The 115343-nt window shown below is 70.0% G+C and carries 83 protein-coding genes and 2 pseudogenes (2 of these 85 cut by a window edge); 40 read left to right on the top strand and 45 right to left on the bottom strand.

Annotated features, from left to right (window positions below):
• Positions 1 to 78, top strand: the 3' end of a protein-coding gene (locus tag ACTRO_RS08965) for an MFS transporter (protein ID WP_051450545.1). 1176 nt of this gene lie to the left of the window's left edge; only the last 78 of its 1254 coding nucleotides appear in the window; its start codon lies off the left edge, out of view; it ends in the stop codon at positions 76 to 78.
• A 24-nt stretch (positions 79 to 102) separates the two neighbouring features.
• On the opposite strand, the gene ACTRO_RS08960 is transcribed toward ACTRO_RS08965, so the two are convergent.
• Positions 103 to 1044, bottom strand: coding sequence for an oxidoreductase (locus ACTRO_RS08960; protein ID WP_034262706.1), 942 nt, complete (start codon positions 1042 to 1044; stop codon positions 103 to 105).
• Between the two features lie 287 nt (positions 1045 to 1331).
• Here ACTRO_RS08960 and ACTRO_RS08955 point away from each other — a divergent pair, with 287 nt between their 5' ends.
• Positions 1332 to 2000 carry a DUF4097 family beta strand repeat-containing protein gene (locus tag ACTRO_RS08955; protein WP_034262705.1) on the top strand — a complete coding sequence of 223 codons (669 nt, stop codon included), beginning with the start codon at positions 1332 to 1334 and terminating at the stop codon, positions 1998 to 2000.
• A gap of 80 nt (positions 2001 to 2080) precedes the next feature.
• Positions 2081 to 5224 (top strand): AfsR/SARP family transcriptional regulator, encoded by a 3144-nt coding sequence (locus ACTRO_RS08950; protein ID WP_034262704.1) that lies wholly within the window; start codon positions 2081 to 2083, stop codon positions 5222 to 5224.
• Positions 5225 to 5246: 22 nt separating this feature from the next.
• On the opposite strand, the gene ACTRO_RS08945 is transcribed toward ACTRO_RS08950, so the two are convergent.
• On the bottom strand, positions 5247 to 5831 hold the full coding sequence (locus ACTRO_RS08945) for a hypothetical protein (protein WP_034262702.1): 585 nt from the start codon (positions 5829 to 5831) through the stop codon (positions 5247 to 5249).
• Between the two features lie 200 nt (positions 5832 to 6031).
• Between ACTRO_RS08945 and ACTRO_RS08940 the strand changes: the two genes are divergently transcribed.
• Together ACTRO_RS08940 and ACTRO_RS08935 are read left to right on the top strand one after the other, a co-directional pair.
• Complete coding sequence (locus ACTRO_RS08940) at positions 6032 to 7915, top strand: ABC transporter ATP-binding protein (RefSeq protein WP_084316107.1); 1884 nt, start codon at positions 6032 to 6034, stop codon at positions 7913 to 7915.
• Positions 7912 to 9738 carry an ABC transporter ATP-binding protein gene (locus tag ACTRO_RS08935; RefSeq protein ID WP_051450543.1) on the top strand — a complete coding sequence of 609 codons (1827 nt, stop codon included), beginning with the start codon at positions 7912 to 7914 and terminating at the stop codon, positions 9736 to 9738. The genes ACTRO_RS08940 and ACTRO_RS08935 overlap by 4 nt, the downstream gene beginning before the upstream one ends.
• Positions 9739 to 9783: 45 nt before the next feature.
• Here the strand turns inward: ACTRO_RS08935 and ACTRO_RS08930 are convergent, their stop codons facing one another.
• Positions 9784 to 10152, bottom strand: coding sequence for an STAS domain-containing protein (locus tag ACTRO_RS08930; protein WP_084316106.1), 369 nt, complete (start codon positions 10150 to 10152; stop codon positions 9784 to 9786).
• Between the two features lie 131 nt (positions 10153 to 10283).
• Between ACTRO_RS08930 and ACTRO_RS08925 the strand changes: the two genes are divergently transcribed.
• Both ACTRO_RS08925 and ACTRO_RS08920 read left to right on the top strand, forming a co-directional pair.
• Positions 10284 to 10604, top strand: coding sequence for a helix-turn-helix transcriptional regulator (locus tag ACTRO_RS08925; RefSeq protein ID WP_034262701.1), 321 nt, complete (start codon positions 10284 to 10286; stop codon positions 10602 to 10604).
• Between the two features lie 113 nt (positions 10605 to 10717).
• Positions 10718 to 11614, top strand: a pseudogene (locus ACTRO_RS08920) (NADP-dependent oxidoreductase); the annotation flags it as partial.
• A gap of 141 nt (positions 11615 to 11755) precedes the next feature.
• Here the strand turns inward: ACTRO_RS08920 and ACTRO_RS08915 are convergent.
• Positions 11756 to 12259, bottom strand: a complete 504-nt coding sequence (locus ACTRO_RS08915; protein WP_034262700.1) for a hypothetical protein — start codon at positions 12257 to 12259, stop codon at positions 11756 to 11758.
• Between the two features lie 481 nt (positions 12260 to 12740).
• Positions 12741 to 13571 (bottom strand): organomercurial lyase, encoded by an 831-nt coding sequence (gene merB / locus ACTRO_RS08910; RefSeq protein WP_063627956.1) that lies wholly within the window; start codon positions 13569 to 13571, stop codon positions 12741 to 12743.
• A 331-nt stretch (positions 13572 to 13902) separates the two neighbouring features.
• On the opposite strand from merB, the gene ACTRO_RS08905 reads away from it, so the two are divergent.
• Positions 13903 to 16722: a glycoside hydrolase family 3 C-terminal domain-containing protein gene (locus ACTRO_RS08905; protein WP_245594328.1), complete on the top strand. Its 2820-nt coding sequence runs from the start codon at positions 13903 to 13905 to the stop codon at positions 16720 to 16722.
• A gap of 166 nt (positions 16723 to 16888) precedes the next feature.
• Complete coding sequence (gene ppgK, locus ACTRO_RS08900) at positions 16889 to 17704, top strand: polyphosphate--glucose phosphotransferase (RefSeq protein ID WP_084317028.1); 816 nt, start codon at positions 16889 to 16891, stop codon at positions 17702 to 17704.
• 132 nt (positions 17705 to 17836) lie between these two features.
• On the opposite strand, the gene ACTRO_RS08895 is transcribed toward ppgK, so the two are convergent.
• Together ACTRO_RS08895 and ACTRO_RS08890 are read right to left on the bottom strand one after the other, a co-directional pair.
• Positions 17837 to 19051 carry a ricin-type beta-trefoil lectin domain protein gene (locus ACTRO_RS08895; protein ID WP_157435987.1) on the bottom strand — a complete coding sequence of 405 codons (1215 nt, stop codon included), beginning with the start codon at positions 19049 to 19051 and terminating at the stop codon, positions 17837 to 17839.
• 261 nt (positions 19052 to 19312) lie between these two features.
• Positions 19313 to 19882: a TetR/AcrR family transcriptional regulator gene (locus ACTRO_RS08890; protein ID WP_034262698.1), complete on the bottom strand. Its 570-nt coding sequence runs from the start codon at positions 19880 to 19882 to the stop codon at positions 19313 to 19315.
• 47 nt (positions 19883 to 19929) lie between these two features.
• On the opposite strand from ACTRO_RS08890, the gene ACTRO_RS08885 reads away from it, so the two are divergent.
• Complete coding sequence (locus ACTRO_RS08885; protein ID WP_211244164.1) at positions 19930 to 20979, top strand: zinc-dependent alcohol dehydrogenase family protein; 1050 nt, start codon at positions 19930 to 19932, stop codon at positions 20977 to 20979.
• 304 nt (positions 20980 to 21283) lie between these two features.
• On the opposite strand, the gene nicT is transcribed toward ACTRO_RS08885, so the two are convergent.
• The 3 genes from nicT to ACTRO_RS08870 all read right to left on the bottom strand — a co-directional run bounded on the left by nicT (position 21284) and on the right by ACTRO_RS08870 (position 23527).
• Positions 21284 to 22447 carry a Nickel transporter NicT gene (nicT, locus tag ACTRO_RS08880; protein ID WP_084316103.1) on the bottom strand — a complete coding sequence of 388 codons (1164 nt, stop codon included), beginning with the start codon at positions 22445 to 22447 and terminating at the stop codon, positions 21284 to 21286.
• 366 nt (positions 22448 to 22813) lie between these two features.
• Positions 22814 to 23140, bottom strand: a complete 327-nt coding sequence (locus ACTRO_RS08875) for an antibiotic biosynthesis monooxygenase family protein (protein WP_034262695.1) — start codon at positions 23138 to 23140, stop codon at positions 22814 to 22816.
• A gap of 102 nt (positions 23141 to 23242) precedes the next feature.
• Positions 23243 to 23527 (bottom strand): hypothetical protein, encoded by a 285-nt coding sequence (locus ACTRO_RS08870; protein WP_034262693.1) that lies wholly within the window; start codon positions 23525 to 23527, stop codon positions 23243 to 23245.
• Between the two features lie 186 nt (positions 23528 to 23713).
• Between ACTRO_RS08870 and ACTRO_RS45550 the strand changes: the two genes are divergently transcribed.
• Both ACTRO_RS45550 and ACTRO_RS08865 read left to right on the top strand, forming a co-directional pair.
• Positions 23714 to 23875 (top strand): YqaE/Pmp3 family membrane protein, encoded by a 162-nt coding sequence (locus ACTRO_RS45550; protein WP_169739858.1) that lies wholly within the window; start codon positions 23714 to 23716, stop codon positions 23873 to 23875.
• A gap of 40 nt (positions 23876 to 23915) precedes the next feature.
• Positions 23916 to 24140 (top strand): hypothetical protein, encoded by a 225-nt coding sequence (locus ACTRO_RS08865; RefSeq protein ID WP_034262691.1) that lies wholly within the window; start codon positions 23916 to 23918, stop codon positions 24138 to 24140.
• Here the strand turns inward: ACTRO_RS08865 and ACTRO_RS08860 are convergent.
• The 3 genes from ACTRO_RS08860 to ACTRO_RS08850 all read right to left on the bottom strand — a co-directional run bounded on the left by ACTRO_RS08860 (position 24126) and on the right by ACTRO_RS08850 (position 26805).
• On the bottom strand, positions 24126 to 24899 hold the full coding sequence (locus tag ACTRO_RS08860; RefSeq protein ID WP_034262689.1) for an aminoglycoside adenylyltransferase domain-containing protein: 774 nt from the start codon (positions 24897 to 24899) through the stop codon (positions 24126 to 24128). The genes ACTRO_RS08865 and ACTRO_RS08860 overlap by 15 nt on opposite strands.
• A gap of 150 nt (positions 24900 to 25049) precedes the next feature.
• Positions 25050 to 25970 carry a serine hydrolase gene (locus tag ACTRO_RS08855; protein WP_034262687.1) on the bottom strand — a complete coding sequence of 307 codons (921 nt, stop codon included), beginning with the start codon at positions 25968 to 25970 and terminating at the stop codon, positions 25050 to 25052.
• A gap of 103 nt (positions 25971 to 26073) precedes the next feature.
• Positions 26074 to 26805 carry a hypothetical protein gene (locus tag ACTRO_RS08850; RefSeq protein WP_157435985.1) on the bottom strand — a complete coding sequence of 244 codons (732 nt, stop codon included), beginning with the start codon at positions 26803 to 26805 and terminating at the stop codon, positions 26074 to 26076.
• 168 nt (positions 26806 to 26973) lie between these two features.
• Between ACTRO_RS08850 and ACTRO_RS45545 the strand changes: the two genes are divergently transcribed.
• Together ACTRO_RS45545 and ACTRO_RS50290 are read left to right on the top strand one after the other, a co-directional pair.
• Positions 26974 to 27162, top strand: coding sequence for a hypothetical protein (locus ACTRO_RS45545; protein WP_084316101.1), 189 nt, complete (start codon positions 26974 to 26976; stop codon positions 27160 to 27162).
• Between the two features lie 38 nt (positions 27163 to 27200).
• The gene (locus ACTRO_RS50290) at positions 27201 to 27326 is read left to right on the top strand and encodes a hypothetical protein (protein WP_281177847.1); all 126 of its coding nucleotides are present in this window, start codon (positions 27201 to 27203) and stop codon (positions 27324 to 27326) included.
• A 232-nt stretch (positions 27327 to 27558) separates the two neighbouring features.
• Here ACTRO_RS50290 and ACTRO_RS08845 read toward each other — a convergent pair whose 3' ends face one another.
• The gene (locus tag ACTRO_RS08845) at positions 27559 to 28329 is read right to left on the bottom strand and encodes a class I SAM-dependent methyltransferase (protein ID WP_034262686.1); all 771 of its coding nucleotides are present in this window, start codon (positions 28327 to 28329) and stop codon (positions 27559 to 27561) included.
• 142 nt (positions 28330 to 28471) lie between these two features.
• On the opposite strand from ACTRO_RS08845, the gene hrpB reads away from it, so the two are divergent.
• Positions 28472 to 31084, top strand: a complete 2613-nt coding sequence (gene hrpB, locus ACTRO_RS08840; protein WP_034262685.1) for an ATP-dependent helicase HrpB — start codon at positions 28472 to 28474, stop codon at positions 31082 to 31084.
• Between the two features lie 31 nt (positions 31085 to 31115).
• Here hrpB and ACTRO_RS43070 read toward each other — a convergent pair whose 3' ends face one another.
• Positions 31116 to 33881 (bottom strand): AfsR/SARP family transcriptional regulator, encoded by a 2766-nt coding sequence (locus tag ACTRO_RS43070; RefSeq protein ID WP_051450539.1) that lies wholly within the window; start codon positions 33879 to 33881, stop codon positions 31116 to 31118.
• A 702-nt stretch (positions 33882 to 34583) separates the two neighbouring features.
• Between ACTRO_RS43070 and ACTRO_RS08830 the strand changes: the two genes are divergently transcribed.
• Positions 34584 to 35093 (top strand): AAA family ATPase, encoded by a 510-nt coding sequence (locus ACTRO_RS08830; protein ID WP_157435983.1) that lies wholly within the window; start codon positions 34584 to 34586, stop codon positions 35091 to 35093.
• Here the strand turns inward: ACTRO_RS08830 and ACTRO_RS08825 are convergent.
• Positions 35083 to 37110 (bottom strand): glycoside hydrolase family 76 protein, encoded by a 2028-nt coding sequence (locus ACTRO_RS08825; protein WP_063627954.1) that lies wholly within the window; start codon positions 37108 to 37110, stop codon positions 35083 to 35085. The genes ACTRO_RS08830 and ACTRO_RS08825 overlap by 11 nt on opposite strands.
• A gap of 318 nt (positions 37111 to 37428) precedes the next feature.
• Between ACTRO_RS08825 and ACTRO_RS08820 the strand changes: the two are divergent.
• Both ACTRO_RS08820 and ACTRO_RS51375 read left to right on the top strand, forming a co-directional pair.
• Positions 37429 to 39819 (top strand): annotated as a pseudogene (locus ACTRO_RS08820) (ricin-type beta-trefoil lectin domain protein); the annotation flags it as partial.
• 3 nt (positions 39820 to 39822) lie between these two features.
• Positions 39823 to 40221 carry a ricin-type beta-trefoil lectin domain protein gene (locus tag ACTRO_RS51375; RefSeq protein ID WP_425394876.1) on the top strand — a complete coding sequence of 133 codons (399 nt, stop codon included), beginning with the start codon at positions 39823 to 39825 and terminating at the stop codon, positions 40219 to 40221.
• A 46-nt stretch (positions 40222 to 40267) separates the two neighbouring features.
• Here ACTRO_RS51375 and ACTRO_RS08815 read toward each other — a convergent pair whose 3' ends face one another.
• Together ACTRO_RS08815 and msrB are read right to left on the bottom strand one after the other, a co-directional pair.
• Positions 40268 to 41026, bottom strand: coding sequence for an SDR family oxidoreductase (locus ACTRO_RS08815; protein ID WP_034262682.1), 759 nt, complete (start codon positions 41024 to 41026; stop codon positions 40268 to 40270).
• A 106-nt stretch (positions 41027 to 41132) separates the two neighbouring features.
• Positions 41133 to 41534, bottom strand: a complete 402-nt coding sequence (gene msrB / locus ACTRO_RS45535; protein ID WP_084316100.1) for a peptide-methionine (R)-S-oxide reductase MsrB — start codon at positions 41532 to 41534, stop codon at positions 41133 to 41135.
• 353 nt (positions 41535 to 41887) lie between these two features.
• Here msrB and ACTRO_RS08810 point away from each other — a divergent pair, with 353 nt between their 5' ends.
• Together ACTRO_RS08810 and ACTRO_RS08805 are read left to right on the top strand one after the other, a co-directional pair.
• Positions 41888 to 43099, top strand: a complete 1212-nt coding sequence (locus ACTRO_RS08810; RefSeq protein WP_034262680.1) for an epoxide hydrolase family protein — start codon at positions 41888 to 41890, stop codon at positions 43097 to 43099.
• A gap of 81 nt (positions 43100 to 43180) precedes the next feature.
• Positions 43181 to 43852: an SDR family oxidoreductase gene (locus ACTRO_RS08805; protein ID WP_034262679.1), complete on the top strand. Its 672-nt coding sequence runs from the start codon at positions 43181 to 43183 to the stop codon at positions 43850 to 43852.
• 6 nt (positions 43853 to 43858) lie between these two features.
• Here the strand turns inward: ACTRO_RS08805 and ACTRO_RS08800 are convergent, their stop codons facing one another.
• The 4 genes from ACTRO_RS08800 to ACTRO_RS08785 form a co-directional block, all read right to left on the bottom strand.
• Positions 43859 to 44308, bottom strand: a complete 450-nt coding sequence (locus ACTRO_RS08800) for a lipocalin-like domain-containing protein (RefSeq protein WP_034262678.1) — start codon at positions 44306 to 44308, stop codon at positions 43859 to 43861.
• Between the two features lie 48 nt (positions 44309 to 44356).
• Positions 44357 to 45208, bottom strand: a complete 852-nt coding sequence (locus ACTRO_RS08795) for an enoyl-CoA hydratase/isomerase family protein (protein WP_051450538.1) — start codon at positions 45206 to 45208, stop codon at positions 44357 to 44359.
• A gap of 49 nt (positions 45209 to 45257) precedes the next feature.
• Entirely contained in the window at positions 45258 to 46118 is an 861-nt protein-coding gene (locus tag ACTRO_RS08790) for an enoyl-CoA hydratase/isomerase family protein (RefSeq protein ID WP_051450537.1), read from the bottom strand.
• Positions 46119 to 46273: 155 nt separating this feature from the next.
• On the bottom strand, positions 46274 to 49042 hold the full coding sequence (locus ACTRO_RS08785) for a helix-turn-helix transcriptional regulator (RefSeq protein WP_084316097.1): 2769 nt from the start codon (positions 49040 to 49042) through the stop codon (positions 46274 to 46276).
• A gap of 153 nt (positions 49043 to 49195) precedes the next feature.
• On the opposite strand from ACTRO_RS08785, the gene ACTRO_RS08780 reads away from it, so the two are divergent.
• The 5 genes from ACTRO_RS08780 (at position 49196) to ACTRO_RS08760 (ending at position 57443) form a co-directional block, all read left to right on the top strand.
• Positions 49196 to 51985: a LuxR C-terminal-related transcriptional regulator gene (locus tag ACTRO_RS08780; protein WP_034262676.1), complete on the top strand. Its 2790-nt coding sequence runs from the start codon at positions 49196 to 49198 to the stop codon at positions 51983 to 51985.
• A gap of 150 nt (positions 51986 to 52135) precedes the next feature.
• Positions 52136 to 53332 (top strand): epoxide hydrolase family protein, encoded by a 1197-nt coding sequence (locus ACTRO_RS08775; protein ID WP_034262674.1) that lies wholly within the window; start codon positions 52136 to 52138, stop codon positions 53330 to 53332.
• Between the two features lie 157 nt (positions 53333 to 53489).
• On the top strand, positions 53490 to 55838 hold the full coding sequence (locus ACTRO_RS08770) for an FUSC family protein (RefSeq protein WP_051450536.1): 2349 nt from the start codon (positions 53490 to 53492) through the stop codon (positions 55836 to 55838).
• 46 nt (positions 55839 to 55884) lie between these two features.
• A complete protein-coding gene (locus ACTRO_RS08765; protein WP_034262672.1) occupies positions 55885 to 56499 on the top strand; it encodes a PRC-barrel domain-containing protein in 615 nt (204 codons plus the stop codon).
• Complete coding sequence (locus ACTRO_RS08760) at positions 56496 to 57443, top strand: redoxin family protein (RefSeq protein WP_051450535.1); 948 nt, start codon at positions 56496 to 56498, stop codon at positions 57441 to 57443. The genes ACTRO_RS08765 and ACTRO_RS08760 overlap by 4 nt, the downstream gene beginning before the upstream one ends.
• Before the next feature lie 15 nt (positions 57444 to 57458).
• Here the strand turns inward: ACTRO_RS08760 and ACTRO_RS44810 are convergent, their stop codons facing one another.
• Entirely contained in the window at positions 57459 to 58217 is a 759-nt protein-coding gene (locus ACTRO_RS44810; protein ID WP_063627952.1) for a gamma-glutamylcyclotransferase, read from the bottom strand.
• Between the two features lie 254 nt (positions 58218 to 58471).
• On the opposite strand from ACTRO_RS44810, the gene ACTRO_RS08750 reads away from it, so the two are divergent.
• Both ACTRO_RS08750 and msrA read left to right on the top strand, forming a co-directional pair.
• Positions 58472 to 58672 (top strand): hypothetical protein, encoded by a 201-nt coding sequence (locus tag ACTRO_RS08750; protein WP_034262670.1) that lies wholly within the window; start codon positions 58472 to 58474, stop codon positions 58670 to 58672.
• 80 nt (positions 58673 to 58752) lie between these two features.
• Positions 58753 to 59262 (top strand): peptide-methionine (S)-S-oxide reductase MsrA, encoded by a 510-nt coding sequence (msrA, locus tag ACTRO_RS08745; RefSeq protein ID WP_034262669.1) that lies wholly within the window; start codon positions 58753 to 58755, stop codon positions 59260 to 59262.
• Positions 59263 to 59361: 99 nt separating this feature from the next.
• Here the strand turns inward: msrA and ACTRO_RS08740 are convergent, their stop codons facing one another.
• Positions 59362 to 59910 carry a CGNR zinc finger domain-containing protein gene (locus tag ACTRO_RS08740; RefSeq protein ID WP_034273827.1) on the bottom strand — a complete coding sequence of 183 codons (549 nt, stop codon included), beginning with the start codon at positions 59908 to 59910 and terminating at the stop codon, positions 59362 to 59364.
• A 113-nt stretch (positions 59911 to 60023) separates the two neighbouring features.
• Here ACTRO_RS08740 and lpdA point away from each other — a divergent pair, with 113 nt between their 5' ends.
• Positions 60024 to 61424 carry a dihydrolipoyl dehydrogenase gene (gene lpdA / locus ACTRO_RS08735; RefSeq protein ID WP_034262668.1) on the top strand — a complete coding sequence of 467 codons (1401 nt, stop codon included), beginning with the start codon at positions 60024 to 60026 and terminating at the stop codon, positions 61422 to 61424.
• 101 nt (positions 61425 to 61525) lie between these two features.
• Positions 61526 to 62020, top strand: a complete 495-nt coding sequence (locus tag ACTRO_RS08730) for a hypothetical protein (protein ID WP_034262667.1) — start codon at positions 61526 to 61528, stop codon at positions 62018 to 62020.
• Between the two features lie 12 nt (positions 62021 to 62032).
• On the opposite strand, the gene ACTRO_RS08725 is transcribed toward ACTRO_RS08730, so the two are convergent.
• The 7 genes from ACTRO_RS08725 to ACTRO_RS08695 all read right to left on the bottom strand — a co-directional run bounded on the left by ACTRO_RS08725 (position 62033) and on the right by ACTRO_RS08695 (position 69670).
• Complete coding sequence (locus tag ACTRO_RS08725) at positions 62033 to 63439, bottom strand: amidase (RefSeq protein WP_034262665.1); 1407 nt, start codon at positions 63437 to 63439, stop codon at positions 62033 to 62035.
• A gap of 133 nt (positions 63440 to 63572) precedes the next feature.
• The gene (locus tag ACTRO_RS43065; protein ID WP_157435981.1) at positions 63573 to 64265 is read right to left on the bottom strand and encodes a hypothetical protein; all 693 of its coding nucleotides are present in this window, start codon (positions 64263 to 64265) and stop codon (positions 63573 to 63575) included.
• Between the two features lie 8 nt (positions 64266 to 64273).
• Positions 64274 to 65818, bottom strand: a complete 1545-nt coding sequence (locus ACTRO_RS08715) for a M81 family metallopeptidase (RefSeq protein WP_034262664.1) — start codon at positions 65816 to 65818, stop codon at positions 64274 to 64276.
• A gap of 19 nt (positions 65819 to 65837) precedes the next feature.
• Positions 65838 to 66800 carry an MBL fold metallo-hydrolase gene (locus ACTRO_RS08710; protein WP_063627951.1) on the bottom strand — a complete coding sequence of 321 codons (963 nt, stop codon included), beginning with the start codon at positions 66798 to 66800 and terminating at the stop codon, positions 65838 to 65840.
• 161 nt (positions 66801 to 66961) lie between these two features.
• Positions 66962 to 68428, bottom strand: coding sequence for an amidohydrolase family protein (locus ACTRO_RS08705; RefSeq protein WP_051450533.1), 1467 nt, complete (start codon positions 68426 to 68428; stop codon positions 66962 to 66964).
• A gap of 22 nt (positions 68429 to 68450) precedes the next feature.
• Entirely contained in the window at positions 68451 to 68813 is a 363-nt protein-coding gene (locus ACTRO_RS08700) for a hypothetical protein (RefSeq protein WP_034262662.1), read from the bottom strand.
• A complete protein-coding gene (locus ACTRO_RS08695; protein WP_034273817.1) occupies positions 68810 to 69670 on the bottom strand; it encodes a DODA-type extradiol aromatic ring-opening family dioxygenase in 861 nt (286 codons plus the stop codon). Before ACTRO_RS08695 ends, ACTRO_RS08700 begins: the two co-directional genes overlap by 4 nt.
• A 159-nt stretch (positions 69671 to 69829) precedes the next feature.
• Between ACTRO_RS08695 and ACTRO_RS08690 the strand changes: the two genes are divergently transcribed.
• The 3 genes from ACTRO_RS08690 (at position 69830) to ACTRO_RS08680 (ending at position 72797) form a co-directional block, all read left to right on the top strand.
• A complete protein-coding gene (locus ACTRO_RS08690) occupies positions 69830 to 70660 on the top strand; it encodes an IclR family transcriptional regulator domain-containing protein (protein WP_034262661.1) in 831 nt (276 codons plus the stop codon).
• Positions 70661 to 70800: 140 nt separating this feature from the next.
• Positions 70801 to 72000, top strand: coding sequence for a CaiB/BaiF CoA transferase family protein (locus ACTRO_RS08685; RefSeq protein WP_051452327.1), 1200 nt, complete (start codon positions 70801 to 70803; stop codon positions 71998 to 72000).
• Positions 71997 to 72797, top strand: a complete 801-nt coding sequence (locus ACTRO_RS08680) for a citryl-CoA lyase (RefSeq protein WP_034262659.1) — start codon at positions 71997 to 71999, stop codon at positions 72795 to 72797. The genes ACTRO_RS08685 and ACTRO_RS08680 overlap by 4 nt, the downstream gene beginning before the upstream one ends.
• Before the next feature lie 650 nt (positions 72798 to 73447).
• Here the strand turns inward: ACTRO_RS08680 and ACTRO_RS08675 are convergent.
• The 3 genes from ACTRO_RS08675 to ACTRO_RS08665 form a co-directional block, all read right to left on the bottom strand.
• Positions 73448 to 74014 (bottom strand): HNH endonuclease signature motif containing protein, encoded by a 567-nt coding sequence (locus ACTRO_RS08675; RefSeq protein ID WP_034262657.1) that lies wholly within the window; start codon positions 74012 to 74014, stop codon positions 73448 to 73450.
• 79 nt (positions 74015 to 74093) lie between these two features.
• Positions 74094 to 75422 (bottom strand): IS256 family transposase, encoded by a 1329-nt coding sequence (locus ACTRO_RS08670; RefSeq protein WP_051450066.1) that lies wholly within the window; start codon positions 75420 to 75422, stop codon positions 74094 to 74096.
• Between the two features lie 66 nt (positions 75423 to 75488).
• Positions 75489 to 76247: a 13E12 repeat family protein gene (locus ACTRO_RS08665; RefSeq protein WP_034262655.1), complete on the bottom strand. Its 759-nt coding sequence runs from the start codon at positions 76245 to 76247 to the stop codon at positions 75489 to 75491.
• 591 nt (positions 76248 to 76838) lie between these two features.
• Here ACTRO_RS08665 and ACTRO_RS50285 point away from each other — a divergent pair.
• A complete protein-coding gene (locus ACTRO_RS50285) occupies positions 76839 to 78446 on the top strand; it encodes an IS4 family transposase (protein WP_034262654.1) in 1608 nt (535 codons plus the stop codon).
• Positions 78447 to 78801: 355 nt separating this feature from the next.
• Here the strand turns inward: ACTRO_RS50285 and ACTRO_RS08655 are convergent, their stop codons facing one another.
• The 11 genes from ACTRO_RS08655 to ACTRO_RS08610 form a co-directional block, all read right to left on the bottom strand.
• Positions 78802 to 79683 carry an aminoglycoside phosphotransferase family protein gene (locus ACTRO_RS08655; RefSeq protein ID WP_034262653.1) on the bottom strand — a complete coding sequence of 294 codons (882 nt, stop codon included), beginning with the start codon at positions 79681 to 79683 and terminating at the stop codon, positions 78802 to 78804.
• Between the two features lie 83 nt (positions 79684 to 79766).
• On the bottom strand, positions 79767 to 81650 hold the full coding sequence (locus tag ACTRO_RS08650) for a hypothetical protein (protein WP_157435979.1): 1884 nt from the start codon (positions 81648 to 81650) through the stop codon (positions 79767 to 79769).
• 17 nt (positions 81651 to 81667) lie between these two features.
• The gene (locus ACTRO_RS08645) at positions 81668 to 85294 is read right to left on the bottom strand and encodes a DUF5682 family protein (RefSeq protein WP_034262647.1); all 3627 of its coding nucleotides are present in this window, start codon (positions 85292 to 85294) and stop codon (positions 81668 to 81670) included.
• Positions 85278 to 86468, bottom strand: a complete 1191-nt coding sequence (locus ACTRO_RS08640) for an ATP-binding protein (protein WP_034262644.1) — start codon at positions 86466 to 86468, stop codon at positions 85278 to 85280. The genes ACTRO_RS08645 and ACTRO_RS08640 overlap by 17 nt, the downstream gene beginning before the upstream one ends.
• A gap of 48 nt (positions 86469 to 86516) precedes the next feature.
• On the bottom strand, positions 86517 to 91382 hold the full coding sequence (locus ACTRO_RS08635; protein ID WP_034262641.1) for a hypothetical protein: 4866 nt from the start codon (positions 91380 to 91382) through the stop codon (positions 86517 to 86519).
• Positions 91379 to 92290, bottom strand: a complete 912-nt coding sequence (locus ACTRO_RS08630; protein ID WP_034262638.1) for a DUF4132 domain-containing protein — start codon at positions 92288 to 92290, stop codon at positions 91379 to 91381. The genes ACTRO_RS08635 and ACTRO_RS08630 overlap by 4 nt, the downstream gene beginning before the upstream one ends.
• A gap of 202 nt (positions 92291 to 92492) precedes the next feature.
• The gene (locus ACTRO_RS08625) at positions 92493 to 94211 is read right to left on the bottom strand and encodes a hypothetical protein (RefSeq protein ID WP_157435977.1); all 1719 of its coding nucleotides are present in this window, start codon (positions 94209 to 94211) and stop codon (positions 92493 to 92495) included.
• A 49-nt stretch (positions 94212 to 94260) separates the two neighbouring features.
• Positions 94261 to 95061 (bottom strand): hypothetical protein, encoded by an 801-nt coding sequence (locus ACTRO_RS43060; RefSeq protein WP_051450531.1) that lies wholly within the window; start codon positions 95059 to 95061, stop codon positions 94261 to 94263.
• A 46-nt stretch (positions 95062 to 95107) separates the two neighbouring features.
• Positions 95108 to 95428, bottom strand: a complete 321-nt coding sequence (locus ACTRO_RS08615; RefSeq protein WP_034262634.1) for a hypothetical protein — start codon at positions 95426 to 95428, stop codon at positions 95108 to 95110.
• 10 nt (positions 95429 to 95438) lie between these two features.
• Positions 95439 to 95609 (bottom strand): hypothetical protein, encoded by a 171-nt coding sequence (locus tag ACTRO_RS47065; RefSeq protein ID WP_157435975.1) that lies wholly within the window; start codon positions 95607 to 95609, stop codon positions 95439 to 95441.
• 312 nt (positions 95610 to 95921) lie between these two features.
• Positions 95922 to 96911 carry a helix-turn-helix transcriptional regulator gene (locus tag ACTRO_RS08610; protein WP_034262632.1) on the bottom strand — a complete coding sequence of 330 codons (990 nt, stop codon included), beginning with the start codon at positions 96909 to 96911 and terminating at the stop codon, positions 95922 to 95924.
• A gap of 361 nt (positions 96912 to 97272) precedes the next feature.
• Here ACTRO_RS08610 and ACTRO_RS43055 point away from each other — a divergent pair, with 361 nt between their 5' ends.
• The 7 genes from ACTRO_RS43055 to ACTRO_RS08575 form a co-directional block, all read left to right on the top strand.
• Positions 97273 to 99738: a DUF1906 domain-containing protein gene (locus tag ACTRO_RS43055; RefSeq protein ID WP_051450530.1), complete on the top strand. Its 2466-nt coding sequence runs from the start codon at positions 97273 to 97275 to the stop codon at positions 99736 to 99738.
• Positions 99739 to 100016: 278 nt separating this feature from the next.
• The gene (locus ACTRO_RS08600; RefSeq protein ID WP_034262629.1) at positions 100017 to 100238 is read left to right on the top strand and encodes an MbtH family protein; all 222 of its coding nucleotides are present in this window, start codon (positions 100017 to 100019) and stop codon (positions 100236 to 100238) included.
• A 21-nt stretch (positions 100239 to 100259) separates the two neighbouring features.
• On the top strand, positions 100260 to 105404 hold the full coding sequence (locus tag ACTRO_RS08595) for a non-ribosomal peptide synthetase (protein ID WP_051450529.1): 5145 nt from the start codon (positions 100260 to 100262) through the stop codon (positions 105402 to 105404).
• Positions 105405 to 105415: 11 nt separating this feature from the next.
• Positions 105416 to 106489, top strand: a complete 1074-nt coding sequence (locus tag ACTRO_RS08590; protein ID WP_034262627.1) for a MupA/Atu3671 family FMN-dependent luciferase-like monooxygenase — start codon at positions 105416 to 105418, stop codon at positions 106487 to 106489.
• Complete coding sequence (locus ACTRO_RS08585) at positions 106486 to 111228, top strand: non-ribosomal peptide synthetase (protein ID WP_034262625.1); 4743 nt, start codon at positions 106486 to 106488, stop codon at positions 111226 to 111228. The genes ACTRO_RS08590 and ACTRO_RS08585 overlap by 4 nt, the downstream gene beginning before the upstream one ends.
• Positions 111229 to 111231: 3 nt before the next feature.
• Complete coding sequence (locus tag ACTRO_RS08580) at positions 111232 to 114462, top strand: non-ribosomal peptide synthetase (protein WP_051450527.1); 3231 nt, start codon at positions 111232 to 111234, stop codon at positions 114460 to 114462.
• 15 nt (positions 114463 to 114477) lie between these two features.
• On the top strand, positions 114478 to 115343 hold the start of the coding sequence (locus ACTRO_RS08575) for a type I polyketide synthase (protein WP_051450526.1). It continues 2194 nt past the right edge of the window; only the first 866 of its 3060 coding nucleotides appear in the window; it begins with the start codon at positions 114478 to 114480; its stop codon lies off the right edge, out of view.

Genomic DNA, 115343 nt, shown 5'->3' with positions numbered 1-115343 from the left:
CTCACCGCGGCGTGGATCGTGAGCTGGCGACGCGCCGAGCCGGCAGAAGGCTTACGTCCTCAGCCGTTGTCGTCGTAGGTCGTAGTCCGGATCGCGCGCGACTCAAGCGCCTCCCGCAGCCGCGTCGACGGAGATGGCGACGCCGGTCTCGTGCTCGGAGACTTCCCAGAGCCTTGCGATGGCGCGGTCCATGCCGACGCGGCGCAGCACCGGCTTGCGTACGGGAGCTCCGCTGTTGACCAGGAACGGGCCGTAGAACTCTCCGCCCTTGGCGGTGGGGCTGGTGGCGGCGCGCAACTGGGACAGTGCCCCGTCGTCGGCGGACATCCCGCTGCGCTCGGCCAGGGCGTGGAACAAGCGCTGCGAGGCTCCGCCGCCGGATCCCTGCACGCTCATGGCTTGCAGGTCCGTGTTGGAGAAGCCGGGGTGCGCGATCAGGCTGGCCGTGTTCGCGCGCGTCCTTCTGAGCATGCGGTCCAGGCCCAAGCCGAAGTGGAAGTTCGCGAGTTTCGCCTGGCCGTACGCGCGCCAGGGCCCGTAGCGTCCCTCGAGATGCGGGTTGGCCGGGTCGATGGCGCGGCCCATGTGGTGCGCCGTGCTGGTCACCGTGACGACCCGGGATCCGGGTGTGCGCAACAGCATCGGCAGGAGCAGGGCGGTGAGGGTCCAGTGGCCCAGATGGTCGACGCCGAACTGCATCTCGAAGCCGTCGACGGTCTTCGCCTCGGCGATGGCCATCACTCCGGCGTTGTTGATCAGAAGGTCCAGACGCGGGTGCGCGGCGACGATCTGCTCGGCGGCCTCGTGCACGGATGCCTGCGCGGACAGATCCAGCGAGACCAGTTCGAGCGACGCGTCCGGCACGCGCGCGCGGATCTGCTCGATCGCGTCGTCGGCCTTCGCGCGGTTGCGCACCGCCATCACGACGTGTGCGCCCTTGGCCGCGAGTTCGCGGGCCGTGACGAGCCCGAGCCCGCCGTTCGCACCGGTGACGACGGCGGTCCTGCCGCGCTGGTCGGGGATGTCCGCCACGGTCCAGGCCATCTGAGTCCTCCGGAACTGCCGTGTTCGCCCTGGTCAGTTTAGGCCCGTGGCGCGGCCGGATTCGGGAGCGCGGCCCGGCGAGTTCGTACGGTGCCGTCTGCTGGTGACGTGCGGCGTTTCGGCACTCCGACGAGGGCTGACACGCTCGGGCCGCTCGGCGGCTCGCGGTGTCAGCGGTGTCATCGCTCATGTCAGGACGACGGCTGAGTGGTGTCAGGGCGGACCCAGATAGTTGAACCAACAGCGCGGGCCACCGGGTCCGCCGGGGACAACCCAAGGAGCACATCATGCAGGAGTTCGACACCGCCGGCCCGGTCTCCGTCGTCCTGGAGATCCCCGCGGGGACGATCCGGCTGATCGCCACCGACCGCACCGACGCCACCGTCGAGATCGAGCCCGCCGACGCCGGCAAGAAGCGCGACGTCAAGGCCGTGAGCCAGACCGCGGTCGAGTACCGCGACGGCGCCCTGCGGATCGCGACCGCCGACCCGCACCGCGTTCTGGGCGGTTCCGGCTCGCTGAACGTGACGATCGGACTGCCGGCCGGTTCGCGCTTCGAGGGCAAGGCGGGCGCCGCCGAGCTGCGCAGCACCGGCCGGCTCGGCGAGGTCGCCTTCGACGGCGGCTACCGCACCGTCGAGCTCGACGAAGCCGCCGGCGTCCGACTGAGCGTGCACACCGGCACGGTCTCGGTCGCCCGCCTGACCGGTTCGGCGCAGATCAGCAACGGCATGGGAGACGTCACCGTCGCCGAGGCCGTGGCCGGCGAGGTCGTGCTGCGCACCGGATCCGGAAACCTCTCGGTCGGTGCCGCGCCCGGCGTCAGCGCCACCCTGGACGCCGCCACCTCCCGCGGCCGGATCAGCAACGCCCTGAAGAACACTGACGGAGCGGGCGCCGCCCTGAAGATCAAGGCGACGACCGACCACGGCGACATCTCCGGCCACAGCCGCTGATCTCGCGGCCGAATCATGGCCCTGACTGAAGAAAGACGCGCGCAGTATCGTGCACCCGCCGATCATGACAAGATCGGCGGGTGCAGATATGTGTGCTGGGCCCGCTGGAGGTTCGCCGGACCGACGGAGCCGTCGCCGACGTGCCGGGCGCGCGGCTGCGCGCTCTGCTGGTGACCCTGGCCCTCCGGCCCGGCCACCAGGTGTCCAAGGCGGCGTTGGTCGACCGGATCTGGGGCGACGAGCCGCCGGCCGACGCGACGAACGCCTTGCAGCGCCTCGTCTCCCGGCTGCGCAAGGCCTTGCCGGACGCGGTCGTCGAAGGGCTGACCGACGGATACCGGCTCAACGTCTCGCCGGACGCGGTCGACGCCGTGCGGTTCGAGCGCCTTGTCGGAGCCGGTCAGGCTGCGGCCGGGGATGCCGCCCGGCGGGCGGAGCTGCTGCGGGAGGCGCTGGGACTGTGGCGCGGCGCGGCGATGCAGGATGTCGGTCTGCCGGAGAGCGAGGCTCTGGACGCGGCGGCGGCCCGGCTCGAGGGAATGCGGCTGACCGCTGCCGAAGCGTGTTTCGAGGCCGAACTCACCCTGGGGCGCGGCGCGGACCTGGTCACCGAGCTGACGGACTGGGTGGCCGCGCACCCGCTGCGGGAGCGGCTGGTCGCCGCCCTCATGCGCGCGCTGGCCGCGGCCGGTCGCGAAAGCGATGCGCTGCAGCTGTATCAGAGCACGAGGGAAGCCCTGGCCGACGAGCTCGGCGCCGACCCCTCCGCCGATCTCTCCTCCCTGCACGTCGCGATTCTGCGCGGCGAGGCGGGACGGCGCGAGGAGAGCCGCGAGACCAACCTGCGCGCCGAGCTGACCAGCTTCGTCGGCCGCGACGCCGACGTCGCCGCGGTCCGGGAGCTGATCGCCGGCCACCGGCTCACCACCGTGATCGGGCCGGGTGGCGCCGGAAAGACCCGGCTGGCCGTGGAGAGCGCACGCGTGCTGCTCGACTCTTTCCCGGACGGCGCCTGGCTGGTGGAGTTGGCCGCCCTCGGCGCTGACGGCGACGTCGCGCAGGCCGCCCTCGGCGCGCTGCGCCTGCGCGATGCCCTGCTCGGCACCTCCTCGAACGCCGAGCCGATGGACCGCCTCATCGCCGCCCTGCGCGAGCGTGAGGCCCTGCTGATCCTGGACAACTGCGAGCACCTGATCGGGCCTGCCGCCGAATTCGCGCACCACCTGCTCGGCGAGTGCCGGCGGCTGCGCATCCTGGCGACGAGCCGCGAACCACTCGGCATCACCGGCGAGGCGCTGTGGCCGGCCACGCCGCTGGAGACGCCGGCGCAAGACGCGGCCCTGCACGAGATCGAGGCCGCCCCCGCCGTCAAGCTGCTGTGCGACCGGGCTCGGGCTGTGCGTCAGGATCTGAATATCGATGGTGCGATGCTGGCCACGATGGCGCACATCTGCCGTGCGCTCGACGGGATGCCGCTGGCCGTAGAGTTGGCGGCGGCGCGTCTGCGCACCATGTCCGTGGACCAGTTGGCCGCCCGCCTCGACGACCGCTTCCGTTTGCTCACCGGCGGTAGCCGGACCGCCCTGCCCCGGCACAAGACTCTGCGGGCGGTGGTCGACTGGAGCTGGGAGCTGCTCGGCGACGCGGAACGCAGTGTATTGCGACGGTTGTCGGTGTTCGCCGGCAGCGCGGGGCTGGAGGGCGCCGAACAGGTGTGCAGCGGCGACGGGGTCGAACCGTACGAGGTGCTGGACCTGCTGACGGCGCTGGCGGAGAAATCGTTGCTGGTCACCGAAGGCGAGGACGCCCCGCGTTACCGGATGAGCGGCACGATCAGACAGTACGCCGAACAGCGTCTTGCCGAGGCGGGCGAAGCGGACCAAGCCCGCCGCGCGCACCTGGACTACCTCACCCGGCTCGCCGAGACGGCGGAACCGCAGCTTCGCGGTGCGGACCAGCTCACCTGGCTCGCCGCGCTCGAAGCAGAGCACGATGACATTGGTTCGGCGCTGCGTGGCGCCCTCGCGGCCGGTGATGCCCAGGCGGCGATGCGGCTCGCGGCGGCCTCGGCCTGGTACTGGTGGCTCGCCGGGCATCGGGCCGAGGGGATGAGGCTGATCACCGCGGCCGACGAGGCGCCTGGCGAGGTGAGTGACGGGATCCGCGCCACCGTGTGCGCGCTGCTCGTGATGTTCGTGACCTCCGGCCGCGGCGACGAGCACCGGGCAGCCGAATGGATCCACAAGGCGTACGCGTACAGTCTGCGCGCGCCGAAGGCACACCCGCTGCTCGGCTTTGTCGTGCCGCTGGAACGGATGCTCACGGCGCCTGAGGAGTTCCTGCCCGCGTTCGAAGCGCTGCTCGACGACGAGGACACCTGGGCCCGCGCGCTGGCCCGGCTGCAGCTGGGCAAGATGCGGATCACCCTCGGCCAGGAGGGATACGAGGCGGACGCCCATCTGGAGGCGGCGCTGGCCGAGTTCCGCGCGATCGGCGAGCGTTACGGGATCTCGTTCGCCTTGAGCGAGCTGGCTGAACGGGCCGCGGTGCGCGGCGACTTCGCAGCGGCCTGCGATCATCTCGAGCAGTCCGCCGTGGTTCTCGCCGAGGTCGGCGCGGTCGAGGACGTCATCCGGGTCCGGTCGCGGCAGGCCGTGTTCTACCGGCGACTGGGCGACGCGGAGGCCGGCGCCGCGTCGCTCGCCGAGGCGCAGCGGTGCGCCGAGCGGGTCGCCTGGCCGGACGCGCTGGCCGAGCTGGCCTTGGCGCGAGCGGAGCTGGCTCGGGCGGACGAGGACCCGCAGGAGGCGAAAAGGCAGGTCGGCCTCGCACTGTCGCTGCTGGGCGAGGGAGCGCAGGAGGCCACCATGCGGGCCCTGACTCACGACCTGCTCGGCTACCTCGCGGAGGATCTCGAAGAGTCCCGCGGGCACCGGGCCGCGGCCGTCGAGGCCGCGGCAGAGGCCGGGCACGCGCCGCTGATCGCGGGCGTCCTCGTGGGCGCCGCAGATCTGGCGCTGCGCCGGGGCGATCCCGCCCAGGCCGCCCGGCTGCTCGCCTCCGGCGACGCGGTGCGCGGACTCCCGGACCTCGCGACCCCGGACGCGGCCCGCATCGCGTCGGAAGCGCTGAGCCGCCTCGGCGAACCAGGGTTCGCCGACGCGGCGCGGGAGGGCGCGGGGACTACGTGGTCTGAGTTGGTCGCCGTCACGCTCGCGCCCTGAATTCAGCTGAGAGCCCGGGCCGTCACCACGTGACCCGCATCGGACAGCCTCGCCGCAGCGAGTGCTGGGCTGCCCGCAGGTAAAGCGCGACATAGAACGCGGCGTCAAGGTCCGCGCTCCACGGCCCGGGTACGGTCTTGGCCACGTCCGCCGCCTGCTCAAGGAACCACACCGTGAGATCCAGGTTCTCGCGTGTCTCGGGAACCTCCGCCGGCAACTCGATGGCAGAGGCCAGACGCTCCGCCAACTCAAGCACCTGCGCGGCGCCGACGACGAGCGACTCCTGAACATCCCACGGACGCAGCTGCAGCCAGACCTCCTCGAGCGCGACCGGCACCATCACCGACCAGCCCGTCAACGTCTCGATCTCCTCAGCGGTCAGATGCTGCTCGCATAATGCTCCGAAGCCGTCGCCCGAACGCGCCAGCTTCTCTTCGAACGCCAGTCCAGAGCCCCGCGCGAACGGCACCTCGCTCGGCACTGGTTCGTAGGCAGGAAGCCCTTGGCCGGCGAGCTCCCGATTCAGCGCGGCGGCGAGCTCGCCGAACGAATCCTCATCCATCCCGGACCACTCCAGCGCATCAATGCTGACCATGTACACGCCCATGCGGGAAAGCTACCGCAACGCAGCTGCCGAACTTAGTCCGTTGACGAGCGCTCGGGGATGACAGTACCTTGCAAGGGCTGATTTCGAAAGATCTCTCGAAAGTTTCGGAGCTGCCCCATGTCCTTGCCGGTGCCGCGAGCGCCACGACCGATATCCGTCGGCTGCCTTACCGGCCGGAGGCCGAGTAGGGGAAAAGCAGAATGCTGAGGGGGACGGGGTTGAGGGAGAAGTGGCGGCGACAGGTGCTGTTGGCCGCCTGCTGGCGGGCCGCACCGCTGTGGGCCCGGTGGGTCTGCGCCGCGGTACTGGTTCTGCGCAGCGCGATGACGGCGGCGACGGCGCTGGTCACCGGCACCTTGGTCGGGCAGGTCGTGCAGGCGGCACAGAACCGTCCGGCCCATGTGACGGGCGCAGTGTGCTTATACGTGGGCGTGCTGATCCTCGGTCAGGTGCTGAACCTGGCCGACGAACCCTTGCGGTACCTCGTGGTGCGGGCGGTCGACGGCGCGCATCGGCGTGCTGTGTCGCGCTGGGCCGGGGCACCGGACGGTGTGGCGCATCTCGAGGATTCGGCGCGTCAGGACGATCTGCTGCTCGCGGCTTCCGATCCGGACAACTGGACCGAGGGCACTGTGGGCCAGGCGACGTGGGCGCAGGCGGTCCTGCTGACCCGATGGGTCGGCGGCGTGTCGGGTCTGGCAGTGGTCGGGCGCGACGATCCGCTGGTCTGCGTGCTGCTGCTGGTGGGCCTGGTGGTCTTCCGGACGGGCCAGCGGCGTGGCTTCCTCGGGGTGCTACGGGTCTGGGCCGCGCAGATGGTGCATCGGCGGCGCGCTGACTACTGGACGTCGCTGCTGACGACGCCTCAGCCGGCGAAGGAGGTCCGGATATTCGGGCTGGGGGAGTGGATCGGCGAGCGGCACGCCGAGGAAGCTGAGGCGCATCTGGCTCCATCCCGTCGGGCGAAGATGGCTGACATGCGCCTCCAGGTGGTCTGGTGGGCAGTCGGCACCGCCGTCTTGACGGCGGCCGGCTACGCGGTCGCGGCGCGCGCGTTGGACGGGAGCGTGCCGCTCGGGCGCCTCAGCGGCGATCTGACCGCAGTGGTGTTGCTGTTCCCGCTGTTCGCGGTCAGCGACATGATGGTCGCGGTGGAAGGCGGCCTGCCCCGGCTGCTGGCTCTGGACCGACTGCGCCGCGCCGTCCCCGCGCCCAAGCCGCTCGTCGTGGCATCCGGCGGCGAGTCCGTGAGCCCGACCCCGCCGGTGGTGCGGTTCGAGGGCGTGTCCTTCGCTTATCCGGGCAGCGACAGGCAGGTGCTCGACGGCATCGACCTGGAGATCAGGCCGGGCGAGGTGCTGGCCGTCGTCGGGCTCAACGGCGCGGGAAAGAGCACCCTGATCAAGCTGTTGTCGGCGATGTATCCGCCGGACGCCGGCCGGGTCACCGTCGACGGTACCGACGTCTACGAACTGGGCGTGCGTCGATGGCGCAGGCAGCTGTCCGTGGTGTTCCAGGACTTCATTCGCTACGACCTCTCCGCGTACGACAACGTCGCCGCCGGAGACGCCGATCACGCGAACGCCGATGACGTCGCCGTCGCTGCGACACAGGCCGGGGCGTCCGAGCTCATCCAGAGACTGCCGGCCGGTTGGGACACGCCGCTGTCCGCGGGAGTGCGCGACGGCGTCGATCTGTCCGGCGGCCAATGGCAGCGCATCGCGCTGGCCCGCGCTCTGCTGGCCGTGCGCACCGGCGCGCGCGTCCTGGTGCTCGACGAGCCGACCGCGCACCTGGACGTGCACACCGAATTCGAGGTCTTCCATCAGCTGATCGAGGCGGCGCGCGGCGTGTCGGTCGTGCTGATCTCGCACCGGCTTTCCACCGTGCGGGAGGCCGATCGCATCGTATTGATCGAGGGCGGCAAAGTGATCGAGTCGGGCTCGCACCGCGAGTTGATCGCGGCCGACGGCGAGTACGCACGACTGTTCCGGCTGCAGGCCGAGCAGTTCGGGGATGGCGCGCCGGACGAGGCCGAGACCAGGGGAGAAGACGTGGCGGACCAGGCGGGAGCACGGCGGTGACGACTGCGGCACGCGCCCTGTGGCGCGAGGTGATGATCCGTTCCTGGCGGCTGGACCGGCGGATGACGGTCGGTGTCCTGCTCTTGATAATCGGCCAGATGCTCGCGGCCGCGCTCATCAGCCTCGCGCTACGCCAGGTGATCTCGAGCGTCGTCGCGCACTCGCGAGGCACGATGCTGATAGCGGTCGCAGTGGTGGGCGCGGGCGTAACCATGCGCTGGATCGGCATGTACGCCACGGTGATGCTCCGCGGCGACCTGGCCGACCGGATCGGCTACCAGCAGTTCGACCCGGAGGTCCAAGCCGCCTCTGTCGAACTCGGCGGCATCGCCCATCTGGAACGGCACGACTTCCTCGATCGGCTCAGCCTCGTCGTCGGCAAGGGGCAGGTGCTGGCCGACGCCTGCTGGGGCGTGAACGCCACCATCGCGATCACCGGCCAGGCCGTGCTCTCGCTCGCACTGCTCGCCGTGGTCAACCCGCTGCTGCTGCTTCTGGGCCTGTTCGCGCTGCCCGCGCTGCGACGCGGGAGCCCCGGTGTGATCAGCGGGGCCGCGATGGCCGCGGCCGGCGACAACCGGCTCGAGCGCCATCTGCACGCGGTGACCACCCGGGCCTCCAGCGGCCGGGAGATCCGCGTCACCGGCGCCCAGGAGTTCCTGCTGGGCAAGGCGAGCGACGCGTGGGAACGCGCCACCGCCGGGCAGCTGCGTGCCCGCTGGAGCGCGGCCACCCGTTCCGCGCCCGGCTCCCTGATCTTCCTCATCGGCTTCGGCGCCGCCCTCGTCTTCACCGCGCACCTGGTGGCCACCGGCCGGCGTACCGTCGCAGACTTCGTCCTGGTCGCCTCTCTCGCCGGGCAGCTGCAGGCGAGCGTCGCGCAATCCGGCCGGGATTACCGGCAGACCCAGAGCGGGCTGGCCCTGGCCGAGCCGCTCGCCTGGTTGCGCGAGTACCGCGCGAGCCACCGGAGCACCGCCGCCGGGCGACTGCCCGAACGACTCGTGGACGGCGTCGCCCTGACTGACGTCGAGTTCGGATACACCGACGACTCGACCGTGCTCGGCCCGATCAGTGTGCACCTGCCGGCCGGCTCCATGGTCGCCCTCGTCGGCACGCACGGATGCGGCAAGACGACTCTGGTCAAGCTCCTGCACGGGTTCTATCCGCCGACCGCGGGCGAGATCCGCGTCGACGGCGTTCGGCTCGCGGACCTCGACAATGCCGCGTGGCACGCGCGGAGCACCGCCGCGTTCCAGGACTTCCACCGCTACCAGGTCACACTGCGCCACGCAGTCGGCTTCGGCGACCTCGAAGCCTGCGATGACGACGCCCGCCTGCTGGCGGCCATCGAGAAGGCCGACGGGGCGGCCGTCTACCGCACACTCGCGAAGGGACTCGACACGCAGCTGGGCACGCTCTTCGAGGGCGGGCGCGAGCTGTCCGAGGGGCAGTGGCAGAAGGTCGCGCTGGCCCGGGCGTGCATGCGCACCGACCCGCTGCTCGTGGTGCTCGATGAACCGACGGCATCGCTCGACCCGCCCAGCGAACATGCGGTTTTCCAACGGCACGCAGCTCTCGCCCGGGAGCTCGGTGCGGCGTACGGCACCGTGACCGTCGTCGTCTCGCACCGCTTCTCCACCGTCCGCATGGCCGACCTCATCCTCGTGATGGAGGACGGGCGCATCGTCGAGCAAGGCGATCACAGTGCGCTGATGGAGCTGGACGGCCGCTACGCCCGGTTGTATCGCATGCAGGAGCAGGCTTACAGCCTCGAAGACCCGCCTGAAGCGGCAGGGGAGCCAGCCGCGGCGGCTCGATAGGGACAAGACGGCTCGGACGGCCGGATGCGGCCGTCCGAGTTGCGCTCAGACGGATCCGGCCAGACGGAGCACGAGGTCCACCGCCGCACTCGAGCGTGCGAGGACGAGCGGGCGTCCGCGCGCTTCGGCGTGGCGCCGGGCGTGTTCGAGGGCGTGCAGGGCGGAGCAGTCGAAGAACCCGACTCCGCCCAAGTCGAGCCGGAGGCCCGCCGGGTACGCGTCGAGCGTGGAGCAGAGGAGGCTCTGGAAGGCGTCGGCACAGACCAGGTCGAGTTCCCCGGTGACGGCGACGGTCGCCGGGCCTTGGTCTCCCGCAGTCAATCCGACCCCTGCGTGCGGCCCCAGCGACAGCGGTCGCGGCGCCTGGCGGGAACCTGGGTCGGCCGTGGACGCGGCGGGCTCGAGAATAGTCATCGGGACTCCCGGGTCGGCGCGGACCGAGCTGACTCATCTCACCATGCACCCTGAGCGGACGTGCGTCAAGAAATACACGAAAAAAATTGCACGTATTGCATTTCGCAAGCGCTTGGGCGCATGATGGCCTCATGGATCGTCCTGACACCCGCCCCACCTGGACGTTTCTGACGCACCACGCCCGGGTGCTGATTCTGATCGCTCGCGACCCGGGGATCCGGCTGCGCGACGTGGCCGCCGTGTGCGACGTGACGGAGCGCACCGTGCAGGGCATCGTCGCGGATCTGGAGGAGGCCGGGTACCTCACCCACGCCCGAGAAGGGCGGCGCAACCGCTACCAGGTCATCCCGGGCACCCGGTTTCGCCACCCGGCCGAGGCGGAGCAGCAGATCGCCGGACTGCTCGCCCTGGTCAACGGCAGCGCCGAAGTGGGAAATCACAAGGTGGGGTAGGGTCGGGGCATCGGAGTGGAAACGTGCTCCGGACCGAGCCGATGGCCGGGCCGGGAGCGCGCGCACACGCGGTATCGGACGATCCGCCACTTCTTCCGCGGGAGGAGTGCGTCATGCGGGCAGCACAGTTCAGCCGGTTCGGCGGGCCGGAGGTACTCGAGATCGTCGAGCTCCCCGATCCTCATCCGGCCGCCGGGGAGATCCGGATCAGGGTCCGTGCAGCGGGGATCAACGCCAGCGACTGGAAAAAGCGTCAGGGCCTTCTGGACCAGGAACTGCCGCAGACTCTGGGCTACGAAGCCGCGGGCATCGTCGACGAGGTCGGCGACGGTGTCTCGGGTGTCGCGGTCGGCGACCGGGTTTTCGGAGCCTCACCTTATGGAGCCGCTCAAGCGACGCTGGCAGTGCTGTCGGACTGGGCTCCGATCCCGGACTCGCTCGACTATGCGAGCTGCGCGGCCATCCCCGCGGCTGCGGAGACCGCGGCTCGCTCGCTCGACCAGCTCGGTGTAACGGCCGGCAGTACCGTGCTGATCAACGGGGCATCCGGCAGCGTGGGGAGTGCCGCCGTGCAGCTCGCCGTCGTACGCGGCGCACGCGTCATCGGCACGGGCAGCCCAGGCACCCACGTTGCCCTGCACTCGCTCGGGGCGGAGCCGGTGGCATACGGCGAAGGGATGTCGGAACGAGTCCGGGCGCTCTCGCCTCAGGGTCTTGACTTCGCGCTGGACGTCGCCGGCAGCGGCGTGCTCGCCGAGCTTGTGGAGCTCGTCGGCCTGCCCGAGCGCGTGATCACGGTCGCCGACTTCCACGGCGCCCAGCAGACAGGCGTCCGATTCAGCCGAGGCGATACCGGCCGCGCCACCTACGCATTGGCCCAGGTGGCCCGAATGGCGGAGGTGGGACGATTCTCCGTTCATGTCGGCCAGACATTCCCTCTGGCCGACGTGGCTCAGGCGCACCGCGTCGGCGAAGCCGGGACTGTGCGCGGCAAACTCGTGCTCCTCGTGCCCGATCGAGTGCGCGATCAACAAGGTCAAACGGCGACGCGCGGTGGCCGCGCGCTGCGAAAAAGCTCGCCGTACGCTACGAGGCCACCGCGCGCATAGCCGCCGTCAATGACCGGCTATGTCGTCCTTTGGAGACGAGGCCTAGCCGGGGAAGCCGATCGCGTAGGTGCCGTAGTTCGGAATGATCAGCACCGCGATCACTTCCTGCTCGGTGCCGCCCCCGCTGTTGATGTTGTCGTACGGCTCCGGCGGCTGCGAGGAGCCCGAGAAGATATACGACCCGCTGCCGGCGACGTTGTGGCTTCCGGGCCCGTAGCTGCAGCTCTGATTGGTACCGGCGCCGGGGCTGGCGGACGTGTAGATGTCAAAGTATTTGAAGGTCCCGGTGAGCGTGCCGCTGGTCGTGTACTTCACGGCCAGGTTCCACGCGCTCGACCATTCGGCGTAGAAGGTCCCCCCCGCGACCGGCACCGAGTACTCGTGGTTCTGGACGGGGGTGCCCGTGACGGTGATGGAATTCGTCCACAGGGGCTCGGTGGTGCAGGTGGTGGTCAACGGGGAGACGGCGGCGGTCGCCGTACCGCCCACCCCGAGACCCACGGCAGCGGCGCACGCCGCCACGGAAACAGTGCGCAAGTACTTCATCTCAACACCTCACAGGAAGCTGACTCGCTACCAGGAGACCCAGGCCTGAATCTCTGAGAGCGATATGTAAGAGCACTTACAGCTCGTGTAGTGCACACGCTATCAGTGCAGTGATTCTGTGGCAACAAGATTCTTCCGCCGGCGGTCGGCGCGGACGGGCTCGGGCCCGCCGGCCTGGGCGGGGACGGGCCGGAGGCTGGGGCTGCGTCGGGAATGGTCGCGGCCCCACGCGGACCCGAGTGCCGTCGGCTCGCGCGCCGACTGGGGCAATGCCGCGCGAACCGGCATGGTCATCGGTATTGGATCAACCAGGGGATGGAAAGCCCATGGGAATGAGGGGCCGGGCGCACGGAACGGTGCAGGCCGAGCCCGAGCCTATCGGGGCCCGCGTGTCTCCGTCTGGCGAAGGAGCCGCACTCGGGGCTCGGTGTGACTGGTGTGGCGATGGACGACTGGAATGCGCTTCCGAGTATTGAAAGTTTCAGACTGCTGGTGAGTCAGGCCGTGTCTTCAAAGAAACGTCGGATACGGCCGCGGCGTCTGACGTGTGCCCGGCGCCGGCTTCAGGACACGGCCAAGGAACAGCCGCGCGATCAGCCTTCGGTAGCCCCCAGAACGGGCCGCGCAGCCCGACGCCGTGGAAGTAGTCGCGTGCCTGGCTCGGTTCCCGGCGGCGGTAGGGGGAATCGAGGCGGCCCTCGTACCAGTGCGCGGCGAGGTGCCACAGCACGCTGAGATCGAAGACCGAGCCGCGCGTGTTGCCCGTTGCGGCAAGCCAATCCTCGACACAATCGGTGTCGCAGAAGATCCGCTGGTTGCCGCACGCGTGCACGACGTCGTCCCAGATGCCGGCGGCGGGCACGAGGAAGTGCGCGACGCCGGGGCCTGCGGGTGGCGACGAGGCGTCGACGGTCCACGCCATCGGCTTGGCGCAGGCGGGGCAGGTCGTGGCGACGAGCACGGACGGCTCGGCCGGCACCAGGTGCGGGATCGCGAACGCGTCCCACGCGCATCCGCCCCACCAGAGCGTGCGCGCGCCCATCACCGAGAACCCGAAGTTGCGGGTGGCGAACGGATGCGCCAGCACGATGTGCCCGCTGTCGTCGAGCACGAGGTGGTGCGCCTCTGCCAGCGTCGCGTACGCCTCGTCCACCTGCCCGATGGTGAGCGCGAGTCGCGCGGCGAGCGCCTCGCGCTGCGGCGCTGATCCGGTCTCGGCCAGGTGGCGGTAGACGGCGCGCCGCACGCGCTCAGCGGTGTCGGATGCCGGTTCCCGCGCGCTCATCACGTCGTCGGAGGGCGGTGTGTTCATGACGCGGCTCCTTCCCTGAGCGGCTGAGTCCATACTCACGGCCCTGATGCCTCTCGAAGTCGTCGCGGACAACAAAAACCGGGCGCTGCGCGCTCCGCTTCTCGCCTTCTCCTGCGGCCGATCATGAGGCTGAGGTGGGGACTTCAGGAGAGTTCGATGATCAGCGGTGGATCCGGCGCGGGAGAGCGCTATCCCTCGTGGGCCGTGAGCTCTTGACAGGGTTCTGGAACGTGTGTTTGATCCCGGGTGCCCACTTCTTTGTTGTTGCGAACAACCAATAACCCACGTTGTTCTACGGGTCCGCAGATGCAAGCAGATGCAAGGAGGCATCGTGCACACTACCCACCACCGGTCTCCATCAGGCCGGATCCGCTTCGCGGTGGTCGCCCTCGCCACCGCCGTCGCACCGCTGGCGGCATCGGTCGGGGCGGCTTCGCCCGCGTCCGCCGCGGCCGCGTCCTGTCCCTGGGTCGGTTCCACCGCGCCGATCTCCCAGCGGGTCAGCCAACTGATGGCGAGCATGTCGCTCTCCCAGGAAGTCTCCCTGATGACCGGCGTGTCCGGCTCGAGCTACGTCGGCTACATCCCGGCGATCGGAGCGCTGTGCATCCCCGCGCTCAACCTCGAGGACGGCCCGGCCGGCGTCGGCGACGGGATGGGCAACGTCACCCAGCTGCCCGCGCCCGTGGACGCCGCGGCCACCTGGGACACCGCGGCCGAGCAGACCTACGGCCAGGTCATCGGCCGCGAACAGGCGGCCAAGGGCACCAACGTCGACCTCGGACCCACCATCAACATCGTGCGCGACCCGCGCTGGGGCCGCGCCTTCGAGTCGGTCGGAGAAGACCCGTACCTCAACGGCCAGCTCGGTGCCGCCGACATCCGCGGCGTGCAGTCCACCGGGGTCATGGCGCAGGTCAAGCACTTCGCCGTGTACAACCAGGAGACCAACCGCAACTCGGCCAACGACAACGCGGTCATCTCGACCCAGGCCGAGCAGGAGATCTACCTGCCCGCGTTCCAGGCCGCGACCCAGCAGGGCGCCGCGTCCTCGGTCATGTGCTCCTACAGCTGGATCAACGGCACCGCGGCGTGCCAGAACTCGTACACGATGAACACCGTGCTGCGCCAGCAGTTCGGCTACACCGGCTTCGTCACCTCCGACTGGGGCGCCACGCACTCCACCGCCGCCTCCGCGAACGCCGGACTCGACCAGGACATGCCGGGCAACGACGGGTACTACGGCAGCGCCCTGCAGTCGGCCGTGAGCTCCGGCCAGGTGAGTCAGAGCACGATCAACACCGCGGTCTCCGAGATCCTGACCCAGATGTTCGGCTTCGGCCTGTTCGACAAGGCCCCGAGCGGCTCCCCGTCGGCGACCGCGACCAGCGCCACCGACCAGTCGGCCGCGACCTCGCTCGCCGAGGAGGGCACGGTGCTGCTGAAGAACTCGGGCAGCGTGCTGCCGTTGACCAGCGCCGACAAGTCGATCGCGGTGATCGGCACGGACGCGTCCACGAGCCCGCAGACCGACGGCGGCGGCAGCGCCGGGGTGAACTCCAGCGGCACCGTCACGCCGCTGCAGGGCATCCAGGCGGCCGTGCCGAGCGGCACCACGGTGACCTACAACGCCGGGTCCTCGACCACGTCGGCCGCCTCGGCCGCCGCCGCGGCGAACGTCGCGGTGGTGTTCGTCTCCGACTTCGAGTCCGAGGGCAGCGACCTGAGCAGCATCGACCTGTCCAGCGCCCAGAACTCGCTGATCTCGGCCGTCGCCGCCGCCAACCCGAACACGGTCGTCGTGCTCAACACCGGATCCGCGGTCACCATGCCGTGGCTCTCCTCGGTCAAGGGCGTGCTCGAAGCCTGGTACCCGGGCCAGGAGGACGGCACCGCGATCGCCAGCGTCCTGCTGGGCAACTCCAACCCGTCCGGGCACCTGCCGGTGACCTTCCCGACCTCGCTCTCCCAGGTGCCGGCCTCCACGACGGCCCAGTGGCCCGGCAGCGGCGGCACGGTCCAGTACTCCGAGGGCGTGGACGTCGGCTACCGCTGGTATAACGCCAAGGGTCTGACACCGCTCTTCCCCTTCGGCTACGGCCTGTCCTACACCACCTTCTCCTACAGCAACCTGCAGGTCGGCGCCCTGACCGCGGGCGGCACCGCCACGGTGACCGCGACCGTCACCAACACCGGCTCGCGCGCCGGTGCCGACGTCGCACAGCTCTACATCACCGACCCGGCCGCCTCCGGCCAGCCGCCGCTCGCCCTCGAGGGCTTCCAGCGCGTCAACCTCACGGCCGGAGCGAGCACCACGGTCACCTTCCCGGTCACCCAGCAGAACCTGCAGTACTGGAACGCGAGCTCGAACGCCTGGGCCACCTCCACCGGCAACTACACCGTCTCGGTCGGCGACTCCAGCGCGAGTCTGCCGTTGACCGCGACCCTGGCCGTCGCCGCCAACCAGCTCGGCCAGCCGGTCACGCTGGCGAACCCGGGGCCGCAGGACAACGTGGTGAACACCGCCGCCGCGTTCTCGCTCGCCGGCAGCGACACGACCAGCGGGCAGACGCTGAGCTACTCGGCGACCGGCTTGCCGGCCGGCGTGTCGATCAACGCGAGCACCGGCGCGATCACCGGCACCCCGACCACCGTCGGCACCAGCACCGTGACGGCCACCGCCAAGGACGGCAGCGGCGCCCAGGCGAGCGTGAGCTTCGTGTGGACCGTCGCGCCGGGCAACTCGAACCCGGGTGGCGGAGGCGGCACCGGCGCGACCGGACCGGTCACCGGGTATCAGGGCCTGTGCCTGGACGTGCGTTCGGCGAACAGCGCCGACGGCACGGCCGTGCAGGTCTACACCTGCAACGGCACCAACGCGCAGCAGTGGACGGTGGGCACGAACGGCACCATCCAAGCGCTCGGCAAGTGCCTGGACGTGTCCGGCGCGGGCACTGCGAACGGCACGAAGGTGCAGCTCTACACCTGCAACGGCACCGGCGCGCAGCAGTGGCAGGCGCAGTCCAACGGCGAGCTCATCAACACGAACTCGGGCAAGTGCCTCGACGACACCGGCTACGGCGCCTCCGGCACCCAGGTGCAGATCTGGACGTGCGGAGCCACTTCCAACCAGTTGTGGAGCCTGCCGTAGGCACCACCCGTAGGTGAGGGCCTCACAGGCCCGGCAAGACCGGCGTCCCGGACCGTGACCCACGCGGTCCGGGGCGCCGCTTACTTACGAGCGGCCTGGCCGAGACGATCACGCGGGTGGCCCGCCGAGCGCGCATGTTTCCGTCTCCGGTGGCAATGTGGCCATCATGGCTGTGCACTCTCTCCACACATCGCCGGCACGCCAATTGGCCCACTCCGGTGGCGTGGCGCTCGGCATCGACATCGGCGGCACCGGAATCAAGGGCGCGCCGGTGGACCTGAAGACCGGCACCTTGCAGGGCGACCGCTACCGGATCGCCACCCCGCAGCCCGCGCGGCCCAAGGCCGTGGCCGAGGTGGTCGGCCAGATCGTCCGGCACTTCGACTGGTCCGGGCCGATCGGCGTGACCTTCCCCGGCGTGGTCTCCGACGGCGTCATCCACACGGCGGCGAACGTGAGCAAGGCGTGGCTCGGCCTGTCGGCGGCCGAGGTCTTCGGCCCGGCCCTCGGGTCCGGTGCGCAGGCACCATTCGTCATCAACGACGCGGACGCCGCCGGCCTGGCCGAGATCACCCACGGTGCGGCCCTGGGACAGAACGGCGTGGTGCTGATGCTGACCCTCGGCACCGGCATCGGCTCCGCCCTGTTCACCGACGGGCATCTGGTGCCCAACACGGAACTCGGCCACCTGCAGGTGCGCGGCAAGGACGCGGAGCGCCGGGCCTCGGCGAAGGTGAAGGAAGACAAGCAGCTCAGCTGGACCAAGTGGGCCAAGCGCCTGCAGGAGTACCTCGAGATGGTCGAGATGCTCTTCACCCCCGACCTCGTCGTCTTCGGTGGCGGCGTGTCCAAGCACCCGGACAAGTTCCTGCCGCTGCTGCGCATGCACGCCCGGATGGTTCCGGCTCAGATGGCGAACAACGCGGGCATCATCGGCGCCGCGTTCGCCGCGGCCGGAGCCGTACCGTCGGCGACCGCCTGAGGAAATCAGGACTCGGATCCAGGCTCCGGCGTGAGCGCGTCTGCCGAGGGTGGCGTTCAGCGGCCACCCTCGGCAGGATTTCAGGGGCTATCAGAGTCGGATCATCAGAGTTGAGCGATCAGAGTCGGGCTATCAGGACCCGACGGTCCAGTTCTCGCTGACACTGCCGTTGCAGGTGTAGATGTCGGCGGTGGCGCCGCTGGTGGTGGAGCTGCCGGTGACGCTCAGGCAGAGCCCGGAAGCGGTGTTCACGATGGTGCCGTTGCTCTTGACGGTCCAGCCCTCGCTGGCGCTGCCGTTGCAGGTGTAGATGTCGGTGACGGCTTTGAGCGCGGTGGAGCTGCCGGTGACGCTCAGGCACAGGCCGTTCCCGTTGGTCAGGGTGCCGTTCGCGGCGGTCCAGGTCTGGGCCGCGGTGCCGTTGCAGGTAGCGATGTCACCGGTGGTCTTCAAGGTGGTCGACCCGCCGGTGTCGCTCAGGCACAGGCCCGAGTTGTCGTTCACGATCGTGCTGCCGCCACCGGTCGGCGGGGGAGTGGTGCCGCCGCCCGCCAGGCTGGCGCCGAGGGTGTTCAGGGCGTTCTGGACCATGCCCTGGGCGTTGGCGTTCAAGGTGGAGTTGGTGCCGTTCACGACCCAGGACGGCCCCGAGAAGATCGCCACGGTCACGCCGTTGTCCACGCCGCCGGTGGTGCCGCTGTCGGGGATGCCCAGCAGGTTGGCCGCTTCCACGGACGCCTCGCCCAGCTCGCGGGAGTCGTTGTCCGAGGTGGTCTGGTCGTTCCCGGTCTGCGTGTCGCCGAAGATCGCGCCGATGACCTTGCCGTTGTAGAAGACCAGCGCGAACTGCCGGCCGGAGATGTTGTGCTCCTTGTAGAAGAAGTGCGGGCAGGGGGACGTCTTGTCCCAGCAGTCGTCTCCCAGCACGTAGAACGGCACGTGGTGCGCGGCCAGCTGCGCGCCGTTGCTGTCCTGGAAGGTCGTCTCGTCCTGGTGGTCCGGGTCGGGATCGGGATCGGAGCCGTCGTCGTCGATGGCCATGCTGGAGGTGTAGACGAAGACGCCGCTGGCCGGCTGGTACACGTTCACGTTCATGGCGCGGGTCATGGTGTTGATGTGGGGCTTGGTGTTGACCTGGGTCGCGGACGTGGAGTGCTGCTGGATGCCGGCCAGCACCTGCGCGGCCGTGTAGGTGGTGGCCGGTGCGGCGGCCGCTTCCGCGGCGGGCGCCGCGGCGGTGTGGGTGAGTGAGGTCGAGGCGGCGGCCGGGTGCAGGACCGCGACCTGGGTGCCGAACGCGATGGCTGCGGCAGCCACCACGGCGAAGCGTGCGCGGGGCGGAGTCATGGAGTGGGAGCCTCCGTCGGTCAGTTGGGTTAGTAAAGTTGACTTATCGGAATGGAAGCACGCGCACTCCCGGTGCGCAATCGCCCGCGCAAGATCATGTTTAAAAAACTTTCACGTTCAGCGGGCTGAATGCTCATGATCTCGTCGAGGGCGCATTCACGGCCGCTTTCAACGAAACTCATTGATTGATGATGGCCTTTGAATCTCCGCAGGCTGTTTTTCTCTCCAAGTGCCCTATGATGACAGGACCTGGATTCGCCCCTATGCGACGATACGGCGCACTGCCTCGACGAGGGCCGCGCGGTGGGTCGCGAGGCGTTGCGGCGACCGCGGATCGGAGCCGTCGTGGCTCAGTAGTTCGACGGGAGTGCTCAGCCATGCTCCGGCCATGCCCTGCACCAGGACGAGCAGATCGGTGGGAGGCAGGGCCGTCGGTGGTCGGGCCTCGCCGGCGGCGGGCAGGGCCGCGACCTTCTCCGCGTAGATCTCCGTGGTCTCCGGACCCGCCGTCGGGCGTTCCAGCTGGCGCCAGGCCGCGATGCGCAGGGCTTCGGGGTGATCGACGAGGTAGTCGAACATACTGCCGGCGTAGCCCGCGAGGTCGTCCGGGTCGAGTGCGACCGCCGTGACGAGCTTGGTGATGACCTCGTGCAGAGTTGCGGTGAACAGGCCCTCTTTGTCCCCGTAGTACACGTAGATCATCCGCTTGTTGGTGCCGGACTGCTCGGCGATGCGATCGATGCGCGCTCCCGAGAAGCCCACGGCGGAGAACTCGGCGATGGCCGCGCCCAGGATCCGGGCGCGGGTGGCGGCTGCGTCGCGAGCTTGCACCCGCTCAGTCTAACTAACTAACCGGATGTTGACATCGCCGGGCGGCGATGATCTACTCGGGTAAGTCACTAGTTAGTTACCTATCGGAGGTCGTCATGCGGCAGTGGAAGCTCAAGGCCGGCGTCACCGAGGCGAAGGGCCTGGTCAACGAGGAGGCGGCCACGCCTCAGCCCGGGCCGGGACAGGTCCGGATCCGCGTACGCGCGATCGCGCTCAATGCCCGCGACCAGATGATCCTGGCCGGGCCGTTCGGGCGCCCGGAGGGCGAGGAGATCGTGCCGTTGTCGGACGTCGCCGGCGTGATCGACGCGGTCGGCGAAGGCGTGAGCGGCTGGTCGGTCGGCGACCGCGTGATGACCGCGCACGCACCGGGCTGGCGTACCGGCCGGGCCCAGACCTTCGGCATCGGGCCCGGTAGCCTCGACGACCCCGGCGTCGCCGCCGAACAGATCGTCGTCGCCGCCGATCGCGTGATCGCCACACCGCCGGGCCTGTCCGACGCCGAAGCCTCGACGCTGCAGGTCGCGGGCGTTACCGCGTGGAACGCCGTCATGGCAGGCAAGCCGGTGGAAGCCGGTGACAAGGTCCTCGTCCTCGGCAGCGGCGGCGTGGCACTGTTCGCCGCTCAGCTCGCCCGCGCGCTCGGCGCCATTCCTTACGCAGCCGTGCGCAGTCGGGCCGATGACCCGCGCTGGCAGGAACTCGGCGTCGCCGGCACCATGACCACGGACGGCGACTGGGGCGCCAGGGCGTACGAGCTGACCGGTGGCGCGGACAAGGTCGTCAACACGGTCGGCATCGGCGTGGTGAACGAGTGCATTGCCGCGGCCGCAGGCTCCGGCGAGATCGCCGTCCTCGGACTGCGTGACAACGACGTGCCCGCCCTCGACGTCTGGAGCCTCGTGGGCAAGCAGGCCAGCGTGCGCGGCGTCGCCGTCGGCAGCGTCGCCATGCACCAGGACCTCGCCCGGTTCACGGCCGAGCACGACCTGCACCCGGTGATCGACCGCCGCTTCTCCTTCGCCGATCTGCCCGCGGCTTACGAGGCGCAGGGTCAGCCGGGGATCTTCGGCAAGATCGTCATCGACCTTGACTGAGCTCGACTGGCCGCAGTCACTCAGGCGCGACCGGGAGCTGCTCGGGTAGCGAGGGCAGAGGAAAGCCCCCCGTGTCCGTCTCGGCGATGGCAACTGCGCGCTGTTGCTCAGGCAGGTGGTCCCACAGGCCGAATCGAGCAAGCTCCCTCGCCAGCCGATGGTGGGCTCGTCAGCGCTCCACGTCTGTGCCGCCTCGGGTCCGAGGCGGCACAGACGGCCTCGCGCGTTTCGCGCCCATATCTGGCCCGTCTCGGGTGATCGGAAGACGCCCTGAGCGTCGTCACTCGCCATGGCGCAGACGGTATCAGTCCGCTGTCTCCGCGCTGGCGAGTCCGCGGGTCCAGCGCTCCTCGATGCGGCCGAACTTCCACACCAGCAGGGCGATGGCCCAGGTGGCGAAGAAGAGCCCGACGATGATGAAGCCGAGCATGTTGATGTCGGCGTTCTGCATGTCGGTCCAGAATCGGCCGGTGAAGTTGAGCTGCTGGGAGAGCAGCCCGAGCAGCTCGACCGTGCCGATCAGCAGGGCGACGGCGACGGACAGGCCGGTGATGGTGAGGTTGTAGTAGACCTTGCGCACCGGCTTGGAGAAGGCCCAGCCGTAGGCGAAGTTCATGAACGAGCCGTCGAGGGTGTCGAACAGGGACATGCCGGCGGCGAACAGGATGGGCAGCGAGAGGATCGCGTACCAGGGCAGCCCGGCGAGCGCGGTGGTGGAGGCGATCACGAGGAGCGCGACCTCGGTGGCGGTGTCGAAGCCGAGGCCGAACAGCACGCCGATCGGGTACATCTGCCACGGCTTGGTCACGGCCCGCATCAGCCGGCCGAGGATCCGGTTCATCAGCCCGCGGTTGTTGAGCTGCTCCTCGAGCGCTTCCTCGTCGAAGTCGCCCTTGCGCATCTGCCGGAAGATCTTGAGGATGCCGAAGAGGATCACGACATTGATACCGGCGATGATGTAGAGGAACCCGCCCGACACCGACGTGCCGATGACCCCGGTGTAGTGGTGCAGGCTCGAGTTGTCGTCCTTGACCGGCCCGACGAGGGTCTTGAGGCCGAGCGAGAGCAGCAGGGCGAGGGTGAAGACGATGGTGGAGTGCCCGAGCGAGAACCACAGTCCGACCGACAGCGGCCGCTTGCCCTCGGACATGAGCTTCCGGGTGGTGTTGTCGATCGCGGCGATGTGGTCGGCGTCGAAGGCGTGCCGCATGCCGAGTGTGTAGGCCGTCAGGCCCAGGCCGATCGAGAAGGTGCCCGAGGCCCCCAGCGAGTAGTGGTTGGGGGCGACGACGGCGATGACGATGAACCAGCCGACGACGGTCAGGGCGAGGATGAAGGCGAGCATCCCGGCCAGACGCCGCCACTCGGCCGGGCTGAGAGCCTGGCGGATCTGCGCGATCCGACTACCGCCGCCGCTGACACCACTGGTACTGGTCGGCGGCGGAGCGGGCGTGTCGGTACTGGCCATGGCGTGGAGTCCTCGCAGGCTTCCGGTCGGCGGGCGGCGTGCTCGGGTGCCCAGTGCGTGAGTGGTGCACAGACGTTTCTAGCCGCATCATCATAGTAGTTGCAAGTCCTTCGCAAGAGCGGGAAGGGTGCAATGACGGGATCCGGGGACGCGACGAGGGCGCCCGGCAGCCTCCCGAGCGCCCTGGTGGCCCCGCCGGTACCTGCCCTGACTGCCGACTGCATGTGGCAACGACTGCATGCGGCAAGGGGTGGCCGAGGCAGTCGGAGCGGCATGACGCAGTGCGGGCTGTTCGTCAGTGATCGTGACTCATGACTCCGGTCCCGGGTGCCAAGCCCCGAGGATGTCAACGTCTTTCACACCTGGTTACGCTTTGGGCCCGGCCTGCTCGATGACCTCGAAGGACCAGATCTGTGAGGCATGCGCGGCCGGGCGCGGCGGCTGGCCGTCCTGCTCGCGGCCGGCGTGGCCGCGGGCGAAGTCCTGGGAAGCGTGCCAGTTCTGGAAGTCCTGCTCGCTGCGCCAGCGCGTGTAGACCAGGTACTGGTCGGTGCCCTCGACCGGGCGCAGCAGCTCGAACCACTCGAAGCCGTCGCTCGCCTCCACGGCTCCGGCCCGCCCGGCGAAGCGCTGCTCCAGGGTCGCGCGGGCTTCCGGGCTCACCGACAGCACGTTGATCTTGACGACGGACATGAAGGAACTCCTCGGATCGCTGCGGCGGCGCTGTCACGCGGCCGATTCGGCCAGCTCAGCATAGCTGCGGCAGTGCCGGTAACCGCTCAAGGCCGGTGCGGGTCACCGCTCGCCGTGGCGGACACGGTAGTGGTCCTCGGCCATCGCGTCGCACAGGGCGCACTGCGGCGCGCTCCGCGGCGCGGGAGCGTCACCCGATCTCACTGGCTTTCCGCAGATGCACTCGGCGTCGTGCGGCGCCAGCAGCTCGATCTCGAACGCGGGGTAACACAGGAAGCAGATGATATGCCGATAGTTGTCGCCGATCGTGTCCCGTTCGGGCGCGCCGCGCTGGTCCGGCCGTCGCCCGATCGTCGTCTGGTCCTCGGTGGCCTTCAGGGTCCGCACCGCCCTCCTGAACGAGCAAGTGTTCCGGTGCTCGGCGGGTTGCCGGGTTGAGTACGGCTAAACCGTCCGCTGGATCGGGCGGGATCCGGGCGCTCAAAGCGGTACAGATCTCGGTGCCCGCCACGGAAGACCTACATGCCCGTAGATTTGCCTCGACGGCGGGCTGAGAACGAGGGGATTCGAATCATGGTCAAGGTGCTGCTTGTTCTGCTCTGCCTCGTATTGCCGTGGCTCGCTGTTCTGATCAAGGACGGGCCGAGTCTGAAGGTGCTCTGGACCTTCCTGCTCCAGCTGTGCGGCCACCTTCCCGGCGTGATCTACGGCATTTATCGGGTCGTCAAGGACTGATTCCGGCGGCGCCGTGCGGGCTGCGGGCCATCATGGGGTCATGGATGACGTCGGCAAGACCTCGTGGACGATCCGGCATTTCTCCCAAGCCAACCCGAGCGGCGCCGCCCAAGGGGACGTCGCGGCGTTGCTCCGGCGGGTCGCTGACTCACTGGATCGGCTCGGCGCGATCGAGGTGATGGACCTGGTGCTGCACACCGAGGTGACCGAGGACGGGACGTGGCCGTCGCTCACGGTCTACTTCCACAGCTCAGCGGGCGAATGACTCGGCGTAGGCCGCGAACGCGTAGCTGGTCTCGAGGCTGCCGGGCCGCGGCGGCTCGGCCGGCACCCAGCCGAGCGCCCGGTCCTCGATGACCTGCGTGAGCAGCGGGCGCCACGTCTGGTCGAGGTGTTCCCGGGCCCACTCCAGCGCGCCGCGTTTGGAGGCGACCCGCCCGGTGCGCAGGGTGTAGAGGACCCGGCAGTACTCGGTGACGGTGTAGCGCTGGGTCCAGGCCATCTCGAAGCGCGCCCACGTGCGCAGACCCGCCATCACCTTGGGCAGCGCCGTACGCATCGACTCGCGCATGGCCTCGGGATCGACCGCGTCGACGAGGTCGGTGATCGGCGGCCCGGCGAGGGTGATGCCGTGATGGTGCAGGATCCAGCGGGTGTGCAGGGTATTGCAGTGGGTGTCCCAGACCAGGTCGCGGGAACCGTGGTTGCTGAACAGCCACGGCGTGCCGAGCCCGGCGGCGCTGCGCAATGACGTGGTATCTGCGTACGAACCCTCCAGGTCCTTCGGCCAGTGGCCCGGACGCGTCGGAATCTCGTCGTGCAGCCGGCGCAACTGCGCCTCGGCCGTGCCGGAGGGCAGGACGTTGGTCGCGATGATGAAGTCGCAGTCGCTCAGCAGGTCGGCGGCGCCCAGAGCGAAGGAGCCCTGGAGATAGGCGCCGACGAAAGTCCGGCCGAGGATTTCGCGCGCTGACCCGATGAGGTCGGCGAGGAGGGCGTCGAGGTCTTCGAAGGGAGTGAACATGCTGATATCTCCGTACCCGTGGATGAGTTAGGGGCTCACGGGCGCGGCGAACGGGAAGGGATTGTCGCCGCGCTCAGGCGCGGCGCATCCGCGTGGCGGCGAAGCAGCAGCAGGTCACGAGCGGACGTTAGCTGGCTGGGACGGCCGGGCTCAAGCCGATGCCGCCCGCCGCAGGTGTTCGACGGCCAGCCGGGCGGCGGCACCGATCGCTCGTGCGGCGGCGTCAGGGTCGGTGTCGGCGGCGGGATCGGGATCGAGTGCCCGGGTGAAGGCGGCTACGGCGTATCGCTGCCCGTCCGGGTAGGTCACCACGCCGACGTCGTTGCTGATCGCGGGAGCGGTTCCCGACTTGGCAGCGACCGACGTGCCGGCGCCGAACCCGGTTGCGATCTTCCGGGTCAGCCATTGCTTTCCCATCATCACCCGCACCTGCGCGCACGCCGCCGCCGGACCCGCCTCGTCACGCCAGATCATGCCGGTTAGCCGCGCCATGTCGCCCGCGGTGGTGTAGGGCACCAGGTGGGGCAGCGCGAAGGCCTCGCGAAACGCGCGGCGCATCACCTCAGCACGGGTGGGTGGCGCGGCGGCCAACGCACGGGCGTGCTCGGCCCAGTCGGCGAACCCGAGGCTGCGGCCGATGGCGTCGAAGTGCTCGTGGATCGTGCAAGTGAAGTCAGTCTGCTTCAGACCGAGCGCCGCCAAGCGGGCACCGACGCGCTCCGGACCTAATCGCCGGATCACCGCGTCGGTCGCGGTGTTGTCGCTGATGGTCAGCATCAGCACGGCAAGGTCGCGCAGCGAGATCTCCACCGGATACTCGAAAAGGCACAGCCCCTGGCCGCCAGGTGTGCAGTCGTCCGGCGAGAGCCGCATCGATTCGGTCAGTTCCAACTCGCCGGCTGCACCCTGGCAGGCCAACTCCAGGCCGACCGCGATCTTGAAGGTCGAGGCGGCGTACGCCTCCTCACCGGCCCGGACATCGACCCGGCCCGCGCCGTCGATCTCCGCCACGCTGAGTGTGCCCTGATAGCCGGCTTCGATGAACAGCGCCTCCACTTCGTCCTCGATCACACCTCTGACTCTCGCATCCGTGAGGCGATCGTGCATTGCGGTTCGCTGACGGCAGAAAACTGGCGCCCGTCCTCGCGAAAATAGGGCAGATGATGCGATGTGATCATTTTAACTCAAGGAAGCTGGCGCGGATGTGGTCGAGATAGGCATCAGGGTCGGTGAAGGCGGCGTCCTGTGCGCCGCGGCGGTGCACGGTGACGCGGGCATCCGGGTAGAGCCGGAGTGTGGTGGTCGCTGCGCGCGGAGTCGGGTCGGAACCCGTCTCCAGCTCGGCGCCCGGCAGCCGATCGGCCGGCAACACCGCGACGGAGTGCGGGAACATGGCGCGGGCCTGCGCGGCAGTCGCAGCCGGTGCGCTGCCGGTGCGGTTGGCGCTGGAGACGTACAGGACGCTGTGGTCCTCGAGACTGTGATCCTCAAGTACAGGCAGCAGCGGCGGCCAGCGCGTGCCGAACAGCATGGCCCACGACTCGCGAGCCGCCGGCGCGAGCCAGTCCGGTCCGCTCGCACCGTTGCGCAGCGGAACCAGGAGCGTCACGCGCTGCTCGGTCAGCAGCCGCTGCGCGACGGCGCGCAGGGCCTCATCGAGGTCGAGCACGTCCTCGAGCGCTGCGAAGGTGCCCGGGTCGTGCGCCCACAGTGCCACGGCCTGGCCCTCGGGCCGACCCTTGGCCCGGTTCACGCCTTGTGCGTCAGTGGCGGCGACCACGCAGGTCAGCGGTGCCGGATTGGGAAGTACCACGGCCTGCCCGCGTCGCAGCGCTGCTCTTGCCTCGTCCACGCCGACCAAGCCCTCGGCCTTGCTCTCGGATGTCCTGCCACTCGGCTGAGTCACTGTTCTCCCGTTCAAGGTGCCTGCGGTGCTGATCCGTCTTAGGTTAGGGATTCACTCTCGTCCGTTGTCGGCGCCTTGGCTGGTGTCCTGCCAGCTTCGGCCGTTAGTACTACAGGATGTACTCGACGACTGCAGCCAGGCGTGACGGAGTTCAGGGGAGGGTCGACTATGAGTAGACGGCGGTACGTCGCCAGAGGCGTGCCAGGCGGCTACCGGATCTGGGACAACCGCGCAAACCGATGGTGGGGCGACCTCTACGAGCTGTGTCCCGACGACCTGGTGAACGCGCTCAACGGCGGAGTGAGCCACGCTGAACTCACCGAAGCAGTGAAGCGCGCCAGGGGTCTGAGGCGCTGAAGTGCCTGACGCGCCTCGACCAGGCCGGAGCGCAGATCGTGCGTGGCCCGCAGGAGGTCCCCACCGGCCGGAATCTGACCGCCAAGCTTCCCGGCGACGTGCAGATCGAATACGTCGAATGGAACGAAGCGCAGTGGGAGCGCGCGGGAGGCAAGCCGGTCTGACTTGGACAGGCCATCTGCGAGTCGCCATGCACCTATGCGGTAGAAGACTACGATCAACCTGGCAGAACCCTGGTCGTCGCCACCGATCAGCCCCACTCGAGCAACTGGTTCGGACGGCCGGCTCAGCCCGTACTCCCCGCGGATGTGGCGCGTACGATCCGGCAGGCGAGGGAACTCGGATGGGACCCGGCCGGCCACGGCTCACCCTTCCTACTCGACCAGTCAGCCGGCTTCAAATAGCCCCTGCTCGTCTGCGCCGCGCGACGAGCGCGAACATGTTCGGCAGCCGTCCTCCCCAAGCCGCCGCCGCGACACCGTCCGGCCGCCAGAAGGGCTCGGCGAACTCCGCCACGTACTGCAGCTCCAGGTCGGCGGAGAGCACCGCGTTGATGACCTCTGCCAGCGTGGCCTGGTACTCCACCGCTCCGTGCGCGGGAAACGTGTCGTTGACGTGTGAGCGTTCGAAGTAGCCGCGGTCGGCTCGGATCCGGGGCTCGTCCTCGTCCCAGGTCCACAGCGGCACCGCCGGATGGGACTCGTAGACGAACAGGTGCCCTTCGGGTCGCAGCAGGCGGGCGACGTCGGCAGCCCACGCCCGCAGGTCCGGCAGCCAGATCAGCGCCCCCTTGCCCGTGTAGACGAGGTCCGCGCACGCATCGTGCAGCGGTGCGCCCGGCAGCTCGGCGACCACGTAGCGGCAGGGCGCCCCCAACTCGTCCGCGCGCCGTTGCGCCGCTGTCGCGGCGACCTGGCTGAAGTCCACTCCGACGACCGAGCGCGCGCCGGCGTCGACCAGCGCGATGTCGTCCAGGCCGTGGCCGCTTTGCAGATGCACGACCTCTGGTGAGTGCGCCAGGATGGGGCGCAGCAGGTCCAGTTCCTGGGCGAACAAGGAGCACTCGTTTCTGGCCCGGGCCAGCAGCTCCTGGTATTCGCGGACGTGCTTCTCCGACGCCGCCTCCCACGCGCTCCGATTCCCGTTCAGCTTGCTGCTGGGCGTCATGCGCCTATCGTTCCGCCTTGCCCTGACCATGTCCACGCGGTTTCCGACCGCGATGAACCGACGACCGGAACCCGCTCTGCCGGAGACCTCAAAGCGCTGAGTCCGGTAACGCCGGCGCCGCGAGATCAGCGAGACTGTCGGGGTGAACCCGGCCTGGCTCGACCTTCCCGTCCGCGACGCTGTTCCCGAACTCCGGCGTGCCTTGGTTCAGCGCGGGACTGCTGTGCTGGCCGCGCCGCCAGGAACTGGGAAGACGACGCTGGTTCCGCTGGCCTTGGCCGGCCTGGTGTCCGAGGCCGACCCAGATGCGGGAACGGCCGGGCCCCGCCGGGTGCTGGTGGCCGAGCCGCGTCGGCTCGCGGCGCGGGCCGCGGCGCGGCGGATGGCCTGGCTGCTGGGTGAACCGGTGGGGGAGCGGGTCGGCTTCACGGTGCGCGGCGAGCGCAAGGCCGGGCCGCGCACGGTGGTCGAGGTGGTCACCACCGGCGTGTTGCTGCAACGGCTACAGCGCGACCAGGAACTGGCGGGCGTCGACACCGTCATCTTGGACGAGTGCCATGAACGGCACCTGGATGCCGACACCGCGCTTGCCTTCCTCCTCGACGTCCGGGCCACCCTGCGCCCCGACCTGCACGTGCTCTGCGCTTCGGCGACCTCCGACACCGCCGCCTGGGCCCAACTCCTGGGCGGAGACGGCCAGGTCCCCGCGCCCGTCGTGGAAGCCACGGGCATCCAGCACCCGGTGGAGGTGGTCTGGTCGCCGCCGTCCCGGCCGGTGTGTGCGCCGCAAGGGCTGCGCGTGGACCCGGTGCTGCTGGAGCATGTGGCCGCGACCGTGCAGCGCGCGCTGCGCGAACGCGACGGGGACGTGCTGTGCTTCCTGCCCGGCGCGGGTGAGATCGCTCGGGTGGCCGGGATGCTGGCCGGGCTGAGTGAGAGGGTGGATGTGCTGCAGTTGCACGGGCGGGCCGCCTCCGCCGTCCAGGAGGCGGCGCTGATCATCGGTGCCCGTCGGCGGGTGGTGCTCTCCACCTCCGTCGCCGAGTCCTCGCTGACCGTGCCGGGGGTGCGCAGCGTCGTGGACTGCGGTCTGGCGAGGGAACCGCGCACCGACCACTCCCGCGGCCTGGCGACCTTGGTCACCGTCCGGGCGTCACTGGCCACCGGACGCCAGCGGGCGGGGCGCGCCGGACGCGAGGCCCCCGGAGTGGTCTACCGCTGTTGGGCGGAATTCGAGGACGCCCGGGCCAGAGCCATGCCGACGCCCGAGATCATGCAGGCCGACCTCACGTCCTTCGCGCTCCAGGTCGCCTGCTGGGGTGCGCCTGGCGCGCGCGGCCTCGCTCTTCCCGATGCCCCGCCGGACGGCGCGATGGCCGCCGCCCGAGATGTGCTGATCGCCTTGGGCGCGGTCGACGCCGAGGGCCGCGCCACGGGGCGGGGTGTGGGTATCGCTCGCACCGGCCTGCACCCGCGGCTCGGCCGAGCCCTGCTGGACGGTGCCCCGCAGGTCGGATCCCGACAGGCTGCCGAACTGGTGGCGCTGTTGTCCGAGGAGGCCCCGCGTGCACTGGGCGACGACCTGGCCGCTGTCCACCGCGCTGCCGCCGCCGGCCGCGACCCGTACGCTGCACGCTGGCGCGACGAGGTCCGCCGACTGGTGGGCCACGTCGAGTCCGCGGGCAACACTCGCTCGGCAGTCAGCGAAGCCGCGGCGGGCGGTCTGATCGTCGGGCTCGCCTTCCCCGAACGCATCGCACGGGCGCGCGCAGGTGCGGCTGGGTCTGCGGGTGCGAGTTCGGGTTCGGCGAAGCCCGAATTAGGCGCACGCGTCTCCTACCTGATGGCCTCGGGCACAGCTGCCGACACGGCGCCCGGCTCCGCCCTGAGCGGCGCGGAGTGGATCGCCGTCGCGGTCGCCGACCGTCCGGCCGGGTCCCCGGCCGCCCGGGTCCAGTTGGCCGCCGTCCTGGACGAGGCCACCGCAAAGCGTTGCGCCACGCCCCTGCTGACTGACCGTGAGGAAGTCCGCTGGGCCACTCCGGCCGGCTCGCGCCGGGGCGATGTCGCGGCAAGAAGGGTGCAGACCTTGGGCGCGATCGAGCTCACCACCAAGCCCCTCGCCGCCCCCGCCCCCGCCCGTCTGCGTGCCGCCCTGCTGGAAGGCCTGACCGCCGAGACCGTCAGCGAACTGCTCACCTGGTCTGCCGAGGCCACCGCACTGCGTCAGCGCCTGGCTTTCCTCCACCGCGCTCTCGGCCAGCCCTGGCCCGAGGTCGACGACCACGCCCTGCTGGCCGAGGCCGACCAGTGGCTGGAGCCCGAGCTCTCCCGCGCCCGCCGCCGCGCCGACCTCGAACGCATCCCCACCGCGACCGCCCTGGCCCGACTGCTGCCCTGGGCCGGCGGCGCCGCGGGCCGCTTGGACGAACTCGCCCCCGAACGCATCACCGTCCCCAGTGGCAGCCGAATCCGCGTCGACTACTCCGCCGACCACCCCGTCCTCGCCGTCAAAATCCAAGAGCTCTTCGGCTGGGACGCAGCCCCGCAACTGGCCGACGGCCGAGTCACCCTGACGATCCACCTGCTCTCTCCCGCAGGGCGCCCCGCCGCCGTCACCAGCGACCTGGCCTCCTTCTGGCGCGACGGCTACCGCGCCGTCCGCGCCGACCTACGCGGGCGCTACCCCCGCCACCCCTGGCCCGAGGACCCGACCGCCGCCGAACCGACCCGGCGTGTCAATCAACGTAAATAAGCACACGTCGCATCGGCGGCTTCTGGCCCGACTATCCCGCCACCCGCGCATCCGGTGCCACGCCCAGAAGATCCTCGAAGAGCGCTGACGCAGCGGTCAAGCAGCGCTCGCCCTCCTCGGCGCGTCCGCCGCGTGACAATGCCTTGCCGAGGAGTTCGAGCGCCCTCGCTTCGCTGTACCGCGCGTCGCAGGCTCGGGCGAACGCCAGCGCTCGGTTCGCGAGCTCGATTGCTTCCTGGTGCGAGCCGCGGGCGGAGTTCGCGGCGCTGAGCATGTACAGCGCCATCGCGACCACCGGGCCGTCGCCACCCTCCTCGGCCAGCGTGAGTCCGCGGCTGAGATGCGCAACGGCCCGATCGAGTTGCCCGACGGCGAAGTATTGCTGGCCGAGGTAGTTGAAGGCGACGGCGGCGCAGGCGGCCAGACCCAGACCTTCGTAGGCGTCGGAGGAACGGTGGTGATGCTCGACGGCCCGGCCGAAATCGCCGTTCCGGGCATGCAGGATTCCGAAGGCCAGGTCACACGCGGCGAGGCCAGGCTCGTCGGCCGCCTCAGTCCCCAGCAACGCCGCGAGCTCGAACTGCGACCGCGCGGCCGGAAGGTCGTTGTCGAACAACGCGGCCCAGCCGACGAATCGGCGCGCGGTGCCTTCGGCCTCCACGTCCCGATCTCTCTGGGCCGCCGACAGCATGGCCCTTCCGCACCGGTCCACCTCCGACCGCAGTCCCGCGGCGAGGAACGCGCGAAGTACGGGCTCGAACATCCGCGCGACCCACACGGCGGGGACATCAGGGTCCAGAGCCGCCTGGAGCGCGTACGCGAGGAGCTCGAGGCGGTGTGCGACCGCCCAGTTCGGGCTCTGCGTCAGGGAAGGGACCGGACGGTTCGGCGGTGTCGCGGCATCGGCGCCGAACACCTGTCGAATGCGGGCGATCGGCAGGTGGGCCTGAATCCTGGCATCCAGCAGGTCCAGTGCCCGCGAGAACGCCTCGGCGCGCGTCAGCCGGGTATCAGTGGCCTGGGCAACTTCGCGCACGTAGAGCCGGGTCAGATCATGGAACGCGTACCGGTCCGGTCTCGGTGCCGAGAGCAGGCAGGCGTCCACCAGCTTCTCGACGGTCTGCCCCGCCGTGCGTTCGTCCTGGCCGAGGATCGCCGCGGACATGCCGAGGTCGAGGACGGGCGCGTCCGGGATCGATAGGAGACGCAGTGCGTTCGCCTGCGCCGGGTCGAGGCAGGCGAGGCTGTGCTCAAGGCTGGCGCGGACACCGACGTCGTCGACGTGTAGCTCGTCGAGCCGATGCCGATCGTCTGCGAGCAGCTGCGCGAGGTGGGAGAGCGGCCACATCGGACGTGCGGCGAGGCGAGCGCCCGCGATACGCACGGCCAGCGGGAGCCTTCCGCAGGACTCGACGATCGCCTCGGCGGCCGTCTGCTCGCGCTCGACTCGCTCGGTGCCCACGATCGCCGCCAAGAGACCCATGGCTTCTTCCCAGGGCAGCTCGCCGAGCTCGATGCACCGTGCGCCGGCCAGGCCGGACAGGTGTGATCGGCTGGTGATCAGCGCCGCGCCGCCCGGCGCGGGCAGCAGGGGGCGTACTTGGGCGCTGGATCGGGCGTCGTCGAGGAGGATCAGTACGCCGCGTGCGGCGGTGAGGGAGCGCAGCAGCGCGGCACGTCCGTCGAGATCGTCGGGGACGGCTCTGCCCTCGACGCCCAAGGCGTGCAGGAACGAGGTGAGCACCGAGGCTGGTTCCTCGGGGGAGGGCGAACTGCCACGCAGGTCGGCGTACAGCGCGCCGCCTGCGTACCCGGGCATCGCCCCGTGCCCGACGAGGAGGGCGAGCGAGCTCTTCCCGACGCCGCCCGGGCCGGAGATGACGGCGATGCGCGCGGACGAGGGCGAACGGCCGAGGCCCGCCTCGCGATCTTCCCGAGGCCGCAGGAGATCCACCAGCTCCGACGCTTCGCGCGCGCGTCCGACGAAGTCCGGGATCAGGGCGGGCAACTGCGCCGGAGTCGGTGCCCTGACAGCGGGTGACGGCGCGTACGAGTCGGTGGTGAGCACCGTCTGGTGGGCGTCTCGGAGATGGCTGCCGGGTTCGACGCCGAGCTCAGTGACTAACAGTGTTCTGACTCGATGGAAGGTCTCCAGCGCTTCAGCCGTGCGCCCGGTCGCGTGCAGAGCGAGCATCAGCTGCGCGTATCCCCGTTCCCGCAGGGGATTTTCGCTGATCAGGGTCTGCAGGACGGCGATCACCCGATCAGGCCGGCCCAGCTGCAACTCGGTCTCGGCCCACAGTTCGATCGCTCGATTGCGCAGTTCGACGAGCCGTGCCGCCTCCTGCGCGAGCCAGCCCTCGGCCTCCAGCTCACCCATCGGCTCGCCCCGCCACAGCCCGAGCGCGGACTCGGAGTGCGCGCTCGCCTGCAGCCAGCGCCGCTCGGCCGCCGCGGTGTCCGCGTCGCCGGTCAGCGTCACGAACTGGTCCACGTCGAGTTCGCCGGGAGCGACCTCGATCAGGTAGCCGGCCCTGCTGCTGTGAATCCGCTCGCCGGCATGCGCACCCAGGCTGCGGCGCAAGCGAAGCACGTGCGAGTGGACGGTGCTGCGGGCCCCGGCCGAGGAGCCGTGCGGCCAGAGCGTCTCGACGAGAACGTCGATGGAGACCACGGAATTCGCGCGCAGCAGCAACGCGGCGAAGACAGTACCCTGCTTGCCCGTCGGCACTCGCCGTGCGGCGCCGTCCTCCACCACTTGCAGAGGCCCGAGCATGCCGAACTCGAGGACGGTCATGGTTCTCCAAGCCCCCGCGTTGCTGCTCTCCCGACGGTGGAACCGGCGCGAGCGTAACACGGCCGAACTCTGTCATGCCGCCTCCACCGCTCGCCGTAGCGTCGATCGGGCCCGCGAAGTCCTACCCCGCAGCCTCTATGCAGCGTGACCGAGCGTGGACGACCGCGATGAGGCGCGGGTCCGTCTGCGGATCGGCAGTACCTTGATTCCCGGCTTGCTCGGCCGCGGCCGACCAGGCGATTTCGGGCGTCGCGGTCGTCTGATCGCACCCAGCCCTGCAACCGCTCGTTCGGCCGTCGGCCGGGCGACGTCCGGCAGGCTGAAGCCGTAGCACTGCACGCAAGGCCGGCTCGGCTCGGCCTGAGCGGATGGGCCGGAGAAGGTCGAAGACGCGCCGCTCCCGCTAGAACAAGCCGCAACCGCGGCCAGCGCGAAGGCGCCGCCTGCGCTCGCCGCTCGCCGGACCAATCGTGACATGGGCTTCCCGATCATGGAATCGCTCTTCCGAACGTGGTGTGAGGACTCGGCCGAGCGGGGGGTCCCCTCCACATCCCGACCCGACCTGACACCGAGTCTCGCGAGTAGCGCTCCAACCCGGCTCCAAGCCGGTTGCAGCGCGCCGGCAACGCTCGAGAAAAGGTACGTTGCGGCACAACGGAAAATCGGTGGTGCCGGAAGTCAGGCAGCCCCTAGCGTGTGCCGGTGCATGTCGTGATGGTGGGTGGGGCGCCTGGTGTCGGCAAGTCGAGCGCGGCTCGGCGCCTGATGGGGCTGGCGGTGCGCTGCCCGCAGCTCGTTCAGTGGCTCGATGTCGACTACCTCTGGCTGCACCAGCCGTGGCGCGTCGACGAGCGGACGACCGCCATGGTGGAGGCGAATATCCGTGCCGTGGCAGATCATGCGGCGCAGGCCGGAGTCGACGTCCTAATGATCACCTGGGTGTTCCAGTCCGCTGAGATGCATCGTCTCGTCGAAGGGCTGCTGCCGCCGACCGCGACCCGTGCGTCGATCCAGCTGCACGCCGGCCGCGAGACGTGGGCCCGGCGCTTCGAGGGGGATCCCGAACGGTCCGGCATCAACGAGTACTACCAGGGCCGATACGCCTCCGCGCAGGCGACCCCGGCCGACCACGTCATCGAGACCGACGGCCTGACCCCGCTCGAGGTCGCCCATCGAATCGCCGAGATCATCGCGCCTGGCGTTATCGCGTAACGCAGTGGGCTGACGGCGGGCGCGTCTGAGTTCTTACGGGCGCAGCGTTTCGCCTTGCGGGTCGTAGCAGGCCAAGTCGTAGCTCATGAGCACATGATTTCATCTGTAGACGGGGGTGCGACGCCATGTCGGCGTCAGGGCTGCGTCCAGTTCTGGTTGGCGCCGGCGTCGCAGTCCCAGATCTCGAGTTGGGTGCCGGGTGTGGTGCTGTAGCCGGGGTCGTCGAGGCATTGCCGGACTGGGGGTTGAGCCAGGCGCCGTCGGCTTGGCGCTGCCAGGTCTGGGCGCCGGTGTTGTTGCAGGTGTAGAGCTGGACGAGGGTGCCGTCGGCGGATGCGCCGGAGGCGACGTCGAGGCACTTGCCGAGGGCTTGCAGGGTCTGGTTGGTCTCGGCGGTCCACTGCTGTGCGCCGGTGCCGTTGCAGGTGTAGACGTCGACCTTCGTGCCGTCGGCCGTGTTCGAGCCGGCGACGTCGACGCAGAGGCCGTCGTACCCGCTGATGGTCCCGGTCGCGCCGGTCGAGGTCGGCAGGTCGAGGGCGGCATTGAACGCGTCGGAGGCGGACTGCTGGTCGGGGTAGTTGAGATTGTCGAGCGGTCCGGCCCACTGGAGGCCTGACTGGCCGTCGCCGTCGGTGTCCTTGGCGAGCACGGACGATGTCTGGGCATTGAGGAACTGGTTGTACGCGGAAGTGTTGGCGGTGCGCGCGAACTCGGCGAGGTCGCGGACGAACACGCCCTTGAAGCTGTAGCCGTCGTTGGCGCAGCCGTTAGGTTCGCAGGGGTCGACCAGGATGCCGCTGCTGGTCAGATGAGCGGTGGCGGCGGTGGCGATCGCGTTGGCGGTGGTGAGCAGCGAGGCGCTGGGCGCAGCGAGGTTCAGCTGGCTCAGGCCGGCCAGGATGACGCCCTGGTTGTAGGTGAACGTGGTGGCGCCGTTGTTCTTGCAGGTGGACAGGTTGAGTCCGTCATTGACGAGGTTCTGCGAGTTGATCATTCCGGTCCCGGAGAACCAGGTCCATTCCTGCTGTGCCCTGGTGAGGTACGTGCTGTCACTCGGTATGGAGTTGTGCAGGGCGGCGTTGAGTTCGAGGAAGAGCTCGTTGGCGATGGCGGTCTTGGCCGTCTTCGCGGTCGACCACCACACGCCGCCGCCACACGTGCCGGTGTCCCAGTACTGGTCCATGTAGTTCGCGTCGTACTCGGCGGTCTGCAGGTACGCGGAGTCTCCGGTGTACTGGTACGCGCGCAGCCAGGCCAGGCCCCACCATCCGGTGTCGTCGATGTAGGCGTCGGTGAAGCTCGCGCCGCCGTTGTCCTGGTAGATCAAGCCGATCGCGTACTCGTAGGTGGAGTCGCCGGTCAGCTGCATGTAGTCGATCAGGTCGGTCAGCGCGTTGGCGTCCTGCCAGCCCGGACCGCCGGACCACGAGCCGCTGGCCGGGTTGAAGTACTGCATCAGGGCCGTGATCGACGCGGCCTGCGCGTTGCCGGCGTGTGTGGTGGTGCGCAGCCAGGGTGTGCAGGCGATGTCGGTGCGGTTGCCCGCTTTCCCGCACGCGCGGATGGCGCCGACGCCGTGCGCGGAGGGGTTGTCGACGTTGTACATCAGGGTCCGCCATCCGGTGTCGCCGGTCGGGACGGTGGTGTCGCCGAGCTTGCTGCCCGAAGCCCAAGTCGCCCCGCCGTCGAAGGACCGGTCGAGCCACACTTCGTCGGTGGGTGAGCCGTTGGCGAGGTTCGCCCAGGCCATGTCGTCGGCATCGTCGAAGTGCAGGGTGATGGCCCGGCTCCACACGCCGGCGGTCGCACCCAGCCGGTCGCCGGGGGAGAGGGCCGGATCGCGGGCGTCGCAGTAGACGTTGCAGACGGTGGTGTTCGCGTCGGGCCGGACCGAGGCGGAGGAGGAGGCGAGGGCGGGGGAGGCCGCGTGCGCCGGTGCGGCGGATGCGACGACGGCCAGGCTCGAAAGCAGTGCTGCGGCGCCGATTCCGCTTATCAGGCGGCGTAAGTACATCTTCTTGGTCCTTTGGGTGGCGGCGCGTAATGGTCTAAACCTCACCGGCTCGCCCTCAGTGAACATCGCGTCTGACGGCACGTCAAGTAAAACAAACATAAAGCGACGTAAGTGATCGTGTGCCGGTCGACGCGGGGGCGGCACGGGGTGGCACGCCACGGATAGACACGCACAAACTCTTGACAACGCTGTCATTTGCTGCGTCAATCTCCACAGCTTCGAACATTTTCTCCCACTCATGGTCTACCCACGCCCGGTGCGTCGGCGCGCCCTGTCGGGTACCGGGCTGAGCAGCTCGACACGTGAAGGAAGCAAGCCATGGCTTCAGTTCACCGGCGACGGCTCGTCTCGCGGTCCGCGATCGCCGTCCTCGCGCTCCTCAGTTCCCTGCTTTACGGCCTCGCCGCCGCGCCCGCGCATGCCGCCGCCGGCACCACCGTCGCCGTCAACGGCGCGAGTGCCGGGCGGACTTTCGACGGCATCGGCGCGATCAGCGGAGGCGGCGGGAACTCGCGGCTCCTGATCGACTATCCGGCCGCGCAGCAGTCGCAGATCCTTGACTACCTGTTCAAACCCGACTACGGCGCGGACCTGCAGATCCTGAAGGTGGAGATCGGCGGGGACGCCAACTCCACCGACGGCGCGGAGCCGTCGATCGAGCACACCGCGGGCAGCGTCCAGTGCAACACCGGCTACGAGTTCTGGCTGATGGAGCAGGCCAAGGCCCGCAACTCGAACATCAAGCTCTACGGTCTCGCCTGGGCCGCGCCGGGCTGGATCGGCGGGGGGAACTTCTGGTCCACCGATATGATCAACTACCTGATCTCCTGGCTCGGATGCGCCAAGGCGGACGGCCTGACGATCGACTATCTCGGCGGCTGGAACGAGCGCGGCTACAACGTCTCCTGGTACGAGCAGCTGCGCACCTCGCTCAACAACGCCGGCTACGGCTCGACCGAGATCGTCGGCGCCGACAGCGACTGGTCGGTGGCCAACGACGTGGCGAGCAATTCGGCCTTCGCCAACGCCGTGCAGATCATCGGCACGCACTACCCCTGCCAGGGCGGTGACGGCGGCAACGCGGACACGTGTCCCGCCAACGCCACCGCCGAGAGCACCGGAAAGCCCCTGTGGGCCAGCGAAAACGGGTCGCAGGACATGAACTCCGGCGCCCCCGCGCTGATCCGCTCGATCACTCGCGGGTATACGGACGCGGAGATGACGGCGTACATCAACTGGCCGCTGATCGCCGCGCTCACCCCGAACCTGCCGTACCCGACCGACGGCATGATGACCGCCAGCCAGCCGTGGTCCGGCAACTACAGCGTCGGGGAGTCCACCTGGGCCACCGCCCAGGTCACCCAGTTCACCCAGCCCGGCTGGCAGTTCCTCGACTCCGGCTCCGGCTACCTCGGCGGCAACGAGCAGAACGGCAGCTACGTCTCGCTCAAGTCGACCAACGGCAGCGACTACTCCACGATCATCGAGACCACCACCGCGACTACTGCCCAGAGCGTCACCCTCAACGTCTCCGGCGGGCTGTCCACCGGCACCGTGCACGTGTGGGCCACCGCCGTCAACGCGCCGAGTCCGTCCACCTCGCTGATCCACACCCAGGACCTCACCCCTTCGAACGGCTCGTACTCCCTCACCGTCCAGCCCGGGTACATCTATACCCTGACGACGACCACGGGTCAGGCCAAGGGCACCGCGACCAGCCCCGCCGCCGCGGCCCTCACCCTGCCCTATTCCGACACCTACGAGGCCGACGCCACCGGCAGTGAGCCGAAGTACCTCGAGACCATGCAGGGCGCGTACCAGGTCGAGCCGTGCGCCAACGGCCGCACCGGGCAGTGCGTGCAGCAGACGACTCCGATCAAGCCGATCGAATGGCAGAACGACTCCGACGCCTTCGCGTTGATCGGCGACACGTCCTGGTCCAACTACACCGTCAGCACGGACGTCGACCTCGAACAAGCCGGCACCGCCGAAGTCTTCGGCCGCGCCGACATCCAAGACAGGCCACAGTCGGATCAGGCCGCCTACCTGCTACGCGTCTCCAACACCGGCGCGTGGTCGATCGACCGAAGCGATACCAGCGGCAAGATCACCGCCCTGACCTCCGGTACCGCCACCGCGCTCGGCACCGGCACCTGGCACACCGTCTCCCTGACGATGCAGGGCTCGACCATCAGCGCCACGGTCGACGGCAAGGCCGTCGGCTCGGCCACCGACACCACCTACACCTCCGGCCAGGCCGGCATCGGCGTCGTCGGCTACCAGACCGACCAGTTCGACAACCTCGACATCACTCCCGGAACCGGCGGGATCGGCACCTACACGGCCGGCCCGATCACTTCGGGCCTCGCCGGACTGTGCCTCGACGACGCCAATAACAGCAACGCCAACGGCAACAAGGTCGACATCTACACGTGCAACGGCACCGCCGCGCAGGTGTGGCAGTACTCGAACGGCACGTTGGTGAACAACGGCAGCTGCCTCGACGTCGTCGGTAACACCTCGACGGCCGACGGCACGCTGGTCGACCTGTGGAGCTGCAACGGCGGCGCGAATCAGCAGTGGAACGTCGTCAACGGCACGCTGGTGAATCCGCAGTCCGGCAAGTGCCTCGACGACCCGGCTTCGAGCACGACCGCGGGCACTCAGCTGGAGATCTGGGACTGCAACGGCGGCGCGAATCAGAAGTGGAACATGCCGCCGATCGCCGGCCCGATCACCGTGGCGACCAACGGGATGTGCCTGGACGACGCCGACAACAGCACCGCCGACGGCAACAAGATCGAGATCTGGAACTGTGATGCCGGCACCAGCCAGCAGTGGGAGCTGACCACCGGCGACACCCTGGTGAACAACGGCAAGTGCCTCGACGTGACCGGCGGTGCCACCACCGACGGGACCCTCGTCGCGCTCTACACGTGCAATGCCACCGGCGCGCAGATCTGGCAGCCGCAGTCCGACGGGGAGTTGCGCAACCCGCAGTCCGGCAAGTGCCTGGATGACCCGGGCTTCAGCAGTACCGCAGGCACGCAGCTGGAGATCTGGGACTGCAACGACGGCACCAACCAGCAGTGGGCGCTGCCCTCGGTCTGATCTCGGCCGTGACTGAGCCCGGCCGACGCAAAGCGCCGGCCGGGCTTCAGAACGCGAACTGCTGTCCGCCGTCGATGTCGTAGGTCGCCCCGGTCAGCGCGGTGTTGGCCATGAGGTGCACGGCGAGGGCGGCGACATCCTCCGGTCCGACGACCCGGCCGATCGGCAGGTGGGTGCGCAGCTCCTCGCGGCGTTCGTCGAGCTGGTCCTTGAGCAGCGATGCCGAGAGCGGAGTGTCGACGAAGCCGGCCGCGATGAGGTTGACGCGGACCGGCGCGATTTCGAGCGCCAGCGCTGCGACGAAAGGCGGAAAGGCGGCGGCGGCCGCGGAGATGATCCCGACGCCGCGCTGAACGCGGCGCCCTCCAGTGCCGCTCATGAGCAGCAGCGTGCCCCCCGGTCGCATCTTGTCCGCCGCGTTGCGCGCGACCTCGAGCCCGAGCACCATGTGGTCGGTCAGAGCCACGCGTACCTGGTCCGCGTCCATCTCGAGCAGCGGGCCGTAGCTCGGGCCGCCCGCCGTGACCAGCACGTGGTCGATGGGCCCCGGCAACCCCTCGAAGAACTTGCGCAACGCCGCCGCGTCCGTGGCGTCGAAGGCCGCCGTGCGATCCACGCCGAGCTCCCTCGCGGCCTGTTCGAGCCTGTCCGGGTTGCGGCCGGTGAGGATGACCTCGGCGCCCTCGGCCTGTGCGCGGCGGGCCGTTTCGAGGCCGATGCCCGCGCTCCCGCCGATCAGTACCACGGTCTGCCCGCGCAGTTCAGGCTCATGTCGGGTCGCGGCGGAAGTGTTCGCCCTGGTCATTCGTCCTCCTCGCAAGACCGCCCATGACTTCGAAGCGTCTTCACCATCGAACGCGTACCGCTCTGCCGCCCGCGCGGATGCGCCATCCGGGGCTCAACCCGCTACGTCATTCCGAATCTGCTGGCTTCAGACGCAGCGAAAGGCTATTAATGCAGTAGCGCTTGTCGGTGGGCGTGGTGAACCCTTCGCCTTCGAACAATTCTCCTAGATATGAGCCGCATTTGGCACACCGAATGACAGGAGCTAGCCCGAAGGACGCCTCCACCCGCACTGAGTCGAGGGTCTTGGGGTCGTAGAATGACGGCCAGCCGCAGCGGGAGTCGAACTTCTCTGCAGAAGTGAAGACCTCGGCCCCACAGGCTCGGCACGAGTACACGCCCTGCACCTTGGTGTCGACGTACTCTCCGGTAAACGGTGCTTCGTCTGAGCCGCCGCGCAGAACCCGGTACTCAGCGGGGGTGAGCTCCGCGTGCCACTCGGCATCAGACTTTTCGATATCGTACGCCACGGCATACTCCTTTAAGGCTGGTTTCCTGCTTGAACGACACCAGCCAAGGTACGGCCCGAAACGCCATTCCGGCCATCAGTCGCATGACTGTAGTAAGCCGAGGCGAGACCGCGGTCGCCTAGGTAACTGCATGAGTCGCCATGCCGGAATAGGTGCTGTGCCTAACTAAACACTTCGCGATTTTCCCGGTGGTGCGATCCCCGTAATGGAGTAAGACTGGGGTGGAGTGTTTCGCGCGTCTGACGGAGCACGTCGCGAGGGGGAGGGCGGCGACGCCGGCCGGCGGGACAGCGGTGGCGACACGCCGCTTTCGAGATCAGCATCTTCTCCGTGGAAATACGTTGGAGGCTTCCGTGTCCGCTTCGTCCAAGTCCACCTCGGCCGCGATCCGGCCGTTCACCGTTCCGACCGCTTCGGAGTCCGAGCTCGAGGACTTGCGCTCGCGTATCAGGGCCACGCGTTGGCCGGATCCGGAGCTGGTCGACGACCACTCACAGGGCCCGAAGCAGGACGTGCTGAAGAAGCTCGCCCAGTACTGGGCCGACGACTACGACATGCGCCGGGTGGAGCAGCGCCTCAGTGCCCTGCCGAACTACATCACCGAGATCGACGGGCTGAACATCCACTTCCTGCACATCCGCTCGCAGCACGAGAACGCCCTGCCGATCATCATGACGCACGGGTGGCCCGGCTCCGTCGTCGAGTTCCTGAGTGCGATCGACCCGCTGGTCAACCCCACTGCGTACGGCGGCAGCGAGGACGAGGCGTTCCACGTCGTGATTCCGTCTATGCCCGGCTACGGGTACTCGGACATGCCGCGGGAGACCGGCTGGGGTCCTGAGCGTATCGCCCGGGCATGGAGCGAGCTGATGCGGCGGCTCGGCTACGAGAACTACGTGGCTCAGGGCGGCGACTGGGGCGCGATCGTCACCGATCTGATGGGTGTCGAGCCCGCGCCGGGGCTGCTGGGCATCCACTCCAACATGCCTGGGGTGCTGCCCGCGGACGTGGCGGCGCAGATCAACTTCGTCACCGGCGGCCCGGCGCCGGACGGCTTATCGGCCGAGGAGCAGAAGGCCTGGGACCAGATGATGGTCCTCTACACCGTGGGCGTGGGGTACGCGGTGGAGATGGCGACGCAGCCGCAGACGCTGTACGGGCTCAACGACTCGCCGATCGGGCTGGCCGGCTGGATGTTGAACCACGACTACGCCAGCTACGAGGATATCGCCGAGGGCGTGCGCGGCAGGCCGGTCGGCAACCTGACCCCTGACGAGGTCCTCGACAACATCACCTACTACTGGCTGACGAACACGGGCGTCTCCTCCGGCCGGCTGTACTGGGAGAACAAGCTCGGGTTCTTCGATGCCAAGGGTGTGAAGGTCCCCGCGGCCGTGAGCGTCTTCCCGAAGGACCTCTACGAGGCGCCGCGCAGCTGGGCGGAGAAGGCTTACCCGAAGCTCGTCTACTTCAACGAGGTGGATCGGGGCGGGCACTTCGCGGCTTGGCAGGAGCCGGAACTGTTCGCCTCCGAGGTACGCGCGGGGCTGAAGTCCTTGCGGTAGCCGGAGCGGGGTGGGAGGCAGGTCGTCGACCCGGCGGCGTGCCTCCCACCCCGGTTCCTTGTTCGCGTAAGGAGATTCGCGGTGGATATCAAGGGAAAGTCCGCTCTGGTGACCGGCGCCAACCGGGGCATCGGCAAGGCGTTCACGCGGGGGCTGCTGGACCACGGTGCGGCCAAGGTGTACGCGGCGGTCCGTGATCCGGAAAGCGTGCAGGACCCTGACGTGGTCCCGGTGCGGCTGAACGTCACCGACCCGGTCGAAGCGGCCGAGGCCGCGGAGCTCGCCCACGATGTCGCGATTCTGGTCAACAACGCCGGTGTCGGCGGGTACGGGACGCACTTGCTGGAGGGGGACTTCGACGCGGCCCGCGAGGCGATGGACGTGAACTACTTCGGCACGTGGCTGGTGGCCCGCAACTTCGCCCCGGTACTCGCTCGTAACGGCGGTGGAGCGCTGGTCAACATGCTTTCGGTCGCCTCTTGGGTCGGCCGGCCGCGGTTCCCCGGCTATGCGGGCTCGAAGGCCGCCCAGTGGTCGTTGACCAATTCGTTCCGGGAGGGCCTGCGCGACCAGGGCACTCTCGTGGTCGGCGTGCACGCGGGCTTCGTGGACACTGATCTGAGCAAGCAGTTCGAGGGGCCGAAGATCACGCCGCAGGTGGTGGTGGAGGAGACGATGCAGGCGATCGTCGAGGGCCGGACCGAGGTACTGGCCGACGAGCCCGCTCGCCGGATCAAGGCCTCCCTGGCGTGAACCCGATCAGGAGGGGCGCTCCCAGGTGAGGACGCCGCTGCGACGCGCGCCCCAGATGAAGGCGGGTTCGGGCAGGACGAGGTTGAGCAGTTCGCCGTCCCATTCGGCGATCCGGGCCAGGGTGGCGCCGACCCAGTTCGGAAACAGGCTGAGCGTCACTTTGTGAGTCACGCGGTTGCCTTCGGAGACGTCCCAGGTACCGCCGTAGGCCATGTAGCCCGTGGCGGCCGCGACCAGTTCATCGGGCTCTCCCTCCTCGAGCCTCGGCTGCCGGAACTCAGGCCGGTCCGGTCGCATGATCTGGGCGGACATCTGAGCGTCGGCGGTGTAGATGAGGATTCCCCGCGCCCGCGCGCCGAAGGGCTCGACGACATCCCCGGTGTCGAGGGCGGTGGCCTTGAAGGAGACGAGGCGCCAGGCGCCGACAAGGGCGCTTCGCAGTTCGTCGGGCGTCATGACGACTCCTTTTCTGGGCTTTGCCTCTGCGAGCTGCGCAGACCGGGATCAGTGCCCGTACAGCTGCGGCAGGTCGAGTTCCGCGGCCGCTAGAGATCCGCCCGCCCGCTCACGCAGCGAGCCCGCCAGACGTTGTGCCGGCTCGCCCCGCCGCAGCGCACGGATGGCGCCGAAGCTCTCGGCCAGCTCGTTCTCGGTCGGAGTGGGCTGACCAGCGCCGATGAGTTCTTTCGCGGTGGCCAGAGCCGTGGCGTCGAAGGTGGCGATGCGGCGGGCGAGGCGGTCGACGTGATCGTCCAGCTCGGCGTCGGGCAGCGAGCGGTTCACCCAGCCGTAGCGCTCGGCGATGTCGGCGTCGAAGTCGTCCGCGCTGAGCACGGCCTCGAGGGCGCGGCCGCGCCCGATGTGCCGGGGCAGCCACTCCAGTCCGCCGCCGCCCGGCACGAGTCCGAACCCGATCTCGATCTGGCACAGCCGCGCGTTCTCCGCGGCGGCGAAGCGCATGTCGCAGGCGCAGACGAACTCGTTGCCGATGCCGCGGGCGCGTCCGCGGATCTTGGCGATGGTGACGACCGGTGAGTTCGTCAGCCATCGGCTGAAGTTCGGCCAGCCCTGCACGATGCTCTGGGCCCCGGGAACATCTGGGACGTCGGTGGCCTTCGCCAGGTCCAGGTGGGCGAAGTAGAACTCCGGGTTGGCGGACTCGAAGACCACCACCTTGACCGCGTTGGCCGGCTCGTCGGCATAGCGTCGCAGCAGGTTGAGACCAGCGAAGACCGCCGGGTCGAAGAGGTTGATCGGGGGGTTGTCGATGACGGCGCGCAGGAAGCCGGGCGCCGCCAGCGAGACCCGGACGGCGGTGCTGTCTGTCAGTGACGCGGAGTCGCCGGCAGGCGTCATGGCTTGTTCCCTTCATTCGATCCCCGAGCAGTGTTCGAGATAGGCGGTCTCAGCCCGCTGACGCCCCTTCGGCGAGTTCCTCGGTGATGCCTCCCAGGGTGGCCGGGTGGTTGAGCTCCCACTCGGTGGCCTTGCCCCAGCCGTGCTCGACCGCCTTCTTCATCCGGGTCTGCGCCGCCGGCTTGCCGACGAGGGCGGCGATCGTCGAGAACGACTGGAGCAGCTCTCCCATGGTCGGCGGCGGCACGCGCTCGTTCACCAACCGCTTCGCGGTCGCCAGCGCCTCGCCGTCGAAGCCGGCCACCCGACGGGCGAACGCGTCGACGTGGCGGTCGAGGTCGGCATCGGGAATCGAGCGGTTGATCCAGCCGTAGAGGGCCGCGGTGTCCGCGTCGAAGTCCTCCCCGCCCACCATGATCTCCAGTGCCCGTGACCGGCCGACCAGGCGCGGGAGCCAGTCGCACCCGCCTCCACCGGGCACCAGCGCGAAGCCGACCTCCGCCTGGGAGAAGAGCGCCTTCTCGCGGCTGGCGAACCGGAGGTCGCAGGCGAGCGCGAACTCGTTGCCGATTCCGCGCGTCCGCCCACGCACCGAGGCGATGCTCAGGGCGTTCGCGTGGGAGAGCCGGGTGACGAAGCGGGGCCAGTCCTCGGCGAGGTCGGCCGCACCCGGGATGTCCGGCACCTCGGGCAGCCGGGGTACGTCCAGATGCGAGATGTAGTAGTCCGGGTCGGCGCTGTCGAAGACGACGACGCGCAGCTTGTCGTCGCTCTCCATCCGGTCGAGTAAGAGCCGCAGTTGCGCGTAGACCTCCGGATCGAGCAGGTTGATCGGAGGGTTCTGGAAGGTCGCCCGCCAGTAGGCCGGGGTGATCTCTTCGACCGCGACGACCGGGCCCTTCTTGGCCATGGGGTTCTCCAGTGGAAAAGGCGTTGTCACAGCTGCGCCGGTGCGCCGTCTCCTCGACGGTGTCACCGGCCCGGGCCCTGCGCAACGAACGTAAGCCGGGCTGCATGCCGCGGCAATCCGAGTGGAAGCGTGCTGGGCTGTCGGGACGTCTCGTGTCACTCGTTCGGCGTCGCGGACTTCAGCCGGAGCTGCCTCCGTGAACTGACCCCGAGTTTGGCGAAGACGTTGCCGAGGTGCCATTCCACCGTGCGGGGGCTGATGAACAGCCGGGCCGCGATCTCCTGATTGGTGTGGCCGGCCCTCGCCAGCCGGGCGATCTGGGTCTCCTGGCCGGTGAGGCGGGTGACGTCGGTGCCGGCCGTCCTCTTGCGCACGGACTCTCCCGTCGCCAGCAGTTCCATCCGGGCGCGCTCGGCGAATCCCTGCGCGCCGAACCGGATGAACGCCTCGTGGGCCGCCTTCAGCTGGGCGCGGCTTTCCTGGCGGCGGTTCTCGCGCCGCAGCCACTCCCCGTAGAGGAGACGGGCGCGGGCGAGTTGGACGGCGATCCGGCAGCGGCCGAGGTGCTCGATGGCCGAGCGGAAGAGCGCGTCGGCCTCTCCGCCGTCGCTCAGCAGCGCGCGCGAGCACGACTCCGTGCCGATGGCCCACGCGGTCGCGCCGGCGCGGGTGCGCTCGACGAGCTTTTCCAGCGCGGCTTCGGCGTCTGCCCGTCGGCCGCTGCGGGTCGCGGCCTCGATCAGCTCGGTCAGCGCCCAACCGAAGAAGCCCAGATCCTCGTACTCGCATGCGCGCATCGCGGCAGCCAACGCAGCGTCATAACGGCCCAGGCCGTTGTACAGCAGGGAGTTCGCGTAATGGGCGAGCCCGAGCGAGCGGCCTTCGCCACGTTCGCATACCTCTTCGATAGTGGTTTCGATGAGGTCTGATGCCTGAGGTTCTTCCGCTCGCCAGGCGCTGAGCACCAGCGAGGTGTACATCATCGGAGCGCCGCCCACGGCCTGCGAGATCGAAGTGGCCTCGTCGATCAGCGCGGCAGCAGTGTCGAATCGGCCGCCCTGGACGTGGAGATACGCCCGGTAGGTCAGCGCCATCGGAAGGGTGGCGAGCGTCCCCGTCGCGCGGGCGGTCTCGACCGCGGAGGTCGCAAGATGCTGCCATGCGTCGTCGTCCCAGAGTTCCGGGGCGATGGGTTCGGGCAGCACGTGGAATGCCAGCCGCAGCCCGTCGACGTCCCGATCGGTCTGCTCGTTCCCAATGCTGGGCAAGGCATTCCTGAGCTTGTCGACGGCGTTGGCGCTGCCGTCGACGATCCGGCTCGCGACGCCGTCCAGCAGGACGTCGACTGCTCGTGGCGGCGTCGGCGGTGACGGTCCGGCGCGGGCCTCCTCGGCCACTTCCTGTTGTCCGGGGCCTTTGCTGAGGCGTCCGGCGAATATCGCAGCTCCAAGCGATTCCAGCAGCGTGTCGCGAGCGAGAGCTGCATCGAGCGGCGCAAGCCGGCGTGCGGAGCGGAGCAACTGCCCGGGTGCCTCCCCGCCGCGAAGGCGAGTGAAGATCTCTCTGGCCCGCAGCCGCTCGAGCCGTGCTCGCAGTAATTCGTCGAGCGGGCCGATCTCCGCCATTGTCAGCATGCTGCGGGCCCCCTCGGCCTGTCCGGCGTCGATGTGCGCTTGGGCGGCGGCCAGGGCGCGGGTGACGCGGCGTATCGGATCAGGCGTCAGCTCGGCGGCCCGGCGAAGGAACAGGGCCGTGGCGGCTGCTCCGCCTCTGCTGCGAGCGCGGTCAGCGGAGTGCTCCAGCGCGACGGCGACGTCTTCGTCGGGCCCACTTGCAGCGCAGGCGCGGTGCCATGCCCTGCGATCGGGATCGGTGCGTGGATCTGTGGCGTCTGCCAACGCCCGGTGTGCCGCGCGGCGCTGCGGCACGTTCGCGCTCTCGTAGACCGTGGAGCGAGTCAACGGGTGACGGAACCGTACCGTCGTCCCGAACTCGACGAGCCCGGTGACCTCGGCCGGTACCGCGGCGTTCGCTGCGATCTCCTGAAGTCCGGCTGCACGCCACAGGAGCGACGCGTCTCCCGTCGGGTCGGCCGCGGCCGTCGTCAGAAGCTGCCGGCTTCCCTGCGGAAGCGATGCCAGTTCGCGGTCGAATGCGCTTTGGATGCGCCTCGCCAATTCACGACCGTCGGGAAGCCGGAATCCGCCGGCGAGCTCTCCGGGGGCGCGTGGCAGATGCAGCAGCGCCATCGGGTTGCCGCGGGATTCGGCGACGATCCTGTCCCGCACCTGCGGATCGAGCGGCGTGTTCACCGTCGACAGCAGGAGCGCACGAGCCTCGGGCTCGTTCAGCCCTTCGACGACCAGCTCCGGCAGTCCGGCCAGCTCACTGAGGCCGTCGGGCTGCCGGACGCCGAAGATCAGGGCCATCGGCTCGGCCATCAACCGCCGGGCGACGAATGCCAGGAGCTGCGCGGAACCCTCGTCGAGCCACTGGGCATCGTCGACGAGGCAGAGCAGGGGCTGAGCGTCGGCGGCATCGGCCAGCAGACTGAGCGCGGCCAGGCCGACCAGGAACCGCTGCGGGGCTTCGCCCTGCTGCAGCCCGAACGCGACGCGGAGCGCGTCGTGCTGCGGCGAGGGCAAGTGCTGGAGCCGGTCCAGGAAGGGCGCGCACAACTGATGGAGGCCGGCGAACGGCAGCTCCATCTCCGACTCGATGCCTGTGACCTGGATGGTGCGCATTCCGGCGGCCCGGTCGGCCGCGTAGTCGAGCAGCGCGGTCTTGCCGATGCCCGGCTCACCGCGCAGGACCAGGACGGCGCTGCTACCCGCCTGGGCGGTGGCCAGAGTCCGGTCCAGCGCGGCCCGCTCTCGGCCGCGCCCCAGCAGTTCCGTCGGAGAGCCGATGGCGCCCACGCCCATCCATCCACACTATTACGGTTCGGGCCCTGAAGCCGGGTCGTCCCGGCCGACCACGGGGCTGACCGATACCCCGGGGTTTCCCCCGGGGCGACGGCCGAGCGTCTGGGACAGGGTGGACGCGTCAGCGGAGCGGGGGTCGTCGGACGGGTGCGCATGATGAGTGGTGAAGTCTTTCTCGAGCAGGCCGGGACGAACGCCCTGATCGGTCGGAGCGGAGATCTTCAGCGGGTTCACGACCTGCTGAACCTCGGCACGGGAGGCGGAGCCCTCCTGGTGTCGGGCGAGGCCGGAGTGGGGAAGTCGGCCGTCCTCGACGCCGTCGGCGAGGCCGCGTCAGCGTCCGGGGCCCGGGTGCTGCGCGCCCTCGGGACCGCGTCCGACGCCGATTTCGACTACTCGGGGCTCAACCAGCTGCTCTTCCCGCTGCAGGAGACGATCGACGCCCTCGACCAGCCGTACCACAGCGCCCTCCGCCTCGCGCTGGGCTTCACCAGCGGGCCGACGCCGGAAAGGCTGGTCGTCTCCAACGCCGCGCTCGCGCTGCTCCGGAAGGCGGCCGCCGATCGGCCGGTGCTCGTCGTCGTCGACGACCTTGCCCGGATAGACGGACCCAGTGCCGGCGTACTGGCCTTCGTGGCTCGCCGCGCGGCCGGCGGCGGCGTGAGTCTGCTGGCCGCGGGACGGCCGGAGTCTCGAACGGTGCTCGAGAGCTTCCGACTGCCCGAGTACCAGCTGCAACCGTTGGCCGAGGACGCGGCGAAGCGCCTGGTCAACGCCCGGTTCCCGGACCTCGCTCCCGGCGTCCGGCGTCGCGTGCTCGCCGCCGCACAGGGCAATCCGCTCGCCTTGCTGGAGCTGCCCGGCGCATTGCGGGCGGCACAGCGTGCCGCGCGGGAGGATCTGCCCGCCATGCTGCCGCTGAGTCGGCGGCTGGAGGAGCTGTTCGGCGCCCGGGTGGCCGGCCTGCCCCTGCCTACGCGGCGTCTTCTGCTGCTTGCGGCGTTGGAGCGGACCGGTGACCTCGGCCTCCTCCAAGAGGCCCTGCGCCACGCCGCCGCCGGCGCCACCATGGACGATCTTGCGCCCGCGGAGCGGGCTCACCTGGTGTACGTCGACGAATCCACCCGTCGGCTTGAGTTCCGTCACCCGCTGGTTCGCTCCGCCGTCGTCGAAGCCATGGCGAGTAGTGAGCGGCGCGCGGCCCACGGCGCGCTCGCTCGCGCCTTGGTCGACCGGCCCGAGCGCCAGGCCTGGCACCTCGGCGAGTCATCCCTGGAGCCGGAGGAGCGCGTGGCGGCCCGGCTCGAGCAAGCCGCGCACCTGGCCCTGGAACGCGGAGACGACTCGGAAGGCGTACGGACACTGGCCCGCTCCGCCGCCCTGAGCCCGCACCGGCCCGACCGTGGCCGCCGACTGGCGCAGGCCGCTTATATCGGCGCCGAATCCGCAGGCTCGCTCGGCAGCGCGCGAACGCTTCTCGACGACGCGCGAGAGGCGGATCCGGCGCAGCGGCTCTCGCTGCACTCCGCCGCGGCGGCCGCCGTGCTCGTGCTCAACGGAGATGGCGACCTCGCCACCGCGCATCGATTGCTGACCTCTGCGATCGAGAACGCCCCGCACGGCCATGACGCGCAGGACAAGGCGCTGATCGACGCGCTGCATCTCCTCCTCCTGGTCTGCTTCTACGGTGGCCGGTCGGAACTGTGGACACCCTTCTACGCGGCACTGGCACGCCTCGTGCCGGAAGTCCCGCCGCGTCTGTCGGCAGCGGCGAAGACGTTCTCGGACCCGGCCCGAAGCGGCCATGCGGCCCGGGAAGAACTCGATCGGCTCCTGGCGGAACTGCCCTACGAGACCGACCCGGCCGAGATCGCGCGCACCGGCACGGCGGCGCTCTATCTCGATCGGCTGGGCGAGGTTCGCGAGGCGGCGTGGCGGGTGGTCCGGCACGGTCGTGAGGGCGGTCCCGTCCGGCGGCATCTGGCCGGGCTGATGCACCTGTCCCTGGACGACTTCCTCGTCGGCGCGTGGGACGAAGCGCAGCAGTTGGCTGATGAAGGCATTCGACTCTGCGAGGACCACGGTTACACGTTCTTCGCCTGGTACTACCAGTACATTCGCGCCATGGTCGCCGCTGCCCGCGGCGACGAAGCCGACGGCAAGGCGGCGGTCGACCGGATCACGCGATGGGCCACGCTCCGAGGCGTGCATGGAGCCGTGCACTACGCGCAGCACGCGGCCACGCTCTCGGCCCTCGGACAGGGCGACTTCTCCGAGGCCTACAGGCACGCGAACGCCATCAGCCCGGCCGGCGTGCTGGCCTCACACGTGCCGCATGCCCTGTGGGTGATGCTGGACCTGGTCGAGGCCGCGGTCCGGACCGGCCGGCCGGAAGAAGCAGCACAACACGTGCGGGCGATGGCCGAAGCCGACGTCGCCGCCCTCTCGCCGCGGCTGGCGCTGCTGGTCGGGGCGTCCGTGGCTTTGTGTGAAACCGACGACGCCGAGGCCGTGCGGCTCTTCGAGAATGCGTTGAACATCCCCGGTGCGGATCGCTGGCCTTTCGACTACGCGCGGGTGCAGCTGCTTCTCGGCGAGAGGCTGAGGCGCTCGAGGGCGACGGCGCGATCCCGGGAGCCACTACGTGCCGCGCTAGCCGCGTTCGAACGGCTGGGAGCCCGGCCGTGGGCGGAACGCGCTGGACAGGAACTGCGTGCTGCGGGTGCGAACAAGCGCCCTGCCGCCGGGGAACTGGACGCGCAAACGCTGACCGCACAGGAGTTGGAGATAGCCAGGCTGGCTGCTTCCGGCCTGACGAACAAGCAGATCGCTGAGAGGCTCTTCGTCTCCCACCGGACCGTGGGAGCCCACCTCTATCAGCTCTTCCCGAAACTCGGCATCTCCTCGCGGGCGATGCTCAGCGAGGCTCTCGAGGGGATCTGACCTATGCCGCTACCTAGACGATCGGCCCTCTACCTGCCGGAATCGAAGTCGCATGACGGATAACGCTCGGCCGACGAATTCCGCAGTATTGAGGTGTCGGGCGAACGAGTTCCCGACGATCCGAGTACCACAAGTAAGGAAACGAACATCATGTCTTCCACCCCTGGAGTGCCGGCGATCCGCCCGTTCACCTTCGATTTCTCCGACGCCGAGCTCGAGGATCTGCGCGCGCGTATCGAGGCGGCGCGGTGGCCCGAGCAGGAGACCGTCCCGGACCAGTCGCAGGGCACGCAGTTGAAGACGATGAAGGAGCTCGCCCGCTACCGGGCGTCCGAGTACGACTGGCGCAAGGTCGAAGCCAAGCTGAAGGCCCTGCCCAACTTCATCACCGAGATCGACGGCCTGGACATCCACTTCATCCACGTGCGCTCGAAGCACGAGAACGCCCTGCCGGTCATCGTCACGCACGGCTGGCCCGGCTCGGTCGTCGAGCAGCTGAAGATCATCGAGCCGCTCACCGACCCCACCGCCCACGGCGGCAGCGCCGAAGACGCCTTCCACGTGGTGATCCCCTCCATGCCCGGCTACGGGTTCTCGGGCAAGCCGGCCGAGCAGGGCTGGGGCCCCGAGCGCATCGCCCGCGCCTGGGGCGAGCTGATGCAGCGCCTCGGCTACGACCGGTACGTCGCCCAGGGCGGCGACTGGGGCGCCATCGTCACCGACCTCATGGGCGCCCAGGAGCCCGAGGGCCTGATCGGCATCCACACCAACATGCCCAAGGTGATTCCCGCCGACATCGACGCCGCGCTCATCGCCGGGAACGCGTTGCCCGAGGGCCTGTCGCTCTCCGACGAGGAGAAGACCGCGATCGGCCAGCTGGACTACGTGTACCGGCACGTCTACTACGCCTACATGATGGCCTCGCGCCCGCAGTCGCTGACCGGCCTCGTGGACTCGCCGGTCGGCCTGGCGGCCTTCATGCTCGACCACGACGCGGCCAGCCTCGCCCAGATAACCCGGGCCTTCGCCGGGCACACCGAGGGCCTGACCCGGGACGACGTGCTCGACAACATCACGCTGTTCTGGCTGACCAACACGGCGATCTCCGCGGCCCGCCTGTACGCCGAGAACACGGCGTCCTTCTTCGGGATCAACGGCGTGAAGCTGCCGGTCGCCGTCAGCGTCTTCCCCGACGAGCTTTACCAGGCCCCCAAGAGCTGGACGGAGCAGGCGTACCCGAACCTGATCCACTACAACCAGCTCCCCGAGGGCGGGCACTTCGCCGCCTGGGAGCAGCCGGAGCTGTTCGTGAACGAATTGCGCATCGGCTTCCGCTCGCTGCGCTAACGCCCGCGCACGCCCACGCCGGCCGGGCTCACGTTCGCGCGCCGACGTGAGCCCGCCGCGCGCGTTTGGCATCCGAACACCAGGAAATGAATGGCAGAGTAGACAGAGGGCGTCATTCTGCTCGCCCGGCCACTCGAACGGGAGGGCCAGAGCTGCGATGAAGCTGTTGGACTGGCTACGACGGCACGATCACGGCTTCATCGCGCTGCGGCGGGCAGGAAGGGCCGCGGTCGTGATGCCGGGCGTGTTCGCGCTGGCCGAGGTCGTGATCGGCAACCCGATCCTGGCGACCTTCGCCGCGTTCGGCGGGTTCGCCACCCTGCTGTTCGCGGACTTCAACGGACCGATGCGCGAGCGACTGGCCTCGCAGACCGCACTGGTGCTCACCGGTGCCGTGCTGGTGTGCGTGGGCACGCTCGGCTCCCAGCACAGCTGGATCGCGGTGCCGATGACCTTCGTCGTCGCGTTCGGGGTGCTCTTCTCCGGAGTGATCAGCTCGCCCCTGGCCTCGGCGAGCAATGCGCTGCTGCTCAGTTTCGTGCTCGCCGTCACGTTGCCCGGGTCGCCGAGCGCGGTATCCGACCGGGTTCTCGGCTGGCTTCTGGCCGGGGGTGCCTCGATCCTCGCGATCGCCCTGTTGTGGCCCGCCCCGACGAAGGAGCCGGTGCGCGGGCTGACGGCCACGGCCTGTCGCCTCTTCGCCCGCCGGCTGCGTGCGGAGGCCGGCTGCGTGAGCAGCGGCTACCACCCGCGGAGTCTGGAAGCGCGGCAGACGGCCGCAGCGGAGGCGGACGAGGCCGTCGAGGCGCTGCGCACCGCGTTCTTCCGCACGCCCTACCGGCCCACCGGCCTGACCGCGTCCGCGCGCATCCTGGCGGGTCTGGTCGACAAGGTGATCTGGCTGGGGTCGATCCTGGACCGGATGCCGTTCGAGCCCGAGCACGGGCTGACCGATGAGCCCGTCGCCCGTGTGAAACTGGCGGCTGCCGAGGTGCTCGAGAAGGCCGCGGACGTCCTGCAAAAGGGCGCGGGCGCGGCCGCCGGGCTGCATGCCGCCCTCGACCACCTGCACCACGAGCGCGCCGGCATGGAGCAGTCGACCACCGACACGCTACCTCACCATCATTCCGCCGCCGTGGCAGCCGCCCGGGGTGGGGCAGGTCCCGGAGAGCGCGCCGCCGACTTCGTCGGGAGCCTCATGCCGAGCTTCCGGGCGCAAGAACTGGCGACCTCCGTCAGGGCGATCGGCACGTCGGTCGACCTCGTCGTCGCGAATCTCACCCGCACCACCTGGCAGCTGGTCCTGGGGCGCAATCGCCCGGAGGCTGTGGGCTCGTCGATCGTGTTCGCGCGGCAGGGCGCGGCGGCGCACGCCGAAGTCCACTCGGTCTGGCTGCACAACAGCCTGCGCGGCGCCGCAGCGCTCGCCGTGGGCGTGCTGGTGGTGGAGTTCTCCGGCGTGCAGCACGCCTTCTGGGTGCTGCTCGGCTCGTTGGCCGTACTACGTTCGAACGCGCTGACCACGGGGCAGAATGCGCTGCGCGGCATCATCGGCACCACGGCCGGCATCATCATCGGCGGAGTGCTGGTCTACTTCGTGGGCACGCAGATGCCCGCCCTGTGGGTACTGCTCCCGGTGGCCGTCTTCTTCGGCGGGATAGCACCGGCCACAATCTCCTTCGCCGCAGGTCAGGCCGGGTTCACCGCGACGGTCCTCATCCTCTACAACATCATCGCGCCCGCCGGCTGGCAGATCGGGATCGTGCGGGTCGAAGACGTCGCCATCGGTTGCGTCGTCAGCCTGGCGGTCGGCGTGCTGTTCTGGCCACGCGGAGCTGCGCGAGCCTTGGACCGGTGCCTGTCGGAGGCGCTGTCCGACAGCGCTCGGTATCTCGACAAGGCCGTGGACTACGGGGTGAGCCGCTGCGACAGCGTCCATGTAGTCGCAGCCGAGCCGACCGACGAGGCACGTCGCGCGACGGCGGCATCCAGACGCCTGGACGACGCATTCCGCAACTACCTGGCCGAACGCGGCACGAAGCACCTCTCGCTGGCAGACGCCACGACCGTGATCAACGCTGCCGTCGTGCTGCAGCTGACGGCGGACGCGGTACTGGACCTGTGGAGCACTGTCGGTCGCGGAGCCTCGGGCGACCGTGCGCAGGCGCGGCACGAATTGCGCGGAGCGGGCGACCGGATGAGCGCCTGGTTCGCACAAGCGGCCGAAGCGCTGCTCGGAGGCCAAGACCCGCCGCAGCCCGCCGCCGTGGACCGCTCCGCGGGCACCCGTCTGGTCGCAGCCCTCGGCCGGGACATCGACGAAGGGCGCGAGCGCGGAGCCGCCGCGGCGGTGCGCATGATCTGGACCGCGGAACACATCGATACCGCCCGTCACCTCGAACAGGGCGTGGCCGGGCCGGTCGAGAAGATCTTCACGGTACGGAGCTCGCATCGCGGCGGAGACCCCCGTCGGCTCAAGGCCGCCGCGCAGTCGGCCTCCGCCTGATCGAAAATGAACCGAAGTCCTCCACACGGAAAAGGACGACACGGGCATGGGTGAGACACAGCTGATCATCGGTACCGACGTGGCCTGCACCGACGGATTCTTCGGACGCCTTCGTTGGCTCGTCGTGGACCCTGCCACCCGCAGGGTCACCTACCTGGCCGTCACGGCGTCCGATCTGGCGCCCGGCCGGCTCGTGCCCGCGGACCAGGTGGCTTCGGTGGGCGAGGACATCATGCTTCGCTGTACGACGGCCGAGCTCGGGCAATTCGAGACCACCCAGGAGATCGCGGAGGGGTCTATGCCACACGACCTGCGCAGACCTGGCGTAGAAGGCATCGAGCAGGACACGGGGTACGGGAACCTGACCTCGACCCGCGACCGGATTCCCGGGGGAGGCGTCGCGCTTCATCGAGGCGAGGTCATCTACGCCATCGATGGCGCGGTCGGGCGTCTGCAGGGGATCGCCGTCGATCTCGAAGGCGGCCAGCGGCTGACCGACCTCCTGCTCGGCACGGGCCACTTCTGGCACCGCGCCCGGATCGCCGTGTCGGCCAGATCCGTGACGAGATTCGGCGACGGGATCCGACTCGACCTGACCAAAGACCTCGTGCGCGAACTGGCGGACACACCCGGGGAGGGCCACGAAGGGAAAATCTCGTGACCCGCGACGTGCACATGCCACGCCTCGACGGGGCGACTCAGTGGCTTAACTCCGAGCCTCTCGACCCTGCTGACCTGCGGGGCAATGTGGTACTCGTGAATTTCTGGACGCTGACGTGCATCAACTGGCTGCGCACCCAGCCGCATGTGCGCGCCTGGGCACAGGCATACCGCGCCGCCGGCCTGGTCGTGGTGGCGGTGCACACACCGGAGTTTTCCTTCGAGCACGACGCCGGTCTGGTGCGCCAGGCGGCCGCGGATCGTGGCATCGACTACCCGATCGCCGTCGACAACGACTATGCGGTGTGGGATGCGTTCGCCAACAGCTACTGGCCCGCGCTGTACTTCATCGACCGGAACGGCGTCATCCGCGACGAGCACTTCGGCGAAGGAAGTTATGAGGAGTCGGAGCAGACGCTCCAGAGTCTCCTGGGTGTGAGCGCCGCCCCAGCACCCGTCAAAGCACTCGGCATCGAGGCGGATGCGGACCGGCGCAACCTCAAGACGCCCGAGACCTACCTCGGCTACGCGCGCGGTGGCCAGTCCGCCTCACCCGGTGACGTCGCCTTCGATCGGAGGCAGACGTACGAGCTGCCCAAGCACCGGCCGGGCAACAGTTGGGCGTTGTCGGGCGATTGGACTGTCGGGAGCGAGTGCGTCATGCCGTACGGGCCAGACAGCGTCCTCGCTTTCCGCTTCCACGCGCGCGACGTGAACCTCGTCCTCAATCGGACAGGCGCCGAACCGATCCCGTTCCAGGTGCTCCTGGACGGAGAACCTCCGGCCGGCTCCCACGGCGTGGACGTCGACGAGGACGGCAACGGACTGCTGGCAGGCGGCCGGCTCTACCAACTCATCCGCCAGGACGGCAAAATCAGTGAGCGGACCGTGGAGATCATCTTTCCCGAGCCTGGTGCCGAGGCCTACGCCTTCACCTTCGGATGAGCGTGTCCGGGCCGCTCAGGCCAGGTAATCCACGTGGTTCTCGATACACCAGGTACTCAGCGCGTCTCGCAGGGCCGGGACCTGTGTCTCGGCGATGCGCTCGTCGTCCACCGCCGTGGGTCCGGCGATGACGAGGCGGCCGTTGCCTCGCAGCACGATCTCGGCGAGTCTGGCGAGATCCGCCGCGATCGTTGCAGGCCAGTCGTCGTTGCCGTCGATTCCCGCTGCGAAGACGACTGTGTCAGGACGGTGGCGCGGCAGCAACTCAGGGATCTGCGCTGTGATCTCGGTCAGGGTATTGCCGGGGACGGCCGCGTTGAAAAGCCGATGGTGGGCCTCGTCTTTGGTGATGCGCTCCGCCGCCAGTCGTCCGTACTCGCCGCCGCCGGCGATCAGGACACGCGATGCCGAACGCAGCGGCTCCGCGTCGAGGTAGGCCCAGGCGCTCTCCCCGGAGGAAAGCAGCACGCGGCGGCGGGCGTAGTCGTCGACCTCGTAGGCGTCGGCAGCGGCAAGCTCTTCATCGCTGAGGCGAAGCACGCCGCCCGTGACGACGCTGCCGAGTTCGCGCTTGAGCGTCAGATGGACCTGGCTGCCGCTGGTCGCGATGACGGCCGCGTCGGTGATGACCAGCGGCCTGGTCGCGTAGCCGGCGAGAGATGCCTCGGCGCCGGGTACCGCGTGACCGAAAAGCGTGACTTGCACGTTCTCCTCCAGCAGTGTGCCGAAGGAGAACAGAGAGTGGGGCCGGGCCCCGGGCGCCTTGTTAAACATTGGCTTGATATTAGACTTTCGAAATAGTGGAGGGGTGGCGTGGCGGCTCCCGCCGGGAGGCGGTCTCGCTGAGCTCTCCTCATGGCTTGGGTGGCCGAAGGAATAGTCGCGTCACCGGTTTGACAGGTGACGGAGGTCCTGCCATAGTAAGCGACCCGGGGGTGGGACGGGGGGACGCGGGGCAGGGGACTACAGGGCCGGACGACCCCCCTGTGACCTGCAGCGTGATGCACTCCGAGGAATGGAGGAGAACCATGGCAGCTGATGACACCTTCACCGTGGACACCGCCGCGCAGGCGCGTCGGGAACGGTTCGGCACACTGCCCGAGCCGGTCCCGTTCTCGGCTCTGGTCGAGGAGCACCCGGTCGGCTCGAGGAGCCGGGCCGGCGACGAGTACAACGCCGAGCGCGCGTGGCTTTTCCACTCGTGTGTCGCGCTGGACCTGGCCTTCTGACCGGCCGTTCCAGGGCGCAGTTCGAGCCGGAACAAGCCGGACCCTGATCTCTTCCAACTCTCCGAGGAGGGCTTAAGAAAATGGCTACCGAGAAGGCGATTCTCGCCGGGGGCTGTTTCTGGGGCATGCAGGACCTCATCCGCCGCCAGCCCGGCGTCGTCTCCACCAGGGTCGGCTACTCCGGCGGTGACACGCCGAACGCGACCTATCGCCGGCACGGCAACCACGCCGAGGCCGTCGAGATCGTCTGGGACCCGGAGCAGACGGACTACCGCGCGCTGCTGGAGTTCTTCTTCCAGATCCACGACCCCACCACCAAGGACCGCCAGGGCGGCGACGTCGGCTCCAGCTACCGTTCCGCGATCTTCTACCTGGACGACGAGCAGAAGCGCGTCGCCGAGGACACCATCGCGGACGTGGAGGCCTCCGGCCTGTGGCCCGGCAAGGTCGTCACCGAGGTGACGAAGGCGGGCGACTTCTGGGAGGCCGAGCCGGAGCACCAGGACTACCTGGAGCGCTACCCCGCCGGCTACACCTGCCACTACCCGCGGCCGAACTGGAAGCTGCCGCGCCGGGCGACCGCCGGCTGAGGCTCCGCTCGGATCACCACGCCCACCCGCATCGACGCGCTCAGCGGACGACGGTGCGGGTGGGCTGCGTTGCACGATCGTCCTGGCGGACGCCGGGTGCTAATCCCGGGCCTTCTTGCGTGCGCGGTACGCCGCGGCCTTGATCTTGTTTCCGCAGGGATCCATGCTGCACCACTGCCGCCGGCCCCCGCGGGATCGGTCCAGGTACACGGTGGTGCACTCGGGGTTGTCGCATTCCTTGAGCAGGGCCGTGTCCGGCCCGCTCAGAAGCTCGACGGCCGTGCGCGCGAGCGAGGAGAGAGCTTCGGCAGGCGTCGCCTCGGTGCGGCGGCCGGACACGGTCAGCTGCGGTACGGCGGCGGGCCGGCGCACCGTCCGGTTCACGACCTCGAGCGCCTCGGGGTCGTAGTCCGTCTTCCGCAACCGGGCGGTGACCAGCTCGTATATGGCTTCTCGCGCCGCCTTGGCCTGGACTAGGTCAGGCGGACCGCTGGGGTAGAGCGCGTCCACGAGCGTGGACTCCAAGTACCAGGCGTCGAGCCGGGCCGGGGTCGCGAGCGTCTCGGACCGGGTCGAACGACGTCCCCGGAGGGTGGCGGCGAAGTCCAGGGCCAGGTTTCCGCAGATGAAGACATGAGCCGGGTTCACGTCACCAGTCTGGCAGGTGATGGCGCGGATCTCCACGCGTGAGTCCCACCCGGTTGGAGCAGGCGGGCCGGGTCTTGATCTCCTGGCGGTGGCCTCGTCCGTAAAGTCGAGCTATGAGCAGGCACTTCAACCTCGTCGTACTCGGCGGAGGCATGGGCGGATACGTGGCCGCCGTCCGGGCCGCGCAGCTCGGCAGGACCGTCGCGGTGGTCGAGGAGCGCTACTGGGGCGGCGTGTGCCTGAACGTCGGCTGCATCCCCTCCAAGGCCCTGCTGCGCAACGCGGAGCTCGCCCACATCCTCGGGAACGAGGCCGAGACGTTCGGCATCCGATCCGCGGCGCCGGTGACCCTCGATTACCAGGTCGCCTACTCACGCAGCCGCACCGTCGCCGAGGGGCGCGTCAAGGGTATCCACTTCCTGATGCGCAAGAACGGCATCGCCGAGTTCGACGGGCGCGGCGTATTCGAGGACGGCCATACGCTCACCGTGACACCGTCCTCCGGCCCCTCGGAGACTCTCGTCTTCGACGACTGCATCATCGCCACCGGCGCACACGCGCGGCTTCTGCCCGGCACGGAGCTCTCCGAGCGGGTCGTCACCTTCGAGGAACAGATCCTGTCCGACACTCTCCCGGAGAGCATGGTGATCGTCGGCGCCGGAGCCATCGGCGTCGAGTTCGCGTACATCCTCCGCGCCTACGGCGTAGACGTGACCGTCGTGGAATTCCTCGACCGTATGGTGCCGACGGAGGATGCGGAGGTCTCGGACGAACTCGCCCGCCGCTACCGCAGGCTCGGCATCCGCGTGCTCACCTCGACCACGGTCGTCGCCGTCGACGACTCGGGCCCGAAGGTGCAGGTCACGATCGACGCGCCGGACGGCCGTCAGGTCCTGGCGACGGACCGGGTGCTGCAGGCCATCGGATTCGCGCCGCACGTGTCCGATTACGGCCTCGAGCGTGTCGGTGTCGCCTTGACCGAGCGCGGCGCGATCGCCGTGGACGCCAGGGGCCGGACCAATGTCCCGCACCTCTACGCGGTGGGCGACGTGACCGCGAAGCTGATGCTCGCGCATGCGGCCGAAGCCATGGGGATCGTCGCCGCGGAGACGATCGCCGACGTCGAGACGAAGGAGATCGACTTCGTCATGGTGCCGCGAGCCACCTACTGCCAGCCGCAGATCGCCAGCTTCGGCTGGACGGAGGAACAGGCCCGGGCCCAAGGTTTCGAGGTCAAGGCCGCGAAGTTCCCGTTCTCCGCCAACGGGAAGGCACCCGGGCTGGGGGACTCGGTCGGGTTCGTCAAGGTGATCTCAGACGCCCGATACGGCGAGCTGCTCGGTGCGCACCTGATCGGCCCCGATGTCACGGAGCTGCTACCCGAGCTCACGCTCGCGCAGCAGTGGGACCTGACCGTGCACGAGGTGGCACGCAACATCCACGCGCATCCGACGCTCGGCGAAGCGGTACAGGAAGCAATCCACGGGCTCGCCGGAGCAATGATCAACTTCTAGTGCGCAACCAGGCTGACGAGCGCCTGGATGGAAACCCGTAGTGGCCTGAGTAGGGATTCTCCCGGATTCGGGGTGGAGAGCCGGATCCATACACTCGCCTCGTGAACCGCTATGTCGCGCCTTCCTTCCCTCTGTACGAATTCGCGTCCGAGACTCCGGATGATGGTGCCGGGCGGCGCTGGTTCGTGCACTGGGACGGTCGTGTCGGCGATCCTGCCGAAGACGTCTTGCTGGCCTGGGAAAGCGGACCGGCCCGTGCGCTGGTGTGCACGACGAGTCGGGTCTTCGATCGGGCCGACGCCCGGTACCGTGCCGTGCACCTCGCGATCGGCGGCACCTTCCTTCCGACCGCCGGCCGACCGGCGGGCCCGACGCAGATCGCCCGCGCGATGGAGCGACTTCGGGATGCCGACGATGCCTGGTCGCCTGCCCGCGGGCTCGTGCCCGACGCCACGGCTGCCGAAGTGACGCAGGACTTCGGCTGTTCGGCCGCGTACACGTTGTTCGATGGCGGTGCCGTGTTCGTGGTCGCCGTCGGCGTCCCACTCGAGCACGTCAGGGTACGCATCGCGCGAGACTCGCCGACGGGGCTCTGAAGAGACCGCCCGTCAGATGGCGGGGCGCTGGTCGCGGACCAGGCTGAGCGACTCGAGCAGCGAGGCGACGTGCAGGATCGTCGACTCCGCATACAGGTTGGCCGCCAGTTGCACGCCGATGGGCATGCCGTCGCTGCTCGTGCCGAACCGCATGGAAAGGGCCGGGTGCCCCGTCAGGTTGAACGGGACGGTCGTCGAGCTCACGTGGAAGGGGCTGACCGTCTGGCCGCCCAGAGTGAATTCGCCGAGCTGGTGGCCGTGTGCCGGGATCGTGGTCACCGGGAGCAGTAGGACGTCGAACTCGCTGAAGAACTCTGCGAATCCGTCCCGGAGCCGCTCGATCCCCTGTTCGGCGTCGAGGAAGTCCGCCATCGACGTGTCCGGCATGCCGGCCAGGAACTTGGAGTAGGTGAACATCTGGTCTTCGTGTCCGTCGGTCACCTCTTGGAAGGCCGGCTTGACCTCCATGACGTTCAGCTTGGTCCAGATCTCGAGGGGGTTGTCGCGCTCGAAAGCGGGGATGTCCGCGGCGTCGACCTGCATTCCAGCCGTCTGCAGGGCCTCGGCAGCTGCCTGAACGGTCGCCGCGACCTCCGCGTCGGTCGGGCCGAGTCCCGAGTCGACAAGCCAGCCGACGCGCACCGGCCGGTCGGGGGATGCGCCCAGGCCCGTGTCGAACTCCCGCGGGACGGTGGAGAAGCCGTCGGCGCCGTCGGGCCCGGCCAGCAGAGAATAGGCCAGTGCCAGGTCGCGGATGCTGCGGGCCATGGGGCCGACATGCCAGTTGCGGCGGGGTGCCCGAGGCCAGACGCCTGTCATCGGGATGCGCCCGTGCGTCGGCTTGAAGGACACGACGCCGGTGTCGGCTGCCGGGCCGCGTACTGAGATGGACAGGTCGCTGGCGAGTCCGAGGGGCGACATCCCGGCCGCGATCGACGCCGACTCGCCGCCGCTCGAACCGCCGGGTGAGCGATCGAGGTCCCAGGGGTTGTTCGTCCTGCCGGTCAGAAGGTTGTCGGACTCGACCCAGTAAGAGAACTCCGGAAGGTTGGTCTTCGCCAGGACGATCCCGCCGGCGCTCTTCATCCGCGCCACGGCCGTCGCGTCGGTGTCCGGGATGCGTCCCGCGAAGATGGGCGACCCGCGCTGGGTGAGCACTCCAGCCGTGTCGAACGAGTCCTTCACGGTGAAAGGCACTCCGTGCAGCGGCCCCACCGCACCGCCGGCCGCCAGTTCCTCGTCGGCAGCCTTCGCGGCCGTCAACGCACTGTCGACGACGGTGACGATGGCATTGAGCTTCGGGTTCACAGCCTCGATGCGGTCGAGGTGCGCTTGCACCACCTCAACGGACGACGCCTTTCCCGTCCGGATCAGCTCGGCCAGCTCCGTCGCATCGGAACGGGTGAAGTCGGTGCTCATGCCGTATCTCCTGTCTCACGACCGGTCTCCTCGAGCATGCACGATCATCAGCACGCGGCATCAAAACACGCATCGCGGCCTCGCCAACGACCCCCGGACGGCGTATGAGCCGCCATTCACCGCCCAGAAGGGGTCACTCGTACCAGGAGCCGTCGATGGGACCGCGCTGCTCCGCGCGGACGACCGCGGCCGGTACCCGCGCAGCCGCCAGGTCTCCACGGATGGGCACATACACGTCGGGCGTCGGGAGACCGGCGGTCTGGAGCCAACCCCTTCCGTGGACGTGGCCGGCAGCGATCACCTGCTCGTACTGGCCCTTCGGCGCGATGCCCCGGTTGTAGAGCTGGGCCAATGTCTCCGACGTGTCTGCGAACGCGTAGCGCGCCGCGTAGGCGTAGCCGTCGTTCAGCCAGACGTAGAGCACGATGGGCCGACGCAGAACGGCATCGAACCATCGCGCCGTCTGGTCCGCGAGTTCGTCGATGGTTCCCGACGCCTCAAGAGCGAGGCTCGGCGTCGCGCCGGTGAGCGAGTACAGCTGGTTGTGGAGCCGGCCGCCCTTCACGGACCCTGCGCAGAAGTGAACACCGAAGTCGATGAGGCCGACCCCGTACTTCTTGCCGGTGTCCCGATCCGAAAAGCTGAGGGATGCGACCAACGTGTCGTCTCCGTGGTCCCCCTCCGCGGCCGGGATCAACAGGTCGGAAACGCCGGGAGTCACCAGTCCCGCGGTCGCTTCGGAGAGCGCGGCGGCGAAAGCCAGCTCTTGCGCCGTCATGTCCGCCGATTCTTCCGGGTCGGGTATGAACCACTTGCGGTCAGTCATGGCCGAGATCATAAGGCCGCGGAACGTCCTCGGGCCTTCGATTTCGAGCCGACGACACGCGCGCTCAGATCCGGGTCCGGCATGTCGGGATCGAAGGGGAACATGGGTCGCCGGATACGCTGATGGCCCAGACGTACGAGGTCCTGATCAACGCCGCCCGGTGTGAGCGCCAGGCGCCAATCCGCGGCCATGGCGTAGAGCTCGGGTTCGAGGTAGCCGATCTTCACGACCACCACGTCCGCCGAACGCGGGGCGAGGTCGAGGCCGGTGAAGTCGTGCTCGAGGTGGTACGGCTTGCGACGGCGCGTCAGGATCACGTAGACGCTGCCGACATGCAGGACGACCTCGGTTTCGGCATCGCGGTCGCCGTGCCGCACTGCGTGGACCACGCCGGTCATCGTGACCGGGCCCTCGTGGCGGTCGTCCACCGCAGCGCCGGCGGTGACCGTCAGGGTCGCGCCCAACCCGGCCGCCACCGCCGCGTCGACCGCCTCCGGCCCGGGGACCGACGCATAAATCAGGACCGGGCCGTCGGGCGACTTGAGTTCGGGCCGCTCCAGGATGCGCGCGAGCCCCCAGGTGACGTCGCCCGCTCCGCCTGCCGTCGGATTGTCGCCGCTGTCGCTCACGAAGAACGGGCGTGCGCTCGAGGTGAGCGCCTCGTCCAGGCACGCGTCGAGCGTCCCCGTGGGCGCGACGAAGGCGAAGCCGCGGCGGGCATCCCAGAATGCACGGGCCAGCCGTTCCGCGCCTGCCACGACCGCCGCCTCGTCCTCTCCGGTGACGACGACCGCGGCTTGATTGCGCGGCTCGTCGGCCCATGCGTAACCCACCCAGATCGCGGCATCGGTCACCCCCGGCATGCTTTCGACCTCGGGAACGGCGGCATACAGACCGCGCGCGGGCTCGATGCGGGTCGAGGTCTGCTCGCCGGCCAGCAGCACAGGCACCGGAATCCAGGCCTTGACGGGCAACGGTGCTCCGGTGGTCAGCAGGCTGACGAGATTGCACAGTGCGCGCTCCTTCGTCTCCAGATAGTCCTCGTGGGGAGCCATCCGGTAGCAGGTGATCAGATCACTGCCTTGCACGAGCTCGCGCGAGACGTTGCCGTGCAGGTCCATCGATGTCGAGACGACCACGTCCGGGCCGACTGCGGCGCGGATCCGTTCGAGCAGGACGACCTCCGCGTCGTCGATCCCTTCCACCGTCATCGCGCCGTGGATGTCGTACCAGAGACCGTCCAGCGGCGGCAGATCGGCGAGCCGCTGAATAAGCTCGTCCGACAGCTCCGCGAACGCCTCGGAGGTGACCATTCCGCCCGGCAGCGCCTTGCCCAGCAGCGCGCCGTGCCACTCGCAGGCCTCGCGCAACGGTGTTCCCTCGGCCAGGAACGGGTACCGGCCCAAGATCTCGTCGCCGCGCTGCGGGTGAAAGGCCGCGGCCGACGTACGAGCGGGGGAGAAGGTCGAGGACTCGATCCCCAGGCCGGCTATGCCGATCACCGGTCGGGGGAGCGCTGTCCGGGGACTCGCGGAATGCCGCAGCAAGGTCATGTAGCCAACCTAGCCCGGCCTAGGCGCGGCTGAGGCCTGCCTTCGCGAGCAGTCCGCGGGCGATCAGTCGGAGCAACACCAGCGGGCTCGGCTCGTTGTAGATGATGAAGTCGTCGAACGCGTGGACGCCGCGGCGCCCGGCCACGGCATCGGCCGCGTCGCGGACCGCGATGAGTTGCGCGACCGTCATCTGCGGGGCCCGCTCGTCGGGCTGGTAGGTCGTGCCGAGGGGATAGTCGCGGCGCGGCCGGTTGGTCATCTCGACGTGGCAGCCTAGGACGTGGGTGACCGGGTGGGTCTGCGTGAACGCGACCATCCGGTCCAGGCTGGCACGGAACGCGGCGAAGTCGAAGGCGTAGAGCCGGCCGGGCAGGACGGTGTCGCCGGTGAACAGGATGCCCGTCCACCGGTCGTAGAAGGTGATCGCGGTGGCGTGGTGGCCGGGCGAGCCCATGACGTCGAGGACACGGCCGCCGAGATCATAGGCCACGGTCTCCGCGGGCCACGCCTGGCTGAAGCCGAAATGCGTACGCACGGCCTCGACTTCGTGGGCGACCACGCGCGTATGCGGCCGATCGGCGAACTGCACGTCCCCTGCCACGTGGTCGCCGTGGTCGTGGGTGTGCGCGACGACGAGCTCGTACCCTTCGCGCGGATGGTGCTCGAGCCACTCCTCGATGAGACGGTCCACGTGGGCACACAGCGGGAAGAGCTCCGTCTCGGCGGTCGCGCCGGTGTCGAGCAACACGGCGCGCTCATTGCCGAAGAGCAAGAACATGAAGGGCGCCTCGCGCTTGACGGACCTGCTCTGCCGCAGAATCACCGTGTGCTCGTTGTAGCGGTGCACCTGGATCCGCTCCTGGGCTGGCGCGCGCTTGCCGCGTACGCCGTGGTCCCACGCGACATCGAGGGAGCCGAGGCCGGGTGCCTCAGCTCCGCCGAAGTCGATCAAGCCTCCGTCGTTCTCGCTGCCCGCGTTCATCCCCGCCGCCCTCCGCAGTTGCCGGCCGCTGTGCGCAGCCTGCGTCACCGACACGACCATTCTGACGCCTGCGAAGCCCGGACGTCAGGCCTCTGTCGCGGAAAATCAGGGCCCGGGGAAACGAGCGCCGACCGGTTCCGTCTGCGTCTGGCCGCCGCAGCCTAGGACTGGGCTTGGTGCCGCGCGTCGCCGCCGTCGAAGTCCGTGTAGGTGTAGGGATTCGGAATGCGTTCCGCGTCCGGGAGCTGCGGCGTCACGCTCTCGCGCCACGCCTCCTCGCCCATGGTCGAGCGGGCGTGCTCCACGGTGCGGGCGACTTCGGCCTTTGCTGCTTCGAGCTTCGAGTTCAACAGCCGGTGTGCGTATTTGACGGGCTGTCCGTCGACGAGGACGGTGTGGACATCGCCGCGCCCGGCCTGGAAGACGAGCGTGCCGTACGGGTGGAGCAGGGGGTAGAGCGCGGGGGAGTGGTCGTTCTTGATCAGGACGATGTCGGCCTTCTTGCCCGCGACGAGGCTGCCGATCTCCGCGTCGAGGCCGAGGGCCCGGGCACCGCCGATGGTCGCCCAGTGGGCGACTTCCTCGGCTCGCAGCAGGTTGTGGACGACGGTCTCGCCCTTCGCGTGGGCTTCGAGGTGCTCGCGGGAGCGGTCCGCGGAGAGGGTGGCGCGCATCGCGGAGAACAGGTCGGCGCTCCACCACACGCTCGTGTCCATGGACAGCGAGACGGGGATGCCGTGCTTGCGCAGCTGCCAGGTGGGCGGGTAGCCCTGGCCGGCGCTCTGCTCGCTCTCGGTCGAGACGGAGACGGTGCCGCCCGATGCGGCGATGCGCTGGTAGGAGTCGTCGGTCAGGGTCGCGGCGTGGACGTAGGTGACGTCCGGGGTCATGAAGCCGTGGTCCCACATCAGCTGGATGCTCGTGTCGTTCGTCGCACCCCAGACGCCCGCGTGGGTGGTTACACGCAGGCCGAGTTCGCGTGCCGCTTCGAAGGCGCCCTTCTCCGGGAAGGCGGGGTCAGCGGTGACGTCGAAGGCGAGCTGGAGGCCGAACCTGTCGTCTCGGGCGCCGGCCGTGCGTGCGACGAACGCGCGGAAGTCCTTGCTGTTGCTCCATTCCCAGGGCGCGCCGAGCAGGTTGCCGTAGGCGAGCACGTAGCGTCCGGGCGCGGATTTGAGGGCGTCGACGGCCGCTTCGCCGTGGTCGATCGTCTGCAGGCCGTGCGACCAGTCGAGCGTGGTGGTCACACCGGAATCGACGGCTTCGAGGGCGGATAGCGCGTTGCCCGCGTGGATGTCTTCGGGGCGGAAGATCTTTCCCCAGGTCAGGTAGTAGAACACGAAGTACTGGCTGAGGGTCCAGTCCGCGCCGAGTCCGCGCAGGGCCGTCTGCCACATGTGCCGGTGTGTGTCGACCATTCCCGGCATGAGGATGCCGCCGCCGGCGTCGATCTCGGCTGTGCCGTCGGGTACGACCAGGCCGTGCCCGATCTCGGCTATCCGGTCGCCGAGGACGAGGAGGTCGCCGCCTTCGATCAGCCCGGCTCGGTCCATGGTCAGGATGGTCGCGTTGCGAAAGACGATCGGGCGGCCGGGGGCGAAGTCGGGGAGAGGGGTGGAGTCGGTCATCGTGCGCCTCACAGTCCGGTATTCATGTACTGATGTCGGGGTAGGGCAGCCCGAGGTGGGCGAGCTTCGCGGCGTAGTCCAGCTGCATCCCGAGCGGCTCGGTGAAGTCGCGTTCGAACATCGCGATCCAGAGCGTGAGGGTGAGGAAGGGGTGCGCGCCGAGCCCGAAGAGGGCGACGTGGTCGTGAGCGGCCAGAGCCGTGCGCTCGACGTCGGTGAACGACAGCCAGGTGCTCGCCTCGCCGGTCGGGCAGTTGAGGATGCGCCCGGCTTCGTCCCGCTCCCACCACTCGAGGGTGCCGGCCGGGTCCTCGCGGTAGCGCTCGACGAGTTCGGGATCGCGGTCGATCGTGTAGAGGAATTTGTCGACCAGGTACTTGCTCACGCGTCGGCTCCGTTCGGGTACCAGGTGAAGTAGGCCTCCATGGTGTGGAAGAGGTCGAGGTTGTCGGCGTAGTCGGCCTTCGCGTATCCGGCCACGCCCATCATGAGCATGAAGTCCATGAATCCGTGCGTGGCGTTGCCCGGGGCGTGCAGGCTGTCGAGCGTGACGTTGGCGAGGCAGCCGTCGATGTCGCCGTTGGCGATCCACTCCACGGCGCGCGCGTCGAACTCGGGGTCGGGGCCGTGCGGCCCGAACTGCCGGGGGCCGCCGAGCTCGAGGGAGAGGTGGCCGGTGCCGATCACGGCCACCCGCAGCTCGCTCGGCCAGGACTCGATCACCGCGCGCAGGGTGCGGCCGAGGGCGACGAAGCGTTCCGGGCGGGGCAGCGGCGGCGCGAAGATGTTGGTGTAGATCGGGACCACCGGAAGGTCGTTGTCCGGCCGGACGGTCAGGATCGGGCAGGTGATCGAGTGGTCCACGCGCAGCTCGTTGGAGAACGCGAGGTCGAACCCGGCGTCGAGCCCGGCGCGCAGGATGTGCGTGGAGAGCTCTTCATGCCCGGTGAGCAGCAGGCGCGGCAGGCCGAACTCGCGTTCCTCGTTGTAGTAGTTGGCGTCGTAGAAGGGCGCCTTGCCGACGAGGAACTGCGGCATGTTGTCCAGCCAGAGCTGGTGGAAGTGGTCGGAGCCGACCATCACCAGGACGTCCGGGCGCATCCGGGCGAGGGTCTCGCGGTAGGCGGCGACCTTGCGCACCCACTCCGCCGCGAACGGCGGCGCCTGCTCGGGCGGCAGACGGCTGGTGCGGTAGTAGAACGGGTGGTGGGTGGTGGCCAGGATCGCCACGAGCTTCGCCACGGAACTGGTGTCCTCCTTCCCGCCGAAGATGGCGGACAATTGTCCGCGTGACGGCGCTATCGGAACCTTGCTCCGGTGGCGGCATGCTGTCAATAGGCTGGCCCCCCGCCCGGCCGCCCCGGCCCCGATCCTTCGACCAGAAAGCTGCGTGAGGACCCGATGACCCGACGAGGCACCGGCCCTGATTTCGTCGAGGCGCTCGCCCGCGGCCTCGACGTGCTGGCCTGTTTCGACGAGCGCAGCCCGCTGATGTCGCTCACCGAGGTGGCCGCCGCCACCGGGCTCGCCCGCCCCACCGCGCGCCGCCTGCTGCTCACCCTCGAGGAACTCGGCTACGTCCGGGCGGAGGCGGGCGGTTTCCGGCTCACCCCGCGGGTGCTCCGGCTGGGCATGGCCTACGTGAGCTCCCAAGGCCTCTGGGAGATCGCCCGGCCGCACCTCGAAGACCTCGTCCGCAAGACCGGCGAGTCCTCGTCGATGAGTCAGCTCGACGGCTCGGACATCGTGTACGTCGCGCGGGTGTCGGTGCCGAAGATCATCGCTCTCCGCGTGCAGATCGGCACGCGCTTCCCAGCGCTGCGCACCTCGCAGGGCAAGGTGCTGCTGGCCGCGCTCGGCCCGGGCGAACTGGCCGCGACGCTCGCCGAACCGAGCCGGTCCGGGCTGCCGCCGGCCTCGGGCCGGGGCGGTGGACGCGACCGGACCTGGGAGGCGGACCGGGCTGAGATCGAGGCCGAACTCCGCGGGGTGCGGGCGCGGGGCTGGGCTCTGGCCGACGAGGAACTGGCCCCCGGCGTGCGCTCCGTCGCAGTCCCCGTGCGCGACGGCGACGGCGTGGTCAGGGCGGCGATGAACGTCACCGTCCACGCTGCCGAGACGAGCGTCGAGCGACTGACCGAGGAGTATCTGCCGAAGCTGTTGCACACCGCCGGCGAGGTGTCGGCGGAGTGGGCGATGTGGCGTTCCCGCCCTCAGGTCGAGCTGTCCTGAACGCGGCGCTCGGACGGGCGCGCGGGCCGGCGCGGCCTTGACAACGGGACGGCGGCGGACAAGAGTTCGGACAGTTGTCCGTATGGCGGTCAGCATCGTGAGGAGGACCGGTGGAGTCTTCAGAGGGTCAGGCCCATGAGCTGGAGGACGCTGCTGATCCGGCGTCAGGGCCATCGTCCAGGCCGCTGTCCGGGCCGCTGTCCGGCATCCTGATCGCAGACTTCTCCCGCGTGCTCGCCGGCCCCTACGCGACGATGCTTCTCGCGGACCTCGGTGCGGACGTGATCAAGGTGGAGGGTCCCTCCGGCGACGACACCCGGCACTGGGTGCCGCCGAAGCGAGGCGACACCGGGACCTACTACCTGTCCGTCAACCGCAACAAGCGCTCGATCGTGCTGGATCTCGCTTCCGACACCGATCTGCCGGTCGCGCGGGAACTCGCCGCGCGCGCGGACGTGTTCATCCACAACTTCAAGCCCGGCGGCCTGGACCGATTCGGGCTCGACTACACCGCTGTCAGCGCCCTCAACCCGGGTTCCATCTACTGCTCCATCAGCGGTTTCGGAACGGCGGGAGGGGCCTCGCTGCCCGGCTACGACCTGCTGGTGCAGGGCATGTCCGGGCTGATGAGCCTGACCGGTTCGCCGGACGGAGAGCCGTTCCGCGCGGGCATCTCCGTCTTCGACGTCATGACAGGGCTGCACTCGGCCATCGGCATCCTCGCGGCCCTGCACCACCGCTCGCGTACCGGGCTCGGCCAGCACGTGGAAACCAACCTGCTCTCCACCGCGCTCTCGGCGCTGGTGAACCAGACTTCCGCATACGTCGCCGGCGGGGTCGTGCCGCAGCGGATGGGCAACGCCCACCTGAGCCTGTTCCCGTATGAGCCGATGCCGACGGGAGACGGGTCGCTGATCATCGCGGCAGGCAACGACGGGCAGTTCCGCAAGCTCGTCGCCGCACTCGACCTGCCGGAACTCGCGGACGACGAGCGGTTCGCCACCGTAGGCCGGCGCAACGACAATCGCGAGCAGCTTCGCCCCCTGATCCTCGAGCGGCTCGCTACGCGCTCCGCGCAGGATTGGTTCCGGGCGCTCACGGCCGCGGGTGTGCCGTGCGGCCCCATCAACGACGTGCGCGGCGGGGTGGAACTCGCGGAGGAACTCGGCCTCGAGCCGGTCGTCCTCGCCGGCGACGTGCCGACGGTGCGCAACCCGATCTCGCTCTCGGCCACACCCGCCAGATACGCGAGTGCTCCGCCGGGGTTGGGCGAGCACGGCGACGAGATCCGCGCATGGCTGGGCTTCCCGACTCAGGACAAGGAAAAGGAGCGGTCGTGACCTCGTTCCCGACATCCCTCGGCACCTCGGACGCCGAGAGCATCAGTCTGCTGGGCCAGGACCTCGCGCACGATCTGATGGGCAAGGTCTCGTTCGGCGAGCTCGCCTTCTGGCTCCTGACGCAGCGCCGGCCGACCTCCGGCGAGGCACGCGTCTTCGAGGCGGTGCTCATCGGCCTGGCCGATCACGGCTTCACCCCGACGGCCATCGCCGCCCGCCTGACCTACCTCAGCGCGCCCGACGCGATCCAGGGCGCAGTCGCGGCGGGCCTGCTCGGCGGCGGCTCCCGATTCCTCGGCGTCACCGAGGACGCCGGCCGGTTCCTCGGCGAGGCGCTGGCCGAAGCCGCCGAAGTGGACGGTGCTCTGCCCGAGATCGACGACGCCGCGGCGTGGGACGCGATCGCCCTGCGCGCCGTCACCCGCTGCCGGGATGCGGGACGGTTCGTGCCAGGACTCGGACACCCCGTGCACAAGACCGGAGACCCCCGCACGCCGCGGCTGATCGGAATCGCCCGCGACGAAGGACACTTCGGCCCGCATCTCGCCCTCTTCGAGGCGATCGGCCGCGTGCACCAGACGGTGCTCGGCAAGCATCTGCCGCTCAACGGGGCCGGAGTGAGCGGCGCCGCCCTGGCGGACCTGGGCCTGCCCGCGGAACTGCTGCGGGCGACGGTGCTGCTGGCCCGCTGCGCGGGGCTTATCGGGCACATCGCGGAGGAGATGCACAGGCCGGTGGCGAACTCGATCTACCTGACCGTGGATCGCAACGCACGTTACGTCGCGCCTGGGCAGTAGGTCCGCGGCCCGCAAAGACCAAAAGTCGCTAACGCAGCTCAAGCTCGGTGTATGCATCATTGCACTGCGACACGTCATCCGTCTGTGTTAAAGGTGGTAGATACGGCTGAGTGCTCGTCGGGTGGGGGCGGGTGCTTCGCTTCGCCCACGGTTTCGTTTGCCCACCCTGCCCACCCGTTGCGTTGGCGGGGTGGGCTGGGGTTTCAAGACGAAAATCGCCGCTGGCAGGCCCTTCCTCGGAGAGAGTGCCGGGCTCGTGTGGCTGCTGGCGTTGGTGGGGCGGGCTGGGGTTGGGGGTGGTGGGGTTGCGGGTGTGTGCTCTCTCCTCGGTCGGTCCCCGGAGGCAATCAGGGACCTGCCGGGAGGTCAAGCGGCGGTGGCTTGGGTTGATGCTCGATTTTGCAGGGCGCCGCTTGACCTCCCGGCAGAACCCTGATGGGGCTTCGCCTGCCCGACCGAGGAGAGAGCCCACCCCCTGAGGTCCGGTGCGAGCTGCGCTCGGGCCCGGGTCCCGGCCCGTGGCCTGGCCGTGCTCGATCCGGAAGAATCCTGCACCGCTCGTATGCGGCCGCTTCTCTTCGACTGCGTGGTCCGGGAGCCGTGCGGATCAGTGTCCGGCGGCCCGGCCGCGGCCGATACAGGATCATGCATCACCGCTCCTGGTGGACGGTGGTGTGATGCTTCGCGCAATACAGCCGGAGGTTTCCCACTCTCGTCCCTCCGCCCTGCGCGAACGGGACGATGTGGTGGGCGTGCAGGGCGAATGTGAGGGGGCGGTTACAGCCCGGGTAGGTGCAGTACCGGTCACGCCACGCGAGAAACCCGCGCTGCGCGGGCGAGGCCAGACGCGCCCGCGGGTCATGGTCCAGCGCGACCCCGTCGAAGGTACCCGTACACCCGTCAGTCACCAGCTCATGGCGCCGCGGATCACCGCGCCTGGGCAGGCGCCCGGCCGGAACCAGCGCCCCGAATACCGTGCGCGCACAGCCGGCAGGGATCTCGGTGTGCACGGCAGGATCCTTCATGCCCGCCACATACGCGGAAGGGTCCTTCACGGCCGCCGCGTGTCCGGCAGGCTTCTTCACGGCCGCCGCGGGTGTGGTCGGGTCTTGAATGGTGACGGCGAGCGCGGGCAGGGAGAAGTGGGCGTGGCGCTGCTCGGGCGGGGCATCGAGGAAGACTTGCGCGAGCCGGGTGACCGCTTCCGGGCTTGTCAATTGGAGTGTGTAAGTTTGGGGACGGTTCTTCCTTCTTCGGGTCTCCGTCGGCGGTTGCCGTCGGTGACGGTTTTGCTGGTCAGACCGGGAGTTTGCCGGGGAAGCGGATCGCGAAGTCGTTCAGGGCCCGCTTCCAGCCGTAGGTTCCGGTGCCGCGTAGCTGTCCGGCCGGCACGTGGCGGCCCTCGCCGTCGATGTGGCGGCCCTCGATGCGGCGGATGCCGAGGTAGAGCAGTTTGATCGCGGCGTCGTCGTCGGGAAAGTGCCCGCGGGTCTTGCTGATTTTGCGGAGCTGGAAGTTCATCGACTCGATGGCGTTGGTCGTGTAGATGACCCGTCGCAGCTCGAGGGGGAAGTCGAGAAACGGTATGAACGTCTCCCAGGACCGCTCCCATGCGGAGATCACCCCGGGTGCGCTGCGGGCGAACGTGCCGCGCAGCGCTTCGAGCGCGGCCTCGGCGGCCGAGGCGTTCGCGGCGGTGTAGATCGGGCGCAGCGCGGCGGCGATCTTCTTGCGGTCGGCGTAGGCGACATACCGCATCGAGGTGCGGATCAAGTGGACCACGCAGGTCTGCACGATCGCCTCGGGCCATACGTGCCCGATCGCCTCGGGCAGCCCGCTCAGCCCGTCGCAGCACACGACGAGGGCGTCTTTCAGGCCTCTGTTGCGCAGGGAGGTCAGGACGTTGAGCCAGAACCGGGAGCCCTCCTTCTGTTCGATCCAGATGCCGAGCACCTGCTTGTACCCGTCGGTGTCCACGCCGATCACCAGGTGCGCGGCCTTGTTCACGACGCTGCCGGACTCGCGGACCTTCACCACGATCGCGTCGATGTAAAGGATCGGATACACCGCGTCGAGCGCGCGGTTCTGCCATTCGGCGATCTCCTCGCGCACCACCTCGGTCACGTTGGAGACCAGCGCGGGGGAGATCTCGGCGCCGTAGACCTCGGCGAGGTGGTCGCGGATGTCGCGGGTGGACATCCCCCGGGCGTAGAGCGAGAGGATCATCTCGTCGACCTGCCCGAGCCTCTTGGTGCGCTTGGGCACGATCCGCGGCTCGAACGAGCCGGCCCGATCACGCGGGACCTGCAGGCGCACCGGCCCGGACGCGGTGACCACGGTCTTGGGGTAGGAGCCGTTGCGCGAGTTGGGCGAGCCGACCCCGGCCGGATCCCCCTTCTCGTAGCCGAGGTGATCCGCCATCTCCACCTGCAGCGCCCGCTCGAGCACCGCCTTGGTGATCGCAGCCAGCAGCTCCTGCGCCCCGCCCCCGGCCTTCTCGGCCTCGGCCAGCAGAGAGTCGATCGCCTCCGGAGCCAGGATCGCAGCGACCCGACGGGCACCCTCGACCTGCTCGAGCTCCTCCACCAGATGCTCCTCGGCCTCCACCGACAGCACCTGGTCCATCTTCTTGCCACTCACAGCGTGTCACCATTTCTAGCAGCCAGGCACTACCACCTGCTGCTCAACAGGTCACCCGCTTACACACTCCATTAGACACGCTCCCGCTTCCGCGTTCATCTGCTCGGTGCTGCGCACGTCCTCCGGTACGATTTCTCCGCCGTCGAACTGCCGGGTCCGGATCATCTCGGCGACCTGCAGATCGACCGCCGCCTGGAAAACGGCGCCGCGCACCGGGTCGAGCAGGATCTCACACCGGTGCATCTGACCCTCTCCGCACGTCGCGAACCGGGCGAAGGAGCGTTCGCGTTCCCGCGCGTGACGCGCCTCGATCGAGCCGGGCGCGACCTGCTCCTCCAGCACCCGTACCCGTTCCAGCCCGGCGCGCGCACCGCGCTCCCGGGTCACCTCGAGCGTCTTCGCGGCCTCCACCGCGGGATCCAGGCCCGTCGCCCGCACCGCTTTGACCGTGCGCGCCAGTGCCCGCGCGGAATCAGGCCCGATCATCCCGGAGCACAACTGCGCCTCCACTCCCGGCAGCCGGGCCAGCAGCCGGGCGTCGTGTGCGAGCGCGCGGGCCCGGCCCTCGGTCACATCCAGCACCGTCGCCAGCCACGGACCCACACCCCCACGCGCGATACCGAGTCGGTCGCCTTCGCCGACCAGCGTCAGCAGCATCCCGTGCAGCGCCTGCGCCGCCCGGCCCACCTCCACGATCGCCTCACGCACCGCGTCAACCCGCCCCGCATCATCCCCACCCGCCCGTGCACGCTCGAGCACCTCCCGCACCGCGCGGGACATCGACGCGATCTCCACTGCCACCCCGTCCACGACACCCTCCCACCCCAGCCCCGACATCCCCGAACACTTCTATTCTAGAGGCCGCCACTGACAAAAGACGTGTATACGACCCTTGCGTGGTAAAAGAATCAGGGATATTCCCGGGAACTCGCGGATGCTCCCGGGCGTTGAAGTAGGAGATGGGAGCGGTGTCGGAACCGGCGATACAGGAATCTACGCGATGCGACATCCTGTATCGAGCACAGCCGAACCACCGGACACCACTCCACACGCTGACCGAACCAGGCAGCCGAAGAGGAGCGTCGGTCGGGTCAGGGCGGTGCAGGATTCTTCCGCACCGAGCGCGACCGGGCCACCGGCCGGGACCCGGGCCCGAGCGCAGCTCGCACCACTCCCCAGGGGGTGGGCTCTCTCCTCGGTCGGGCAGGCGAAGCCCGATCAGGGTTCTGCCCAATGCCGCGTAGTTAAGGGTTTCCCGGCCCTGTCAAGTGGTGCTTTTCAGGGCATGTCGGTCTTGGTCGGGGTGGTGGACGCGCGAACGGGACGAGACCTCTGATACACCGGTGCGGTCTGCCAGGACTGCCCGGGAAATCAGAGGTCTCGTTGCCTGCCAAGTCTGCCATGCCCGCTCTCACCCGCGCCATCACGCGCGCCTGTGGTTCCTTCGCCGCGGGCCATCTCGGTCCTTTGACACAGGTGATCCCGTTCGAGCTGGTCGACGCGGTACTCGCCGAGACCGGCCGCACCGAGCGGCGAGTGCGCCGGCTGCCCTCACGCGTCGCGCTCTACCTCGTGCTGGCGATGGCGCTGTTCGAGAAGGCCCCGATATCCGGGGTGTTCTCCGTGCTGAGCGCGGGACTGAGGGCACCGGCGGTCTCGGAGAAGGCGTTGCGCGACGCACGCCGGCGGATCGGGCCGGAACCGGTCAAAGCGCTCTTCGACGTGCTCGCCGGCCCGATCGCGCAACCACACACCCCCGGAACGCGCTACCGCAGGTGGCGCACGGTCGCGTTCGACGGCTGCTCCTCCACCAAGATCCCCGACACCCCGGACAACCGGGCCGTCTACGGCCGCGCACCGGTACGCCACGGACACGCCGGCTACCCGATGCTGATGCTCATGACCCTGGCCGAGACCGGCACCCGCGCACTGGCCGCAGCGGTGTTCGGACCGAGTGGCACCGGGGAGATCGCCTACGCCGAGAAACTCCTTGCCCACCTCGACGCGAGCATGCTGCTACTGGCCGACCGCGGCTTCGACGCCGCCGGTTTCCTGGCCAAAGCCGCCGGCACCGGGGCACACCTGCTCGTGCGCGCCACCGCCAACCGCCGCCCGCCCGTGCTCGCACACCTACCCGACGGCTCCTACCTCACCCTGATCGGCACACTCAGGATGCGGGTGATCGAAGCCGAGGTCACCGTCACCGCCACCGACGGCTCCACCCACACCGGCACCTACCGGCTGATCACCACCCTGCTCGAACACCGGTCCGACCCCGCACCCACACTCCTCGCCCTCTACCACGAACGCTGGGAGACCGAGACCGCGTTCCTCGCCATCCGCCACACCCTGCTCGACGGACGCGTCCTACGCTCACGCGACCCCGCGGGCCTGGCCCAGGAGATGTGGGGCATCCTCACCGTCTACCAGGCCCTACGCACCCTCATGTGCGAAGCAGCCGAAACAATCCCCGGCACCGACCCCGACCGGATGTCCTTCACCCTCGCCCTGCACACCGCCCGCACCCACACCATCCTCGCCGACCTCGGCAACCCCACCGACCGGCCCGGGCCCATCGGCCACGCCGTCCTGGCCCACCCCAACCCCGCCCGCCGCCCCCGCCACAGCACCCGCAAACTCAAATCCCCCGGCCAGCGCTACACCTACAAAGACCCCACCAGACCCACCCACAGCACCACGATCACCGGCATCACCCTCACGATCCACCCGCCCACCATCACCCCGCCACCCGCCCCACCCCCCGGCCAACCCGGCCAACCCGGCCGAGCACCCGAGAAAAACCACGTCCTGAACCTCCTCCGACAGACCCCCTACCAGCCCCGACGCATCCCCGAGATCGCCGCCGCCCTCGGTATCAGCGGCCGAAAACACACCAACAACCTGGGCGTCAGAATCAACCGCTGGGCCCACCAAGGACTCCTGACCAAAACAGCCCCCGGCACCTACACGATCAAGAAACAGCCCTTGACAGACCACCAGAACCCTTAACTACGCGGCATTGGGGTTCTGCCGGGAGGTCAAGCGGCGCGATGCAAGATCCAGCATCAGCGGAAACCACCGCCGCTTGACCTCCCGGCAGGTTCCTGATTGCCTCCGGGAACCGACCGAGGAGAGAGCACACCCCCGCAACCTCACCATCCCGAACCCCAGCCCGCCCCGCCAACGCCAGTACCCCACAAACCCCGGCATCTCTCTCCGAGGGAAGGGCCCGCGCCGGAGGCGAGATCTTGAAACCCCAGCCCACCCCGCCAACGCAACGGGTGGGCGGGTGGACAGAAGAAACCGGGCGACGCGAAGCGCCCGCCCCCACCACGACGATCACTCAGCCGACCATCAATCCATGTCAGTGTGACGGGGCCGCGAGCAGGTCCAAGCGCCGATGAGCCGCCGCGACCGCGCGGGCGCTGCCGACGGCGCCGTGCAGGTCGGCGCCGAACCTGATGTACTCCAGGGCGTTCCACAGCGCGCACAAGGCGAACCCCGCCGGCCCGGCCGAGCGTTCCCCGGCCGCGCGCACCAGATTCAGTCCTGCGCTGTCACCGGGGTCTGCAACGTCCGCGCCGCTGTGCCATAAGGACGCGTAGTCGATAGCGCGGCTTCCCGCGCCCAGGGCTTCGATATCCACGATGCCGACCAGCCTGCCGTCGGCATCGGTGAGCACGTTGCCCAGGTTGAGGTCACCGTGTACGAGGTCGTCGGCAGGCAGTCGCACGGGTCCGACTCGATTCAGGAAGGCGAGCACGCGCTCGGCCACGGCCGCCTCGTCGGGGCCGAGTGCTGCGACCCGTGACGGCAACGAGTCCGCGGCGCGGGTCATCTCGCCCAAGACGAATTGCGACCAGTCCGAGCGCGGGTCACCGTACTGGTCCGGGCGATGCCCAGCCGCGCAGCCTTCCAGAACCTCGACCATCTGCAGGGCCAGCGGCTCGGTCACGCGCTCGGCGGGGCGCCCGGGTACGAACTCCTGAATGTGGTAGGCGAATCCTTGCGTCGTGAGCCCGGCCGCCAACCAGGCCGGCGTTGGATAGCCGTGCCGCCTCGCATCAGCGACTTTGGACTGCGCGGCGAGGACGACGCGGTGCCAGGAACCGTGCGTTTCGTTCGATTTGAGAACGGCCCTGCTGCCGTCTGGCCCGACGATCTGCCACGCACCGCCCTGGAAACCGCCGCTGAGCGCACCCGCTAGCTCATAGCTGGTCCCGTGGTCGCGATTGATCTCGGCCAAGACGTCAGCAGGCACAACAGACGGTTTCATTGTCGCCATGGCCTCGTACGCTATGGCAGCACCCCTCTACCCACCAACCGAATTCACGCCAGCACTCGCAGCCAGCGGCTCACCGTCCGCTCCTGCGTGGCCGCGTGGGCGTAGACGGCGGCGGCGAGCCAGGCGAGCGGGTAGCCGTCGCGGGGGCGCTGGGCGGAGTCGATCGGGCGTTGGAACTCGTCGAACGCCGGCTCGGCCTTCACCGCGAGGTCGCGCAGGAGCGCTGCGGCCGTGTGCAGCGCGTCACTGTCGAGGCGGGCGCAGTCTCTGTCGAGCAGTGCCGTGCGGGTGACGGCTCGTCCGGCGGCGACGGACTGCTCGACGCGGTGCTGCACCACGTGCAGGGCTGTCGGGTCGGCGGGGATGAGCGGGGTGAGCGGCGCTCCATCGCTCTGATTCACCGGAGCGTCGGTCTGTGCGGCGTCGGCATCGTCCTTCTCGATCCGCAGCTCCTCCTTGGGCACCGGGATGCGGTCGAGGCCGAGGTTGATCAGCTCTCCCTCCAAGTTGATCGCCAGGCCCCGGACCGTGCCCGGCCGGGTGCGGTCCGGACGCGCGATCAGCTTCAGGCTCGGTTTGACGGCGGCGAGACGCGCGAGGTTGTGGCGCGTGGTCGGTGAGTCCCCGGGCAGGAGGCAGTGGATCACGGTAAGTGCCTCGGCGACGGCGCCTGCCGTGGCGCTCGGTTCGGCCGCCGCGGCGTCCTCGGCGTCGCGCGTGTCGAGGACGAGGATGAGGCCCGTCTCGTCCTGGCCGAGGACGTGGGCGCGCAGGAAGACCAGGTCGTCGCCAGCGCCGAAGCTCTCGTCGTCGCGATCGGCCCGCAGCGCACGCGCCAACTGGTCCGCTACCGGGCGGTCGAAGAGCCCGGATATCGCCGGAGTCGCCCAACCCGCGCTCTCGGTCCGCACGGCCTTGGTCGCGGCGCCGCCGCTCAGCCGGCGGTCCTCCGAGCTCGCCCCGCCACTGAGCAGCATGCCTGAGCGGCCGAGTTCGCGGTGCGTGAGCGTGGTGCCGCCGAGTTTGAGGGAACTGTCATAGCTGGAGCGGACCAGTTCGGGGCCGCCGGGCGCGATCGTGGCTGTGCTCCAGATGACTCCCTGCTCGTCGACGAGGTGGCCGACCACGCCCGCGTGTCCGGTGCCGGAGACGATCGCCTCCGTGAACAGGCCGTGCAGGCGCATGCCGCCGTGTTCGCGATAGCTGCGGCGGGCCTGCCCTCGTAGTTCGGAGAGCGCCGGCGGTTCCGTGGCGTGCGTGAGCTGGTACGTGACGCTCAGCAGGTCGCGCAGATCGGACGCGAGTTGCTCGAGGCGGTGCTCGGGGCGGCGTTCGCGGGCGGCGCGCAGGTCGGTGCCGACACGCGTGCCCAGCGATGCCGCGCGGTGCAGTCCGACCGCGCGGGCGTCGTGCGTCGCGCGGGCGAGTGCCGCCTCGGTGAAGAGGTTCGCTCCGACGAGGCCCGCCACGAGCACGGCAGTCGCGCTTTCCCAAAGGGCGGTCGCCGCGGCGCGCTCGCGCGCCGTGAGCGGTGTACCCGGCGCTTCGGAGGCGGCGAGTTCGGTGCGATCGTCCTCGGTCCGCGCCGCGTCGGACTTCGACCCGGTCGCAGTCCCCTCATCCAAAGGCAGGACCGCTGCGGCGGCCGCGCGGTGAAGGCATGCGGGTGCGAGCAGGCAGTCGCACGAGACGTCCTGCGCCTTCACGACGACCCCGTCGGTCAGGCGGAGGGTGACCGACGTCTCCTCGTCGACGCGGAACGTCACGGTGTTGCCGTTTGCGGCTTCCGCAACGTCGGCCGTGCTGTGCGGCTGCTCCTCGAGCGGCCACCCGCGCGCCCGCTCGAGCGCGGCATCGAGACGTTTGTGCAGCCGCGGCGCGAGCGCCTCGAGGATCTCCGCCAAGGCCGGGCCCTGAATACGGGGCATGGCTGCTTCCTTCTCCGTCATCTGATCCTCTCTCCCACCCACGCGGCCAGCTCCAGCGGACTCAACGCTGCCACGGGCATGCCGGCAGCCACCACGGCTTGGGCGATCGGCACGCTGTAGCGCGGCGCGCCCTCGTCGTCCAGGCTGGCGCAGCCGAGCAGCGTCGCCCCGGACTCGGCGAGCTTGCGCACCTCGGCGAGCAGGCCGCCGACCGGGTAGCCCTCCTCGAAGTCGCTGATCGTCACGATCAGCGTGCGTGAGGGGACTGTCATCAGGCTTCTGGCATGGGCGAGCCCGGCCGCGATATGCGTACCGCCGCCGACCCGCACTTCCAGCAGCAGGCTCAGCGGATCGCTCACCCGGTCGGTGAAGTCGACCACCTCGGTGGAGAAGGCCAGGAAGTGTGTTCGCAGCGTGCTGATGCCGGCGAAGACCGACGCGGTCAGCGCGGACCAGATCACCGACGACTCCATCGAGCCGGACACGTCGACGACCAGGATCAGGTCCCACTCGGCGCTCTTGCGCACCCGCGAGCGGAACACCGGCCGCTCCGGCAGCAGCGTCACCCGGCCGTCCGGCTCGCGCCGCGCCGAGGCGAGGTTGGCCCGCACGGTACGGTCGAAGTCGAGCCGGTTGGTCGGCCGAGCGCTGGGCCGGGGACTGGTCAGGCCGTGCAGCGCCGGACGCAGGCGGTTGGCCAGCTGCCGGGTGAGCTCGTCGACGAGCCGCTTGACCAGCGGCCGCAGCCGGGCCAGCGAGTTCTCCGGGAGGCCGCCGGCCATGGAGAGAACGTTGCGCAGCAGTTCCACGCTCGGGGTGACGGTCGCGGGGTCGAGCAGGAGGGCGGCCTCGAGATGCCCGGAGGCGACGGCCGCGGACAGCACCTCCTCGCGGATTCCCTTGCCGAACAGGGCTTCGAGCTCCTTCGCCCATTCGCGCACATTCGGGAAGGCGGCCTCCCGCCCTCCGCCGGACGACGCGGAACCGCCGCGCCGGCCCGACCTTCCGCTGTTGCCGTGTCCGTAGAGCTCGTCGAGCGCGATGCCGTACCGGCGGGCCGCACCGGAGCACTCGCTCTCCCGGCGGGCGAGCACCAGCCGCCACCGATCGCCCGGACTGAGCAACGCCGGCGCTGACGCCTGTGACGATTCGAGCTGTGCGTCGACGGCGACGGCGAAAGCGGCGTCGACATCAGGGGTCATCGACGGACCGGCCGCCGTCACGGCCTGCGCGAACGGGATTCCGGTAGCCAGCAGGGCATTGCGGCCCGCCAGGTCCGCCGCGGCGGCGTCTGCCAGATCCTCCGGCGTGACCTCACCGGCCATCGCGCGGCCGCCGGACAGGTCGGCACCGCCGCCGAGCAGTTCCTCCACGGCCCGCAGAACCCTGTCACGTCCGGACTCGTCGACGCGGCTGAACCCGCCGCGCAGTGCGGGCAGCCGATCCAGGAACTCCTTGTCCGGCAACGAGTTCACCCGCGCCACCAATGGCTCAAGCAACGCCGGGCCGAGGTCGAGCAGGGGTTCCGCAGCGGCCAGCAGGCCCCTGAGTCGCTCACGCAGCGCCGAGCGTGCGGAGCGGTGCGTGGCCGTGTCGATCCAGCCGACGAGTCGCACGCCCAGGGCGTTCGGCGCGGTCGCGCCAGTCAGCACGAGGCAGGCCCCGGCCGCACCCGAGATCATCGGCGCACCCTCGTGCTCCAGCCGCTTGAGCGCACGGACGGCTCGCAGTGCGCTGCCACTCTCGACGCCGCGTAGCGTGAACGCGGTCAGCGCCTTTGCGTCCGCGAGATCCTGGCTGCCGCACATCCCGTCGAGGTGACGAAGCGCCGCAGCGTCGATCAGCTCCCCGATGTCCGCCGGGATCGGCCCGGACTGCTGGGCTGCGTCGCCGCCTGAACGCGTGGCGATCGGCGTGCCCGGAACGTGGCCGGTGTTGATGCGGTCGGCGAGCTGGGCGGCGCTGATCAACTCGGCGAGCGATGCGGTCGGGATGACCACGTGGATCAGGTCGTGCACTCGCTCCGCGAGCACGGCCGGGACCCCGCACTCGGCCGCGGCGAGCAGACCCGCCAAGGTCTCACCCACGCTCGGGCCGCCGGCTTCGCGCTGCGCGCGCAGTTGCAGCCGCAGCGTGTTCTCCGCGGCCTGGGCCAAAGTCAGCCCGCGCGCGGTCAGGATATTGAGTTGGGCCTCGACGGAGGGCGTCCACTGCGCCTGCCACGCCGTGGTCAGCGCGGGCAGGCCGCCCGGCGCGACCAGCTCCCGCTGTTGCGCGTAAGGGACCTGGCATGCCGCCAGGCGCCGCAACGCGATCTCGCGCCGCCGGTCGAGCGGCGAGCGCAACGGGTCGAGCCGCAGTTCGCGACCGGCCTGGCGCGGCCCCGGCAGCCGCAGCTCGCGCAGCAGAGTCTCGACCGAGGCACGCAGCCCGGACAACGGAGTACCCGGCGCGAGCCGCCCGTGCCGGTCCCCGACGAGCGCGGTCTCCAGCGCCTTGGCCAGCGCCTGACCACGCCCGAGCGAGTCGCCGTGCCCGAGTACCGCCTGCGCGGCCTCGACGATCTCCCCGCGTGCCGGGGCGGCCAGCCCGCGCAGGCTGGCCAGATCCAGCGCGAACCGCAGGGCCTGCTGGGCCTCGCCAGGCCCGGCCGGATGCCCTCCCTCGCGCAGGGCCCGGCAGAACTCGACCAGATGCGACGCCGCCGCCGCGTCAACGCGGCCCGGATCGCCCGCCGCCTCGAAGACGGACTGCTGCCAGGCAGGGTCGCGGATTCCCGAGGGGTAGCCGGACCGCTCGTCCAGCAGCTTGAAGGTGTACGGGACGAGGGACATCGCCTCAGCCGCCACGTCCTTGGTCTTCGTGGCGACGAGCTCGTCGGAGTACTCGGCGGCGACCGCGGCCGCGGCTGCATCCGCGTCGGATTCAGCACTTCCGGCGATCATGGCCGGAATATGGAACGCCCCGAGCAGCATCGCGGCACGGCGGCCCTCGACGCTGCGCAGCACAGCGCGCATCCACGCCTCGCGGGCCAGATCTCGCAGCGCGACCTGCGGCGCGTCTTCACGCAGCGCCCAACCCACCGCCAGCGCGGCCCGCCGCACCTGCTCGGGGCTGTTGCCGGGAGCACGCGCCTCGACCTGACGGTCCCACAGATCGTCGGAGGCGCGCCCGGAGCGGGCCGCGCGCAGCGCCTCGTGATAACCAGGCCTCGGCGCGTCATTCTCGGAGAGTCCGGCCGCCTCACCAGGCAGCGAGCCGGCTATCAGGCCGAGCGGTGCGTCACAGGGGAGCACGGGCACGCCGTGTGCCTGCGCCCAGCGCACCGCGGCCAGTTCCGGCGAGAAGTCGGCGAACGGGTAGAACGCCACCTCTCCGCCCTCGCCAGCCGCACCGGCCAGAGCGATCGGCGCATACGTCTCCGGGTCGGCGAGGTGGCCGAGCCAGGGAGCTGCCTCGGCCGGCAACTCGATCAGCAGCACCTCGGGCTGGAACTCGTCCAACAGCGCGGGCACCGCCGCCGCCAGTGCCGGCGAGTGATGCCGGACGCCGATGAAGTAGGGATCCCGCGACGCGGCAAGGGTTTCGAGCGCGACGGCGGGATCGGCCGCTGTCGCGACCCGCGTGTCAGCCACCGAGGACATCGCGCAGCTCCCACAGCCGCCGCCACGACTTCGCCGCCGCGTCCTCCTGCGCGCGCTTGCGCACGGCACCGTCCCAGTAGGCCAGCAGACGGTCGGCGTCGGCGGGGTCGTCCTTGCGCACCACGCCGATCAGGTGGCCGGGGACCAGATCGAGCGGGTCGCGTCCGCCGGGGAAGTACGCGACGGACAGGGCGAGGGAGGTGGTGACGCTCACCGCCTCGGCGGTGGACATGACCGTGGACGGGCGCTCCACGTCCCAGCCCTCGACGCTGCGGCCGTTGCGCAGATCGCGGAAGGCGGTGACGAGCACTTCGAGCACCGCGTCGTCCACGGCGTACGGCGCGTCGACCCGCGCCAGCGCGGCCTTGGCCTGGTCGCGCACCAGACTGACTTCGGCTGCCAGCGAGCCGATCGGGCCGATGGTCTCGAAGTTGAAGCGCCGCTTGAGCGCCGCGGACATCTCGGACACGCCGCGGTCGCGCAGGTTCGCCGTGGCGATCACGGTGAAGCCCGGGGCGGCATAGACCGCGCCGTCGCGCTCGCCGGACAGTTCGGGTACGGATATGCGGCGGTCGGACAGGACCGAGACGAGCGCGTCCTGGACCTCGGGCAGGCAGCGGGTGATCTCCTCCACCCGGGCCACGGCGCCCGCGCGCATCGCGGCCATCACCGGTGAGGGCACCAGCGCCTGCTCGCTCGGGCCCTGGGCGAGCAGCAGCGCATAGTTCCAGCCGTACTTGAGCTGCTCCTCGGTGCTGCCCGCGGTGCCCTGGACCACCCGGGTGGAATCGCCGCTGACCGCTGCGGAGAGCAGCTCGGAGAGCATCGACTTCGCGGTGCCCGGCTCGCCCACGAGCAGCAGGCCGCGCTCGCCGGCGAGGGTGACGACGCAGCGCTCGACCAGATCCCGGTCGCCGACGAACTTGCGGGCGATGACGAGCTCCGCGGGCGTCGCGCTCGCACCGGCGGACTTGCCGGCGCCCTTCGCCGCGGACGGGTGCGCGAGCGCCTCGCCGTCGCTGCCGCAGATGAAGGTGACCACGGCGCGCGGGGTCAGCCGCCAGCCGGTCGGGCGGGGACCTGCATCGTAGGCGGCGAGGAAGTCGAGCTCTGCGGCCCACACGTGCTCGGCGGGTTCGACCTGGCGGGCAGGTGCGGTCGTGTCAGTGGTCATGGTCGCTTTCCAGGAGAGCGGATCGGACGGAAAGGGGGTCGAGGTCGGTCACCGGCGGCCGCGCGGAGAGGCGAGCTCCTCGTACCGGGGGGCGTCCCCGTCGAGGATCCGCTGCCAGGCGGCGCGGTACAGCTCGGCTACCGGAATACGCGGCAGCGCCCGGCCGAACTGGACCCGGCCCTCGTCGCTGACGCCGAGGGGCGCGCACTTCCAGCTCTCCAGCGGGAGGTGCGGCGAGCTGAGGGCATACCACGGACCGGGGAGGAACAGCGTGCGGGCCGCCCGCGGGCGGGCGCCATCGATGACGAGGTCGGTGGCGGCCAGTTCAGTGCGCGCGGCCTTGAGCCGGGCGGGCTTCCATCCGAGCCACCGAGCCTGGTTGCGGTCCGTGGGGTCGGGCAGCGCCAGGACCATGAGATAGAGCGCGGCGGCGTCCTCGCTGATCGCATACCGGGCGGCGACTTCGGCGACGAGGTCCGGCACGGAGCCGGTCGGGTCCTGCGCCGCATAGGGCGTGCTCCTCCCGGGCTCGACGGCGGTGCCGGGCGCGTCGGTGCCTGCGGCCAGCAGGCGGTCGAGCTCCTTGCCCAGGATCATCGACAGCGCGACGGCGTCAGGCTCCTGATTTGGCGTGGGCTCGGCGAAGTAGCGCAGCACCGGGTCGTCCGGTCCGCGCAGCAGGCTCGGCCGCAGCCGGATCTGCGACCACCAGCTGTTATGGTCGCTCAAGAGCAGCGGCCCGGCGGTCAGCTTGCCGTTCGTCTCGACCAGTTCGAGCCCGAGGAGGTTCATCAGCGGGGGCACGTCCTGCTTACTCATCCCGGCGACCACGACGGAGTAGTCCGGCCCGGCGACGTGCTGCCGCAGCAGGTCAAGGGCCTGCGGAAGCCGGGCGCGCAGCGGATCGCCGACCGGCAGCGCGTACGCCAGCCAGATCAGTGCGCCGAGCGCTTCCGCGAGCGCGCTGCTGCCCGGGGTGTCCTCGGCGCTGAAGGCGGCCTTCAGGTTGAGGCTCAGCAGTCCCTGGACCAGCGACGGGCCGGACTCCTTCGCCGCGAGCTCGCGCAGCCACTCGGGCAGCGGCTCGAGCCGGCCGAAATACTTGACCCAGACTTCGCCGACGGCCTCCGCCAGCGGGCCGGAGGTCCACAGCGCCTCGGGCGTCGGCGGCATCAGCGTGCTGAGCAGACGGCCGACCGTAACCGGGTGCAGCCGGTGCGATTCGAACCGGCGGCCGGCGGCGAGCAGCTCGGTCTGCTTGGTGCCGAGCAGGGTGAGCAGTTCGGCGGAGAACTTCTCGTAGTTGTCGAGGGCGAGGGTCGGCAGTCCGGTGAGCACGTTCTTCGCGCGCAGCAGGCTGAGACCGGTCATCTCGCTCAGGCGCTCGGCCGCCGCCGGGTCCGGCATGACCGGCCCGCGCTCCCGGGCCAGCTCCACGAAGCGGCCGAGCGCGGCCTGCCGGGCCCAGGGGTCGGATCGCTCCTCCTCGAGGATCTTCCAGCCCGGCACCGCCTCGAACCGCCCGTCTCGGCTGAACTCGAAGGCCCGCTGGATCTTCACGCCGGTGCGGGACTGGTACACGCCGAGCAGGAGCACCCGGCCGTGGGCGGTATCGAAGCCGTGCCCATACGCGGGCCAGGCCGCCTTCGCATCCTCCGGCGTCAGCTCGACCCGGCGCACTGCGGCTTCGGGCGCGGCGAGCCCGCTCGCGTCGATCTCCGCGAGCACGGTGAGCATGGCCGCGCGGGCCTCGTCGTCGAACGCCGGCGAGACGGCGCGCAGCGCGAGCGCGGGTAGGCGAAGCAGCACTTCGGTCAGCTCGTTCCACATCTGCTGGTGGCTCCCGGCGAGCTTCCGTGTCTCCTCGTCCCAGGGCTCTGCGATGAGCGCACGGCCCAGGTCCCGCACCGCCGCCAGCACGTCCCACCGCTGCGGGGCGCTCATCTGCGAGCTCAGCCCGTTCACGACGCCGTTGCGGATGCGGAAGAAGCTGCTGTCCCAGGGGACCTGCGGACCGCGCGGCATCGGCTTCGGGTCTCCGACCGCGAGCCTGACCCTGAGCTTCTCGATCCGCCTGACACAGGCCGCTGCGACATCGACGTACCCGGCGATGCCCACGCGCAGCCGCTTGTGCGTCACCTGCGGCAGGTACTCGGAGACGGCTGCGAAGACTGTTAAGAGGACTGCTTCGCGGTCGGCGTCGACGTCGGCGACACCGGCCTGCAGCAAGGCCGCGGCCAGCGCGTCCGGCATCTCGCGCAGCGCGGCGGAGCCTGCCTCGTCGCGCACGCTCAGCAGGCTCCAGTACCGGAACGGCGGGATCACCGACGTGCCCCGCGCGTACGCGGGGCGCTGGTTGCCGAACGCGAACCTCGCGGTCCGGCGGCTGCCATCGGCTACGAGGTGGAACGTCTCGTCGTTGAACACCGCCTGCGCGGCGGGCTTGCCGGGTGTGTCGAGCAGCCCGTACACCGGCGCGTTCGACCACGCGTACTGAGATCGCGGGATCACGACCTCGCGGCCGTCGATGCGCGTGCACAGAACGGTGCCGTCAGCCTGCTTGCGCAGCCTGGCACCGAGCAGACCGTCGGCGACGCCAAGCGGGCCGTGCTCCAGACCGGCCGGAGCCGGAACGAGCCAGCACTGGTCGGCGAGCAGGGTGGACCCCCCGCTCTCGCCCTGTTCGAAGAACTTCGGCAGGCTCACCGCGCCGCGCCTGCCCGCGGTCGGCTCGAATTCGTGCCAGGTGTGCGGAATCGGGCGCTGCTGGGCGGTCGGGTCCATCTGCGCGTAGATCCAGAAGCGCTCGCCGTCCGAAGCGAGCATGCCGCCGGTCGTCCACGAGGTCGAGCCGGCCGTCAGCGGCCGGCCGCCGAACGAGCGGCCGCCACCGGGCAACGGCAGCGAATCCTCCGCGCGTCCGACGAAGGGCGGGATCTGGTCGGTGAAGACGAGCGCGGGATCGCCGCTCCAGTACCCGCCGCTGTTGCGCCAGTTGAACCAGCTGACCAGGAGCTGGCCGTCGACGAAGTGCACGTGCTCGTACCGGTTGTCGTTCTGGCCGGGCAACTGCAGCCGGTGTTCGAGCACGATGCCCTCGTGGCCGACCACGGCGACTTCGCGCCCCTCCCGCACGATCAGGTAAGGCCACTGCGATACGAGCGTCCATTGGGGTCGCTTGTCCCGCTTCTCCGGCGTGAGCTTCGCGCAGGCCTGCTCGAGCGCCGGCCAGCCGTACTCGTCGAAGATGCCGGCCCTGAGCGCGTGCCCGAGGTAGGGCGCGACATCGAGGTCGAGGACGCGCTGGAACGCGTCCGGGTTCACCGCCTGCAGTTCGCTCGCTCCGATGTGCAGCCACAGGCCGGTGTAGCGGTCGAGGTCCGCGAGCCCGGCCGCGACGGTCTTCTCGGCGAACGAGTCGAGGACGTCCTTCAGCACGCTGCGCAGGCCCTCGGCGGCGACCACCTTCGGCGCCAGCTTGAACAGGGGAGTGTCGGTCGTCGTGTTCTGATCCACGGGCTCGTAGGTGAGCTGCACGAGGGCCTGGTGGACGCGGGGCCGGAACCGCGCGTCCGCGGCGAACGCCGCGAGGTCGCGGACCTGGTCGCGCTGGAGCCATTCGGTCAGCGCGAAGTCGAACGGCTTCGCCGGGTCGGATACCCGCAGCCCGAGCGAGAGACACAGATCGATCAGGTCGATGTCGGCGCGCTCCCACTCGCACAGGACCAGCTCGGCGTTCTCGGCCTGCAGCCGAGCCGCCATCCGCCCGACCAGGGGAATGAGCCCGCGGACGGAGTCCGTCGTGCTGCGGTAGTGGCGCCAGTGGTTGGACCGGTTGGCATGCCGGACGAAGCGGTTGAGCCAGCCGGCCGCGCCGTCGGCGGGCAGTTCGTCGGACGCGAGCTGCGCCACCGGCTCGGTCAGGCCGGCCGTGGCGCCGCTCTCCTCGAGGATGCCGAGCCAGATGTGGTCGGCGACGTGCGCCAGTTCGCTGCCCATCGTCGGCAGCAGGGCCAGCATCAGACCACGCACCTGCGGGTCCGCCTTGCCCGCGGCCACGAGGATCGGCTTGTAGGTCGTCCAGAAGCCCGAGGCCGCCTTGCCCGTCGCGGCGAGCGGCAGCAGCTCCGCGGCCACGGCGGCGTCCTCCACGGCCGTGTCCAGCTTCGCCGCCTTGGCCAGCCTCTTGAGATCCTTCGGCATCGCCGTGTACGGCGGCAGGCCACCGGCCACCCGCTCGATGCAGATCCGCTTGAACCGGGCGTACGCCTCCTGCGGCGTGCAGCGCTCCGCCAGGGCCTTGGCATAGGCCGTGAGCGACTTGGCGCTGAGCGCGCCGGCGAGCGCGAACTCCAGGAACGACGCGGCCTGGGCGTCCTCGTCGACGGCGAGCCCGTAGGCCTTCTCGGCCTCGCGCGCCCGGGTGAAGTACGAGGACGCATACGTGGCGTTCTCCACGGCGAGGAACGCGCGCGCGGCCTGCTCGTAGAAGGTCGGCAGGAAGTGCGGCACCGCGACCTCGAGCGTGCGGGCGAGCGCGTCGAAGCCGTCCTTCGCGTTGCCCGGCTTGGACTTGGCCCGCCGGGAGAGCTTCTCGATGTCCTTGACCAGCGCCAGCGCGTGGTGGCCGTTGGCCGGGTCGTGCACGAGCGCCCAGGCCGGGAAGCCCAGGGCCTGTTGGCGCACGACGCCCACCTCGGTGCTCTCGATCGGCTCGTCGAACCCGAGGAAGTTCATCGTCAGGTCCTCGGCCGGGCCGAGCTTGGCCGGCGTCAGCCGCACCACCGTCCGGCCGTCGAGGGCACGGTGCTGATAGGCGCGCGCGGTGAGGGCGTCTCTCCGCTCGCCGAGCGGGGTGCCGGCCGGAGTGACCGCGCCGGCTTCGAGCAGGGCCTCGGTGATCTCGTTGCTCATTGCCCGGCCTCCGAGCCGGCGTTCGACTCCTGGACGGTCCGGCCGGCGTAGAGCGCGGCGGCCAGACGCACACCCTCGGACCAGGCCACCGGTCCGACCTCCACCAACCGAAGCCGGCGCCCGGCGCCGTCCGCGAACTCCAAGGCGCCTGTCTCGGTTTGGGAATAGGGATCTTCGGCCCCGACCCACACGCGCGCCTCGATGCCGACGCCGGCCTCGTGCACGCGGCAGACCGCATAGCCGCCGCGCACCTGGTAGCCGAAGGCCAGGGCCCGCTGAGCCAGCTGCCTGAGCTCGGGATACCGCCCGCGCGCGTACTCCTCGAACTGCACGGCCTGGGCCTCGATGCCTGCGGGCCGGATCCAGGTCTCGCGGAAGAGCTGGTCCACGGACTGACGCAGATTCAGCTCGACGGCGAACTCGCGCAGATCCGCCAGGTCCGCCAGCAGCACCGGATGCGGGATCGCGATCCGCTCGGCGGTGATGCGCACGCTCTCGCCGTCGAGGTCGACGACGCCGAGTCCGCGAGCGTCCGCAGCCCGCAGGAAGCCGGCCCGGGCCGTGTCCCAGGCGCCGATTCCGGCCGCGCTCTCCGCTCCGTCGTCGAGGACGGGTACGACGACCAGGTCCTTGAGCACCGTCTGCCAGGCCTCGTCCGGCCAGATCCGCGTGATCAGTGCGGCCGGCACGGGCAGGGAGCGCACCAGCCAGCGCTCGGCCTGCTCGCGGCACTCGGCCGCGTGCCGGGTGAGCCACTCGACCAGCTGGCGTAACTCGAGGACGGCGGGATCCTCCTTGACCTGCTTGGGTATGGAGCGCAGGCGCTTGCCGGCTGCGTTGCGGCAGACCAGCTTCCCCTCCTCGACGGCCAGCTCATAGCCGTCGTCCGCGGTCCGCACCCAGCCCATGCCCGCCCCACCTCTGCTCTCCTCGAGTTCGGATCCGGATACCCGGGGCCCGATGGCAGAGGACGTTAGCGGACCACGCCGACAACTTCTGCCGCGCCCTCGTCGTGGTCGTATGACGCACCGGCGGGCCGCCGCATCCGACGATGACGTCGGATGCGGCGGCCCGCCGCGTTATCGGGGTCTCAGTTGTCTGCTACTCGGTTTAGCGGAGGTGGTTGTATCCGGCGCCGGTGCCGGCGTTGGTGATGGCGTTCTGGTCGACCCCGACGCTGGTTCCGGTGTAGCCGGTGACCTGGGTGGGGTAGCCGGATTCGATCTGGTAGATGTTGCCGGTGGTCTCGCCGCGCAGCATGGTGTTGTCGGCGGGGTACATGCTCAGGTGGGTGTCCTCGGCGGTGGTGCCGGCGTTGTCGAGGGTCCATTCGTCGACGTAGGTGCGCGGGCCGATGTCGGGGACGTTGGAGAAGCTCGAGACGTAGATCGGGGCTCCGCCGGCGACGATGTACACCCCTCCGCCCGGGCCGTCACCGAGCAGGGCGGTGCCGTCGGCGGGAGTGGCGGACAGGTGGGTGTCCTCGGTGGTGCTGCCCGCGTTCGTGATCGACCACTGGTCGACGTAGACGCGGTTCGGGGAGATGTCGGGGACGTCGGAGAACGAGTGGACGTGGATCGGGGCTCCGCCGGCGACGATGTACACGCCGCCGCCCGAACCATCACCAAGGAGCGCAGTACCATCGGCCGGGGTGGCGCGCAGGTGGGTGTCTTCGGCGGTGCTGCCAGCGTTGGTCAGGGTCCACTGGTCGACCGTGACGCGGTTGGCGGAGATGTGGGGGACGTCGGAGAAGGAGTGCACGTGGATCGGGGCTCCGCCGGCGACGATGTAGACCCCGCCGCCGGGTCCGTCACCGAGCAGCGCGGTGCCGTCGGCCGGGGTCGCGGACAGGTGGTTGTAGACGCCACCGGACCCTGCGTCGTCGATCGCGCTCTGGTCGACGATGACCCGGGCGTGGATGTCGGGGACGTCGGAGAAGGAGTGCACGTGGATCGGGGCGCCACCGGCGACGATGTAGACCCCGCCGTTGTAGCCCTCCAGCGCGGTACCGTCGGCCGGGACCTGCGGCAGCGCATTGAGCTGCGCCTGAGTGATGTAGGTGTACGGCTGTGAGCCGCCGACGTTCGCCCAACTCGAGACGTAGATCGGCGCGCCGCCCGCGATCCGGTAGACCTGCCCGGTCTCGATCACGTCCACGAACGTCCCGTCCGCCAACGACGGCGCCACGACGCTGGAGCGCTGCAGGGCCTCGAAGTCGCTCAGCGCGTAGCCCTCCAGGGAACTGCCGTACACGCTGCTGGTCCGCTGGTCGGTGACCTCGCCCTGGGTGTGCTCCGCGTCATAGGCGAAGTGCCCGCTCGTGTCGGTCCAGTGGTCGAACAGCACGATGTGGTCGTTGTGGTAGTCGAGGGCGTCGCCGTCGTCGATGTTCTTGTCGCTGGTGATGTTCGAGTCGGTGATCGTCGAGTACGGGGACGCGTCGATCGTGAACGAGGCCTGCGAGGAGCCGAGGCCCCAGGCCATGGAGACGAAGCCGGAGCAGTCCTGCCGGTACGGTCCGCCGGTCTGCGAGTCCGACCAGTAGTTCCAGTCGCCGGAGCCGTCGGAGTTCTGCGTGTCGCTGTACATGACGCCCTGTTGGATCCAGTCCCTGGCCCGGCCGATGATCTGGCCGCGGGTCTCGGCGCCCAGGAAGGTCGACGGGCCGAGCGAGCCGTTGGTGGTGGCGTTGGTGCCGAGGGGTTTGGCCGGGCCGTATCCGGTGCTGGCCGAGGACGAGGGGATGACCGTGATCACGCAGGCCGCGGTCATGGCTGCCAGGACTGCGCCGGCGCGTACGCGGGCGCCGCGAGTGGAGGATGGCGACATCGATGAGTCCTTTTCGAGTGAGTGGACGGTGGTGCGGTTTCCGGCCCGGCTACGCGGTCTTGCCCGCGAGCATGGCCAGGGTCTGGGGATCGCCGGAGATCGCGTACGGCGCGGTGGCTCCGGGGAATTCGGTGAACTGCAGCACGATCAGCCGGCTGCCGGCCGTCGCCACGTAGACGTGGTTGGTCTGCGGGCCCTCGGCGGACATGCCCTCGACTCCGGTCCAGGTCCGGGACCAGGCGAGCGCGTGCGGCAGCGCGGCCGTCTGCCGGACCACGGCGTCGGGCGTGACGCCGTTCTTGCTCTGATACGCCCGGGTGGTCGTCTGGCAATCGGCCATCGCGGCGGTGAACCGGGCGTAGGCCCGCTGTGCCGCAGCCGCGTCGGGGAAGTCGAAGGCGTCTTCGATGGCCGGGTTCTTCCCGTCGCCGCCGGAGAATCCCTGCTGGGTCCATACGGTAGCGCCCGGCACGTCCGCGCACTCGTTCTCGGTGATCGTGTGCCCGGTGACGGTGCGGACGCTCAGCGCGCCCGCGGACTCCCACTGCTCACCGGAAAAGGCGGGCAGCTGCGAGGGGGCGAGCGCAGACCGGGTGGCGGCCGGCGTGACCGGCTTGGTGCCGCCGGACGGAGTCTTCGCGGCGCCGCCGCCGAGCGAGCTCGTCGGCGTGACGGCGACGGACGTCGCGGGCGCGGCGGAGGCAGTGGCCACGGGTGGAGTGCTCAGGGCGGGGGCGAGTGGCTTCCGCGCCGTGCTCGACGAGGCGGTGGCGGCTCCCGCGCCGGCGGCGAGGATTACCGCCGCGCAGGCGCCGCACGCGGCTACCGTGGCGAGCGCGATCGCCGTCATACGGCGGCGGGGTCGGCGGACGAGGTTCACGAGTGGATCAGCCCTTTCAGTCTTCGGGGGGCGCGGAGGCGATCGGCGGCCCGGTTTCGTGTGCATGGCCCGGGGCGATCCAGGTCCAGCCGGACAGCAGGGCCGAGCACGCACAGGCGCGGGCGGCCAGTCCGACGGCGGCCAGGGCGGCCTCCCGGTCCGGGAGTGTCGTGAACACGCCGACCTGGATGCGTTCGGGTGCGGCGCGTACGGAGATGTGCTCGACTTTGTCCTGCGGGAGGGCCACCACCCAGAGCAGGTCGACGACGACCGCGGCGCTCGGACCCGGGCCGGCCGCGTTCGCCGGCGGGTACAGGGTGATCAGCGACAGGCGCATGGAAGAGGATCTAGTCCCAGATCAGGCCGTCGGGCGTGGAATCGTCCGACGGCGCCGCGGCGGCGGAACGGGGCGCGTGCGACGCGTGCGCGGCGTCGATCCCGCCGACGGCGGCGGTACCGAGGGCGGCCGCGGCCAGCAGCGCCGTGGTCAGAGTTCTGATACGTCGGGAAGCAGGCATGGGGGTACCCCGGTTTCGGCGAGAAGGAATTCTTGATCGGGATCGACGCGGCCCGGATCGGGCGATCTCGCCCGAGTGCGGCCCCGGGCTTCCCCGGCAAGTCCCATCCTCGCCCGCCGCGGCCCGCCGGCGGAAGGTCCGGAGCCTGGCATAAACCGTCCCCAGCCCGGACGCTTCCGGCCACGGCCGAAACGGCGCAGGTCAACGCTGGTCCGTGCGCTGGCCCGTGTGCTGCGGCGAGCGTGCGTGACGGGCGTCGCGGCCCGATCTGACGCCAGTTCCGGGGCACAGGCCCTAGTTCGAGGGCACGGCTTAGGGGAGCCAGCCGCTCCGGGCGGCCTTGAGACCGGCCTCGAAGCGACTGGTGGCGCCGAGCCGCTCCATCAGTTCCGCCATCAGGCGCCGGGCGGTGCGCGGGGAGACGGCGAGACGGGCCGCGGCCGCCTCGTCGGTCAGGCCTCGGGCTAGCAGGGTGAGCAGGCCGCGCTCGATGGCGGTCAGGCTCTCCCGGTCGGGGGTGCGGTCGGCGCCGAGCGGGACGGCGGTCTCCCAGACCTGTTCGAACAGGGCGAGCAGGACGGCGACGGTGCCCGGGGCGGTCAGGTGCAGGGCTCCCTTGCGGGTGTCGGCCGGATCCAGCGGCACCAGGGCACTGCGACGGTCGATCACGATCATCCGCGGCGGCAGCATCGGCGCGGTGCGGAACTCGGCGTGGTGATCGGCGAGGAACTGGGCGTAGGCCAGCGTCGGTGCGTGATTGCGGATGCTGTCCTGGCCGACGGTGCAGATGGACACGCCGCGCGCGAGCAGCCGGGCGTCGTTCTCGCAGGCCGCTTCGAGCGCGGAGGCGGACTGGGCGCCGCCGGGCATGAAGGTGAGCACCTCGGATTCGGTATCGCGGGAGAAGCGCTCGAGCCGGCCCTGGACCGCGTCCATGCCGATCAGGTGTTCGACCCCGGAGTCCCCGGCCGGCCGAGGGGCGGCCCGGGCGTGTTCGGCGAGCATCCGGGCGACGGCGGCCTGGCCGGCGGCGACCTGCTGCTGGCGCCGCACGAGCTCCTCGTGCTGGCGCGCGAGCGCCGCCTGCAGGCCGATCTCGGGCTCGAGCGCGCGCAGCCGGCCCGGCCGGTCGAAGGACTCGCGCACCAAGGACAGGGCGAACAGGTCGTCGAGGGCTTCGCCCACCTGGGCCTCGGTCAGATCGAGCTGCGCGGCCAGGCCCTCCACGCCGAGGTCCGGCTGCGCGAGCATCGCCACGTAGACCTGTTCGGCCGTCTCCGAGACACCCAATGCCGACAACAAGATTCTTCTCCCCACTGCCCCAAGCAGCCCGGTCTGCACGCGTGCCGCCGCCCGCCGGAATTATCTCAGAGGTCTTCCATAGCGTCCACGTCCGTCCATCTGCTGATTGCATTGCGGCGCCGTTCACCGGCGCGGTTGCCGCGCTGGCATAAAACGTCCAGGCCAGGGACGGTTTATGCCAGGTCGGAGTGCTTCCGCGAACCGGGCCGCGCGGGCGAACATGGCTCTGGCCGAGGCGAATCAGAGCCCTGCGCGGCACCCCGCGGGCGGTCCCGCCACCGCATCAGTATCAGCGCTTTGATCATCGACTCCGGCATCGCGCCACGCCTCCGCACGTACACCAGGAAAGCAGGGAACGAACATGACGAGAACCGGAATAGGTCGAACGCTGGTCGCGGCCTCGGCCGCGCTCGCGGCCCTCGTGGTCGCGGGCACCACGGCCTCCGCCGCCGACGCGGCCACGGCATCGCAGCAGACCGTGAGCTATCGCGGTTACCAGTTCACCGTCCCGAAGTCCTGGCCGGTGATCGACCTGGCGAACTCGCCGCACACGTGCGTCGACTTCTCCCGCCACGCGCTCTACCTGGGCGCCCCCAGCGACACCCAGGACTGTTCGGCCCGAGCCCGCGGCAAGACCGCGGCGCTGCTGGTCGGCCCCGGGCCGGCGAACGCCCCGGTGCGGACGCACGTGGACTCGGTCGGCCACGAGGTGTCCGCCACCGCGCCGGGCATCACCGTGACCGGCGGCTACGGTCCGGACTTCGGCCAGGTCTCCTCCATCCTGAGCTCCGCCGGGCTATCCACGTCGAGCGCGAGCCCGCTCGCGACTGCGAATGCCGTGCAGCCGCAGACCGCGGCGCAGCCGTCCAGCGCGACGACCTTCACCGGCGAGGCCTTCGACGCCTGCGACGCTCCGAGCCTGACCACGATGAACGCCTGGAAGGCGAACTCGCCCTACAGCGCGATCGGGATTTACATCGGCGGCGTCAACCGCGGGTGCTCGCAGGCCAACCTGACCGCGAGCTGGGTCTCGACGCTGGCGAACGCGGGCTGGCACTTCTACCTGATGTACGTCGGTCCGCAGGACCCCGACGTCAGCTCCGGCTGCGTGTCGTGCTCCACCTTCTCCGCCTCGACCGCCTCGTCCGCGGCCGTGAGCTCCGCCCAGGACGCCGCGTCGGAGGCGTCGGCGCTCGGGTTCGGCACCGGCACCCCGATCTTCTACGACATGGAGGCGTACTCCTCCGGCGGCACGAGCGCCGCGTTGACCTTCGCCTCGTCGTGGACGACCAAGCTGCACTCGCTGGGATATCTCGCCGGCGAGTACAGCAGCGGCGCGTCGGGCATCGCCGACCTGGTCAACAACCTGGGCAGCGAGACGCTGCCGGACATGGTCGACGTCGCGCACTGGAACGGCCAGGCGACCGCCAGCGACTCCTACGTGCCGAGCGGCGACTTCGCCAATCACCAGCGCATCCACCAGTACGCCGGCAACGCCACGCCGTCGTACGGCGGGTACTCGATCAGCGGCGGCATCGACGAAGACTACATGGACGTATCGACCAAGCCGTCGTTGGCGGACGGGACGTTCGTGAACGTGATCGAGACCGGGCAGGTCTACCGGATCGCGGGCGGCGCGCCGATCTACGTCTCGAGTTGGGCGAACGTCGGCGGCTCACAGCCGTACACGAACATCACTCAGGCGCAGCTCAATGCGCTGCCGCAGGTCCCGGCCGACGGCACCGCGCTGGAGGGCTACAACGGCGGGGTCTACATCGTCGCCGGTGGCGCCCCGATCCACGTGCACTCCTTCTCCGACGTCCCCGACATCCACGCCCGGGTCATCGTCGACCAGAGCGCGATCGACGACGCAGGGTCCGGTGGCGTCTACAACCACCTGTCCGCGACCCCGGCCGACGGCACCGCGCTGCTCGGTGATGGTTCGGGCGGTGGCGTGTACATCGTGGCCGGTGGCGCTCCGATCCACGTGCACTCCTTTGCTGATGTCCCCGACATCTCTCCGAACCGCGTCCTCGTCGACCAGTGGTCGCTGACCAACGCTGGCAGCACCGCGGAGGACACGCACCTGCGTGCCACCCCGGCCGACGGCACCACCCTCCTTGGTGATGGTTCGGGCGGTGGCGTGTACATCGTCGCCGGCGGAGCCCCGATCCACGTGCACTCCTTTGCTGATGTCCCCGACATCTCTCCGAACCGCGTCTACGTCGACCAGTGGTCGCTGACCAACGCGGGCAGCACCGCGGAGGACACCCACCTGCGCGCCACCCCGGCGGACGGCACCGCCCTGCTCGGTGACGGCCCGGGCGGCGGCGTGTACATCGTGGCCGGTGGCGCTCCGATCCACGTGCACTCCTTCTCCGACGTCCCGCACATCTCCGCCAACCGCGTCACGGTCGACCAGTGGACCCTGACCAACGCAGGTAGCACCGCGGAAGACACCCACCTGCGCGCCACCCCGGCCGACGGCACCGCCCTGCTCGGTGACGGCCCGGGCGGAGGGGTGTACATCGTCGCCGGCGGAGCCCCGATCTACGTCTCGAGCTTCTCCAACGTCCCCGATATCGGCCCGCGCACCTACGTCGACGAATGGACCCTCGACAACGCCGGCACCACCGCCGAGGACACCCACCTGAGCATGTACCCCGCCGACAACACCATGCTGCGCGGCGAGACCACCGGCAACATCTACCAGATCGAATCCGGCTACCCCACCCAGGTCACCGGCTACACCGGAACCAGCGTCGGGGTCGACCAGAACGCCATCACCAACGCCGGCACCGGCGCCGGATACAACCACCTCCGCTAAACCGGGTAACCGCACCGAGTACCGCGCACTCCGGCGCCGGACGCTCCTGAGCGTCCGGCGCCGCACGGGTGTGTCGGGAGCCGTCGGCGCAGGTCGGCGGGCCGATATCGCCAAGCCCGTGTGCTATCGCAGTGTTCTGCATTGTTGCCTCGGGCCGCGCCATGGCACACTATACGAGCTCTGAGACGTGTCGAATCGCCATCAGTGTGATGAGACAGCACGGCCGTGGCGGGTGTGACGAGGGTGACGCAGCACGGCGAGATCGAGAGGCGGGGACCTTGGGTACGGATGAGGCCGGAGCGGCAACGGCCAACCCCTTCGAAGACGAGGACCGCGCCTTCCTCGTGCTGGTCAACGAGCAGGCCCAGCATTCACTGTGGCCGGCCGACCTGGCCGTGCCGACGGGGTGGCGGATCGCGCACGGGGCGGCGGACCGGGCCGCGTGCCTGGCCTACGTGGAAAGCAATTGGACCGACATCCGTCCGGCGGCCGCGCGCTGACGCGGCGTCATGGATCGCTGTGTGCACGAACTCGTCGCGGCCAGGGCGGCTCTGCAACCGGACGTGACCGCACTGGTCGACGGTGCGGGCGCGCGGCTGAGCTACGGAGCGCTCGATCGCGCCGCGGACCGGCTCGCCGCTCGACTCGCCGCCGCCGGGCTCGGCCCGGGTGCGGTGGCGGGAGTGCTGCTCGAACGCGGCATCGACTTGGCCGTGGCGGCGCTCGCGGTCATGAAGACCGGCAGTGCGTATACACTTCTTGATTCCGACTTCCCGGCGGCGCGGCTCGCCTCGGTAGTGGCGCAGAGCTCTGCCGCCGTGCTGGTGACGCGCGCAGGCGTGTACGACTCCTGTGACGTGGCTGCGGGGGTTGTGCGTGTCCTGATCGACGCGGCCGCGGCTGGCGCGGCGGACGGCGTGCCGCATGCGTCGCAAGCCGTACCGGAGTGGACGCCGCCGCAGGTCCGGCCGGACGCCGCGGCCTGCGTGATGTTCACCTCGGGATCCACCGGGCGCCCCAAGGGCGTGCTCGCGCCGCACTCCGCGGTAATCGCGGCGGTAGCTGAAACCGTGTACTGCGACGTCCGGCCCGGCGAGGTGGTGTTGCAGGCCTCCCAGGTCTCCTGGGACGTCTTCACGCAGGAGCTGTGGGGCGCTCTCGTCAACGGCGCTACCTGCGTGCTGCAGGAGGGCCAGCGTCCTGATTCAGACCGGATCGCGACATTGATCGAGGAGCACGGCGTCACGATCATGTACGCGGCGGCGAGCCTGTTCAACCATCTCGTGGACGAGCATCCGGATGCGCTGGCCGCGGTCCCGCAGGTGATGACCGGCGGAGAGCCGCTTTCCGTCGCGCACGTGCGGCGCGCCCTGGCACGACGGCCCGATCTGCGGCTGGTGAACGGGTACGGCCCGGTTGAGACCATGATCCTCTCCACGGCCCACCGCGTCGTCGAGGCAGACCTCGAGCGTCCGGCGATCCCGCTGGGCACGGCGTTCCCCGGCGACACGGTGTATGTGCTCGATGCCCGGCTTCGGCAGATCACCGACGCTCAGGTCGTCGGCGAGATCTACATCGCGGGCGACGGGCTTGCCCACGGCTATGTCGGCGCCGCAGCGCAGACGGCGGAGCGCTTCGTCGCCGACCCGCACGGCCCGGCGGGCACGCGGATGTACCGCACCGGCGACCTCGGCCGCTGGACGGCGGACGGTCTGCTGGAGTTCGTCGGGCGCCGCGACGAGCAGCTCAAGCTGCGCGGCATGCGGATCGAACCGGGCGAGGTCGAGGCGGCGCTCGCTGCTCATCCGGGTGTGGCCGGTGCGGCCGTGCGCGCGTGGGACGGACGACTGGTCGGCTACGTCGTCGTCGATGGCGGCGTCGGCCCCGGTTTGTCGGATGATGAGTTGCGCGCGCACTGCCGCGCGACGCTGCCGGACCATATGGTTCCGCAGACCTACATACGTCTCGCTGCGCTGCCGCTGACGGCGAACGGCAAGCTCGATCGGGCTGCCCTGCCGGCACCTGAGGTGACGCGGCGCACCGGAGCCGACGCTCGCGCGCCGAGAACTCAGCTCGAGCGGCAGCTGTGCCGGCTGTTCCAGGACCTGCTCGGGGTGGAGGCGGTGGCCGTTGACGAAGGATTCTTCGAACTCGGCGGGCATTCGCTGACAGCGGCGCGGCTGATCGGGCGGATCCGCCGGGAACTCGGGCTCGAACTCGACCTCAGAACCCTGTTCGACGCGCCGACGGTGGCCGGCCTGGCCGAGGCCGTCGGCGTCGGCGTCGGCGTCGGCGTCGGCGAGCGCACATCGCAAGCGCTACTGCCGTCGCTTCCGTCGCTTCCGGCGTTGGCGCCGCTGGTGCCGCCGACGCGACCGGACCGCATCCCGCTCGGCACCGCGGCGCGACGGCTCTGGCTGCACGACCAGACCTACGGGGGCCCGGGCAGCAACCTGCCGCTGCTCATACGGATAACAGGCCCACTGCACGGCGGCACGGACGACCGTGGGGACGCAACCAGCGCACTCCGGGCGGCGATCAACGACGTCGTCCGGCGGCACGAGATTCTGCGCACGATCTTCCCGGCGTCGCCGGACGGGTCACCGGAGCAACAGGTCCTCGACCGCGCCGACGTGGCTTGGACCGAAGTGGCTCTTGCGGCAGCTCCGTCGGGGGAGCCGGCGAACGAGGCAGTGCTCGACGCCGCCGTGGCCGCTGAGATCGCGCGGCCCTTCGATCTGTTGAGCGAGACGCCTGTGCGGGTCACGCTCTTCCGGTGCTCCGCCACCGAGCATGCGCTGCTGATCGTTCTGCACCACATCGCTGCCGACGGCTGGTCGATGCGTCCGCTGCTGCGCGACCTTGCCTCGGCCTACACCGCGCGCTCGCACCACGCCTGCGCGCCTGCTTGGGATCCGCTGCCGATCCAGGTCGCCGACCACGCGCTGTGGCAGGAACGGGATCGCTCGCTGCGGCCCGCTGAGTTCGAGCGCCAGTTGGAGTTCTGGCGGTCCACGCTCGCCGACCTACCCGCCGACGACTTCGTCGAGGGCGACCTGCCCGCCGACGGTGCCGGCCGGCGTTCTCGGCGCAGCGCCGTCGCCACCGTGTCTCTCGATTCCGCGACCCGCCGCGCCGTTGAGCGGTTCGCGCGGGATCATGGGGCCACGTTGTTCATGGTTCTGCATGCGGCTCTCGTCATCGTCAGCGCACGGCTCCAAGGCAGCTCCGACGACGTCGTCCTCGGCACGGTCACGGCCGGTCGTGGCGATGCCGCGCTGGACGAGGTCGTCGGCTTCTTCGTCAACACCGTCGTGCTGCGCACTCGCGTCAGCGATGATCCGATCGTGCGCGCGCTGCTCGACCGTGCGCGGGAATCCGAGCTCGAAGCCTTCGCGCGGCAGGACGTGTCGTTCCAAGAGATCGTCAGTGCCCTGCGTCCGCGACGCGTTGTCGGTCGCACGCCGTTCTTTCGGACGCTATTGGTCCTGCAGAACAACCTCGACGCGGAGTTCGACCTGCCCGGCCTGACGACGAAGGTCAGTCTGCCGAAGGTGGGTGCGGCCAAGTTCGACCTCGTCTTCGAGGTGACCGAGCGCGATGGGCTCGATATCGAGCTCGAATACTCCGTCGGGTTGTACGACGCCGCGGCTGCATCCGGCATGCTCGGCTCTTTCGCCGCTGTGCTCGCCGCCCTGCCGACAAACGCGCAGACGCCCATCAGCTCTCTGCCGATGCTCGGCGGCGACCAGCGTGCTCGCGCTCTCGCGGTGGCTTGCGGGCCCGTACCTTCGGCCGATGCAGCGGCCCTTGTGCCCGACTTGTTCGTTCAGCAGGCGTGGCGTATTCCCCAGGCCGACGCTTTGGTCGTCGGCGACGAGCGCTGGACCTATGAGCAGGTGTTGCAGGAGTCTGCGGCTTTGGCTCGGCGGCTGCGCACTTGTGGCGTCGGGCGCGAAAGCGTGGTGGCGTGCTGCCTGCCGCGTACGAAAGCAGGGCCGCTCGGGTTTCTCGCTGTGTTGCGGGCCGGCGGCGCGTATCTGCCGCTGGATCCCGAGGGTCCGGTGCAGCGGCTGTCCTTCACCGTCGCTGATGCGGGGGCCGTTCTGGTGCTCGCCACCCGGGCGACCGCGGATCGGGCCGGCGCGCTGGGGCTTCCGGTGCTCGTCCTCGACGAGCCGGGGGAGGAGCCCGACCCGTCCGAGCCGTTGCCCGAGCTCGCCCCCGGCGATCTCGCCTACGTGATCTACACGTCCGGCACGACCGGTGAGCCGAAGGGCGTGGCCGTCGAGCACGGCACCCTGGCGAATATCGCCTCCGTGCTCCGGCATGCCTTCGACGTGACCGAGCACGACAGGGTCCTGCAATGGGCGTCGCACACCTTCGACGCCTCGATCTGGGACATGGTCAAAGCACTGACGTCAGGTGCCTCGCTGCACATCGCCGCGGCCCACGAGCGGGTCGGCCCGGATCTCGCGCGGCGGCTGCGGGAGAGCGCCATCACGCTCGCGCTGATCACACCGACCGCCGCCGGGTCGATTCCCGCCTCGTCGGCATCGCTGCCAGATCTGCGTACCTTGATCCTCGGCGGTGAAGCCGTCGCGCCCGGGCTTGCCGCGCGCTGGTCACCGGGACGGCGCCTGGTCAACGCCTACGGGCCGACCGAGGGGACGATCTGCGCCACCATGGGCGAGCTCGCGGGCGCCGATCCCGTGCGCATCGGCCGACCGGTCGCGGGTGTGCGCGTCTATGTGCTCGACGAACGATTGGAGCCGGTACCCGCCGGGGTGCGCGGGGAGATCTATGTGGGCGGCGCGGCCGTCGCCCGCGGGTATCTCGGCCGCCCGGCGCTGACCGCCGTCCGCTTCGTCGCCGATCCGCACGCGGATGAGCCTGGCGCGCGGATGTACCGCACGGGCGATCTCGGGCGCTTCGACGCGGACGGTTCGATCGAATACCTGGGCCGGACCGACGATCAGGTCAAGTTGCGCGGGTACCGGATCGAACTCGGGGAGATCGAGGCGGTGCTCCTCGCGCATCCGGCCGTTCGGGACGCGGCCGTGATCATCCACCGCCCGACTGAGCCCGATGCAGTGCCGGTGCTGGCCGCGTACGTGACTTCGGCACCTGCGGACGAGGAGGCGACCGAGGCCGCGGTGTTGCGTGCGTTCCTCGCGCAGCGGCTGCCCGCCTACATGGTCCCGGCGTCGTTCACCCGGCTCGACGCGCTGCCGACGAACGCGGCCGGGAAGACGGACCGGGCTGCGCTGCCGCCGCCTGTGTACGAGGTCGAAGTCGGGGACGCCGCGACTGCCGCCAGCGCCGCGTCGGCCGATCCGGTCACGCCGACCCAGGCCGCGATCGCCGATGTGTGGCGCGAACTACTGCACCTGGACCGGGCTGTGTACGTGCACGAGGACTTCTTCGCGCTCGGCGGGGACTCGCTCAGCGCGCTGCGGCTCAGCGCGCGGGTCGAGGCGGTCACCGGGCGCGCCCTGAGCGTCGCGCAGATCTTCGCCACCCCGAACGTCGCCGGCCTGGCCGCGCACCTCGACGCGGCCGGGCTTTCCCTCGCGGAGCAAGCCCTGGCCGCGCCCGTTCTCGCGGCGATCCCGCGTCAGCCACGCCGTCCGCGCCACCGTGCGGCCGAGCCGCCCCAGGAGTGAGGAAGCGAACCTTGGAACTCAGTGTCATGTTCTTCGGCGCGCAGGGTGCCGGAGCGGGCGGGGCCGCCGCCGTGTACGAGCAGGTGATCGAGTGCGCCCGGGCGGCCGACGGGCTCGGCTTCCGTGCGGTGTGGACGCCCGAGCGGCACTTCCAGGATTTCGGCCAGGTCTTCCCCGCACCCGCCGTGCTCGGCGCGGCGCTGGCCCGGGAGACCCGGCGCCTGCACATCAGGGCCGGCAGCGCAGTGCTTCCGCTCAAGCATCCGTTGCGCACGGTGGAAGAGTGGTCAGTCCTTGACAACCTCTCCCGAGGCCGGGTCGGCCTGTCCGTGGCAACCGGCTGGCACTCCACCGACTTCGTGCTCGCGCCGGGTTCCTTCGCCGACCGCCGCGCCGAGGCGTTCCGGCAGATCGGCTTGATCCGCAGATTGTGGGCGGGGCAGGAGGCGGAGTTCCCGGACGGGCTCGGCAGCCCGGTGCAGGTGCGGCCGCGACCCGCGCCTTACCGTGCCGAACTACCTTTGTGGCTCACCTCTTCGGGCAACCCTGCCACCTGGCAGACGGCCGGGGAACTGCGCACCGGCGTGCTGGCCGCTGCGCCCGGCCAAACCAGGCAGGAACTCGCCGAGAAGATCGCGCTCTACCGCGAGGCTTATGCCGCCGCGCCGGAGCAGCTCGGCGCGCCCGCGCGGGGGACGGTGACGCTGATGGTGCACGCGTATGTCGGGGACGACATGGCCGAGGTGCGCGCCAAGGCCCGGCAGCCGCTGAAGGACTACTTCAAGACGTATCTGCGCCAGGCCGCCGCGAGCAAGGTGGGCACGGGGGACGGCGCGGCCCCGGAGTTGAGCGACGCCCAGCAGGAGACCATGGCCGAGTTCGCGTTCGAACGCTACCTGGCCTGGGGGTCGCTGCTGGGCACGCCCGAGCGTTGCCTTGCGGCGATGGCGGACCTGCGCGCGCTCGGCTGCGACGAGCTCGCCTGCCTGGTCGACTTCGGCCTCGAACACGACGAGGTTCTCAAATCCCTGCAACGGCTGGCCGAAGTACGCGCGCGGCTCGAGGATGAGGAGGGCACCCGATGAGCGGGCAGATGGACGGATCGGCCGCCGCTGCCGGCGGACCGGCGGCGCTGGCCGAGCGGGTGGCCGCGTTGCCGAGCGAGCAGCGGATTGCGCTGCTGCGCAGGCTGGCCGCCTCCGGGCAGCCGCTCGCCGCCGCGCTCGGGGCCGTGCCCCTGCGTGTTGATCAGGGTCCTGCGCCGTTGAGCCCGGCGCAGGAAGACCTCAGGATGTTCGAGCTGCTCTATCCGGACAGCGCGGCGATCAATCTCTGCTCGGCCTACCACTTCGACGGGCCGGTGGATCCGGCCGGACTCGAGGCGGCGCTCGAGCTCGTCGTCGCACGGCACGACGTGCTGCGCGGTGCGGTCCGTGGGACGCCCGGCGAGCTTCGGATGGAGCTCGTCTATCCGGCGCGTGTGCCGTTCGCGCACGTCGACCTGCGGGTGCATGGCAAGGACGCGGACCATGAGTACGCGCGGGTCGCCGACGAGTTCCGCCGCGCCACCTTCGACCTCGAGAACGACCGCCTCATCCGGGCCACCTTCGTCGTGCTCGACGAGGAACGCAGGGTCCTGCTGATGAGCCTGCACCATGTGGTCGCCGACTGGTGGTCCTTCGACGTTTTGCACACCGAGTTCGCCAAGGCCTACCGGGCAATTCTCGACGGCGCGCCCTACGACACGGCGCGCAGTGAAGTGCAGTATGCGCATTACGCCGCCTGGCAGCGCGAGCTGGAGGCGGCCGGCGTCTTCGATCGGCAGCTCGGGTTCTGGCGCCGTTATCTGGCCGACCTGCCTCCCGCGCCCGCGCTCGGGGTGCAGCGCGAGCCGGGCGTCTCGGCGCTCGATGCGGTGAAGTTCGAGTTCCTCGTCGACGAGGAGCTCATCCGCGCGGTCGAGGTTTTCGCGCGGGAGCAGGGGGCGACGCTCTTCCACGCGCTCACCGCCGCGTTCGCAGTGTTCGCGGCGCGCGTCTCCGGCGTGTACGACGTGGTCGTGGGCACGCCGGTGGCCAACCGGCACGCGCGCGGTCTCGACCAGGTCGTGGGCTACGTGATGAACATGGTGGCCACGCGGTGGCGGCTGCGCCCGCAGGACGACTTCGGTTCGCTCGTGCGCGCCTTCGTGGCGGAGTTCGGCGAGCTCGCCGAGAACGCCGACGTGCCGATCGGGCGGGTGATCGCGGATGTGAACCCGGAACGCGTGCCCGGTCGCAGCCCGCTGATCCGCTGGCTGTTCATGTACCTGCCGGGCCAGGAGAGCATTCATCAACTGCCTGAGGCCGCCCGGCACGAACGGCTCTCCTCCGGTGCCGAGGAGAACGACTTCGCGCTCATCCTGCGCAACAACCGTCGCGGCGAGATCCGGCTGAACTGCGAGTTCCGGGCGGACCTGTTCGACCCGGCGCTGGTGCGCCGCTGGCTGGAGGCCTACCTGGAGCTCGTGCCGCTGCTGGTGCGCGACGGTGGGCGGACGCCGATCGGGCAGGTGCCGCTGCTGCCGGGCGCGCGGCGCGCCGAGCTGGTCGAGAGCTGGGCAGCGGGAACCCGGCCGCAGTCGGGGCTGCCGGTGGCCGAGGCTTTTCGCGCGCAGGCCGTCGCGACGCCGCAGGCTCCGGCCGTTGTCTTCAACGGCAGTACACTGACATACGCCGAGTTGGACGCGGCGTCGGACGCTTTGGCTGCGGGACTGCTCGCGCGCGGCGTCGGACGCGAGAGCGTCGTCGCCGTCTGTCTGCCGCGCTCGTTCCATTTCCCGGTCGCTCTGCTCGGCGTGCTGAAGGCGGGCGCGGCGTTCCTGCCGCTCGACCCGCTGTACCCGGCAGAGCGGCTGCGGATGATGGTCGAGGACAGCATGGCCGCGCTCGCCCTCGTGACCGGCGAGACGGCGCACGTCATGTCCGCGACCGGGCTCGAGTGCATCGAACTCGACGCGCCCGCTGCTGCGTCGCCGACCGAGTCCTGCGCGCCCGCGGCTGTGGCGAGTTCGCCGCACGACCTCGGCTACATCATCTACACATCCGGCTCGACCGGCCGCCCCAAGGGCGTCGCCGTCGAGCAGGGCGCGTTGACGCAGCTGGTGCACGCGCAGGCCGCGTCCTACCAGACGACGGCCGACGATCGTGTGCTGCAGTTCGCCTCGTACAGCTTCGACGCCGTCCTCCAGGAACTCTTGCCCGCGCTCGTCTCCGGCGGCTGCGTCGTCCTCGGCGGCGACCCGTCGCGCACGAGCGTCGCAGAGCTCATGGACACGGCGCGGCGCCACGACGTGACCGTGCTCTGTTTCCCCACTGCCTACTGGCACGAGGTCGTACGAAGCCTGAGTTCAGGACACGAACTTCCGCCGACGGTCCGCCTGGTGGTGATCGGGGGAGAAGCGGTCAACCCGGCCGCCGTCGCCGCCTGGTTCGAGTGCGGCGCCAAGGCCCGCCTGCTCAACACCTACGGACCCACCGAGACGACCGTCACCGCACTCAGCCACGAGCCCGTGCCCGGGGTCCCGGACTCCGCCACCGCCATCGGCCGCGCGCTCGCGGGCCAGCGGGCCTATGTGCTGGACGCGCGACTGGAGCCGGTGCCCGCCGGTGTCGTCGGCGAGCTCTACCTCGCTGGCGCCGGCCTGGCTCGCGGCTACGTCGGGCGGGGAGCGCTGACCGTGGAACGCTTCGTCGCCGACCCCTTCGCGCCCGTACCCGGCGGCCGGATGTACCGCACCGGAGACCGGTGCTGGTACGACGTCGACGGTGACGTCCACTTCCTCGGCCGATCCGATCAGCAGGTGAAGATACGGGGCTTCCGGATCGAGCCTGGTGAAGTCGAAGCCGTACTCGCCTCGTGCGCGGGCGTGGGCGGCTGCGGCGTGCTGGCTCGACCGGACGCGCGCACCGGCGAGAGCCGCCTGATCGCGTACGTCGTCCCGAACGGCACGGGCGCGGCGAGCGCCGGAACACTCGACACTGCCGCGCTCACCACCCAGCTTGCCAAGTATCTGCCCTCGTACATGCTCCCGTCCGCGTATGTCGTGCTCGACGCGCTCCCACTCACACCCTCGGGCAAGCTCGACCGGGCCGCCCTGCCGGAACCGGCCGCCTCCGATGTCCCAATCGGGGCCAGGCCGATGACCGCGGCCGAGCAGACTCTCGCGGAACTGTTCGCCGAGGTGCTCGGCCTGCCCGCGGTCGGCCCCGACGACAGTTTCTTCGCGCTCGGCGGCCACTCGCTGCTGGCCACTCGGCTCGCTGCGCGTATTCACGCGGCACTCGGCCGCGACCCCGGGCTCCAAGCCCTGTTCGAGGCGCCCACCCCGGCCCGGCTCGCCGCCCGGTTGGGCGCCGCCCCCGCCCGCCCCGCCCGCGTTCGGCCGCCGCTGGTGCGCCGCGCCGTCGGGGAGCGCGGGCTCGCACCCGAGCCGCAACCCACGCTCCCGCTCTCCTCGGCCCAGATGGGCCTGTGGTTCGCCAGCCGGACCGACGGTCGCCCGAACGCGCTGTTCAACATGCCCTACCGCCTCCTCGTACGCGGTCCGCTGGACCACGCCGCGCTCCGGCTGGCCGTGGCCGACGTCGCCGAGCGGCACGAGTCGCTGCGCACGGTCTTCCCGGAGACTGACGGCATGCCTGGCCAACTCGTGATCGAGGAGCTGCCGGCTGACGCGTGGCGTGAATCCGCCTGCACACTCGAGGAATCCGAAGCACTGATCCTCGCCGAGGCGGAACACGTCTTCGACCTCTCCGTCGAGCCGCCTATCCGGGTGACGCTGCTCGACTGCGGTGGCGACGTGCGCGCTCTACTGGTGCTGATCCACCACGTGGCCAGCGACGGCTGGTCCGCGCGGGTGTTCTGGCAGGATCTGGCCGAGGCGTACGCGGCCAGGCGGCACGGCGAGGAGCCCGGCTGGGCGCCGCTGCCGGTGCAGTACGCCGACTACGTCTTCTGGCAGCGCGAGCTTCTCGGCGACCCGGCCGACCCGCAGAGCTACGCCGCCGAACTGTTCGGCTACTGGGTGCCGACGCTCTCCGGCATGCCCGAGGAGCTCGCGCTCCCTTACGACTTCGAGCGCCCGGACGCCCTCTCCTCCGTCGGCGTGCAACTGCCGCTGTGCCTCGATGCGGACCTGCACCAGCGCTTGATCGATCTCGCCCGCGAGACTGACACGACGCTCTTCATGACTGTGCAGGCCGCGGTGGCAGTCCTGCTCTCGCGCTACGGCGCGGGCACCGACATCCCGATCGGCACGGTCGTGGCCGGCCGTGGTGAACCAGAGCTCGAACCCATGGTCGGCGCCTTCATCAACACACTGGTGCTGCGCACCGACGTGTCCGGCCGTCCTGCGTTCCGTGAGCTACTGGCCCGAGTGCGGGCCACGGACCTGGCCGCCTACGAGCATCAGGAGTTGCCGTTCGAATATGTGGTGCCGGCGCTGCACCCGGAGCGCGAACCCAGTATGGTGGCGCCTTTCCGCGCCCTGATCGCCTTCGACACGGGTGGCCTCGGGCATCCGCGGCTGGATGGCGCCGCACTGGAGTTCCACCCGGTGCCGGCGAACGTCGCCCGTCTCGATCTGATCTTCCACTTCGTCGACCAGCACGATGAGGACGGCGGCCCCGCCGGGGTGCTCGGCGCCATCGAGTACGACACCGCGCTCTTCCGGCCGGAGACCGCGCAGGAACTGGCCAACGGGCTCGTGCGGATCCTCACGGCCGCCGTGGCCGCGCCGGACACGCTGGTCGACGAGCTTGCGCCGTCACTGCGGGGACGCTGACCGATGTCCGAGAGCACAGAGTACGTATTCCCGGTGACGCCCGCGCAGGGCCGGCTGCTCGTCCTCGACCGCCTCGCGCCCGGTAGTGCACAGTACTCGATGTACGTGGGTTACGATGTGAAAGGACCCTTCGACACGCTGGCGTTTACCGCCGCCGTGGACGAGGTGGTGGGCCGGCATGAAGCCCTGCGCACGGTGTTCCGCGCGGAGGGCGACACGCTCGTGCAGATCGTGCGCGAGGAAGTGCCGTCGGTGTGTTCGGTGCTGCGCGACGTGCCGGTCGACGCGATCGCGCAAACCGTTGTCGAGCAGGCGGCAGCGCCGTTCGATCTCGAACACGGTCCGCTCTTTCGTGCCGTCGTCTTCGAAGTCGACGACGGCACCCGGCGGGTGCTCCTCGTTGCGCATCACGCCGTAGCCGACGGTTGGTCACTCGGGATCATCGTGCGGGAGCTGGCAGTCTGCTACCGGCGGCTGCGCGAAGGAGCGGCGCCGGATCTTCCGGAGCCCGGCCTCCAGTACGGCGACTTCGCGGTCTGGTATGCCGAGCGCCTCGCCGCCGGAGACTTCGCACCGCAGGTCGACTACTGGTCCGACCGGCTCGCCGACGCGCCGCCGGTCCTGCCGCTGCCGACCGATCTGCCGCGTCCGCCCATGCGCACGCCCCTCGGCGGCCACGTGCTGACCGAGCTGCCGGAGAGCACCTCGGCCGCGCTCGCGCAGCTCGGCCGCGATCTCGGCACCACCTTGACCTCGGTGCTCCTGGCCGCGTTCGGGGTCTTCCTCGGACGGTTGAGCGGACGCTCGGATGTGGTCGTCGGCCTGCCCGTCGCCGGACGCGACCGGCCGGACCTGCACGAGCTCGTCGGCATGCTCGTCAACACCGTGGGACTGCGCATCGAGATCGACAGCAGGCTGACGTTCCAGCAGTTGGCCGCGCAGACAAGCAGGTCGCTGGTCGAGGCCCGCGCGAACCAGGACGCGCCGTTCGACGCGGTCGTCGCACGCGTCGCCCCCGCGCGGGCGCTGGACCACGACCCGGTCTACCAGGCCGTCTTCGCCTTCGATGATCTCGACACGCTCGATCTCGACCTGGCCGGCGCCCACGTGCGCCGGATGGGGCTGTTCCTGGACGTCGCCAAGTTCGATTTCATGGCCCAGGCGGAGCGCCGCGGCGAACGCCTCTCGATCCGGCTCGTCTATCGGTCGGAACTCTTCTCGGCGGGCACGATCACGCGCTGGGCCGGGCTGTTCCAGACACTGCTCGCCGAGCTCGCAGCCGACGGCGGCGGCCGCCCGGTGCGCGCGGCCGACTGGCTCACCGCCCGCGACCGTGAGAGCCTGCTCGACCTTGCCGTCGGCCCGCGGGTCGAGGTGCCCGAGGTGTCGGTGGCCGAGCTGATCTCCCGACAGGTCCGCGAGCGCCCGAACGCCCGCGCACTCGTCACCGAGGAATCAGTACTCAGCTATGCCGAACTCGACGCCCGGGCCGCGCAGATCGCCGCCGGGCTGCGGGCGCACGGCGTCGGACCGGGCGTTATCGTCGGGCTCTGCATCCCGCGCGGCCAGGCCTTGCCGCTCGCCGTGCTCGGCGTGCTCAAGGCGGGCGCGGCGTATCTGCCGCTGGAGCCGGAGTATCCCGCGGAACGCCTCGCCCTGCTCATCGCCGATGCGGGAGCGTCGCGCGTCATCGCGGATCCCAGTACGTCCGCGTCGGTGCGTGCAGGCGGCGCGCAAGTCCTCCTGCTGAGCGAGGTCATCGCCGCAGCCGACGAATCGCCTGCGGTCGAAGCGTGCGCGAGCCCCGACGACCTGGCCTATGTGATCCACACCTCCGGCTCCACTGGGATGCCCAAGGCCGTCGGCATCTCGCAGCGCAGCCTCGTGGACTACGCCGTCACTCGCGCCGAGGTCTTCGGGCTCGACCACCGTGACAGGGTCCTAAATGCCGGGTCGTTCAGCTTCGACATCTCCGTGGCCACCCTGTTCACGGCGTGGGCGGTGGGCGCCGAGCTGCACCTGAGCGCCCCCGGTGAACGGATCGGCGCGCCGCTTCTCGCCCGGCTGCGCGATTCCGAAATCACGATGACGCTGCTGCTGCCCTCCGTCGTGGCCGCGTTGCCATGTTCGCCGGAGGACCTACCGGCGCTACGCACGCTCGTCCTAGGCGCCGAGCCGCTGCCGCCAGCCGTCGTGCGCGAGTGGGCGCGCGGCCGCCGCCTGTTCAACGCATACGGCCCGACCGAAGCCACCGTGTGCGCGACCGTCGCGGAGCTAGGGCCCGAGGACGCGGTCGATATCGGCCGCCCGCTGCCGAACACGCGCGTATATGTGCTCGATGACGCGCTCCGGCCGGTCCCGATCGGCGTGGTCGGCGAGATCTACCTCGCCGGCCCCGGACTGGCCCGCGGCTACATCGGCCGCTCCGCCCTGACCGCCGAGCGCTTCGTCGCCGACCCGTATGCGGCCGTCGCCGGCTCTCGCATGTACCGCACCGGAGACCTCGGCCGCTACATGAGCTCCGGCCGCCTGGAGATCCTCGGCCGCACCGATGACCAGGTGAAGGTGCGTGGCTACCGCATCGAACCCGGCGAGATCGAGGCCGTCCTTGCCGAACACCCTGGCATCGCCCGAGCCACCGTCGTCGCCCGGGCCGAGGCTGGCGACGAACCGCGCCTCGTCGGCTACGCCGAGCCGAGCGAGGAGGCGAGCGTCACCGAGTACGAACTGCGCGACTGGCTCACCCGGCGGCTGCCCGCGCACCTCGTCCCCGCCGTGATCGTGCTGCTGGAACGCCTGCCCACGACCGTGTCCGGCAAGGTCGACAAGGCCGCGCTGCCCGCACCGGCGTATCAGCGCCCTGAACAGGCCCGCGCGTACGCGGCTCCGCGCACCGACGTGGAGCGGCGCATCGCAGCGGTCTGGCAGGAGATCCTTCGCATCGACCGCGCCGGAATCCACGACGGCTTCTTCGAGCTCGGCGGCGACTCCGTCCGACTGCTGCGCGTCCACACCCGGCTGACCCGGCCCGTGGACGACGACCCGCCTCTCGAGGTCGAACTCGTCGACCTGTTCGCGCATCCGACCATCGGCGCCCTCGCCGCACACCTCGACCGTGCCGCGGCCGAGCCGCGCGCCCGCGCCGCCGATCCGGGCGCACGCGGCGCCACCCGCCGCGACCGGCTCGACGTACTCGCCGCCCGCAGCCGTCACCGCCCGGCACCGGGCGCCTGAAAGGAAGGCCACCCTGTGAACGCCCACGCCGCAGCCGAGCCCGAGATCCCCGAGCGCGCCGTCGCCGTCGTCGGTATGAGCGGCCGATTCCCCGGCGCCGCCGACCTGGCCGAGTACTGGACGAACCTGCGCGACGGCGTGTGCTCCCTGCGCGACTTCACTCCGCAGGAACTCGCCGCCGACGGGCTCGACCCGGCCGAGGCCGCAGACCCCGCGTACGTACCGAGCAAGGGCTACCTCGAGGACGCCGACCGCTTCGAGGCCGAACTGTTCGGCTTCACGCTGCCGCAGGCCGCGGCGCTCGACCCGCAGCATCGGCTGCTGCTGCAGACCGCATGGTCCGCTCTCGAAGACGCCGGCTACGACCCGCGGGCCGTGCCGCTGCGCACCGGCGTGTACGTCGGCGGTGGCTCCACCGAGCATATGATCGCCGCCGCGGTCGACCGCGGCCTGGCCGGGGACCTCGGCGCGCTCAACATCAGACTGCTGACGGACAAGGACTTCCTCGCCTCCTGGATCTCCTACCGGCTCGGCCTCGACGGCCCCAGCATGGCGGTGCAGACGGCGTGTTCGACCTCGTTGACGGCGGTGCACGTGGCCGTGCAGGCGCTGCTGCTAGGTGAGTGCGACGCGGCGCTGGCCGGCGGCGTGGCCGTGGACCACCTGCGCCGCGAGGGCTACCTGTACCAGAGCGGCGGCATCACTTCGCGCGACGGCCGCTGCCGCCCCTTCGCCGCCGACGCGGACGGCACCGTGCGCGGCAACGGTGCCGGCCTCGTCATGCTGCGCCGCCTCGAAGACGCGCTCGACGACGGTGATCCGGTGCGCGCCGTCATCCGGGGTTCGGCCCTGACCAACGACGGCAGCGCGAAGATCGGATT

Origin of the sequence: Actinospica robiniae DSM 44927, from assembly GCF_000504285.1 — a bacterium.
In the GTDB taxonomy this organism is placed as follows: domain Bacteria; phylum Actinomycetota; class Actinomycetes; order Streptomycetales; family Catenulisporaceae; genus Actinospica; species Actinospica robiniae.
This window is presented reverse-complemented; position numbering and strand designations above follow the sequence as displayed.

Coding starts and splice junctions, on each gene's coding strand:
- ACTRO_RS08960 (WP_034262706.1), bottom strand. CDS start 1,044: ATGGCCTGGACCGTGGCGGACATCCCCGACCAGCGCGGCAGGACCGCC.
- ACTRO_RS08955 (WP_034262705.1), top strand. CDS start 1,332: ATGCAGGAGTTCGACACCGCCGGCCCGGTCTCCGTCGTCCTGGAGATC.
- ACTRO_RS08945 (WP_034262702.1), bottom strand. CDS start 5,831: ATGGGCGTGTACATGGTCAGCATTGATGCGCTGGAGTGGTCCGGGATG.
- ACTRO_RS08940 (WP_084316107.1), top strand. CDS start 6,032: ATGCTGAGGGGGACGGGGTTGAGGGAGAAGTGGCGGCGACAGGTGCTG.
- ACTRO_RS08930 (WP_084316106.1), bottom strand. CDS start 10,152: ATGACTATTCTCGAGCCCGCCGCGTCCACGGCCGACCCAGGTTCCCGC.
- ACTRO_RS08925 (WP_034262701.1), top strand. CDS start 10,284: ATGGATCGTCCTGACACCCGCCCCACCTGGACGTTTCTGACGCACCAC.
- ACTRO_RS08915 (WP_034262700.1), bottom strand. CDS start 12,259: ATGAAGTACTTGCGCACTGTTTCCGTGGCGGCGTGCGCCGCTGCCGTG.
- merB (WP_063627956.1), bottom strand. CDS start 13,571: ATGAACACACCGCCCTCCGACGACGTGATGAGCGCGCGGGAACCGGCA.
- ppgK (WP_084317028.1), top strand. CDS start 16,889: ATGGCTGTGCACTCTCTCCACACATCGCCGGCACGCCAATTGGCCCAC.
- ACTRO_RS08895 (WP_157435987.1), bottom strand. CDS start 19,051: ATGACTCCGCCCCGCGCACGCTTCGCCGTGGTGGCTGCCGCAGCCATC.
- ACTRO_RS08885 (WP_211244164.1), top strand. CDS start 19,930: ATGATCTACTCGGGTAAGTCACTAGTTAGTTACCTATCGGAGGTCGTC.
- nicT (WP_084316103.1), bottom strand. CDS start 22,447: ATGGCCAGTACCGACACGCCCGCTCCGCCGCCGACCAGTACCAGTGGT.
- ACTRO_RS08875 (WP_034262695.1), bottom strand. CDS start 23,140: ATGTCCGTCGTCAAGATCAACGTGCTGTCGGTGAGCCCGGAAGCCCGC.
- ACTRO_RS45550 (WP_169739858.1), top strand. CDS start 23,714: ATGGTCAAGGTGCTGCTTGTTCTGCTCTGCCTCGTATTGCCGTGGCTC.
- ACTRO_RS08865 (WP_034262691.1), top strand. CDS start 23,916: ATGGATGACGTCGGCAAGACCTCGTGGACGATCCGGCATTTCTCCCAA.
- ACTRO_RS08860 (WP_034262689.1), bottom strand. CDS start 24,899: ATGTTCACTCCCTTCGAAGACCTCGACGCCCTCCTCGCCGACCTCATC.
- ACTRO_RS45545 (WP_084316101.1), top strand. CDS start 26,974: ATGAGTAGACGGCGGTACGTCGCCAGAGGCGTGCCAGGCGGCTACCGG.
- ACTRO_RS08845 (WP_034262686.1), bottom strand. CDS start 28,329: ATGACGCCCAGCAGCAAGCTGAACGGGAATCGGAGCGCGTGGGAGGCG.
- ACTRO_RS43070 (WP_051450539.1), bottom strand. CDS start 33,881: ATGACCGTCCTCGAGTTCGGCATGCTCGGGCCTCTGCAAGTGGTGGAG.
- ACTRO_RS08825 (WP_063627954.1), bottom strand. CDS start 37,110: ATGTACTTACGCCGCCTGATAAGCGGAATCGGCGCCGCAGCACTGCTT.
- ACTRO_RS51375 (WP_425394876.1), top strand. CDS start 39,823: ATGCCGCCGATCGCCGGCCCGATCACCGTGGCGACCAACGGGATGTGC.
- ACTRO_RS08815 (WP_034262682.1), bottom strand. CDS start 41,026: ATGACCAGGGCGAACACTTCCGCCGCGACCCGACATGAGCCTGAACTG.
- ACTRO_RS08800 (WP_034262678.1), bottom strand. CDS start 44,308: ATGACGCCCGACGAACTGCGAAGCGCCCTTGTCGGCGCCTGGCGCCTC.
- ACTRO_RS08795 (WP_051450538.1), bottom strand. CDS start 45,208: ATGACGCCTGCCGGCGACTCCGCGTCACTGACAGACAGCACCGCCGTC.
- ACTRO_RS08790 (WP_051450537.1), bottom strand. CDS start 46,118: ATGGCCAAGAAGGGCCCGGTCGTCGCGGTCGAAGAGATCACCCCGGCC.
- ACTRO_RS08785 (WP_084316097.1), bottom strand. CDS start 49,042: ATGGGCGTGGGCGCCATCGGCTCTCCGACGGAACTGCTGGGGCGCGGC.
- ACTRO_RS08780 (WP_034262676.1), top strand. CDS start 49,196: ATGATGAGTGGTGAAGTCTTTCTCGAGCAGGCCGGGACGAACGCCCTG.
- ACTRO_RS08775 (WP_034262674.1), top strand. CDS start 52,136: ATGTCTTCCACCCCTGGAGTGCCGGCGATCCGCCCGTTCACCTTCGAT.
- ACTRO_RS08770 (WP_051450536.1), top strand. CDS start 53,490: ATGAAGCTGTTGGACTGGCTACGACGGCACGATCACGGCTTCATCGCG.
- ACTRO_RS08765 (WP_034262672.1), top strand. CDS start 55,885: ATGGGTGAGACACAGCTGATCATCGGTACCGACGTGGCCTGCACCGAC.
- ACTRO_RS44810 (WP_063627952.1), bottom strand. CDS start 58,217: ATGTTTAACAAGGCGCCCGGGGCCCGGCCCCACTCTCTGTTCTCCTTC.
- ACTRO_RS08750 (WP_034262670.1), top strand. CDS start 58,472: ATGGCAGCTGATGACACCTTCACCGTGGACACCGCCGCGCAGGCGCGT.
- msrA (WP_034262669.1), top strand. CDS start 58,753: ATGGCTACCGAGAAGGCGATTCTCGCCGGGGGCTGTTTCTGGGGCATG.
- lpdA (WP_034262668.1), top strand. CDS start 60,024: ATGAGCAGGCACTTCAACCTCGTCGTACTCGGCGGAGGCATGGGCGGA.
- ACTRO_RS08725 (WP_034262665.1), bottom strand. CDS start 63,439: ATGAGCACCGACTTCACCCGTTCCGATGCGACGGAGCTGGCCGAGCTG.
- ACTRO_RS43065 (WP_157435981.1), bottom strand. CDS start 64,265: ATGACTGACCGCAAGTGGTTCATACCCGACCCGGAAGAATCGGCGGAC.
- ACTRO_RS08715 (WP_034262664.1), bottom strand. CDS start 65,818: ATGACCTTGCTGCGGCATTCCGCGAGTCCCCGGACAGCGCTCCCCCGA.
- ACTRO_RS08710 (WP_063627951.1), bottom strand. CDS start 66,800: ATGAACGCGGGCAGCGAGAACGACGGAGGCTTGATCGACTTCGGCGGA.
- ACTRO_RS08705 (WP_051450533.1), bottom strand. CDS start 68,428: ATGACCGACTCCACCCCTCTCCCCGACTTCGCCCCCGGCCGCCCGATC.
- ACTRO_RS08690 (WP_034262661.1), top strand. CDS start 69,830: ATGACCCGACGAGGCACCGGCCCTGATTTCGTCGAGGCGCTCGCCCGC.
- ACTRO_RS08670 (WP_051450066.1), bottom strand. CDS start 75,422: ATGGACCAGGTGCTGTCGGTGGAGGCCGAGGAGCATCTGGTGGAGGAG.
- ACTRO_RS50285 (WP_034262654.1), top strand. CDS start 76,839: ATGCCCGCTCTCACCCGCGCCATCACGCGCGCCTGTGGTTCCTTCGCC.
- ACTRO_RS08650 (WP_157435979.1), bottom strand. CDS start 81,650: ATGCCCCGTATTCAGGGCCCGGCCTTGGCGGAGATCCTCGAGGCGCTC.
- ACTRO_RS08645 (WP_034262647.1), bottom strand. CDS start 85,294: ATGTCCTCGGTGGCTGACACGCGGGTCGCGACAGCGGCCGATCCCGCC.
- ACTRO_RS08640 (WP_034262644.1), bottom strand. CDS start 86,468: ATGACCACTGACACGACCGCACCTGCCCGCCAGGTCGAACCCGCCGAG.
- ACTRO_RS08635 (WP_034262641.1), bottom strand. CDS start 91,382: ATGAGCAACGAGATCACCGAGGCCCTGCTCGAAGCCGGCGCGGTCACT.
- ACTRO_RS08630 (WP_034262638.1), bottom strand. CDS start 92,290: ATGGGCTGGGTGCGGACCGCGGACGACGGCTATGAGCTGGCCGTCGAG.
- ACTRO_RS08625 (WP_157435977.1), bottom strand. CDS start 94,211: ATGTCGCCATCCTCCACTCGCGGCGCCCGCGTACGCGCCGGCGCAGTC.
- ACTRO_RS43060 (WP_051450531.1), bottom strand. CDS start 95,061: ATGACGGCGATCGCGCTCGCCACGGTAGCCGCGTGCGGCGCCTGCGCG.
- ACTRO_RS08615 (WP_034262634.1), bottom strand. CDS start 95,428: ATGCGCCTGTCGCTGATCACCCTGTACCCGCCGGCGAACGCGGCCGGC.
- ACTRO_RS47065 (WP_157435975.1), bottom strand. CDS start 95,609: ATGCCTGCTTCCCGACGTATCAGAACTCTGACCACGGCGCTGCTGGCC.
- ACTRO_RS43055 (WP_051450530.1), top strand. CDS start 97,273: ATGACGAGAACCGGAATAGGTCGAACGCTGGTCGCGGCCTCGGCCGCG.
- ACTRO_RS08585 (WP_034262625.1), top strand. CDS start 106,486: ATGAGCGGGCAGATGGACGGATCGGCCGCCGCTGCCGGCGGACCGGCG.
- ACTRO_RS08580 (WP_051450527.1), top strand. CDS start 111,232: ATGTCCGAGAGCACAGAGTACGTATTCCCGGTGACGCCCGCGCAGGGC.